Origin of the sequence: Shewanella oneidensis MR-1 (genome assembly GCF_000146165.2) — a bacterium.
GTDB lineage: Bacteria > Pseudomonadota > Gammaproteobacteria > Enterobacterales > Shewanellaceae > Shewanella > Shewanella oneidensis.
Genome location: NC_004347.2, coordinates 4,440,447 through 4,555,789, shown reverse-complemented (window position 1 = coordinate 4,555,789; position 115,343 = coordinate 4,440,447). Strand labels below are relative to the sequence as shown.

Below are 115,343 nucleotides of genomic sequence, written 5' to 3'. Positions count from 1 at the left end.
TATTAAAGACCAGAGCGCCATTGTTATGTCAGCAATGCCATAACGGTAATCCCCATGCTGCTGTGGATCAAGGCATTGCCGGCACGAATGTATTTAATAGTTCAGGTAGTTGTTTAAATTGCCACAATCAAATACACGGTTCAAATCATCCTTCTGGCAATAAGTTACTGAAGTAATGGAGTGAGTAATGAAGTTAAGTAAAACGACAATTGCTTTAGCGATGGCAGGATTTTGCTTTCAGGCATATGCGCTTGACACGACATTTGTGAATAAAGAACCGCAATTAGTTGATATTAAAAATTGGACATGTAAACAATGTTCAGAAAAAACGATGTCAGGCAATATGCAAGTTGGTGTTGCCCATACCGATAGTGACAATAAGCGTACACTTAATAGCTTGGGGACGACAGCTGGCCTTGATGCACTTGTTGATGCGAATGTCAAAATGCGTACAGGTAGTCAGCAACTGCATGCTAAAGCCTATATGACAGATCCTAATATAGCCTATGGTCAGGTCAGTATTGGTGAATATGGCTTATATCGTGCGAGTGTCTTTGGATCTACAAAATTCCAACAAGATGCGAACAATGCTTATTCGGCTCAATACATCGATCAGAATGGGTTGATCACAAATAAAGCTTATCGTGATGATTTATACAAACAAAGGGATGAGTTTGGTTTTAAAGTTGACCTAGAGTTCAATTTGTTTGATTTGAATGTGTTTAATGGGATTACCTATAAGTATGACAATGCCTATGGCAACAAGGCTCTCGGTCTTTTACAGCGGCAAGCACCTTTAAAGCAAAAAGTTCAGAATATCATCAAACCCTATGATACAGAAACGAATACTCTAGATGCCTTTGTGGGATTGTCTGGTGAACAATGGCAATTAAAGCTTGATTACAGCGGTTCTTTATTTAGTAATTCAATTGATGCTATAACTGATTTTAATGGAAATCAGTTATATGCCGATGCGCCTGATAATGAAAGTCATCAATTGGCAGTAAGCGGTTTTATGCAGCTAGATAACACTTTATTCGCGATGAATGTTGCAAGAGGTGTTCAGCAACAAGATGATGACCTGCTTTATCATAGCGACAGTGATTATTTAGCTTGGAATGGTAAAGTCGAACTGAGCAACAATCACCTTTCAATTGATCATAGGTTCAATACTCAATGGAAGGTTAAAGGTGCTTTTGAGTCGAGCTCCAGAGAGCATTCAGGCGCGCGTTACCAATTAGGTGATTATGGGCAAGTTACGCGATTGCTGGATAAGGAAATTAATAAATACAATCTGAGTACTCAGTATCAGTTTAATCGTGAACTGAAGTCTGAAGTAGGCTTCGAATTAAAAAATACTGTACGCCAAGATCAAGAGCGTGAAGAGGTTGATGAAAACCAGTTTTGGGTAAAGGCTGATTATCGATTCAACCCTAATCTTAAGTTAAATGCAAAATTGAGTTATCTGCAACGTGATGGTTCGGCCTACGAGGCCAATCAACTCACCTCAGAGAGTAGCAATGCTATTATCAGGAAGTATTACCTGGCTGATATGGAGGGGGGGGCATTTAACTTCGGTGCAAATTACACCTATCAGTTTTTGGATTTGGGTGTCAAAACCCAATACAAATATAATGACTATATACATACTCGCTTAGGATTGACTGAAAGCACCAGTATCGGGGTGGATGTATATTCAAATGTAACGGTAAATAATCAGCTCAGAATTTATGCCAATGCAGGTGTTGAGCAAATTGATAATAACCAAAGCAGCGGCTTTGAAAGTGACCTAAATTGGTTAGCAGATACTCAAGACTCTTTTGTCTATGTTGGTGCGGGTGCCATATATCAAGAGTTATTTGATTTGCCGTTAAGCATTAATATGGATTATCGCTATAGTGAATCAGATAGTCAGAGCCGAATTCAACCGCGAGCGTCTGCTGATTATTTTAATTTTACGCATCAGTTTGATATTAGTTTAAATTATGAATTATCAAAGTCAGATAGCCTCTCATTGAGTTATCGTTATGAACGTTACTTTGATACTGATGCCGCGAATGTCGATATTGATGCTATTTTGGGTTTAACCACCCTGGGATTAATGGATAATAACTTTAATGCCCATCAAGTCAGTTTCTTATATAAGAAAAGCTTTTAAATTTAGGGGATGATTCTAATGAAAAGACGTGCATTTTTGAAAATGTCGGCCTCATGTGCGGCTGCTGCTACCGTTGTGGGTTGTGGTTCTGATAAAAATCCAGTATTAAAGCCAGAGGTATCGCCTGAGCAGGTGCCTGAAATATCCAAGCTTTCAGCATGTATTGGTAATTGTTTTCAGACTTGTCCATTAAGAGTTTATAGTCGCAATGGCATTATTACACGAATTGAATCTGAAAGCGGTGGTGATATCAAATTTGTGGATAACTGGAGTGTCGATGGTGCTCATCATGAAATTCGCCCTTGTTTAAAAGGTCGTGCACAAAAACAAAAGGCTTATAGTGCCGATCGTGTAAAATATCCCATGAAGCGTGTTGGACCAAGAGGCAGTGGCCAATATGTCCGCATTAGTTGGGATGAAGCTATTAATACCGTTGCCCAAGAGTTATCCACTAAGATTACTACTTATGGTGCACAATCCATTTATTTACCCGTAGCAACCGGAGATTATGATTATCAAGTCGATGGCATGTATGCGGCAATGATGTTCTTGCATGAAATAACCAAGAAGAAAATTCCACTTTATATTCCAGAGATGGATTTTACGATGGAGTTAGATGCATCTGGCTATCTCATGTATCACGATAGTTATTCGGCCGCGCAGATGAAAGATGCGGTAAAGAGCACCTTTGGTTGGGACGATCTGTGGGGAACGGGGAATACCTTACTCGATGTCAAAAATGGCACCGATTTGATGATTTGTTTTGGTTATAACCCGATGGAAAGTCGGATGGGCGGCGCGGGTTCTGCTTACGATTACACTAATCTGAAGCGTCAATTTGGATTTAAGACTATTTATATCGAACCACGTTATACCGATACTATGGTGGTTTGTGATGATCAGTGGGTCCCTATTCGCCCAGGTACCGATGCAGCGCTTGCTGAAGCAATTGCCTATGTATGGATTGCTGAGATGGATGAAGCGCCGCTGGATATGGCATTTTTGCAGAGTAAAGTTTATGGCTATGGCGCAGAAGCGGCTTTCGATCATTATCCTGAGTTGCCATTAGCAAAAAGTTATAAGGGGCATATTTTAGGGCTAGATGATGGCCAAGCTAAGACACCCGAATGGGCAGCAGCAATTACGGGGATTCCTGTCGATACCATTCGCGCACTGGCCAGTGAAATTGCGGCGGCAAAAACACCGTTCTTTATTCAAGGTTGGGGTATTCAGCGTGCCCAAAATGGTGAAAATGCCGCCCGTTCATTATTTATGTTGCCAATTTTGCTGGGCAAGGTTGGTGATAAAGGCACCAATTTCTGCTCTGTACCTGGCGCCAAAACTTACGCCAAACCGATTGTTGCAGGGATGGAAGCCGACAGTGTCGGTAATAGTGTGGGGTCAGCTGTCATTAATGGTACAGAATTTACCATTCCTGGCTATAAATGGTTAGAAGGGGTTCAGCGTCCACTTAATTCTCGGGATGATGGTCTGCGACATATGCTCGGGGAAGAGCAAAAAAAGGATCACGATAATATTCTCGAGTTGAAAAATCCGATTAAGTTTATTTTTGGTAATGCCTGTGGCACGACATTAAATCAAACTGCAGATATTAATCATACTTTAGATATTCTTAATAATGCGCCTGAAGCTCAGGATCTGTTTATTTTGGCGATAGATCATATGTTTTCTCCGAGTGCAAAAATGGCGGATATCATTTTACCTTGTATTACTAACTTAGAAAATTCTGATATTGTGACGAATAAGTTAGATCATGATTCGGGAATGATGGTGTATTCCTATGTGTTTGAACGTGCTATTGAACCTATGTATGAAGCCAAAAGTACTTGGGAGATTTGTCGATTATTAGCGGCACGAATGGGTGTTGAGCACTCTTATGCTCGCTTAAAAACGCAAGATGAATGGGTTAAATGGAGTTTTGAGCATTACGCTAAAAAAGTGCCTAATTTATATAATCCAGAAGATACCTATGAGTCGGTATTAGGCCGCAGTCCTGTGCGCCGTATTGCCTCTGAAAATCCATTATTTAAAGGATTGCGTGAATTTAAATATGGTGGCGTAACCTTGAATACTCCTTCTAAAAAAATTGAGGCTTATTCTTTAACATTATTAAATCGCACTCGATTTGAAAAGTTTGAAGAAACAGAGACCAGCTTTATTGGGAAATATATTCCGGCAACTGAAGGCGCTGAGGATAATGAGTTTGCTGCAGAATATCCGTTCCAGTTGATAAGTTGGCATCATAAGGGGCGGGTGCATTCAACTCATGCTAATTATCCTTGGTTAAAAGAAGCCAATGATCAAGTGGCGTGGATTAATCCACTTGATGCGCAGCGCTATGGTGTCGTTAACGGCAAAAAAATGACCTTGACCAACCCTCGCGATGCAAAAATGGTGATCACCGCCAAAGTCACTACGCGAGTCATGCCCGGCGTGATTGCCATGGGGCATGGGGCATGGCATCAACCGGATGCGAATGGGGTCGATCATGGCGGTAGTGTCAACGTGCTAGTTAGTCGCAAAGCTAGCCCGACAGCGCGTGGGATCCCCGCCAATACTGCGCGTATCAGAATTGTTCAGGCTTAATTGAGAGAGATATTGATCATGCAAGAACCAACCCAATACGGTTTTTATGTCGATACCACTAAGTGCAGTGGTTGCAAAACGTGTCAAGTGGCCTGTAAGGATCGCAGTGATATCGAGGTCGGTAAACAGTGGCGCAGAACCTACGAATATTGTGGTGGAAATTGGACTGCTGATGGGCAGGGTGCTTACCATCAAGATGTATTTGCCTATTATATTTCAATAAGTTGCAACCATTGTAGCAATCCGGTGTGTGTTAAAGCTTGCCCTACGGGGGCTATGTATAAAGAGCGCAGCACTGGCTTAGTGAAAGTGAATCAGGATCTGTGTATTGGCTGCGAAAGCTGTGCTCGTGCTTGTCCTTATGATGCACCACAGATCGATCCACAACGTAAAGTGATGACTAAGTGTGATGGTTGCAGCGACCGTGTTGCCAAGGGCCTCAAACCAAGTTGTGTGATGTCCTGCCCGCAGCGCGCCTTAGATTTTGGTTTAATTGCCGAGTTAAAGCAACAGTATGGCAACGATAGCGATATATCAGGTTTGCCATCATCTTCTATTACTCACCCAAATTTAGTGTTAAAGGTGCATGCTAAATCAGGGCAGCGTGGGGAGATTATTAACATCACAGAAGTGTAATAGTTGTAATAAATATGGATAGCGCTAAAGCCCGCTATCCATATTAACTCAGTAAAATTTTATAATGTGTTCAATACAAAATTGTTACCAACGTATATAGAGTAGAGTTATTTAATTCACTCAGCATTGTTAAATAAATTTAACTACGATGTGACTTTCATTTTTTTTACACAATATGATTGTTAGTGCAAGTTACTTATCAACTTAGTGGTTACATCAATATCCGCTAAATGGCTATGTAATTAAAGAATAAGTGTTATAAAAATACCGACCAACAACCTTAAATAGGATGGATTTGATGAAAGTATCCAAAATTTCCAACTTAGTTGGATTAGTCGTAATTGGTACGACGTTAATCGCATGTTCTAATAATGATGATAATAATCCAACGTCACCGCTGGAAACTAATTATAAATATGCAAGAACCACCATCGCTCCTGTAGATGAGATTTATTATGGTCGAGCACATGTTAAGAATGAATTTGCACCCTACAAAGGCCTAACTGACGAAGATGCCGCTAATGATTTATTGCCCGCTAAGGCGCGTCGTAATGGTTCATATGCTTGGGGGGTTGCTGAATATGGTAATGAAGTCTGGTTTGGTAGCCTAAATAACGGTTGGTGCGGTTGGATGATGAAGCATCTTAAGTTGCCTATTTATAGCACGGCATTTGATTCAGATATTCTAGCCTGTAATTTAGTAGATATACGTCGTCCAGGTCAGCTATATATTTATGATGTTACTAAAGGGAAAACAGAAATAATTGACCCAAGCAAATTTAATAATGCTGCTGGCCAAAATTATGCCTATGACATCACTACTGGGCCTACAGCGATAAAAGATGGTCAATATGTTGGAGAAGAGGCCAAAACTTACGGTTTCCGCTCTGCAGGTCAGTTTGATGGCATCGTGTTTTTTGTGGGGCACGCCAATTTAAGTCAAGATGCTAGTGCTGCCGCTGAAGGTTTTTTACGGTTATTTGCTTTTAATGCGGAAACGCGTACCTATTTAGGTAAGGCGGATTTCCCTTATGATTCAGTTCGTCGTATGACCATCCTTAAACATCCCGATGGCAGTCAGGCCCTGTATACCTTTATGGGACCAGATACTTCATTAGGTCAAGCCGGAACAGCTGGTACCGTGGGATTACGCTGGGTGGGGACCAAAGAAGCGCCATTAACCGGTGGCGATCTACATGGCTTTGAAGTAGTAACTACGGCAGATTTTAATTATGAAGGCTTACCGGGTGAATTTGTACAAACACCGGATGAAAAGGGTAGTTCACGATTAGTGGTCACAACTTGGGCTCATCCTAAATTGGGTAAGGATGAAGGTTATCAAGGTGGCAGAATGTTGGCATCTAATCCTATGCCACAGAATGGTTTTAGTAAGGCAGACCCCATTAACTTTGAGATGATTTTCTCAACTGATGATTATGAAGTAGATGCAAACATTGCTAAAGGTTACGAAATGGGCGCAATGACTATGCATAATGGTTATCTCTATTTCGGTACTATGCACGTGGGCCACTCCGGTGGTTATGATAAGGTCAAACAAGCCTTCCCTGATGTCTTCCCAGCAGTTGGCGATGGCGAATACTCTAAAACAGAGCAAGAGTTATCGATTAATTCATGGAGAGCCTCCTCTTTATTTAGAATGAAGATGGATAAGTTTTTGACTCCAGAGCAGTTTAAGCCTGAGTTGCTTTATGGCTATGACAAAATGTGGACCTTTGATGGTAATGTTTGGGCTGAAAAGCCAAATAAACTGGGTTTAAGCCCTAAATTTGGCCCAGCAGGTTGGGGTGAGCCGTTAAACGTCTATGCTTGGACGGCAGTGACTCACAATAATAAAGTCTATTTTGGGGGCTTCGATTTAGGTAGTGGAATCCGCGATTATTATGATCTCGTTCGAGGTGTGTCAACTCCTCAGGCTGATGAGCGTAGGCTCGGTTTAGAAACTAAACAACCAGATTCTTTTTGCATGGGGCCTAATAACTGTGTTGGTGTTGAGTATATAGTTTCAGGAAAGTCTTGGTTTGACGTTGCGGTTAATAATCCGATGTTTTATATCTATGAATGGGCAATGAAGCAACCAGGGGCGGCGAATAAATCTGGGGCCGATCTTATCGTGTTTGAAGATTTAGACAATCCTGCTAAAGTGATCACTTATAATGGTTTTGGCAATAGCGGTAATAATGGTATCCGTAATGCCTCCATTATTGATGGTGAGCTGTATTTTGGCACCTCAACTTATTCGAATTTGGGCAGTAATGCTGGATTTGAATTTTATAACGTTGCTGAAGAACAGGAATAGTTGATAAAAGTGGCCAAGCAACAATGTTGCTTGGCCATTTTCTATACCTGTAAATAGTATTAAATTTTGAGTACGTAATTAGAAACCTTTGAGTTTTTCTGTGAAGTATGACGAGATATCAACTGACAACTCTGCTTTTAATGCTGCAATGTTTAAAAGTGTAATTTTTTTATATTCAGTTTTTATGATGCCTTTGTGTTCCAGATTATGAATAAAACTACTGTAGAACTGTCGAGTCACACCAACGTGATTGCACATAATTTGTTGTCCAACAGAATAGCTTGGGTCTTTGTTTTTTACATCGACTGAAAACATCAATATCATAGTTAGAATAATGTAGTCTCTTTTGCTAAGTAACGTTCTTAAATATCCTAGTTCATTCATGAAAATAATTTTTTTTATGAATAGTTTAAGTAGTTCTTTTTCTAATTTTCGGTTGTCTTTGAGAACCTTATCCAATATTGATGGATTCCAATGAAGAATAAGTGCTTCTTCTAAGCAGATATAGTCACAACGACTATCATCAATTAAATCAGGGAGTGAGGTAAATAAAAATGTGTTTTCAGTTGTATTTGATGGGATTATTTCAAGTCCCTCGCCAAAATTATATCGAGTGATTATTGTACCGCTTGCAAGATAACAAATGCCTTTTGAACTTCCGGTAGAACAAAATATATCACCCTCATTCAGTTTTTTTATCTGAATAGCATTCAACAAAATAGATATTTCATCTTTAGTAGCACCAAAATAGGCCAACCTATCGGTTAAGTTCTTTTTTGCCTTAATGAGCATGATTCTCTCTATTAGATGGTGATTATTAATGAGACTATTATACATAGATTTTTATGTAATGCTTTGATTTTAGTCACGTATTAAAAGTTGGTAGGGTATGGCCGTTATTTTCTTATTTATATACTAGAGTCTATATTATTTTTTATTCAAGGTATTTATAACAGGTTTGCTTTGCTTCTTTTTTTTGCCTGCTATAATTTAAGCTCATTAATGTCTAATGTTGGATTTTAGAGTGTCAAATCGTAGTAAAAATAATGTGTTGGTTTTTAATATCGATGACTTATCAACCTGGCAAAAATACCGTAGAGGCTTGTGTGATACCTGTTACGCCACCTGTTGTACACTTCCCGTTGAAGTGACCGTGAGTGACTTAGTCCGCATGGCTTTAGTGGATGAGTTTGAAGCAGAAGGTGACCTTAAAGCTATCGCCAAACGCCTGCAAAAAGCGCGGATTATCGACAACTTTAACCATAAAACGGCGATATTTACCCTTGCACGTATGGCGAATGATGATTGCCTGTATTTAGACAATAAAACCCGCCGCTGCACTATTTACCTCCAACGCCCTGAGACTTGCCGTAATCATCCACAAATTGGTCCTAAGGCGAATTACTGCCCTTATCGTCCCCGTGGGTAAGTTTTTGGATATGGAATTGGTATAGAGCATTTAGCTCATGATGAGCCTGCATTTCTGTTACCCGCTTATTAAACTCGCGAGCAATCAGATCTTTATGAGCTGAACGTTTAGAGATCAGCATATAAAAAGGTTCCTGTTGGGTATGGGGAGAGACCTGTGACGCTAGGGTTTTAGGGAGTTCAGCGATCTGCGCTAAGGCTAGGGTGCCCGCCAAAACTTCTTTGCGGGCGAGAAAGAATTTACATCTTCGTTTTAATAGCATTTCGGGTAAATGCCTTAGGGAGTTAATTGCGCTGATAGGCGTATCTTTACGCCAACCAAAATTATGGTAGTTGAATCCTTTAACACCGCAAACCGTGCCAAAGTTAGCTAACTGATTGATATCATCGATATGAAATTGCGGGTCCAGTTCAGCTTTTAAATAAAAATAACTCAGTTTGAGGTAATAATAAGCAACAGATGGGATATAATCAGTCGCCCTTTGTCGGTTGAGCGATGCGCTCATCGCGGCATCTATGCTGCCATTTTGAACGTCTTTTTAACAGTTTAGCCAAGGCAAAGCCAGTACTTCATAATCAATTCCAATGGGGTTAAAGGTGCGTTCTAGCTGGTCGATATCGTAGCCGCTAAGCGTGGAAGTCTTAATGCCATCTTGTCGAACAAAGTAATTAAATGGTGGATATTCAGTCTCTTCGACACAAAAGCGTAACCTAAATGGGGAAAGCTCATCTGCGCCATGGGCAACAGCAGAGAGCAGAATCACGCATAGTAGGGCGATTAGCGGATATAATAAACGCATCTTACTCTTTAAGCGCCGTGGCGATTTTTTAAAGTGTCGCAAAGGGTTTTTCGCCTTACTGCTCTTTATCGCCACATCTCAGCCCTGCGCTCGAGCAATATTCAACTAACCACGCGAAAATCACTGCGCGGGTTGGTGCAAGTAAGTCAAGTGTGAAACAAAAGGTGTTACATGAGTCTCTTAGATAACGTGATGATTATATTGTGTTTAATTGGTGCAAGCTGTTTCTTTTCCATGTCAGAAATTGCTTTGGCCGCATCACGGAAAATCCGTTTACGTCAGTTAGCCGATGAAGGCGATGCCAGAGCTGAAAAAGTGCTGCATTTACAGTCGTATCCCGGCAGTTTTTTTACTGTGGTACAAATTGGTCTTAATGCTGTTGCGATTATGGGTGGTATTGTGGGTGAGTCGGCATTTCGCCCCTATTTCTATCAATTCCTTTCATCTTGGTTAGCCGATCCTTGGCTGAGTCAGGTGAGCTTTTTAATGTCATTTTTACTCGTGACTAGCGCCTTTATTTTGGTCGCGGATTTAATGCCAAAACGTATTGCGATGGCGATGCCAGAGCAGGTTGCCTTGGCCGTAGTTGGTCCGATGAGTGTTTGTATAGCCGTGCTTAGACCATTAGTCTGGTTTTTTAATGGCATGGCCAGTGGGATTTTTAAGCTGCTACAAATCCCGACTGCCCGTAATGATGAAATCACCTCCGATGATATTTATGCGGTGATGAATGCGGGCGCTGAAGCGGGGGTGCTAGATAAGGGCGAGCAACAAATGATGGAGAACGTGTTTGAAATGCAAACCGTTTCAGTCACTTCTGCCATGACTGCCCGTGAGAGCTTAGTGTATTTCTTGCTGCAAGATAGTGAAGAGGATATCAAACGTAAGATTGCCGAAGATCCCCATACAAAGTTTTTAGTCTGCGATGGCCAATTGGATATGGTCAAAGGATTTGTGGATGCTAAGGAATTGCTGATCCGTGTGATTAACGGTGAGAACATCACCCTAAAAGACACCAGCCTTGTGCATACTTCGTTGATTATTCCCGACACCTTAAGCTTGTCAGAAGCGATGGAATACTTCAAAAATAGCCGCGCCGATTTCGCCGTGGTGATGAATGAATACGCCCTTGTGGTAGGGATTGTGACCACCAACGATTTACAACGCGCGGTGATGGGTGCTTGGTCGCTACACGAAAGCGAAGAGCAAATTATTGCCCGTGATAGTAATTCTTGGTTAGTGGATGGGGTGACGCCAATCACCGATGTGATGCGTGCCTTCGGTATTGAAGAGTTTCCCCACAGCCAAAACTACGAAACCATCGCTGGTTTTATGATGTATATGCTGCGTAAGATCCCTAAGCGAACTGACTTTGTAAATTACGGCGGTTATAAGTTTGAAGTGGTGGACATTGATTCCTACAAGGTTGACCAATTGCTAGTGACGCGAATCGACACTAACGAGAAGTTGATGTCGCCAGATACCTAATCGAGCGCAATAAAACGGGATAAAACGGGACTCAGTCACGTTTTATCCCGTGTAAGCTTAAATCGCCTCTAAAAACGCATTGACAATCGGATCGCCCAAGCGTTTGACCTTACAGCAGCAGCCCAGCTCAAAGGGGGCAATACTGACTGGCGAAGGTAACAACTGAATACGATCCCGTACCGGACTATTATTGATCACCACTTCTGGGCTAATGCTCACACCACAGCCAAGTGCCACCATAGACGCTATGGCTTCCTGCCCTGACACCTGAGCATAAATATTCGGACTAATCCCCATCTGTTTGAACCAATTATCGGCTCTGCGCCGCCCTGGTCCATGGTCTGGAATGATAAAAGGCACTCGTGCCCAGTCTATCTGAGTTTGGCTAATCTGTTGCTGCACCGCGCAGCGCATGGTGGGAGCGATTAATGAAAGCGGTACATCATCAATCTTGGCAAAATGCAGTGTGGCAGGAAAGGGATCAGGTAGCGCGGCAATCGCAATATCGGCGCGATTTTGTTGTATTTCGGCCAGTGCATTGGCAGCATCTCCTGTGGTGAGCGCAATTTCCACAAAGGGATGTTCCTGGCGAAAACGCTCCAATAATTGCGGCAGATGGCTGTAGGCTGCGGTAACTGAGCAATAAAGATTTAAGGTGCCGCGCAGCACATCTTGCTTGAGATCGATACTGTGCCGCAAATTGCGCCAATGGTGCAATGTCTGCTCGGCGAACAATTTAAACTCGCGTCCCGCATGGGTTAAGGTCACGCTGCGGTTATCCCGCTCAAACAGCTTTGCGTTCACTTCTTCTTCAAGGCGTTGTAATGCGCGGCTTAAGGTCGAGGGGCTGACATGCATCTGCTCCGCCGTCTTGGCGAAGTGCAAACTGTCACATAAGTGCAGGTACAATTTGAGGGAGCGTATGTCCATAACCTTGTCCTATTGGCTGCTTATCAAGGGTGCTGTAATCGAAAATGGTATTGCAAAAAACGCAATATGAGGTTTCGAATATATCATTTTAAGCAACGATAGCCATAGGTTATAGTGACTTCAATCACAACCAATCGTTAACAATAAGTTGATATTGGTTGAGTCCCCAATTCCCGACTGAAAGGTGGTATCTCGGATGGCTAACTATTTTAACTCTCTGAATTTACGTCAACAATTAGCACAACTTGGCCAGTGTCGTTTTATGGACCGTTCCGAGTTTAGTGATGGCTGCAATTACATCAAAGATTGGAATATTGTTATTTTAGGCTGTGGTGCTCAGGGCCTTAACCAAGGTCTGAACATGCGTGACTCTGGGCTGAATATCGCTTACGCCCTGCGCCCAGAAGCCATTGCCCAAAAACGTGCCTCATGGCAAAAAGCCACCGATAACGGCTTTAAAGTCGGCACCTTTGAAGAGCTGATCCCGAGCGCCGATTTAGTGCTGAACCTAACACCCGATAAGCAGCATTCCAATGTAGTGAGCGCAGTGATGCCGCTGATGAAGCAAGGCGCGACCCTGTCTTACTCCCATGGTTTCAACATCGTTGAAGAAGGCATGCAGATCCGCCCAGATATCACGGTCATCATGGTGGCGCCTAAGTGCCCAGGTACCGAAGTGCGTGAAGAATACAAGCGTGGCTTTGGTGTGCCGACCTTGATTGCTGTGCACCCCGAAAACGACCCTAATGGCGATGGTTTAGACATCGCGAAAGCCTATGCGAGCGCCACAGGCGGCGACCGTGCTGGCGTGTTGCAATCCTCTTTTATCGCTGAAGTAAAATCGGATCTGATGGGCGAGCAAACGATCCTCTGCGGTATGTTACAGACTGGTGCCATCCTAGGTTATGAAAAAATGGTGGCCGATGGTGTTGAGCCTGGCTACGCCGCTAAGTTAATCCAACAAGGTTGGGAAACCGTGACCGAGGCGCTTAAGCACGGCGGTATCACCAACATGATGGATAGATTGTCTAATCCTGCCAAGATTAAAGCGTTTGAAATTGCAGAAGATTTAAAAGATATCCTGCAACCATTATTTGAAAAGCACATGGATGACATCATCAGCGGTGAGTTCTCTCGCACTATGATGCAAGACTGGGCCAATGACGATGCAAACTTGCTACGTTGGCGCGCCGAAACCGGTGAAACTGGTTTCGAAAATGCGCCAGTTTCGAGCGAGCATATCGACGAGCAAACCTATTTCGACAAAGGTATTTTCCTGGTCGCGATGATCAAAGCGGGTGTGGAGCTGGCGTTCGATACTATGGTGTCTGCGGGGATTGTTGAAGAGTCGGCTTACTACGAGTCATTGCACGAAACGCCGCTGATTGCTAACACCATCGCCCGTAAGCGTCTGTACGAGATGAACGTGGTGATCTCCGATACCGCAGAATATGGTTGTTATCTGTTCAACCATGCCGCTGTGCCACTGCTGCGTGACTATGTAAATGCCATGTCGCCAGAGTACTTAGGCGCAGGTCTGAAGGACAGTTCTAATAGTGTTGATAATCTGCAATTAATCGCGATTAACGATGCAATCCGCCACACTGCAGTGGAATATGTTGGCGCCGAACTCCGCGGTTATATGACTGATATGAAAAGTATTGTTGGAGCTTAATTGATAAATGCCAAGCCCTATGGATGCGGGGCTTGGCGTAACAAATTGATTCCCTGCTTCGTAGGTTGTCGAGCGGGCAAAACTGACATGGGTTAGTCGGCGTTCATGCTCACTAACGCGATTTTGTTAACGTTTTACTTTGTTGTTTTGCATTGTCTCGGCAGGGAAGCTGAATTTTTTTACATAAGAAAATTATTTATTGTGTTTGGCTGTCGCTTTATGGTAAAGCTAATAGCTCGCGGCGGGGTAAGTCTCCTGCCGTAAGCCGTCTCAGTCAGGGACGCAAGAATTAACGCGATACTCATATAGAATACCGATTAGGAATCCATATTGATGTTTAACCAAGCTGCCAAGCTCATTCTCGTGATTATTACCGTCGTGATTATTAAATCACAGCGGGGGCGGCGCATGGCAAACTGGTAGACCTAAAAGGTTAAAAGTTTCGAAAGAACCCCCCGCTCCGAAAGGACCGGGGGGTTCTTCGTTTTCAGGCCCCAGGTTTTGGGACTTACATTTCGAACCAGCACAGATTACGAGTCGATTTTCGACAATTCAGAATTAAGGTAGCGAGAGAAAATATGGAACCAGGGCAGATGATAAGAGGCGCAGACGCGGTTATAAAAGTGTTGGCAGCACATGGTGTGACCACAGTATTTGGTTACCCAGGTGGTGCCATTATGCCAATCTACGATGCCCTCTATGGAAGCCCTGTCGAACATCTCTTAAGCCGTCACGAACAAGGCGCAGCCTTTGCTGCCGTGGGTTACGCCAGAGCCAGTGGTAAAACCGGTGTGTGCTTTGCAACCTCTGGCCCTGGTGCCACTAACTTAATCACTTCACTTGCCGATGCGCTATTGGATTCTGTGCCCGTTGTTGCGATCACCGGTCAGGTCTCAACTGCCGTGATTGGCACAGATGCGTTTCAAGAGATCGATGTGTTGGGGATGTCGCTAAGTTGTACCAAGCACAGTTTTATGGTGACGGATGTAAACGATCTTATCCCAACCTTATACCAAGCTTTTGAAATCGCCGCATCGGGTCGACCAGGCCCAGTGCTGGTGGATATCCCCAAAGATATCCAAATCGCTCACCTTGAATACCGCACACCTTTACTGGCCGTGACCAATGAACCCCAAGCCGAGATGAGTGATATCAATGCTGCCCGTGCGCTGTTGGCGCAAGCGAAACAACCCATGTTGTATGTGGGTGGCGGTGTGGGTATGGCGGGGGCGGTCGATCAACTGCGGGATTTTATCAACACGACAGGTATGCCATCGGTCGCCACGTTAAAAGGCTTAGGCAGCATCGCCCATGGTACGCCCGGTTATTTAGGTATGTTGGGTATGCACGGTGGTAAGGCGGCCAATCTTGCGGTGCAGGATTGTGATTTATTAGTGGTTGCGGGTGCGCGCTTTGATGACCGAGTGACTGGCCGTTTAGCGACTTTTGCCAATAAAGCCAAAGTTATCCATTTAGATATCGATGCCGCCGAGCTCGGTAAATTACGCCAGCCCGATGTTGCCATCGCCGGTGATTTACGCCAGATTTTCCCCGCCCTTGCTATGTCGCTGAATATCACTCCTTGGCAAGTTGAAGTGGAGCATCTTGCCCGCAAACACCAATGGGATTATCAACATCCCGGAAGTTTAATTTATGCCCCCGCCATGCTGCGCCGCCTTGCCAATAAACTGCCCGAAGACAGCGTAGTGTGCTGCGATGTGGGCCAGCATCAAATGTGGGTTGCCCAGCATATGTGGTTCCGCCGCCCTGAAGATCATTTATCCAGCGCGGGCTTAGGCACTATGGGATTTGGTTTACCTGCCGCCATTGGCGCTCAAGTGGCACGCCCTGATGCGACCGTAGTGACCGTATCTGGCGATGGCTCTTTTATGATGAACGTGCAGGAGCTGACCACCATCAAGCGTCGCAAATTGCCAGTGAAGATCCTGCTGATTGATAACCAAAAACTGGGGATGGTGAAGCAGTGGCAACAGCTGTTTTTTGAAGGGCGCTACAGCGAAACCGATCTGTCTGACAACCCTGATTTTGTGCAACTCGCCTCGGCCTTCGACATTCCCGGCCGCACGATTTTCTCTTCCGACGAAGTGGAGGAGGCCTTAACCGAAATGTTAGCGGCTAAGGGACCTTATTTGTTACACGTTGCAATCGACGATGCTTTTAACGTTTGGCCACTGGTGCCCCCCGGCGCATCAAACAGCGATATGATGGACGAAATGGAGAAACAAACATGATCCACTCCCTAAAATTAACGGTTCAACAACGACCTGAAGTGATAGAACGTGTACTACGTGTGACCCGTCACCGTGGTTTTACGGTCACCCAAATGCAGATGCGGATGAATGATGATACGAGTCTGTCATTGGATATGGAAGTGGACAGCGAGCGCGCCATTGAGCTGCTCAGCAATCAACTGAATAAATTGATTGATGTCACTCAATGCATGGTCCTGTTACCGCTAAACTTGCAGCAACAAAAAGTACACGCATAAGCTTCAATGGCTGCGGACGTCGCATCTGCAACAACGCCTCTGGGCACGATTTTCGATTTGAGATAAAGGATAGAGTTAATGCCAAAGTTACGATCAGCTACCAGTACGGAAGGCCGCAATATGGCGGGTGCCCGTGCGCTATGGCGCGCCACCGGGGTGAAAGACAATGATTTTGGTAAGCCGATTATTGCGATTGCCAACTCCTTTACTCAGTTTGTTCCCGGCCATGTGCACTTAAAAGATATGGGCTCACTGGTGGCGAGTGCGATTGAAGAGGCGGGCGGTATCGCCAAAGAATTCAATACTATCGCCGTCGACGATGGTATCGCCATGGGCCACGGTGGCATGCTCTACAGTTTGCCCTCGCGGGAGCTGATTGCCGATAGTGTGGAGTACATGGTCAATGCCCACTGCGCCGATGCCTTAGTGTGTATCTCCAACTGCGACAAAATCACTCCCGGCATGTTGATGGCGGCGCTGCGTCTCAATATTCCCGTGGTATTTGTGTCGGGTGGGCCGATGGAAGCGGGTAAAACCAAACTGTCGGACAAACTTATCAAGCTCGATTTAGTCGATGCCATGGTGGCGGCGGCCGACTCGAGTGTGAGCGATGAAGATAGCGCCAAAATCGAGCGCAGTGCTTGCCCGACGTGTGGTTCCTGTTCGGGCATGTTCACCGCCAACTCTATGAACTGTTTGACCGAAGCCCTGGGGTTATCGCTGCCGGGCAACGGCTCCATGCTGGCAACCCATAGCGATCGCCGCGAGCTGTTTTTAGAGGCGGGCCGGCGCGTGATGGCGCTGACCAAGCGTTATTACGAGCAAGATGACACCTCGGCGCTGCCGCGTAATATCGCCTGCTTTAAAGCTTTTGAGAACGCCACCGCATTAGATATCGCCATGGGCGGTTCGTCTAATACTGTGTTGCACTTGTTAGCGGCGGCGCAGGAGGCGGAAGTCGCATTTACTATGGACGATATCGACCGTATGTCGCGCCTTGTGCCGCACCTTTGTAAAGTCGCCCCATCGACGCCTAAATATCATATGGAAGATGTGCACCGCGCCGGTGGCGTGATGGGCATTTTAGGCGAGCTTGACCGCGCCGGATTGCTGCATACCGATGTGCCACACGTTGCCGCCGATGCAGGCGGAAATCTCAAGTCGGTGCTTGCCAAGTACGATGTCATGCAAACCCAAGATGACAACGTAAAACAATTCTTTATGGCGGGACCTGCGGGCATCCCCACCACTAAAGCCTTTAGTCAAGACTGCCGCTGGCCATCGCTGGATGATGACAGGCGAGAAGGGTGTATCCGCAGCCGCGAATTTGCCTTTAGCCAAGAAGGCGGGCTGGCCGTGCTGTCGGGCAATTTAGCTGAAAATGGCTGTATTGTTAAAACGGCGGGCGTGGATGAGTCGAATTTGATTTTTGTTGGCTCGGCTCGCGTCTACGAAAGCCAAGATGATGCGGTGGCGGGCATTTTAGGTGGCGAAGTAGTGGCGGGCGATGTGGTCGTCATCCGTTACGAAGGGCCAAAAGGTGGTCCGGGTATGCAAGAAATGTTGTACCCCACCAGTTACTTAAAATCCCGCGGCTTAGGCAAGGCCTGCGCGCTAATCACCGATGGACGTTTCTCTGGTGGAACATCCGGTTTATCCATCGGCCATGTGTCGCCCGAGGCGGCGGCTGGCGGCACGATTGCCTTGATTGAAAACGGCGATCGCATTGAAATCGATATCCCAGCGCGCAGTATTAAGCTCGCTGTGAGCGATGCCGAGTTAGCGGGGCGTCGTGAGACCATGTTAGCGCGTGGTCCAATGGCGTGGAAGCCTGTTGGTCGCGAGCGTTTTGTATCTATGGCACTAAAAGCCTACGCCATGCTTGCCACCAGTGCCGATAAGGGCGCGGTGCGCGATCGCAGCAAGTTGGAGGACTGATATGTTATCTCTCGCATCGTCGCAAACGGAACAAGCGGAGTCTCAGCCAGCTCAGGCTTCTCCCGCTTCAGTTGAGAAAAGTCAGCTAGCTCAACACTATCTGCAAAAGATCCTACTATCGTCGGTTTATGATGTTGCGAAAGTGACACCACTCTCGAGCCTCAATAAACTCTCGGCGCGTTTAGGCTGCCAAGTGTTTTTAAAGCGTGAGGATATGCAACCCGTACATTCCTTTAAACTGCGTGGCGCCTATAACCGCATCGCCCAGTTGAGCCAAGCCGAATGCCAGCGTGGCGTGGTGTGCGCCTCGGCGGGCAACCATGCCCAAGGTGTAGCCATGTCGGCGGCGAGCCGTGGTGTGGATGCGGTGATTGTGATGCCCGAAACCACGCCGGATATTAAAGTCGATGCGGTGCGCCGCTTGGGTGGCAACGTGGTATTGCACGGCCAAGCTTTCGATCAAGCCAATGGTTTTGCGATGACGATGGCCCAGCAGGAAGGTCGGGTGTATATCGCCCCCTTCGATGATGAAGCCGTGATCGCTGGCCAAGGCACTATTGCCCAAGAAATGCTGCAACAGCAGCGCGATCTTGAAGTGATTTTTGTGCCCGTGGGCGGCGGCGGTTTAATTGCGGGTATTGCTGCCTACTACAAGGCGGTGATGCCACAGGTGAAAATTGTCGGCGTTGAGCCTGAAGATGCGGCCTGCTTAAAGGCGGCGATGGAAGCGGGCGAGCCTGTGACCTTATCCCAAGTGGGCCTGTTTGCCGACGGGGTCGCGGTTAAGCGTATTGGTACTGAGCCATTTCGTGTCGCCAAACTGTGTGTAGATGCCGTGGTGACGGTCACGTCCGACGAAATCTGTGCAGCGGTGAAAGATATTTTTGAAGATACCCGCGCTATTGCCGAACCCGCAGGTGCTTTATCTTTAGCTGGGCTTAAAAAATATGTCAGCACTAATGCTACAGGTGAGAGTGGTCGCGGCGAAAAGGTCGCGGCGATTTTAAGTGGCGCGAATGTGAACTTCCACAGTTTGCGCTATGTGTCCGAGCGCTGCGAGCTGGGTGAGCAAAAAGAAGCGGTGCTGGCGGTTAAAGTGCCCGAGCGTCCGGGCAGCTTCCTGCGTTTTTGTGAGCTGCTCGAAAAGCGGGTGATGACCGAATTTAATTATCGCTTTAGCAGCCGAGATATGGCGGTGGTATTTGCGGGTATCCGTTTGACCAAAGGCCATGGTGAATTAGAGCAGATCATCAATACCTTAGAAGACAATGGCTTTGAGGTGCAGGACTTATCCGGTGATGAAACTGCGAAATTGCATGTGCGTTATATGGTCGGTGGTCATCCGCCAGAGCCGTTAGAGGAGCGCCTATTTAGCTTTGAGTTTCCCGAGCATCCGGGTGCACTGCTGAAGTTTTTAACCACCTTGCAGAGTAAGTGGAATATCAGTCTATTTCATTATCGCAACCACGGCGCAGCCTTTGGCCGAGTGCTGGCGGGGTTTGAAGTGCCCGCGAGTGATGCCTTGCCATTTCAGCAGTTTTTAACTGAGCTGGGATTTGTCTATCAAGAAGAGACCCAAAGCCCTGCTTATCAACTGTTTTTGAATGCCGGAAAAGGAAAAAACAACCTGCCTGTGTAGTCATTTAGCGTTAGGTGACAACTTAGGCTAAAGGAGGGACGCACAGGCGCCCCTTTTTGTGGTAGTTTGGTTTAACAAATCAAGAGTGAATGCTCTAATCATATAATCAGACCTCGACCCTACGTATTAAGGAGACATGATGTTACCTGCACCGCATTTTTCTGCCTTTAATCCCCCTCGCCGAATTTTAATGGGCCCTGGTCCATCGGATGTTTATCCCGAAGTGTTAGCCGCGCAGGCTAGACCGACCGTCGGCCACCTCGACCCATTGTTTGTCAGCATGATGGATGAACTTAAAAGCCTGATCCAATATGCGTTTCAAACTAAAAATGAAATGACAATGGCGGTGTCGGCACCCGGTAGTGCGGGCATGGAAACTTGTTTCGTGAACCTAGTCGAACCCGGCGAAAAGGTGATTGTCTGTCGTAACGGTGTGTTTGGTGAGCGTATGCGCCAAAACGTTGAGCGCGTTGGTGCAATTGCCGTGCTGGTGGATAACGAATGGGGCACTCCTGTCGATCCCGTCGCCGTTGAAGCGGCGCTGAAAGCCCATCCTGATGCCAAGTTTTTAGCTTTTGTGCACGCCGAAACCTCGACTGGTGCATTAAGTGACGCTAAAACCCTGTGCGCGCTGGCGAAGCAATACGGCTGTTTATCGATTGTCGATGCGGTGACTTCCCTTGGTGGCGTGGAGTTAAGAGTCGATGAATGGGGCATAGATGCCATTTATTCTGGCAGCCAGAAATGTCTCTCCTGCGTACCGGGTTTGTCGCCTGTGTCTTTCTCGCCTGCTGCCGTCGAAAAACTGAAGAATCGCAAAACCCCAGTGCAAAGTTGGTTCCTCGATCAAAGCCTAGTGATGGCCTATTGGACTAGCGCTGGCGGTAAGCGCAGTTATCACCACACTGCGCCTGTCAATGCGCTTTATGCCATGCACGAATCGCTGCGTATATTGGCGGCCGAAGGTTTAGAAAATGCGTGGAAGCGTCATCAAGACATGCATTTAGTGCTGCGCGCAGGCCTTGAAAAACTCGGCCTTAAGTTTGTAGTCGCCGAAGCCTCACGCTTGCCGCAGCTTAATGCCATTTATATCCCCGAAGGTGTTGACGATGCCGCGGTGCGTGCGCGTCTACTTAAAGATTACAACCTTGAAATAGGTGCTGGTCTTGGTGCACTTGCAGGTAAAGCGTGGCGCATCGGTTTAATGGGCTTTGGTGCTCGTCGCGAGAATGTGGCGCTCTGTTTGCGCGCCCTTGAAGAGGTGTTGAACTAATATGTCAGTTTCGCGTATAGGGATGTTACGCAGAGTGAGTTTGCGCTTAGTGAGCTCACGTTTAGTGATTGGCGGTTTGATTCTGATCCTAAGTGGTTGTGCCTCCTCCAATATGAGCAATGCCAGTTGTGATTTTGTGCGAGGTACAGCAGGCAATCAGAGTCAACGCGAGGCCAGCGGTGATGATAGCAATGCCCGGCAGATGGATGTGGGCATCGGGATTTTAACCGCAATCTTCGGCAGCATTAGCCGAGCACTTTCTTCCGATGATGAATCGGATGAGAAGTGTTTGTAACTTAGTTAGTTTTAGTTGTCTTTGATAGTTTATAAATCCCCGTCATGCGGGGATTTTTATTTTTCAGCTGGTTGCCCTTAGCTGATATTTTCTGAACTCATCCAGAATAATGTTCCGCGGGCTCTAGAGGATTCTTGGCTTTAAAGTTGTACTTTATTAAACATACTTGCGGCCTAACGGCCGAGGTGAATCAAAGTCGTGGGGCTTCACCCCACACCCGACCAAAAGGGAAAAAGCGCCTGTTCCCCTTTTGGATATCCCCCGGCGTCCCCAACGGAGTTGAAAGCCCCTTGGGCATTAAGCGTTCTTATGCTATCGCGTCAGACGCTCGTCCCTGATTCGACTGACGCTATCTCGGCATCCATGCCTCGCTCACGCAACGACCGCAAATGCCCTGCGGCAACTCCGAGGGGATGGTGAACTTCTGTGATTTCAGTGTCGGCTGTTAGTCCCAAAAGAGTTATGACTGTCCCATCTTTTGCCTAAATGAACCGCCCTGTGCGGAGCCGCATGCAGTGTGGGGGCTAGAGGCTAGATACCTCCAGCTACTCTATTTATACGTTAAAAACCGTAGAACTTGCTGATTGCTGTTGCTAATAAGCTACCTGCAACTCCAATATTTATATCCCAAGCTGTAGACGCAGCTTTAGATACCATATTTCCAATCCATCCAGAAACATTTGAGCCAAAATTACCGTTAGCTAATTCTTTTGCACCTTCATCAGCCTGAATCGCTGTATTTAATCCTGCAATATCATCTTCTGCGACTCCATTTTCTCGAAGAGTTTGTCGTAACGACTCGAAATCATTTTTTATTATTGAATTAGTGATTTTCTGTTTATTTGAATCACCAACAACTATTGTTACGTTATCACCAAAAACTGCGTTATTAAATAAGTCTGACACACCAACCTCCTTAGACCTTATTTTCATTTCAGAAGTTTGAAGTTCTTCAGGGAATTTTTCTGAGAGTTCAAGTACAAAGTCTAAAAGTCTTGATTGTACCTCTGTCAGTATTTGGGTCATTGCTCCGGCAGAATGTTGTCCCCAAGCTGACTCTATTTCATAACCATTACCTAAGCCCTTAGATAGAAATCTATAATATTCAGGAGCTATGGTAATTTGAAGATCCTCATCGTTTCGAGAATACTTTTCTATTACAGCAATGCTATGTGTTAAATATGTAGTTTCTAATTTATTTTTTATTTTCTTATCTAAATGCATTGTTGGAAGAATCTGCCTTGTATATCTATACGCCATATTGCTAGAGTTACCTATCACTGTTACTCGCAAGATACGATAATCAGGTAGGTTATCTACGTTAGGGTAACCTTTAAGTTCACCATCAACCCACTCCAACAGCTCTTTTTCTCCAAGCCTATGAAGAAGAACTTTTGTCTTCATTAGGGCTGTCGTTAAATTTGGCTCATTTGAGCTTAGTAAATCGACAATTTCTTCAATTAATTTCATTTAAACTCGTAACTATGATTAACGTATAACATCTTAGTATTTATGCGAAGCGCTGTTTGCGGGGCATAAATTACTAGTTGGACTTGGCTGCTACATCCATGTCATTTGGTATAAATGATGCTATAGGAATTTACTTTTTTGCGATAGCGGTTTTTAGGAAAGATAGGATAGGTGCAGCTCTTTCTAGATTAACAGTCCACACATTGGCTACAGAAGTTCACCCTCCCCTGCGAAGTTGCCGCAGGGCATTGGAATAAATTGCGTGAGCCCGGTCATGGATGACCGGCTAGCTTTCGGGGTACAGGATGTACCATCGGAAGCGATAGCAATTTGTCCATAAGACCAAGGCTAGTATCTAATGCATGCAACTTCGCTAGGGCGGCAAGGGAGATCCAAGAGGGAATTGCTGTTGATCCCCTCTTGGTCGGGTGTGGGTTGAAGACCCACGACTTTGACTTAGCTAAAAATAATTAATTAACGAGCTGATCATGGTTAAATTTACAGAGTGTATGTTTGTAAGAAGGGGGTGCAGATTCCTGTAGGGAATGACAGTGCTTAATCGAAACTCATTAAATATGCACAAGACAATCAGCTCCCGCTTTTTCATAGTTGACATATAATGTCATCCCGCTATGATGCCTGCACCTCTGGTCATACATACAAAGAACTTATAAATGAAAAAGTTATTTATTATGCTGGCGATGATTTTTGCGGTTAGCTTGGCTGCTAGTCCAGTCGCAGAAGCGAAAAAATTTGGCAGTAATAAGTCTATTGGCAAAAGTCATCAAACGGCGCCGGCTCAGCCTGCGGCAACCAATACTCCCACAACCCCACCTACCGCTGCGCCAGCACCTGCTGCGGGCAAGAAAGGTATGATGGGCGGCATGTTAGGCGGTTTATTAGCGGGTGGCTTATTGGCTGCGCTATTTATGGGCGAAGGTTTTGAAAATATTCAATTTATGGATATTTTGATTATCGCTCTGTTGGCATTCGTGCTGTTTAAAATCGTCCGTACAGTGATGGCATCAAAAGCCAGTGCGCAGCCAAGACCTGCCTATGCGGGTGCTGGTCAACCTAATCCGAATCTGCAACGCCAGCAAGCGGAACAAACTGGTTTTGCTAGCAGTGCAAACAGTGGCAGCAATGGTTTTGCTCAAGCGGCGAGCACCGTGCCTTTCCATTTGCCTGCGGGTTTTGATTTACCCGGCTTTTTGGAAGGGGCGCGTAGTCATTACAAAACCTTGCAAGTAGCATGGAACGAAAACGACTTAAGCAAAATCCAAGAGTATGTTTCGATTGAGCTTTATAATGAACTCAGCAACCAACGCCGTGAGCTCGTTGGTGAACAGCATACAGAAGTGATGTTCTTAGATGCTGAACTGGTCCGCGCGACACACAATGCTAATCTAGCGGAAGTAAGTGTTAAATTTAGCGGCCGCTACCGCGATACTGTTGAAGGTGTCGAAGAAGACATTAAGGAAATCTGGCATTTAGAGCGTAACCTTACGCAAGCCAACGCGCCTTGGTTAATCGTCGGTATCGAGCAGTAATCTGTCCGCCTTCAAAAGCAGCTCTAATCTGTTAATTGTTAAATAAAAAATCCCCGCACAAAGCGGGGATTTTGTTTTTTAAAGAGTTACACAAATTGCCTGATCGCGATCGCGATGATTAGTACTGGGCAAACATACTTCACGTACCTTGGCCAAATGCGCCAGAAAAGCCCCGTGGCATCGACACCCTCTTGTTTACTTATCGCCTTGAGTAACTGGCTTTGGCGCCAAATCCAACCTAAGTAAATCGCAATACCGAGGGCGACCAGCGGTTGGGTCATTTGCGTGGTTAGCATGATAGTGAAACTAAATAGCGTCTCAAAAAATACCGCTAGTAATAGGGATAACGCGGTCAGTAGTAGACCGATGATCAAGGTGGCACGTTGGCGGCTGAATCCGCATTTTTGCATCACATAGCTCGTCGGCACCTCGGCAATGGAAATGGCTGACGTCAGGCCGGCGATGATCAGCAGCATAAAGAACACCACGCTAATAATGAGGTTGGCTGTGTCGCCTAGGGTTGAGAATAAGGCGGGTAAAACAGTAAACACCAATGCATCCGAATCGATTAACTTGCCTTCAGGGCTAAAAATCTGCACGCCATTATGCTGGGCTACATACATGGCTGGGATGATTAAAAAGGCGGCGAGAAAGGCGATGCCGCTATCGGTAAAGGCAACCCAGACGGTTAATTTGGCGATATTCTCTTTTTGGCTCAAATAGCTGCCATAAACCATCATGGCACCTGTGCCTATGGTGAGTGAGAAAAAGGTTTGTCCGAGTGCGTTGATCAAGGTATCTGGCGCGATAGCCTTGGCAAAGTTAGGCGTTAATAGTGCGCTAATGCCTTCGCTTGCGCCATTAAGGCTGAAGATATACGCCACGCCCGCGATCAGCATAATCAACAATAGCGGCATTAGGCGTTTAGACCATTTTTCGATGCCTTCTTGCACGCCTTGCAGTAATACCAAAAACACTAGCGTGCTAAAGATCAGTGTGAACACCAGATTACGCGACAGCGAGAAATCCATTAACCAAGCGGCGGTATCATTCGAGCCAAAGGCTGTGGCGATAGGCGCGATGGCAAAGCTGACAAACCAGCCAGAAAGAATGCTGTAGAAGGTGTAGATCAGCCCGGCTGTTACGATGGAAATCAATCCTATTGTCTTGCCTAAACTGCGAGTGAGCGAGTTGCAACCGAGTTTACCCATGGCATCGGCGGGGTTGGTTTGTCCGTGGCGACCAATCATGAGTTCGGCCATCAGCATGGGAATGCCGAGGATAAAAATAAGCACTAGGTACACAAGTAGAAAGGCACCGCCGCCATGGGTCGCCGCTTGGGTGGGGAATCCCCAAATGTTACCCACACCTACGGCACTTCCGGCGGCAGCCATTATAAAACCTAAGCGTGAGCTGAAGTGGTTAGTCGAATTTGTATTGGCCGATTGCATTGTGCCTCCCGTAAAAAGAAGGCGTATCTTAGGTGGATAAATCAGAAGTTCAACGCAATTTTAGTGCGTTAAATTGCTGTTAAATTGCAATTTATATTCTTATTTTTCTTTTATTTTGAGGTTATTTTCCGTTTTTCGGTATTTGGCGAGATTATATTGCTGGTGGCAATTACTGACGGCCTCGCTTTAGCGATTAATTGCGATGGTAAAAACCTAATAAATTGTGATCTTACCGCCAAAAATACCTTAAGCAGAGGTGAGCAGCTTGGGGGTTAGCGACATTGCAACTCTGGCTGCATTGGTCTTACGCTATCGCTGCGGCCGTCACTTTTACTGCGCTTAGGGTTCAATGGTGATATGGCTTAAGGGGATGGCCGTGTGGTCCTTGACCTTTTTCAACACGAAGCTGGAATGTACACCTGCGATATGCACATTGGTGGTGAGTTTATCTAACAGGAAGGTGCGAAAGTGCGCCATATCTTGTACTAGCACTTTGAGTTGGTAGTCGGCTTCAGAACCGGTGATCAGCGCGCATTCTTGGACCTCTTCGTACGCCAATACATTGGTTTCAAATTGGTTGAGGATCGCTGGCGTGTGTTTTTCCATCCGTACATGGATATACGCAGTCAAATGCAGGTTGAATTTATCCGCTGACAGACGCGTCGCATAATCAGCAATATAACCCGCTTCTTCTAGCGCTTTAACGCGGCGAGAGCAAGGGGAAGGTGACAGGCCGACTTTCGTTGCTAGTTCAAGATTCGATAACCTGCCGTGGGTTTGCAGTAAACGCAAAATGGTTAAATCGAGTTGGTCGAGTTTATATGGGTGAGTTTCAGTCATGGAAAGTTTAGGGGTAGCGGGATCTACCCCTAGTTTGCCAGTGTTAGCGCTGTTTGCCAAAAATCTTGTGTAATACCAATCACATTAAATATCTAATCAGTTCAGAGCCTCACAGGTATCTCAATCCAAGGCGCATTGACGAAGAAATGGTTATTCCCTTTTAAGTCAATGTAACACAGGAGTGGGATGCCTGTGAGGCTCCCGAAGGGCGGGGTTGAACGTGCTTTATACTGCGTTTAAGGCTTTCGACAGAGCACCACTATGCCTTCAAGCCTTCGCCTTGTCTAAAGCGCGTTTAACTCCCGCTGAATGAACAGATATTTAATACGATTGGTATAAAGGTCTGATGGCGAATTGTCGGTCTAGGGCGTTATTGCGAAGAGGCTTTCACAAACGCTTGCGTGAATATGCGTATTTTACTGACTAAAAATATGCTTAAGCTGCTGATGATCGCCGCGAGTAGGGTGGAAAAGAGCACATCCTGTGGCCAGTGCATGCCGAGTAACATACGGCTGAGGCCCATTAGTAATCCCCACGCTAATAACGCACTGGTGAATATGGGTAAACCCGCTAAGAGCAAATAGTAGCTGGCGGTCAGTACTAAGGTCACTGCAAAAATCGTGTGTCCAGAGGGGAAGGAATAACCGATTTCATCCTCCCAGTGTTGCTTGATATTGGGAGTGAGTGTTAACCCTGATGGCCTTGTTTGTAGCTCGGTCAGCGCCTCTGCAATGACCCGTGAGCGATCGGAGTGAGCTAATTGATAGAAGGTGTCAGGGGTTAATTGTGCCTCCTCTGGGAGAGCTTGCTCGGCAAGATACACAAGGTTGGGCCTTGGCTCTTTAAAAAAGCTTTTAAGGGCATGGCTAGTGCTTAGGCTTAATACTTGGCTTAGGCTGATGGCTAAAAACAAGTTAATAAATAACGCTTTAGGCATATAACGATAGGCGAGTGCCAGTACGACTAAAACGGTCACAACGCCATAGGGCGCGGTGCCTGTGGTCGTGAGCCAATACAGTGCTGTGGCTAAAGGGGATTGCAGATCGATCAATGGAAATAATTGATTTTGGGTGAGTAACAGTAAGCTTGGAATAGTTGCTAGCAGCAACCATACAAGCGCTAAACGACGTAAAAGATAGGCTGGATGAGTCAAAAGATTCGCCTCCGAGTAAACGCAATAGGCTACATGGGACACTTGTACTTGCCAATAAAAAATCCCGACAGCAAAAAGTGCGCTGTCGGGGGCTTCAACGGTGGAACGGTTGGGCGCTATTGCGCCGTATTCTTGGATTGATGGCGGGTAACAAACATCAAAATCAATAAAACCACCACTAACAATCCTGTGCCCATCAGGAGGGCGTAATCTTCTAATTGCAGTATCGAGTACAACACCGCATACAAGCTCACCAGCATAGTGCCGACAATCACGCCACGCTTAAGGCTGGCGGTGGCGCTGCCTACGTAGGTGGAAACCGACAGCACAGGAATACAGGCGGCAATCAGATACGCCTGCAGGAAGGCCAGGTGCTCGGATAGCGACAGTAACAGCAGGTAGAACAGGGCCATGGCACTGCCGACCAGTATATATTGCACTATGCTTAGGCTGGTCTTTTGACCCAGCTCGAAGATGAATAACATGATAAAAGTCAGTACGATAAATAGCAGGCCGTATTTAACCGAGCGATCAATCTTGCCGTAATGGGTTACAGGTTCAAACAATATGGCATTGGCTACGACTTCGGTGAGTGTCGATTGATTACTCTTAACAAACTCCTGCGGATAGTTACGGGTTAAGTGACTAATATTCCAACTCGCAGTAAATCCTTTAGCGTTAATCTCGCGTTCTGCTGGGAGTAGTCCTTTAAAGCTTGGGTGCGGCCAATCTGCTTGGATGTTGATCAGGGTTTGTTCGCCTAATGGCAGGGCGCTAATGGACTGTGAGCCACGTAGTGTCATCGCAAAATTCACGCTAAAATCACTTGCTTCGCTGACTTGGATCCCTTGATTAAAACCTTTCTCTAAGCCGCCAGTGGTTAACCCCGTGCCCGACATTAGCGAGCCAGAGAGCAACGCAGAGTCACCTTTAATTTCAATTTTTTCTACTTTATCAATTGCTTGGTTAGATGAAACACCAAAGACTAGACGGGCGTTTTTATTATCCAAGGCAATAAGATTGGGAATATCATAACTGTTTAGGCTGAAGTCAGCCTGGCCCTTAAGCGCGGCGCTATACACGAGCGATTGGTAAATGCCGCGGGTACGGAAATCATGTTTTAGGTCTAAATCGAGCGCGAGTTTTTTCGGCAGGATCACTAGCTCATCTTGATAGGTGCGCTTCACTTCACGGCGGGTTTTACCGTCGTTGCTGACTTCCTCCTCCATCACAAAATAGCGGTAGGGGATCACCAACGCTGGGCCAGATAAGGTTTGTTGCTCGCCCCATGAGCGGCCAATTTCTTCAACCACACTGTGGTAAAGCATTTCGCGATCGGATGTCAGGTCCATGATGATCCCTAACGGGATCAATGCAAGGATAGAGAGTATGCCGATGGTTAAGGCTTTTAATAGGGTGGTATTTTTTAATGCTGTTCCCTTTGCTGTGGCTGCTGTCCACGGTTCTTGTGCTGACATGTCGATTCCTTGATCTCGATTAAATTTTTTGAGGAGTGCGCGTACCACGAAATAGGCTGCGGCACCAAATAACGCCAAACTAAGCAGGGTGAGTAACCCGAAAATAATGCTGAATAACATTGGATTTCATTCCCTATGAAATACGACCGAGTCATCCGTTGCCATTATGTAGGCTTGACTCGATACCGTGGCGGGTATTAAAACAGATTCGTCTGTAAAAGTTGCGGGCAAGTTGCTGATCAATAGTGGCAACATTATGGCAATCGCCTTTATGTGCGCTAAAACCTATTTTGAACCTGTGCGTTGTTTGCCAAATTTAGGGTGCTTAGCCTCATAGTCATCTTCCTTGCGGATATGCTTAAGTAGTGCCTCTAAACATTCCTTAAAGACATTGATTTCTTCCGAGTAGACGGCTGCATGGTGTGAAAACCATTGGTGTTTTTCACGCTCACGATTATTGCAGTCGGGCCAAATACGTAGCTCATACTCATCGTCGATCACTACAATCGCATAGTCGATTGCGCCATTGCTAAACTTGATGCATTGAGGCAGATACACAGACTCTTCACCTTTGAATAGCTCGTACCAAATGGCTTCACTGCGCCAAGAGACAATAGGCAAAGGCGCGACAATCGAACAGCCAATGGATTGATGTTTGTTAAACAGGACTGCCTTAATATCGTCGATGCTGAAAGGTTGCAACTCGCGATTCTTTTCACCGAGTGAGTACAGTATATTCATCAAAAATGGCAATTTAGTGCCATTGCCGGTTTTGCGGCCGCAGAGTTTGGCTTCGCGGTAATAGATATTCATTCATCAATCCTTAATGACTAGCTCACTCTCAGAAGAGTACGTCGTTTGTCTCGCGGTAAAGCGATAGCCCTAGGCTAGAAAATGCCATATGTTAACCGAAGTGTTCCCTAAGCTGGCAAATTTGTGTCAAGTTTGGGAAATATCCGACAAAAGTAAGTGGGCTATCCTGTTGATCATACGCCAATAATGACACCGATCTTAGGTCGCAGTTGCTTTGATGATTTTGGGAGAATTCATGTCGAGTCCTTATTCACCCCGTGAGTGGTTACAACTGAATATGCAACAGCAGGGCTTGTTACAGCCACAGACTTCGGTGGGCCAGCTGATTGCCTGTCTCGGCTATGTGCAAATCGACTCCATTAATGTGGTCGAGCGGGCGCATCACCATGTGTTGCACAGCCGGATGCCGCAGTATCAACCGCAGATGCTGGATACGGCGCTAGCACAGGGCGAGATTTTTGAATATTGGTCCCATGCGGCGGCATATTTACCCATTGCCGACTACCGTTTTAGTTTGCAACGTAAACAACAACTGCAAAATGGCGGCAAACATTGGTTTGAGCCAGACGATAACGCGATGCAGGAAGTGCGCGCCCGCATTCGCGCCGAAGGTCCGCTCAAGGCCAGCGATTTTGAGCATACCGAAGGTAAAAACGGCGCATGGTGGGATTGGAAACCCGCTAAAAAGGCGTTGGAACAACTGTTTATGCGCGGTGAATTAATGGTGGTGCGACGGGAAAAGTTTCAAAAGTGCTATGATTTGACTGAACGTGTGTTGCCTAGTCATATCAATACGCTAGCCCCGAGTGATAGCGAATTTGCCCGCCATTTGATTAGTCGTTACCTCGATGCCCATGCCTTTGGCTCAGCAGCGCAAATCGCCTATCTGCGTAAAGGGATTAAAGCCAATGTGAATCAGCAATTAGCCGCAATGCAGTCTCAAGGTGAGTTGGCAAGCTTTAAGGCTGAGGGACAATGGTATTTTTATCGCCCTGAGTTGCAAATAACCGCTGCCATGCCCAACCGAGTCTGGTTACTCAATCCCTTTGATAATCTATTAATTCAGCGGCAACGATTAAAGCAATGGTTTGATTTTGATTACCAAATTGAAGTCTATGTGCCCGCCGAAAAACGCCAATATGGTTATTATTCCCTCGCTATTTTGTGGCGGGATCGCTTCGTTGGCCGCGTGGATGTTAAAGCTGATAGGCAAAGCGGTTTACTGCTATTGCAACAACTGACCTTAGAAGAAGGATTCGATGGCATGGATGAAGGCTTTTGTAGCGCATTTGAGGCGACAGTGAGTGAATATGCCCGTTTTAATATTTGTAGTCGTTGGAAATTAGTAAAGGCTAACCATAAGGCGTTTAAGCAAAAATATTCACGGCAACAAATGAGTTAATCAGTGCTGTCGGTATTTTTGCGGTTCAAGGGCGCATCCATCCGGTGAAAGCAAAGATAAAGTATAAGGAGATAGACTAGCGGAATGGCGGCGTAGAGGAAGATAGCTGGGCTGTTTCCCCCCCTTGCTAGCCAGTAACAGGGCAAGTAAACCACCGGATAAGCGATGGTTCCCCATAGAAAACTTTTATTCATCAGCCAGTAAAACCAGTGCACTTTAACTTTGGATTGTCCGGCTAACCCCATCAAACTGGCGAGAAGAACAAAGGGATAACTGAGTAGCGGCAGGCCGCCAAGGAGCAATAATCCCCAAAGCAGATAGTCTTGATAGTGTGTGCTGATTGCGATATCCATGGTCTTCTTCCCTGACGATTCGAATTCGAGCGCTTAGGTCTAGGCGCCGACGGCTATTTTTACTCGTTAAGCCCTTGCTGCATCTTAAGCCAAAAGCGCTGCTGACAGAGATTACTAAAGGACTTTTGCTGCGGCGAAATCGCGATATTGGCGGTGACGACTCGATAACTTAGCCAATAATCTTCACAAACTGCGTCTGACTCATCAACCTGTTTATCTTGCTCGCTTAAGAGGCTGACCACAACCCCGTTATCAAAGTGATACAGGGTTAAGGATTCGCAAATCGTAGCATTATCATCCCGATAACTGTGTTGTTCTTGGCTATGGCTTATCACCGAAACCGGGCTTGGATAGCCTTGAATGGCGCGGATATAGCTGGCGAGTGACCGCATACAAAAACTCGGCGAATGGGTTTTAAGGTCATAGAGTATAAAATGAAGGCTATAGATAGCAAAAAGCACAGCCTTGAGTCGCTGTGCTTTTGTGTCTTAGGTCGCCATTAGCATCTTTAGCTAGGTCGACAATTCCACCCGTGGCGAGTGTGAATCCACGAGGAGAGATTAATCTGTGGCGTTGAGCTTTTTCTCAAGCTCATTCACTTGAGCTTGCAGGGCTTCTAATTTCTCGCGGGTTTTCAGCAATACATGCTGCTGTACTTCAAATTCCTCGCGGGACACCATATCCAACTTGAGCAATTGATTTTGCAGCACTTGCTTGCTGCGCTCTTCAAATTCGCCGGCAAATTGCTTAAGACCACTGGGCAGGCTATCGCTCAGTTGCTTCGCCATTTCTTCGATTTTCTTTGGATTGATCATCTTCTTGTCCGCCTCTTTACTGAATGGGTGGATTGTAACCTAGTACGTTGGCTTTCAAAAGAAAACCGCCGCAACAAACCTACGCCTTAGGGGCATAGGTTTGTTATTTTGAGCGGTTAACTGTTGTGGGTTAACCCATCTGCATCTTCGTCAAACACAGGCAAAGGCTCATGTTTTTCAGCAAGATAGGTATAAATTACCGGTAATACAAACAGGGTGAAAATCGTTCCAATAGACAAACCAGCAACAATCACAACACCGATATTAAAGCGTGCTACCGCACCTGCGCCGGAAGCAAATAATAGCGGTAATAGACCCGCAATCATCGCTGCCGTTGTCATTAAAATTGGGCGTAAGCGGATGGTTGCCGCCAGTTTAATCGCCTCAAGTTTAGATAGCCCGCGGTGGAGTTGTTCCTCTTTGGCCACTTCGCACATCAAGATCCCGTGTTTAGTGATAAGGCCCACTAAGGTAATTAATCCGACCTGGGTGTAGATATTAATCTTGGCTAAGCCAAACACATGGGTCCACCCGAGTACAATCAAGGCGCCACTGATGGCCAGCGGCACAGATACTAAGATGACTAATGGGTCTTTAAGGCTTTCAAACTGGCTGGCGAGTACTAAGAAAATAATCGCAATCGCCAGCAAGAAAGTGGCATAAAGCGCCGAACCTTCAGTGACAAACTGACGCGCTTCACCGAGGAAGTCGTAGCTATAGCCCTTAGGTAACTCGTTATCGCCAATATTTTGTAAAAAGCTAATAGCATCACCAATGGCTACACCTGGTGAGGCTACGCCACCCACAGTCAAGGCATTCATTTGGTTGAAGTGGGGCAGTGAGCGAGGCTCGGCCACCATTTCAATTTCGACTAAGCTGGACAGTGGAATGGATTTACCATCGGCGGCTTTGACATAGTAATTGGCCAGAGACTCGGGATTGGCGCGCAGTTTACGCTCAACCTGTGGGATCACTTCGTAGGAGCGACCATCCAAGTTAATACGATTCACATAACCATCACTCATCATAGTGGCGAGTGTGATCCCTATATCTTGCATGGTAACGCCGTAGGTACCTGCTAAGTCACGCTTGATATGCAGTTTCATTGTGCCTGAATCAAATTTCAGGTTGATCTCTGAGTACACAAACAAGGGACTCTTTTGCACCTTTTCCAGTACGCTGGTACCGATTTGGAAGAGGCTGGCGAAGGAGTTTGATGTGGTAATCACAAACTGAATTGGTAAACCACTCGACGCCCCAGGCAGCTCAGGCATTTGGAAGGTGGTAATTGCCATTCCAGGAATGCGCTTCACTTCTTTAGCAAAAAACTCCTGCATTTGTTTTTGGCTCTTATCCCGCTCACTCCAGGGCACTAATGGCGCGATCCCGAAGGCTTGGCTGGAACTTGGTACGCCCACGAAGGCGAGTGACGCGGCTGATTCAGGCTGTGCCTTAATCATATCCGTGACTAAGCCCATATTGGCTTGGATGTAGTCCAAGTTAGCGGTCGAAGGTGCCGTGCCCATCATCATCACTACGCCTTTATCTTCGTTCGGTGCAAGTTCTGACGGGATAAACTTAAACAGTACCGGCAGTGAAGCGAACACGATAATCGCAAAGGCGACGATCACAGGACGATGTAACATCACCGCATCTAGCATGTTGCTGTAACGGCGAGTTAGACCGGTGAGGAAGTTTTCTACCCCCATTTCGAAGCGATTTGGCGTGGTATGGGGTTTGAGGATTTTGGCACACATCATGGGTGACAGTGTGAGTGCCACTATGCCCGAGATAAACACAGAACCTGCGAGTGTAAGGGCGAACTCTTTAAATAATGAGCCTGTGATCCCGCCCATTAAGGCAATCGGTGCATACACCGCGGCGAGGGTAATGGTCATCGAAATAACGGGCACCGCGATTTCGCGAGTACCGATAATCGCCGCTCTAAAGGGCGACTCACCCAGCTTAATATGCCTGTCGACGTTTTCGACCACCACAATCGCATCGTCAACCACGAGACCAATGGCGAGCACCATGGCGAGCAGGGTCATCAGATTGAGAGTAAAACCAAACATCTGCATGATGATGGCAACCCCAATCAGCGAGAGCGGAATGGTCACAATCGGGATCACCACGGCGCGAAGCGAACCTAAGAAGAGAGTGATTACCACGATAACAATAATCGCGGCTTCACCAATGGTTTTAACCACTTCTTTAATCGATTCATCAATTGCGAGTGAGGAGTCGTACAGAATGCTCGATTCAATGGATGGCGGTAAGTTACGCTCGATTTCGGGTAGTAGGGCGCGGGTATCTGCCGCGACGGTAAGCGGGTTAGCCGTTGGCGTGACATCGAGGCCAATGACCACCGCCTCTTTACCATTGGCTAAGGCGCGATAGATATCATGGCTCTTTTCGAGGCTAACATCGGCAATATCACCGAGACGGACGACTAAACCGTCCTTACTGCCGATCACTAAGCGTTTTAACTCTTCGATGGTGGCAACTTGGGTGTCTGCGGTACCGTTGAAAAGGGTGTAAACACTGTTGGTTTGACCCACAGCTGACTGATAGTTGTTCGCCTGCAATACTTGCATCACATCGCTGGCTGAGAGGTTAAACGCGCCCATTCTGGCCGGATCGAGCCAAATACGCATGGCGTATTTGATACCGCCGTATAAATTCACTTTAGCAACGCCGTCAATGGTAAAGAGCTGAGGTTTGACGACGCGTTCAAGGTAATCCGTTAGCTGGCTTGAGTTAATTTGGTCACTAAAAAATGAAATATAAAGCACAGAGGTTTGCGAGCCAGTGGACATTTCAACACTGGGATCTTCAGCCTCTTTGGGCAGTTGCGATCTCACCGAGTTTACTTTGGCGAGAATATCGGCCAAGGCACCATTGGGATCGGTATTGAGCTTCATATATACCGAAATTTTCGAGGTGCCGAGGAAGCTCTCTGACGTCATAAAGTCAACGTTATCGGCCTGCGCTAACGCTTGCTCTAACGGTTGTGTAATAAAACCTTGGATTAGATTTGCATCCGCACCGTAATAACTGGTCGATACCGTGACTACGGTATTAGTCATCTTCGGATATTCACGCACTTGCATGCTATTGAGGGCGTTAAAGCCTAACAGCAGCAAGAGAAAGCTGATTGAGGCGGCGAGTACAGGTCGCCTAATAAAGATATCTGTAAAGCGCATTATCTTGCTCCTATTACAGCTTTGGCATAGTGTCGGAGTGGATCAGGGCTTGGTCTTCAACCACTGTCACTTTACTGTTGTTACTGAGGCGAATTTGCCCTGAGGTGACAATGCGATCCCCAGCTTTTAACGCTCCACTCACCAGCGCGTTATTGCCGTTACGCTCTAACACCGTCAGGTTGATTTGCTCGACTCTAGCCAGCTTTTTACCGTTTTCTTCGACATCTTTGATGAGGTAGATAGAGTTGCCATAGAGGGTAAAGTTGATGGCCGTTTGTGGTAGCACAAATTGATCGTTCAGTTCTGGCAATAGGATAGATACTCGGGCAAACATCCCGCTACGCAGTTTGGCGTTATCGTTAGGAATGCGTGCTTGAACTTGGATCAAACCGCTTTGATAAAACACCGCGGGTTCAATCGCAGCAATCTCACCTTCAAAGGGTTGTTCTGGATAGGAATCCACAAACACATGGATTTTTTGGCCTACAGCAATGCGAGGTAATTGGGTTTGTGGAATGGTAAAGCGGATTTTCATTGTGCTGATATCTTCAAGGCGCACAATATCCGTACCGGGCTGAAGATATTCACCTAAGTTAATGTTACGAATACCCACTAAACCACTGAAAGGTGCACTGATTTCACGGCGTTCGATGGTGGCTTTTAAGCTTTCAATATCCGCCTGTAAGGCCAGATATTTCGATTCACTATTATCTAAATCCTGTTTAGATACAGACTTTTGCGCATAGAGTTTTGACAGGCGTTTAAAGTCGGCCTCAGCGGCGGGCAGTTGTACCATTTTGCTTTTAAGGTTGGCTCTTTCGACTTTGGCATCGAGTTCGGCCAGCAGTTGGCCCTTTTCCACACGGCTACCGTTTTCAAAATTAATGCTGGTGACGCGTCCCGCTAATTCATTGGAGATGGTCACACCTTGGTGTGGTTCAACAAAGCCAATGGCATCAATAGTGGGTTGCCACTTTTGCATCTCTAATGCCATGGCTGTCACCGGGAACTCTGCCTCTGGCATATTGGCGATCGCATCGGCGATTTTACTTTTTACCATCAGGTTAAAGCCGATCACTGAGCCAAAGGCAAGTACAGCGATCGCTAGCATACTTAGAGTCCATTTTTTCATGGTGCTAAAGATTCCTAGTGTTAAGTTAAAGAGTCACAGAAATTGCCTGAAGGCATAATTCACATGCCTGCTGGATTTCATGTTCTGTACATTGCAAATGGCCTCGGCGTAGACGTTTAGCTATGGCGACAGCCGGTTCAAAGGCGATAGAAAATAACAAGGCATTATTCAATGGTTGGATTACGCCTTGGCCTTTCGCCTGTTCAAACAGTTGGTGTAGTGGTTGAAATATTTCTCTTTCAAAAGCTTGGTGCTCAGGTGCATCAACACCGGGGAGGTGAGAGTACTGAGCAAAACTCAAATTAGCATGTGACTGCTCGCGGCCTAGTTCAACAATGTTGAACCACAGGCGGCGAAATTTTTCGTCAAAGCTGCCTTCATCAATGTTTTCAAGCAACTTGCTGGCAATTTGTTGTAATACGTCTTTACGCAGCTTAATGATCAAATCTTCTTTGTCTTTGAAGTAGCGGTAGATCGTACCTGCGGCAACGCCTGCATCCACCGCTAATTTTTGCATTGAAAGGTTATGTAAGCCTTCTGTAGCAATAATTTTTTCGGCAGAGCGAAGTATCAAATCGCGTTTGCTATCCATTCTATTTCCAATGCTCATAGATATGAATGAACGTTCATTCATTTTGGATTTTACTGCGACTTATCAATATTAGCAACAAGTTAGCTTAAAAAATGGCTAAAGTGTGAGTTTATATTTTAATTTTGTGCCGAGTTTGCCTGCATGCTGATTTCAGTATCTTCAGATGGTTTTGGGGAATGTCATCTTCAAAGGTTTGCTCATTTGAAGAAGCTATGAATTCTCATTGCTTGCTCAGTTGATATCTGGGGATTTGTTGGCCTTAAAACCTTAGCTTCTGCTATGATCCCATCCCCCTTCTCAAGACTTGTTTGGATATTGCGCGAAGATGAAACTCAATCCTGCCCAAAATGATGCCGTTCATTATGTTTCGGGGCCTTGCTTAGTATTAGCGGGCGCGGGCAGTGGCAAAACGCGTGTGATTATCAACAAGATTGCTTACCTAGTGCAAAAGTGCGGCTACAATGCCCGTAATATCGCCGCGGTGACGTTTACCAATAAAGCTGCCCGTGAGATGAAGGAGCGGGTCGCGCAGTCAATGGGGCGAAAAGAAGCGCGAGGCTTGTGGATTTCGACCTTCCATACTTTAGGGCTTGAGATTGTAAAGCGTGAGCATAAAGTGCTGGGATTAAAGCCTGGCTTCTCACTGTTTGATGATCAGGACACGCTTGCACTCCTTAAAGAGCTGACCCAAAAAGAATTACAAGAAGATAAGGATTTACTGAAAGCCTTGGCGGGGGCCATTTCCAATTGGAAGGGCGGGTTGATTATTCCCGACCAGGCACGAAAGCTGGCTAAAGATGAACAGCAGCAATTGTTCGCTCTGTTATATCAACGCTATGCCCAGCATATGAAAGCTTATAATGCCTTGGATTTTGATGACTTAATTCTGTTACCGACGCTATTGCTGCGCCACCATGAAGAAGTGCGTACTCGCTGGCAAACCAAGATCCAATACCTGCTGGTGGACGAGTATCAGGATACCAACACCTCCCAATATGAAATGGTCAAGCTACTGGTGGGCGAGCGCGCGCGATTTACCGTAGTGGGTGACGATGACCAGTCTATCTATTCTTGGCGCGGTGCTAAGCCACAAAACTTAGTGTTGCTGGGCAAAGACTTCCCTAAGCTTAAGCTGATTAAATTGGAGCAAAATTATCGCTCCAGTCAGCGTATTTTGCGGGCGGCAAACATCCTTATCGCCAACAATCCCCATGTGTATGATAAGTCGTTATTTAGCGAACTGGCTTATGGTGAGCCGATGCGGGTGCTGTTTGCCGCCAATGAGGAGCAAGAAGCAGAGCGCGTGGTCGCCGAGATTGTTCGCCACAAGTTTGTCGGCCGTACGCAATTTGGTGACTACGCGATTTTGTATCGCGGTAACCATCAGTCTCGCCTACTTGAGCGGGCGTTGATGACAAACCGCATCCCCTACAAATTGAGCGGTGGCACCTCGTTTTTTTCCCGTGCCGAAATTAAAGACATCATGGGTTACCTCAAACTGGTGGTAAATCCCGATGATGATAATGCCTTTTTGCGGGTAGTTAACTTACCTAAACGTGGGATTGGCCCATCGACCTTGGAGCGTTTGGGTAACTTTGCCAACGAGAAGCATATTTCCATGTTCGAGGCGATTTTTGCCCCTGAATTGAATCATCATCTGCCACCTAATGCCATGTCGGCACTCTATCAATTTGGCCGTTTTATTGTTGATACAGGGGAGCATGCCGACCGAGGTGAGCCTGTTGAAGCGGTAAAACAACTGATCCGTAAGATTAATTACGAAGACTACTTATACGAGACCAGTACCAGTGCCAAAGCCGCCGAAATGCGGATGAAGAATATCTCGGAGCTGTATCGCTGGGTAACTGAAATGCTCTCAGGGGATGAGTTAGAAGAACCTATGACTTTGCCCGAAGTGGTTAACCGTCTCACGCTGCGAGATATGATGGAACGCAATAGTGAGGATGAAGGCGGCGATCAGGTGCAGCTTATGACCCTACATGCCTCTAAAGGGCTAGAGTTTCCATTTGTATTTATGGTGGGAGTTGAAGAGCGTATTTTGCCGCACCAGACCAGCATAGATGAAGATAACGTCGATGAAGAACGTCGTCTTGCCTATGTGGGGATAACGCGAGCGCAGCGTGAGTTGTGGTTTACGCTTTGCCGTGAGCGTCGTCAGTTTGGTGAAACAATGCGTTGTGAGCCCAGCCGCTTCCTCCACGAGTTACCCCAGGACGATTTAGTATGGGAAAACCGTAAGCCCCAACAAACCGAGCAAGAGCGTATGCAAACAGGCCGGAGCCATATTTCGAATTTAAGGGATATGTTTAAAAAGTCGTAATGGCTTTTCAAAGGCATGTTGAGAGTTCAGGGCTATTTGTGCAACTAAATGCTGCCTGAAGGGGGGGGGCTGGCAAGCTCAACTGTGACTTTATGTCATAAGAGCTGCTCGCCATTTACGTAGCATCACTACACGTCATTCCTCGTTTCGCGAGCACCAGTTTGCCAGAACGAACAATATTCAATCTCGAAAAGTCAACACACCCTAGTCATGTGATTGCGGTGGTTATGCGCAAACCAGTTGCTGCGTTTCCACTAAGGCAAAAGGAGAGGCTAAGGCACAACCTTGGCCAAAGCGGTAACCTAGCGCATGAAATATATTGATTTGCTCAGGGGATTGCAGCCCGTCGACAAAGGTTTGTAACTCCAAGGTTGAGGCCGCCTTTTGATAGGCCGACATTAGCTTAATATGTTGTTCATCCTGTAATTGTTTAGTGATATTCGCATCAAGCTTGAGGCCTTTTAATGGCAGAAACAACAAACTATTTAACGGACTATGACCGCTTCCGTAGTGGCTAATCCCTAAGTTCACGCCCAGTTTATTTAATAATTCAAAGCCGCTAATGTGATTCTCCGTTTCTTGAACCAAGGCTTTTTCATTAAAAAATAACCATAACTGAGAGAGAGGAAGCTGAGTTTGCTTTAGGGTGGTTTTAAGCCCACGTAGTACATGCTTATGCTTAAGGTGTTGACTGGAAAGCATAAGATGTAAATCAAGGTTATCTCCATGGCTTATCAATAGTTGGTGATAACACTTATCCAATAAGCGAATCGCATACTTATCCAGCTCAACTTGTAAGTTTGCTTGCTCGGCTAATTTGTTCAGGACTTCCTGTGGGATACTTCCCCATTGGGGGTGCTCCCAGCTTAATCGACATTCTAAGGAACGGGTTTGTCTGGTTTGTAAATCGACAATCGGCAGGAAGTTGAGCTGTAACTCATCCGCTTGCAGTGCCTGTCTAAAATCATTCTCGAAAGCAATATCCTGCATTTTTTGCTGTGAGGCACTATCGTCAAAAATCACATAACAACCTTTACCATTTGCCTTGGCTTGGTACATCGCTGTGTCGGCATTGCGTAACATTGACTCACTGGTATCCAACTTATTACCACTGATAGTAATCCCGATGCTGGCACCCGAATGGAACTCGATCGTCCCAAAATGATAGGACTGGGAGATTTTTCGGATAACCCGTTCGGCAACATCACGCGCATCGTTCATGTCGTTGATGGTATCGAGCAGGATGACAAACTCATCACCACCGAGTCTGGCTAGAGTATCGTTACTGCGGATACAGGAACGTAAGCGAGTGGCTGTTTCAATTAAAAACCTATCGCCCTCTAAATGTCCCATGGTGTCGTTAATGAGCTTAAAGCGGTCAAGATCGATAAACAACAGGGCAAACTGCTCTAGGCTATGGCGGCGAACGTGTTTAATAGCGTGATTAAGTCGCTCCATAAACATGGCGCGATTGGGCAGTCCGGTTAGCGCATCGTGTTTAGCATCATGGACGAGTTTTGCTTCCATATTGCGGCGCTGGCGGATCTCTTTCTCTAGATCTTTATTGAGTTCAGCAAGGGCTGTTGTCCGAGCAGCCACTTTTTCTTCTAGCTCTTCATAACTACGGCGTAATGACTCCGCGGCGAGTTTTTTCTCGATCGCAGCCCCAATATGCTGTGATACAAAGGTAAGTAACTCCAAATCTTTCGTTTGGTAGTTTTGAGTCATGCTAAAGCTATAAATGGTTAGCGCGCCGCGTACTTCATCATGGATAAACAACGGGATGCCAATCCATTGATGCATCGTTTGGGTGTGATTAAGCGTCGGCGCCTTAGCGTAAATTTCTTTTGCGGCAATCAGGTTATTAATATCATTTTGGTCTAGTAGCAGGGGGCGCTTGTGTTTGAGCATATACTCTGTGAGCCCATCCTGTAATGGCCGAGCCCCAGGGTGTTGATTTTCTATTTGGGAGACATAAAACGGGAAGGTTAAGTGGGTACTTTCCTCATTTAACAGGGCAATGTAGCAGTTATTGGCTGGGATCAGATGACGGATTACATTATGTAGCTGAGTGTAAAACACTGGATTATCCGAACCAGAGCTTGCTAGTTCTGCAATTTCAAATAAGGATTTTTGGAGTCGCTCAGCTCTGCGCCTCTCATACACTTCTTGCTTAAGCTTATCGTAGGCTTGGCTAAGCTCTTTAGTACGTTGTTGTATAGCTTGCTCTAATTGTTCTTGATGCTTAAGCCTTTCCATCACGCCAGTAATATGGTGGCAAATAAAGGTCATTAACTCGACTTCGATATCGCCATAACTCACATTGGTATCATAGGTTTGCACTACAAGTACCGCAGTGACTATGTCTTCATGCTTAATGGGCACTCCCAGCCAAAGGTGACAAGGAGAACCTAGGTTGACAATCTCTTCTGCGTTGACTAGCTCATCAACTTTAGATTCATCGCACAATAGGGTTTGTCCCGTGCGAAATACATAACCTGTTAACCCTTGCTGTAACAGTGTTGATAGTGACTGCTCTGGATAAAGTTGGGAAGGATGCGCGTCTTTCTCATCCGCAAAGAAGGGAACTGAAATGGCACCGCTATTCACATCGAGAGTCGCGATAAAAAAATTATCCGCGGAGATAAGCTGTTTTAGATGGTGGTGAACCCCTAAGTAAAATTCCTCCAGCGAGGAAACCTGAGTGGCAATATGGGACAATTCGAGTAACGCATTTTGAACCACTTCCGCACGCTTGTACTTATGTGCCAAATATTTAAGGCGATAAAGTCTCTTTTTTAAGCGCTCAACCTCACGAGCTCGAGGTGGGGTAGTCTCATCTTCATCCCTAAACATGATACTCACTAATCAGTTCTGCGTTAATTGTTGCTAAACGCTATAATTAACATGAAATACCGTAACATCCAAGTCATATTTAAACTGTGTTTTCGCTGAAAAAGCATGCTAATGTATCAAAACTTGAGCAGTCAGCAAAAAAGTGCAAAATAGCTATAGACTCAAGGACTATTTGTCCATACTATATGCGGCGCTAACCAAGGCGAGCGCCCATAGCTCAGCTGGATAGAGCGCACCCCTCCGGAGGGTGAGGCCGAAGGTTCGAATCCTTTTGGGCGCACCACTTCCGAATGAGTTGTGAGCTTCTTTGTTAGCAATATAAGTGAAAGTCAGTGGTGATTGTAGCTCAGTTGGTAGAGTCCCGGATTGTGATTCCGGTTGTCGTGGGTTCGAGCCCCATCAGTCACCCCATTTCATTTACATTTTCGGTGATTAGCGCAGTCCGGTAGCGCATCTGGTTTGGGACCAGAGGGTCAGAGGTTCGAATCCTCTATCACCGACCACATTCTTCGCATAACTAGCGCACTTGAGTATTCAGGTAAATAGTTAACAGTTACGGTGATTAGCGCAGTCCGGTAGCGCATCTGGTTTGGGACCAGAGGGTCAGAGGTTCGAATCCTCTATCACCGACCAATTACATTTAAGCCTCAGAATTTCGAAAGAATGACTGAGGCTTTTTTGTATCTACTTTTTTGTTCTTTGTTGCTGGTGATTAGATCTAGGCCTGATGGGTTAAGGTTTTTTGACCACATGCTACTTATAAGGTTTACCACATAAATGAGGCTCCCGAAGGAGCCTCATCACAATGACGCTTAAGTTATTCGATATTCTCTGGTGGAGCAATAAAGCCCTGATAGGCGTCTGTTTTAAGCTCATTAAAACGTTCTAGCTGTGCTTTTTCTTGAATGCCTGTAACGATGACTTGAATATCCAATCCCTTGGCGACATTGATAATAGCGCGGCAGAGCTCGCTATTATGTGAGGCCTCATCATAGTAGGCAAAGGATTGATCGAGTTTCACATAGCTTGGTCTTAAGCCTTGTAGGTAAGACATTGAGCCAAATTGGCGGCCAAAATGGTCAATACCAAATTTAGCACCATTATCCCTAATAATATTGCAAAGGCGCGTACAGGATTCTAAATCGCTATAAACGCCCGCTTCTGGGATTTCGAAACACATTCGTTCAACCTGTGGGGCATTACGCAGGAAGTGATTGAGCCATTGATGAAATTGACTATCACTGAGACTTTGATGGGTTAAGTTTATTGCCAATGGCTCGTAGTTGCGCTCAAGCAGCTTTTGCTCGTAAACCGTTTCGATTAAGCATTTATCGAGCAGTGAACCCAATGATAATAGCTCTATATAGGGCATAAACTGCCCAGCATGGGTAAGTTTATCACCCAGTTCGAGTTGGCAGTAGAGTTCCCGTTGGGTGACGCCATCGCCATTACAAAACTGGATCGGCTGCCAGCGGAATTTAAATTTCTTGTTGCTAATGGCGTGGCTTAGGTTGTCGCGCCATTGCTCACGAGTGAAGATCTGTTGTTCTGTCGTCTCAAACCAATGAAAGGTTTTGTTGTCTTTTAGCGCTTTTTGCAAGGCATTATCCGCTTGTGCAAGAATGTCGGAAACCTTCATTTGTCCAACGCGCTCTGCAACTCCTATCGCAAAATTCTCATTGGGTTTACAACCCGCTTTAGAGATTTCTTGATTGATTGTGCGGATCAGTGTTTGCAGGTATTTGCTAATTTGATCGTGCTCGACATCGGTAACAAGGAAGGCAAACTCAAAAGCGGCAATCCGTGCAATGACCGATGGTGTGATTTCATTTAATTGTTGTACTAGCTTCTCTGCGAGCAGGCGAATCGTTTCATCGCGAACTTGGTATCCATACTTACTGTGTACTTCTTCGAGCCAATCGAGTTTAGCTAAAAATAGTGCGCCACTGCTAGGTTCGCTTAGCCAGCCATTAAGACGACTGACCACATATTGACGATTAGGAAGTCCAGAGGCGGGATCGGTGAGGTTCTTTTTACGTAATGAGCCGACTTCTTCATCTAGGGATTGAAAAAGGTGTTTGAGTTGGGCTGACATACTATTAAATGCCGTGACCAAATCCTTTAATTCGGTGGTGCTAGGGAGTGGCATATCGGGGCCAAACTGTCTCGCTGCAATCTTTTTGGCATGTTCAGATAGGGCATTTAATGGTTTTAAAATCCACGTTAGTCCTAATCTTGCGGTAAAGATGGCGACCAAAAACAGCAATGAAAATACGATAAGAGTGTTGGACATGATCCGCCATAATTCATGGTAACCAAAGCCGGGATGGGCCGTAATTTCAAGTTGTGCTAGTTGTAACCACCCTGAGGTAATAGTGCTTTCTTTTTTGATGGTTTTAAAGAGATTCAAATTGATAAACCATTGAGGTACATCATCAATTTTAATAGGGTTATTCCATTCCTGCTGTTTGCCGTCAACCATCCATATCAGTTTGATATTGTTATAATAGCCGCCTTCAAAAATAACGTTGACTAGGGTTTCTGCTGCAACGGTATCTCCGGCCTCAAGTGCGGGTGTCAGCATTAAACCAAGCGAGGTACTGGCATTGTTTAGATCCGATTCCATTTGCTTGGTTAAAAAGCTTTGAGTCTCCGTAAATTGCACATAGCCAAGACTTGCTACAACTAACAAGAACAGGCTAAAAAGCAGCGAATAAATCTGTCTAAACAGTGTCATCTTGGGTGCTACTCCAGTTTTAATTTGGGTTGTCTTAAGCGATCAACCCCTAACCTATGGGTTAGGTCATTCCATTTTTCGAGTCGTGTTGACGAGCCAGCTAAAACGCCTCGTCCCTGTTCTTTGTTAAGCCATAATTGTTTACCGTTAAAACTGTAAACGGGGATCAGATCTTTACGTTGAGTAGCAGGTTTGATGACATGATCGAGATTATCGAGCACTAAAGGGATGGACGCAGGCGTATCATAGTAAGCCAATACCATATGATATTGATTCACGCTGGTTGCTTTAACCATGGTGATCCGCATCTTATCTTCGGGTACACCTAACTCAAGCAGCGTGAAATACTTGGCGATTGAAAAATCTTCACAATCTCCACCATTGACTCCAATAAACTCCATCGGAGTGGCCCAATAGTTTGATTCTCCCCATAATTTTATGTCATCGACGAAGCGGAATAAATTGAAAAAATTGTTAACTTTCAATAGCTTTTCTTTTTCGTCAACCGTGCTTGCCTCCGCCAACACTTTAAACCAAGCTCTTGCTCGCATACCTGCTCGCTCACCATAACGTTTTTCTAACGTAGAAGTGATTTTGGCTTCATCGAGTTTTTGAGTTGGAGCAGCATATAGACAGCTAATCCCTAACGCAGACACAACTAGGCATGAGCGGCAGGCTCGAAAAAACGCATTGTTACCTTTTAGCCTGCCGTTCATAGCCTACTCTATTGGTGTTTAATTGGTGTCATCGACGGAATAAATCGTCCATTTCATATCTGTTGCTGTATCGTCACCCGTCACCTCTGCAACGACTCTACGGTTACGTATTTCAGCTTCAGGAGTCTGCTCTAAAACAATTGGACGACTTGAACCATAGCCTATGGCTGTCAGTCGGCTTCTGTCGATACCGAAACGTTCGGCGAGAACGGCGGTAACAGCATTAGCACGCTCCTGCGATAATTCCTTGTTTGTTTCGTCCGTGCCTGTACGACTTGTGTGTCCTTCAATGGTCACTTTAGTTGTGGGATATTGACGTAAGAATATCGCCACTTCTTCGATTTGAGGATAATACTCAGGTGCAATATAAGCTGAGTTGTTAGGAAATAATACGTTGATTTCCTTACGTTCATTAATTGACTTTATTTGACCACAGCCGTAGTTATCCGTGCCTGCACCCTTTGCCGTTTCGTTACAACGTTCACGGGCTTCAATGACACCATCACCATCCTTATCAGAAAGATCGGATGCCTGGGTCGTGGTCATCTCGTCAATATTGACTGTATCACGTATGGAGCAACCCGCTAAAAGCGTCACGCTAAGTAATAGGATAGACGTTTTCATTGATTTGCTCCTCCTTCGTAGTTACGTTCTCCACGCCATGCTTCAGGACGGGTTACTTTGAGTGAGTCGAGTAGGCGGCCAGTCGAATTTAGTACACGATATTTCGCAATGGTTTCATCGTATTCAGCTTGTAAATAGTCCTTACGTGCTTCGAACAACTCATTTTCAGTATCAAGTAAGTCGAGTAAGCTGCGTTGGCCAAGGTTAAATTGCTGCGCATAGGCAGACTGAGTATCTTTGGCGGCTATCACATGGTCACGTATGTATTGCTTTTGAGGCGCTAACATTTCGTAGGCATTCCATGCCAGATTGACCCCTTCTACGACTTCTCTTTGTGCGCGCTGACGGATTTCTTTGGCTTCACTGAGTTTGTAAGCAGATTCTTTTTCGCGAGCAAGGTCTTTACCGCCTGCAAAGAGGTTATATTTGACTCGCACCATGGCGACGATATCGTTACTGTAACCACCTACGTTTTGGCTTGCTATTGCGCTTACACCATCTTCACCCCCAACATCATTGTTCCAGCTACCATTTAGCTCTAATGAAACTTGCGGATAATAGTTGGCTTGGGTTGATGAACGCTCATTTTCAGCCGCACGAATATCGTTTGCTGCAGATTTAAGGATGGGATGATTTTTCTCGGCATCAGCAATACTGCTGTTTAAATCCTTAGGAAGCATATCGGCATCAGGAACGGGTTGAATCAAGTCAACGGGGTCGGCCGCAACGACTCGCACAAATTGTGCTTTTGCATCGAGTAAATTGTTACGCGCGGAAATCACATTCGCATTAGCCCTTGCAAGACGTCCTGAAATTTGTGAAAGATCGGCGGTTGAGCCCAAGCCAGAGTCAGTACGTTGCTTAATTTGATCATAGATTTCTTTATGGCTGTTGAGGTTTTTCTCCGCCAGCTTTAATACCTCATCGGTGCGCAGATAGTTGAGATACGCTTTACTGACATCTAACGCCATATCTTCGGCGGCAGCGAGAAGTGCCCATTGGTCTGCACTGGCTTCAAAGCTATAACGGTCAACTTCGCTACTGGTATAAAAGCCATCAAACAGCATTTGTTTTAGGCTAATACCAAACTCACCACGGTTTAGTTCTGCTACGCCATTGCTATCGACATCGCCGACATTTTTACGTCGACGGGTTGATACGCTATCTGTTTGCTCGTAGCCATAACCACCAGTGAGATCAACTGTTGGCATGTAACCAGCAATTGCCTGATTCACTTGCTCTTCTCTCGCTTTAAAGCGGTTAAACGCCACTCGTAGATCTGGGTTTGTATCGAGTGTGTGTGCAACCGCTTGCTCAAGTGTTTGGCTTTGAGCGGATAGTGGCAGCAAAATAGCTGACAGCAGGACCGCTATTTTTGAACATTGAAATTGGCGTCTTACTAAAGTCTTCATTGCAAACCTCCCGGTTTATAACAGGCTTAACGCTCTCTGAGCGCTGTGTCCTTAGCCCTTAAAATTGGATTTAAAATGTACTCAAGAATGGATCTTTGTCCGGTGATGACGTCAACGGTTGTTAACATCCCCGGTATAATTGGCATCTGTGTGCCATCGTCTTTTATCAAACTCGATTCTTCGGTTCTGACCTTTATAAGGTAGAAGCTATTTCCTTCTTCATCCTGTGAGGTATCGGCACTTATATGCTCGACTGTACCTTTGAGCCCACCGTAGCGGGTAAAGTCATAGGCCGTTACCTTAACTACTGCAGGTAAACCTGTATGTAAAAACGCAATATCCTTAGGTAAGATCTTGGTTTCTATTAGTAATTGGTCTTCAGAGGGGACGATTTCAATGATATCAACCCCTGGTTGAACTACACCACCTAAGGTGTTGATATGCACTGTCTTAATGGTGCCGTTTACGGGGGAGGTGATAATCGCTTTACTTACCTTATCCTGAGCTCCCACCTGAGCTTCATTCATTCGGGATAAACGGGTTTGTGTTTCGTTAAGCTGTGCCCGCAGGTCCGCCGCGTAAACAAATACCGCTTCACGTCGCTTTAATATCGCTTCGTCTAATGCTGCTTTAAGCTTCGGTCTCAGCAGTCGTAATGAATTTAACTCACCTTGCGCATCGTTAACTGCGCGTTCAAGTTTTAGCAGTTCAACCTCGGGCACAATTCCTTTTTTAGCGAGTGGTCGAGTGAGTTCTAATTCCCTAGAAATCAACTGCATACTGGTTGTTAACGTCGTTGTTTTTGATGCGAGATCATCAATTTCTTGCTGTCTTTGCTGGATTTGACGAACCAGAATTTCCAGTTGGTTACTCAGATTATCTAAACGACCGCTATATTCTTCCTGCTGCCTTTTCACGAGGGCAGGCTCTGCCTGAATAATACTGTCGGGAAACACTAAGTCTTTTTTGGTGATTTTGACTTGTTCACGCCAGTCGGAAGTCATATCCGATATGAGTATGCTATCTAACTCTGCGCGCATACGGATTGCATTCGTCTTTAAACCAAAGACTTCTTGCTCCTGCTGGGCAAAATCAGAGCGAAAACGCGTATCATCAATCCGAACGAGTGGTTGGCCTTTAGTGACAAGATCACCGTCTCGAACAAACAGCTCTTGCATGATCCCGCCATCAAGGCTTTGAATAACTTGCACTTGAGAAGAAGGGATCACTTTACCCGAACCCGTGGTTACTGTATCGAGTTCGGCAAAACCAGCCCATAGTAGAAAGCAGGCAACCATGGCGGCTAAAGCCCATATGATGAGCCTATGCCCACTAGGTGCATCTGTCATCATGGCGCCATAAACGTCATCAACCATGTCTAAATCATTTGCCGTTAGGTTTTTACTCATTTTTAGCGCCTCCGTTAACAAGGCCAAAATTGAGTTTTTCCAACACTTCAGCTTTAGGACCATCAGCAACAACATGGCCCCTTTCAAGCACAATAATACGGTCAACCAATTGTAATAAATGCATTTTGTGAGTGATTAGCAGCAGAGTTCTATCCTTGCTGACATTTTGCATTGAGCGAATAAACTGTTGTTCTGCCCGAGCATCTAAACTCGCAGTAGGCTCATCCATCAACAATACGGGTGGGTCATTAAGGGTCGCTCGGGCAAGGGCGACGGTTTGCCGTTGTCCGCGGCTAAGAGACATTCCACCTTCACCAACCTGTTGATCTAGGCCTTCAGCTTCCAAGTGCGTAAATTGACTGACACCTGAAAGCTGCACCGCACGGATAAGCTGATGCTCTGTCACTTGGCGAGTACCAAAGAGAATGTTATCTCTGATCGTGCCATGAAATAGGGTGACATCCTGCGGCAAATAACCAAAATTACGGCGTAGATCGCTAGGATGAATTTGCGCCGAATCGACACCATCGTAACGTAGGCTACCAGTTGTTGGTTGGAAGAGTCCGACGAGAAGTTTGGCTAAGGTACTCTTACCAGAACCATTGCGGCCGATAATCGCAATACGCTCACCTGGATTGATGGTTAATGAGAGCGGGTGAAGCACGGGTTTTTCAGAGCCTGGATAACTAAATCCAACGTGGTCGGCGTTTATTTTGCCTATTAAACGCTGTTTACTGACTAAGTGGCCTTTATTTTCAAACTCGTCTTCTTGCAGCATTAACTCATTGAGCTGGCGCAGTGCGCTGGCAGTATGGTTGGCCCGCGTCATTAATCCAGCTAACTGTGCCATTGGTGCAATGGCGCGGCTTGATAACATTACCGCAGCAATGATCCCACCCATGGAAATTAGGTTATCTGAAACGCGGTAAACCCCTAAAATAACCACGCATACTACGGTAAATTGCACGATAAAATTGGCAGTATTCGATACGGAATTTGAGAGTTTTTTGGATTTTAATTGCCAGTTTGCACTGTGGCCGATCATCTGTTGCCAGCTTTTTTGAACAATTCCTTCAGCGCCGTTGGCTTTAATCGACTCAAGTGCAGATAGGCTCTCAATCAAATGCCCGTGTTTTAAGCTGGAAAACTTATTACCTTCCTCAATCGCCGCTTTTAATTTGGGTTGGGTATAGAGTGTAAAGCCAATGATGATCATACCGCCAACCACAGGTATCACCGCTAAATCGCCAGCAACAATATAAATCACGATCAGGAAAAAGAGCGCAAAGGGCAGATCGACTAAGGTCGTTATGGTGGCTGAGGTTAAAATTTCTCGGATGCTATCAAATTCACCCAGTTGTTTAGCCATCCCGCCGATGCTGGGCGAGCGTTTTTCAAGCGGTATGCCAATTGCTTTGGCAAAGAGGCGAGATGATACGATGATATCTACTTTTTTACCTGCCACATCAATTAAGTAGCTTCTTAATTGCCGCATAACAAGGTCAAATAAATAGGCAATAGAGGCACCAATCGCTAACACCCACAGGGAGTCAAATGCAAGGTTAGGTACAACTTTATCGTACACATTCATGATAAACAGCGGCGAGACTAACGCGAAAATATTCACGAGAACCGAGGCAATTAAAGCATCACGGTAAATTGGGGCAGAGTCCTTTAAGGTTTGGACTAACCAGTGAGTTTTATTGTCGTGTAAATAGACATCGAACCCCATGTCGCCACGATATTCTTGCTTAACGAGGAATAGATAGCCCACATACAGAGTTTCAAGCGATTCTATTGTGAGTATTTCTTCCCCGCCAGTCTCAGGAAGTTGGATGACTGCACGGTCAGATTCGAGGTCAAATTCTCGCAGAATACAGGCTTTCTTATCTTTTAATAACAAAATACAAGGTAGCAATATTGGCGATATCTCATTTAAGCCTTTACGAGATAATTTTGCCGCTAACCCTGCTCGAGATGCTGCTTGTGGAAGCAGATCGGGTGTTAACACTGCTCCAGACAAAGGCAAGCCCGCCGCAAGTGAATCACTTGAGCATGGATTACCAAAATGTTCAGTAAGAAGCACTAAACAATCTAGCAGTGGGTCAACAATAACTCGCTGTGATGCAGAAATTGTCCACTGCTCAACCTTTTCAGACGCTGTAACAGGCACCTAATTAACTATCCTTTGATTTTATTATGATTCCTACAAGTATCCACCACGATGGCCGATATTTCTATAGGCCATCATGGGAATAATTGATGTCAGATTAATGACCTATACAGGATCGACTGTTTTTAAGGGATCTAGTTTCACCTCAAGGTCGACAGGGGTAGGTTGGGTATCAATGATTAATGGGCCTTGGCCATTGCTGCCGAGTAATCCATTAATAATACCCGCATTATTAGTCGCTCCATATTGGCTATAGAGGTTAACCCCATCAAGCACAATATGTTGATCGAACGTGCCATCCTTGTTTGCATCGATATCGATCACGGTTGAACCATTGTTTAAGCTAAACTTGAGATAGCTTTCAAGTGTATTAGCTGTTTCCCCTTGAAGTAAATCACTGAGATCGAGCTTATCTTCACCCACCTTAAAGTCCATAATGTGGTCAGTACCTTTGTCTGCATCCGCATAGCGCCATACGAAGGTGTCTGCGCCACTATCGCCACGTAGTACATCATCACCAAGGCCTCCGATCAGGGTGTCGTTTCCGTCACCGCCACGTAAACCATCGATGCCTTCGCCGCCAATCAGTAAGTCATCACCGCTACCACCGTAGACAAGTTGACTACCTTGACCACCATTGACCGTATCGTCACCGCTACCAAGGTTAACTGTGTCAGTTTTGGGCTGCAGTGGCTGCAGCACATCAGACTTCAGTGTACCTGCATTGGTGGTGATCGCATCCTGAGCCATAAATTTGCTACTAAGGATTTCTGCCTGAGTGACTACAGGGTTATTAAGGTTTGGCAAAGAGCTGCCAGTGTTCACTATATTGTTAGCAGTTGAAACACCAAGGTCGACGTAATCATTACTATTGCCTGCATTAATCAGCAACTCAGTATCTTTAGCAATGTACTCAGTCTTGGATGATGAAGCGACAGTGCCGTAGCCCCCTAAGTTGACAGCAAATTGTGCCGAGTTGCCTGTCCAATTTGTCATGATGAATGAATCAACACTCTGACCACCGACAACATTATTGGGGTGCAGAACGGTAACTTGGAAGTCAGCAGTGCTTTGCGCTGTATCCTGATTACTGGTTTCTGTCGCCGTAGCCACAACTGTGATGGTGAAGTTGCCATGGTTGGCGACTTTAATCTGCAGGCTGGATTTATCCCAGTTGGTGATGTCCACAGTGCCATCTTTGCCTACCGTCGCTAGGTTGCCCAAAGCATCTTTCAGCACCGCGCCTTCTGGCAAGCCCTGCAATTTAAGGCTCAACGTTTCTGAAGTATCAGTATCTTTAAGTGACGACGAAATATTGCTGAGTTTAATAAACTCACCGCGATAACCCATATTGTCGACTACTTTAAATGCTAAATTATCCAGCAATGCGCCGTATGAGTCCCCATTGTCTCCTTCAAACTGCAAACGATATTTACCAGATTGGTTAATGGGTAAGGTGATCTTTTGATCTCTTAACCAATTCGCGTTAGTCGGATCGAAGTCATATAGCGTAATGGCTTGAGCATTTAATGGGTTGCCTTGAGCATCTAGCGGGATTAGCTTAATCGTCAGTCCAGAGGTGCTTACGCTACCTGAGCGGGCCGCAATATCAAATCCGAGTTCGTAGAATCGACCAGCATCCGCTTGGATATCGGTATACAGGGTTTTATCACCACTATTGAACTCTATTTCCATGACTTTATTGCTATTGGAGCCACCAGAGACGTAGACACTTTCATAACCAATTTCAACTTGGCCACCTCTATTACTGGTATGCCAAGTTCCGATGGTATTTAGGCCCTTAATGTCATTAGCTTTAACACCATCCCAACTGCCAGAGAACTTGGCATCTTCAAAGTTGATGGCTGCGACAGAGGTGTAACCATTAATTGTCAGATTAGGGGCATCTGCCACTGCTTGAACTGTGATGTTCAGTGTACTTGTGGCACCCGTATTAGTGGTGTAGGTGATCACAGGTAATGAACCGCTCCAGTGATCTTTGGGATCGAAACTGTATTCACCATTCGTCTTTAATTGCAATGTGCCTTCAGGCAATTGATACCAAGTATTGCCTGCGTTATAGGTCACGCCATTCACTTGGAAGCTGGTTACGGATAATGTGTTATCCACATCCGTATCATTTTCCAGTACGTTCCCCTTCGCTAAGGCGTCCTCTGCAATGGTCTTGCTTTCTGGTTTAGTTACCGTTGGATCATCAACAGGCGTTACCACTATGGTTAGTGTGCTTGTTGCTCCCGTATTCGTCGTGTAGGTAATAACTGGGACCTGGCCGTTCCAATCGGCCGCGGGTGTAAAGGTGTAGCTACCGTCAGCATTGAGAGTCAGCTCGCCCTCTGCCAAAGTAATTTTACTGCCCGCAGTATGCTGAGTTGCACTGTTAGCCACCGTAAAATGGGTGACTGACGTATTCTTATTGCCATCATTTTCCAGCACATTACCGATTACAGCAGTATCTTCAGGACCATTTTTTTGATCTTGAACTGCTTTAAGCGCATTCGCATTAACGGTATTTACATTGATAGTCAGCAATGCACTGGATTTATCACCATCAGCATCTTGCATGGTGTAGGTAAAGGTTTCCGTTGCTCCAGTCGGAATCGCTGAGGCGTTGGCTGTTACTGTGTAAGTGTAACTACCATTGGCGAATACGATTAACGTGCCGTATTGGCCATTGATTATGGTCCCAACGTTGCCAGAGGTGCCTGAACCTGTTTGGTTGCCAGCTGCTGCACCTACTACCATGAGATCGTTATCAGCACCGATGACGTCATTGAATAACACATTGCCAGTAGTTGAGGGGAGTGCATAGCCATCACCTGCGACTATACGTACAACCAGTTCATAACTGCTTGCCGCATTTTCAGCCGTTTTAATTTCAGTAACAACTTGGTTGGTACCAGGAACTCTAAAGCCTATTACTTGCAGCGTATACACTTGGCCTTGGTGTTCAAAGGTTACATTGGTATTGCCGACTTTAATAATATCTTTTGATGCCTCAGGATCGTTGTCGTTGTTCGGTGTTTCATTATGGTCAAAGTTGACTTTGAGAGTTACTGGTGTAACTACCCCATAGGCATCAGTCACCGAGAAGGTAATATCCATGGTTGCTTTGGTGATAGCGCCACCAGAAGAGATTGGGAAGTTATAGTGGGTAAACGTACCCAAAATAATATCTTGGTTTAAGGCAAACTGACCATTTAATGCACTGTCATTATCGATAAAACCATAACCAGATTTATAGGTATTTATTGGATTACCCCATCTGATTTGATCTAAACCACTGTCATTATCCGTGCCGCCGCCATTCGGATTATTGTTACCATCGAACGTGGTTACGCTTGTGCCATTTGTCCAATTAGTCCAATTTGCCTCCACGCCAGAGACTCTAAAGCTGTCTACGATCACATTGACACTGCCGGTGTCGTCGTTGGCATCAGGGACATCATCAACAATTTCAACGTTAACATTGCCTGTTACTACACTACCGTTAACGGAGGTTCCTTCAATAACAATACCATTGATCAGAGTACTTAGGTTTTCACCGTTTAAGCCATTAATTTGCAATAGATTATCTAGCAACTCCACATTGACAGTAATACTGCCAGATGTTCCTGGAGCGATCGCCGAGATATCGCTTAAGGTTAATATGATAGCTTGAACCCCATTGATAGAACCAATCAACGCACCATTAGTCGCAATCGCCCAAGTTATGTTGTGTCCAGCAAGGTTCGTTGCGGCATTTATCGATGAGGAATTAAAGTTAAATGCTGTAAGTGCTTGCGTACCTGCAGTGAAATTAATCGTTCCACTTACAATATTGGGTACACCGTCACGTAAAGTACTTTCATTAACAACAATGTTACAGTTACCAGGGGTATAAACTATTGCTGTATCAGTGCTTTGTACGGATGTGTTGCCTGCTTTATCTGTTTGCGTCGCGGTGACCGTGATGCTTTGACCGTTAGCTGGGGCAGTTTCAGTCCAGCTGATGGTGCCGTTGTTATAGGTAAAGCCAGTCGCTGGAGTGCCGTTGGCAAACTGCAGCTCGCCATTCACCAGCTTCAGCTCCACATTGCTGGTCGCGGTGCCATTGACGATAGTCAGGTTCACGTGACCGCCAGCACTGAAGTCCGCGGCATTGATGCTCACGGTCAACTGTACGCCTGCGCCATTGCTGTTGATTTCGCCTTGTGTCAGCAGGCCATCACCTGGGGTACCGTCATCGACGATTAATACGGTCGGTGCAGTGGGGGCCTGGGTGTCGACCGGCGCAGTGTCCTGGCCGCCGGTGCCCACGTTGCCGTTGAGATCGGTGTAGCTGCCGTTGTTCACGGTGACGCTGGCGGTGCCAGTGAAGCCTGGGGTCGGCGTGAAGGTCCCGGTCCAGGTCTTGCCGCCGTCGGTGGTCTTGAGGTCGGTAACAGTGCCGCCCACCACGGTCAGGTCGCCCACTTCGAAGTCTTTGACCTTCTCGCTGAAGGTGAAGGTGACCTCGCTGGTCTCGCCCACAGTCAGCTTGTCGTCAACGATGTTGACCACCACGCTCGGGGCCTGGGTGTCGACCGGCGCAGTGTCCTGGCCGCCGGTGCCCACGTTGCCGTTGAGATCGGTGTAGCTGCCGTTGTTCACGGTGACGCTGGCGGTGCCAGTGAAGCCTGGGGTCGGCGTGAAGGTCCCGGTCCAGGTCTTGCCGCCGTCGGTGGTCTTGAGGTCGGTAACAGTGCCGCCCACCACGGTCAGGTCGCCCACTTCGAAGTCTTTGACCTTCTCGCTGAAGGTGAAGGTGACCTCGCTGGTCTCGCCCACAGTCAGCTTGTCGTCAACGATGTTGACCACCACGCTCGGGGCCTGGGTGTCGACCGGCGCAGTGTCCTGGCCGCCGGTGCCCACGTTGCCGTTGAGATCGGTGTAGCTGCCGTTGTTCACGGTGACGCTGGCGGTGCCAGTGAAGCCTGGGGTCGGCGTGAAGGTCCCGGTCCAGGTCTTGCCGCCGTCGGTGGTCTTGAGGTCGGTAACAGTGCCGCCCACCACGGTCAGGTCGCCCACTTCGAAGTCTTTGACCTTCTCGCTGAAGGTGAAGGTGACCTCGCTGGTCTCGCCAACAGTCAGCTTGTCGTCAACGATGTTGACCACCACGCTCGGGGCCTGGGTGTCGACCGGCGCAGTGTCCTGGCCGCCGGTGCCCATGTTGCCGTTGAGATCGGTGTAGCTGCCGTTGTTCACGGTGACGCTGGCGGTGCCAGTGAAGCCTGGGGTCGGCGTGAAGGTCCCGGTCCAGGTCTTGCCGCCGTCGGTGGTCTTGAGGTCGGTAACAGTGCCGCCCACCATGGTCAGGTCGCCCACTTCGAAGTCTTTGACCTTCTCGCTGAAGGTGAAGGTGACCTCGCTGGTCTCGCCAACCGTTAGCACGTCATCGACAATGTTAACCACGACGCTTGGGCCTTGGGTATCGATGAGCACATCTTGGGTGACGGTTTTGCTGTTGCCGGCCAGGTCGGTGACGGTGGCGCTGACGGGGTAAGTGCCATCAGGCAGCACGGTGCCAGTCAGGTCGACACTCCAGTTGCCTTGTGCATCAATCACTAAGCCGTTGGCGGTGGTGTAGACCACGCCGTTGATGGTGACGGCTAAGGTGCTGTTGTCACCTAAATCGACGGTACCTTTGAAAATCAGGGTGTTGTCGTTGGTGATAAAGTCACTGCTGGAGCTGCCAGTGTCTTGGGTGATGGCGGTGATGGCCACGGTGTTACCGTCGCCGTCTTGGTCAATCTTGGTGTCAATCACCACATCTTGGGTGACGGTTTTGCTGTTGCCGGCCACGTCGGTGACGGTGGCGCTGACAGGGTAAATGCCGTCAGGCAGCACGGTGCCGGTCAGGTCAACGCTCCAGTTGCCTTGTGCATCAATCACTAAGCCGTTGGCGGTGGTGTAGACCACGCCGTTGATGGTGACGGCTAAGGTGCTGTTGTCACCTAAATCGACGGTACCTTTGAAAATCAGGGTGTTGTCGTTGGTGATAAAGTCACTGCTGGAGCTGCCGGTATCTTGGGTGATGGCGGTGATGGCCACGGTGTTACCGTCGCCGTCTTGGTCAATCTTGGTGTCAATCACCACATCTTGGGTGACGGTTTTGCTGTTGCCGGCCACGTCAGTGACGGTGGCGCTGACAGGGTAAATGCCGTCAGGCAGCACGGTGCCTGTCAGGTCAACACTCCAGTTGCCTTGTGCATCAATCACTAAGCCGTTGGCGGTGGTGTAGACCACGCCGTTGATGGTGACGGCTAAGGTGCTGTTGTCACCTAAATCGACGGTACCTTTGAAAATCAGGGTGTTGTCGTTGGTGATAAAGTCACTGCTGGAGCTGCCAGTGTCTTGGGTGATGGCGGTGATGGCCACGGTGTTACCGTCGCCGTCTTGGTCAATCTTGGTGTCAACATTGCCGTTATCGCTGGCTTTTCCTGTATTGCCCGCTGGGTCTGTGACTGAAGCCTCTGCAGTATAGCCACCTTCAGCGATAGGATTGGTCACATCAACTGCATAAGTTCCATCTGGGTTAACCGTAGTTGTAAGAGTTTGTTGTGCTCCCGTACTGTCGGTAACAACGATAGTGATAGTACTACCTGGAGGAGCATCGGTTGTACCAGTGATAGTGGGCGTTGTATCTTGCGTGTCATCGGGAGCACTCACAGTGATCACTGGACCTGTAGTATCCAGAACTGCGGAATCACTGCCTTCTGGCGAAGTGTTGCCTGCAGCATCGGTTATGGTCGCAACGACAGTGATTGTTTCACCTTCAGCAGGGGCTGGAAGCGTTAGATTAACAAATCCATTATCAATGTCTTCCTGCGTTAGGATGTAATCAACACCATTAACTGTGAGCGTATCTCCCGTATTCGCGCCAGTACCCTCCAAGCCAATAGTGACGTTTACTTCGGTTGCTCCACCAAGTTCTTCATTACTGATGAAACCGTCATTGTTAGTGTCTGTATTGATAGTGACACTAGGACCACCATTTGCAACTGGAGTGATATTAATCGTTAAGGTCGCCGTTGATCCGGTGTTGGTGGTGTAAGTAATCACCGGCACTTGGCCGTTCCAATTGGCATTGGGCGTAAAGGTGTAAGAGCCATCGGCATTGATGACTAAGCTGCCGCCTTCTAAGGCCACGGTGGTACCTGCCGCAACCGTTTGACCGTTAACAGTAAAGCTGATCACCGAGAGTTCGTTGTCCACATCGCTATCATTGCTGAGCACGTTACCAGTGGCAACGGAGTCTTCCGCAACAGTATTGCTGTCGTTGGTTAACACAGAAGCGTCATCCACTGGGGTGACATTAATGGTTAAGGTCGCGGTTGAGCCGGTGTTGGTGGTGTAGGTGATGACGGGCACTTGGCCGTTCCAATTGGCATTGGGCGTAAAGGTGTAAGAACCATCGGTATTGATGACTAAACTGCCGCCTTCTAAGGTAACGGTGGTGCCAGCCGCAACCGTTTGACCGCTTACCGTAAAGCTGGTCACCGAGAGTTCGTTGTCCACATCGCTATCATTGCTAAGCACGTTGCCAGTGGCAACGGAGTCTTCCGCAACGGTATTGGTGTCGTTAACCACAACAGATGGGTCATCCACAGGGGTGACATTAATGGTTAAGGTCGCCGTTGATCCGGTGTTGGTGGTGTAAGTAATGACGGGTACTTGGCCATTCCAGTTGGCGTTGGGCGTAAAGGTGTAAGAGCCATCGGTATTGATGACTAAGCTGCCGCCTTCTAAGGCAACGGTGGTGCCAGCTGCAACCGTCTGACCACTTACCGTAAAGCTGGTCACCGAGAGTTCGTTGTCCACATCGCTATCATTGTTGAGCACGTTACCGGTGGCAACGGAATCTTCAGCTACTGTATTGCTGTCGTTGGCTAGTATAGAAGGTGAATCTGTTGCAATTGATTGTTCAGGACTATTTGTTGCAAAGGCTGCAAGTGTCTGACCAGATGTTGAATATCCTGATGTGGCGAGAGATTCTGAACCGTCACGAGCAAGGCTAACATAGCCTGAGCTTCCGTCACTAGCAGGTGCATTGCCTGCTGCGGTTTCCGGTAAGTTGGTAGTTGGGTCTTCACCAGATGCAATGAGATCTTGTAATGCTTGGATTTCATCAGGTGTTGCTTCACCCGTAACAGGAAGTGCCATAGCCTCAGTGGCAGGCGCTACCTCGTTAGATAGCTTAGTGCCATCATCAAAGGTGATTTCATAAGTGGCATTTTCGCCAATGTGGAGAACTGCACCCTTTGGGAGTTGTTCGCCATCCTTAGCGGGTTGTTTTGAACCATCAACTTCGATATTGATCTGCCCGTTAACTAACTTGAGCAAACCTTTCTTTGATGTAATTACCGATCCCATAATTAGCTCCCAACAGCCAAAGTGTGTTAATCCAAAGACGCACAAATTCAACAAATATGCTGAATAGTGATACAAGTGGTGAAATTTTAACTTGCAAAACGGTGTAAGTCAATTTTTTGACGCGCCGGGATGGCTTGCTATGGCTGGATTTTAAGGGGAAGTGTGCGAAATAATGACGCTTAAGTATGGCGTAACTAGATGTAGTGTCTTTAAACACAAATGAAACTGCATTTAGTGTTTTCGATCTCTATAAAGAAACATATTTATAACAAATTATTCTGAATATAGGGATTAAAATTTTATGAATATTGTATGTTAGGTATGATCGATGGTTGGATGAGGGCTTGCCGCAATCCTAGTAATGGATTGCGGCAGATGAAAGTTATAGAGTCACAGCCTGACGATAACTTTGATTAGCATGACCTTGTTCGCCAAGTTGCTCTTGTATGCGTGCGAGCGAGAGCCAAGAATCTTTGGTAGGTGCAATACGGCAAACATTCTGCCAGCAGGTTTTGGCTTCTTTCATGTCTCTGGTTTGTTGATACAGTAGCGCTAAACATCTTTGGTAATCGGCATTGTTCTCATGGGTGATTTCGTGCTTAAGCAATTGCTTGCGAATGTCAGTATCATGTGCGGTTACTATCTGTGGTATTACTTCTAGCAATGCCGATTCTGGTGAACTGCGCAGCTTTTTCGAGAGCAATTTAATGGCTTGCTCTTTGCGATTGAAACGGCATAAGCCCATGGTGTAAATCGCTAAAAATTCAGATTGGTTTCGTTCATCACGTGATAACCATTGCCAGCATTGTTCTAAGGCATCTTCCCCTTTGAGACTCGCTGTTTGTAACAAAGCGCTATGGGTTTCAACACTGAGGGAGTTAAGCTGAATATCATCAAGGATCTGGCGTTTTTTCAGTATTGGTAGCAGTAATTTAAGTGCTTCCCAATCCTGCTGTGCGCGGTACAACTCAAGGGCGAGCTTGAGGACTGGTGCTTTACTCTTGCTGGTAGGTGCTAACTTATCGAGCTCGGCTCTGGCTAAGGTGAACTCGCCTTGTTTTAGTAAGTAGCGGGTGCGAGTAGTTGCAACGGCATTTGCCGCCAGAGGTTGGGTTTCGGCGCGGGCAAGATATTGATCTCGCTCGGCAGTTTTATTTTGATGTTGAGCCGCACGCGCTGCCGCTAACAAATTCAGAGCGGGCAGTTCACCATTGTCTGCGCCTTTAATCATGGCGCGCTCAGCGGCTGGCCAATCTTCCTCTGCAATGGCGAGAGCACCCATTAAGGTGTGTTTTTTTGCAGAGCGGCGACGCCATTGATGTGGAATAAAGCGGCTGCGTAACAGCAAATTAATCACTGTGATCACCAGCCATTCCAGTACTTGGAATAGCGCATAGAACACGATTAACATGATAATCCCAAAGGCTAAGCTGGTTTCGAGCTGATAATCTCCCGCTGCGATATATACATAACCCGTATTACCAACAATCCAAGGGCTAATACATAGGCCTAAAAGTATAATTCCAAAAAATATTAATACTTTAATCATAGCTGTGGTTCCTCTAATGAGGTGAGTTCACCATAGCTAGTTAACTGTAATAACAGGGGTTTAGCTTCGAAGGCTTTGAGCGTGATAGGGTCAAGCTCAAGTGTGGCTAACTTATCGATTGCGGCAATGGCCTCGCTGGTTTGATGGGCTTGAACATCAAAATAGCTTTGGATCCATTGGCGCGCCATCATCAGTGATTGATGGTAGGCCGCTCTATCATAACGGTAGAGTGCAAGTTGCGATTGCAGTAGTTTATGGCGGATATTCTCAACCAAATACCATTGTTGGTCTGGCGCAAGTAGGGCTGGCACATCGGCAGTGCGATGGCGAATGGTAATAAAATCTTGCGTCAACGCCTTCCAAGTTTTACTTAGATTGCTTTGCCAGTCATTGAGATCGCCTGAAATCGTCGTATCTTCCGCCGTGCTTGCTTCACCGTCGGCACGATTGAGTGGCAGTTTATCGAGTTGGCCAATTAATGCATCAAGTGCCAATACACTGCCTTCAATATCTGCGCTCTTAAGATTGGTGGTTGCGGCGATATCCTTTGCCAATGCCTTACGGATCGGTAGCAAAGCAGGGTTATTCATTGCGGCAATGGTTTCATCCGCTGATTTTAATAAATCCGTTGCCGTGCGCGGATCTTTTTCGAGCCAAAGTTTACGCCCTGCCATATTAACCAAATATTCGGCTTCCGAGGCCATCCAGTGGGTTGGGCTGCGCTGGGCGAGTTTATTTAATCTGTCCTGCAATTGGCTTTGATCTGTAGCCAGTTTAGAGAGTTCTTGAAACGTTTTCGCATCCGAGAGTTGTTGCTGTTCAAGTTGTGCAATGCGTTGATTCGGAACGATTAGAGCCTGTTGTAACTGATCCTGTAAGGCAATATTTTGCGCCGCTTGGACTTGGATTTGTTGCTGCATGTGCTGATACAGTAAATATCCTCCAGCGAGTGTACTGGCGGTTAACCCTAAAGTGAGGAGCACGCCAAAACGAATCGCCCATGAGCTGCGATTCACCTGCGTAACCTGGCGTGAAACGGTTGCCGATTTTGCGATTTGCGGCTCTGGCTTGGCTTCTAGTGGCTTAGCTTCTTGATGTTTAATTTCTTGTGCTTCGGCTTTTATTGCCTGTGGCTCTGGCGCTGCGCCTTTGGCTGCAACGTCATCAGTGTTGACCGACGATGTGAGAATTGAGGTAGCCTGTGACTCTGGGCTTTGGGCGTCGTGCTTGTTGTTATCCATTTTACAGTCCTTAAAATCATGCTACTGCCGATATTCGAGTAAAATCGGGCTAACTAGCGCTTAGAGTTTAAGGGCGTTTAGCACGGCTTTGCTGTTGGCGGCATTGGCATTGGTGACTTGGGTTATACCAAAGGCATGAGCTTGAGCTTCTACTCGGTTACTGGGGACTATGATATGACATGAGCGCAGCCATGCAAATAACTCTTTTGGCACTAGATTAATCAGATTATCCAGTACTTCTCCGCTTGTCACCACGACAGTATCTATCCCTAAGTCTATCCACTGTTGGGTGATAATAGTGCCATCCAGCGGCGGACAAGCACGTTGATAGACTTCCCAATAGCGCACCTGTGCGCCTCTAGATGTCAGTTGTTCAGCGAGCGCTTCACGGCCACCAACACCGCGAATAATGGTAATCTTTTTGCCTTGGATGTGTTGCAGCGTAGGTAGAGTTAGTAACCCTTCAGTCTGCTGGCAATCATCGGGCGCCTCAAGGGCATCGATGTCGATTTGTTGTAGTGCTTCCCAAGTGGCATGCCCTACAGCGAAATAAGGCACTTTTGGCCAGCCTTTAACGTTGGCATCATTGGCTTTAAACGTATCGTCAGCAAAGCTAACCGCATTGGCGCTGATACAGACAACCATATCGACATTAGCGAGTGGATGTGAGGTTTCAGGAGGTAGAGCCGGTGTCGCCTCAACACAAAGTAGTGGCGTAACGCAGTGTTCGATGCCTCTTTCATTCAAGGCATCGACCATGGACTGATTGCGCCCCTCGGGGCGCGTCAGTAAGACTTTCATCGACTTAGGCTTTGGCGTAAACAGCATCGAGGATGCTTTTGGCGCCTTTGCTGAGTAGTTCTTCCGCAAGGGCAACACCTAATTGCGTGGCTTCGGTCTTAGGACCGGTGATCACGCCTTCGATGATTTCACTGCCATCTGGGTTACCCACTAATCCGCGCAGTGTCATCTCATCACCATCAATTTCGGCAAAGGCGCCAATAGGGACTTGGCAACCACCTTCAAGGCGAGTATTCATCGCGCGCTCGGCGATCACGCGGTAGCGTGTCTCTAAGTGTTCTAATGGCGCTAATAATGCTTTAACGCGCTCATCATTGGTGCGACATTCGATACCGACAGCACCTTGACCGTTTGCGGGTAAGGACTCTTCGGCAGAGATAAAGCTGGCGATACGCTCAGATAACTTCAGGCGGATTAAGCCTGCCGCGGCAAGAATAATCGCATCGTATTCACCGTTATCGAGTTTCGCGAGGCGAGTACCTACGTTGCCACGCAGATCTTTGATGATAAGATCGGGACGGGAAGCACGCAGTTGGCACTGACGGCGCAGGCTAGAAGTACCAACCGTGGCACCAAGTGGCAACTCACTGATCGACTTATAAATATTGGAGACAAAAGCATCGCGAGGATCTTCACGCTCACAAATGACTTCCAGTCCTAATCCTTCGGGGAAATCTACAGGCACGTCTTTCATTGAGTGCACCGCGATGTCGGCTTGATCTTCCAGCATGGCGACTTCGAGTTCTTTAACGAACAAGCCTTTGCCACCGACTTTAGCTAATGGCGTGTCTAAGATAACATCGCCCTTAGTGCTCATTGGCAATAGCTCCACCACAATACCAGGGTGAATGCGTTCTAATTCTGCTTTAACAAATTCTGCTTGCCACATGGCCAGCGGACTCTTGCGGGTAGCGATACGTATGCGGTTTTCAGACATGCCTAGTTTCCATCCGAGATCTTAGTTGCGCCAATGCTAACATTGGCTATTGGTGAATGTAAGGAAGCCGTATCGATTCTTTGAAGTCGGCTGCGTTCTAAATAGTATAAAAGTGTGATGGACCTCTCATTTAGTTGCTCAGCTTGGCAAAAGTGTTAACATGAGCACAATCTTAATTGTGTTTGAGTGTTGTGTTCTAGGATGGATCAGCAAGGTCACTTTCCTGATATTGCAGAAAGACTTAATCAGGTTCGTATTGCACGAGCCTTAGCCTTGTTGTCGCCGTTGCAAAAGCATCTCTTCCGGTTGATCCCCTTTTTAATTCAACAGAATAGTGTTCAGTATCCCGGATTCGTTGACCCCAATACGCCTTGCGGTATTTATGGTTACAAGGCGGGATCATTAGAAGCCCAAGCCTGTGATGTGTTTAAGCTACCTTTTATCGCAACCGAGGTGGATTTTTATGCCTTTGAAGGGGTATATGCCATGGGCAGCACGGCCAGTTTTGGCCAGAATGCTAAGAGCGATGTGGATGTGTGGTTGGTCCACCATGCGGATTTGTGTGATGACGACTTAGCCTTAATTAAACTGAAAACGGAGCGACTAACCGCTTGGTTTGCAGAGTATCAATTTGAGGTGAATTTTTACTTGGTTCATCCACTGCAATTTTGTGGTGATATGTCGCAGCGAACAGTTTGCCAGTCTTCAATGGCCCATGAGCACAGTGGTAGCACGCAGCATTGGTTATTGCTTGAAGAGTTTTATCGCAGCCAAATTCGCTTGGCGGGTAAAATCATTGCATGGTGGCCCGATGCTAAGCTCAATCCTGAACTGTTATCCCTTGGCAATGTGCACGAGCTTCCTGCTAGTGAGTATTTTGGTGCTTCGCTTTGGCAGCTTTATAAGGGCTTAAACAAGCCGCATAAAGCGTTGATTAAAGTACTTTTACTCGAGGCTTATGCCAGCGAGTATCCCCACTCACAACTACTGTGCGATCGACTCTGGCAAAAAACGTTGGCAGGGGATTTTTCTACCGCTAACGATGCTTATTACGCGATTTATGAGGTGATTGAAGCCTATTTATTAAAGCAGAATGATAGTCGCCGGTTAGAGATTGTGCGCCGCTGTTTTTATCTTAAATGTGGTGTGTTTTTAAGTTTGTCAAACCAAGGCAAAGACTGGCGCTACGCCAAAATGCAGAAGTTAGTACAAGAGTGGCAGTGGCCCAACAGTTTAATTACTACCTTAGACGATTGCGAACATTGGCACAGTGGCCAGCTCAATTGGTTTAATGAGCAGCTCAACGAATTGCTCTTGGCCAGTTATCAAACCTTGCTGCGCTTCGCTTCAACCCATGAATTAAATGAAGGGCTCAAGATCGAAGAGTTGGGGATGTTAACCCGTAAACTGCACACTTACTTTAGCCAAGATGAAGACCAAATCGCCAAGTTGAATTTGCTTTGGAGCCGCTCGGTTGCTGAAGCTGAAGTGACTATGGTATCGAGCACCAAGGAAAACCAGTATTACCTCTATCGCCAAGGGCCAAAGCCGCTAAATCTGTTAGGTGATTCAGCTATTTGCAAAGGCAAAAGCCCGTCAGCACTGATGATTTGGGCTTGCTTAAATGGGGTGTCGACGCCTGAAACTAAATGGTATGAATTTGGCCAGAGTAAGGTCAAATCTCAACGGTTGACTGACGCCTCAAAGCGATTACTTAATTTTATCGATCATGATTGGCGGGTCTCAAAGCTTGACCTGTGTCAGCCTTGGCATTTTAGAAAGCTTATTTTTATCTTAAACCTCGACTGTGACCCGACTATTGGCTGGCGTGGACAGGAAATGATGGTCGATGTCATGAATGCCAACGTGTTTTCGTTAGGTCGTAAGCAGGAAAATATGCTCGGCGCCCTCGATGCCATTTGCCTTAATAGTTGGGGGGAGTGGCAATGCCATCGTTTTGAGGGCGAAACCGCAGTATTGCAGGCGCTCGCGTTTGTGACTCCTGGATTAAGGCGAGCGACTCATCCGGTGGATATGGATGTGATTAGCTGCTCTCAAAGACTCAGACCACAACTTAAGTTAGCGGTTAAAAACTTGCTTAAACAAACGGTGCGTCTATGCCAGCAGGTACAGCAATCGAGCACCTTAGTGCAGCCGCTGCAGATTAGCCATACTCGTTACGGGATCTTTTTTAATCCTCTGGGGATGGCCTATCAGGACTTGAGTGATGCCAAATCCTTCTATCAGCAACTTGCTCGTAGTCATTTAGTGCAATTGCCACGGCCAGAGTTGGGGGATGATCCCTTTTCTAGCATGCCGAATATTATTCAAAACTTTGCCGCCAAGGGAGCGATCCAGTACTTTCTGCGGCAACGCACCGATAGCTTAGATGTGTTTATTCTCGATGAGGAAAATCAGTTGAGCCATTATGTGCAGTCTGGTTCGGATATGAGCGAACTGGTCAACAAAGTCAGTCATCATTATGTATTTGATGAATTTTATGCATCCAAAGCACGTTTTAATATTCCGCAGTTTTTCCATTTAGTGCGGGTGGCCGGTGAACTGACGGTAAGGCCTTTCGGTGTGGATATGAATAACGCCAATGTGGAGTTTTAAGCGGGAGCTACCTCCCGCTTAGGAATAAAGCCGTGGCCTATTAGAGGCTGAGTTCGATACCGCTTTGACGTAGAATCGAGTCCTGCACAAAGGGCATAAACTCACCGCCATTACGACCATCAAGCCATTTGCCCTCTACATAACCAAAGTGATAGCCACCGAAACGCGTTGCTACCCAAATCTCATGCAAAGGTTCTTGTTTGTTGATGACGATTTTCGAACCATCGACAAATTCCAGCTGTAGCACGTTACCGCTGGCATCGATATCCACATCGGCATCTTGTTCATCAATCGCGGTTTCGATAGCGGTTTCTATCGCTTGGAACATGTCATCGGCGAGCTGGTGAAATTCTGTATCTGTCATGGCCATGCATTTCTGTCCTTTGCTTTCGTCAAGATGGGTGCGATTATAAGACGATTAGCCACCAGATGCACAGATGTTGAGAAAAATGAGACTGTTTTTATTGTTATTGATTGGTAGCCTATCTATTACAGCCTGTGGTCAAAAGGGCCCTCTGTATAAATCCTCGCCCGCCGAGGTGAATCAGTCTAAAAAAGACACGCCAGCTAAGCGTGACGGTATGCCAGCACAAACTGCTGAGCCTCAAGCCGAGACTGATAAAACACAATAATAATCAGCATAATTACCACAAAGCGCAGTAAGGAATCGGACATTGGATCACTTTCTCTACCAAGATAATACCCTGTACGCCGAAGGCTGTCGGGTCAATGATTTAGCCCAAACCTATGGTACGCCACTGTACATCTATTCCCGTGCGACCCTCGAGCGCCATTGGCATGCCTTTAATAATGCGGTGGCAGGCCATCCCCATTTAGTGTGTTACGCGGTAAAAGCCAATTCGAACTTAGCGGTGCTTAACGTATTGGCTCGCTTAGGCAGTGGCTTTGATATTGTCTCCGGTGGCGAGTTAGCGCGGGTGATAGAGGCCGGTGGCGATCCGGCCAAAGTGGTGTTTTCGGGCGTGGGTAAAACCGTTGCCGAAATGGAGCAGGCATTAAATCTTGGTATCTACTGCTTTAATGTGGAGTCGAGTGCCGAGCTTGAACAGTTAAACTTGGTCGCTGGTCGTTTAGGTAAAGTGGCGCCCGTGTCGCTGCGCGTTAATCCCGATGTGGATGCGGGCACTCATCCTTATATTTCTACTGGCCTTAAAGAAAACAAATTCGGCATTGCCATGGACGAAGCAGAAGCGGTATTTGCTCGCGCCCATGCCCTGCCACATTTGCAGGTGAAAGGCGTTGATTGTCATATCGGCTCACAGCTCACTGAAATCCAGCCGTTTCTCGATGCAATGGATAGAATGCTGTCGCTCATCGACCGCCTAGCCGAGCAGGGGATTGTGATTGAGCACTTTGATGTCGGTGGTGGTTTGGGGGTGACCTATGATGATGAAACCCCGCCGCACCCTGATGTGTACGCCGCTGCACTGCTCAAGCGTTTAGGTCATCGCAAGCTCAAACTGATTTTTGAACCGGGCCGTGCGATTGCCGCCAATGCGGGGATTTTTGTGACTGAGGTGCTGTACCTGAAAGAAAACAGCGACAAACGCTTTGCGATTGTCGATGGCGCCATGAACGATTTAATTCGCCCCGCACTCTATAGCGCATGGCAAAAGATTATTCCGGTTACTCCAAGGGATGATCAGGCCCATGTATTTGATATCGTTGGCCCTGTTTGCGAAACCGGTGACTTTTTAGGTAAGGACCGCGAGTTTGCCATCGCCCCAGGCGATTTACTGGTCGTGCGCTCCAGTGGTGCTTACGGTTTTGCAATGGCGTCGAACTACAATACTCGTCCGCGTGCGGCCGAGGTCATGGTGGATGGCGATAAGGCTTATCTGGTGCGAGAGCGAGAAAAATTACCGCAGCTCTGGCAAGGTGAGCAACTCCTGCCGTAAACTAGAAAATTATATTGATTCAGGCGCTTGGCTACTCAGTGGCGGCGCCTAGGCTTAAAGGATAAGTATCTTGATCCAATTCACTAAGATGCACGGACTTGGCAACGATTTTATGGTGGTCGATGGTATCACGCAGAACGTGTTCTTTTCGCCTGAGCAGATCCGCCGTTTAGCTGACCGTAACTTCGGCGTGGGTTTCGACCAACTCTTGCTGGTTGAGCCGCCCTATGATCCTGACCTCGACTTTCACTATCGGATCTTTAATGCCGACGGTGGCGAAGTTGAAAACTGTGGTAATGGCGCCCGTTGCTTTGCGCGCTTTGTCCGTAATAAAGGTCTAACGAATAAGAATAAAATTCGTGTTAGCACCTCCGCAGGTAAGATGACACTGCGCCTTGAGCGCGATGGCACTGTAACGGTCAATATGGGCGTGCCCGTGCTCGAACCTAGCCAAATCCCCTTTAAAGCCAAAAAAGCCGAAAAAACCTACCTACTGCAAACGCCGCAACAAACCTTTTTGTGTGGTGCGGCCTCCATGGGTAATCCCCATTGCGTGCTCGATGTGGAAGATGTTGCCAATGCTAATGTCGCCGAAATCGGTGCACTTCTCACCAAACATGAGCGATTTCCGCGTGGGGTGAACGTCGGTTTTATGCAGGTGGTCAATGCTGGGCATATCAAACTGAGAGTCTATGAGCGCGGGGCGGCCGAAACCTTAGCCTGCGGTACAGGTGCTTGCGCCGCCGTTGTCGTGGGGCAAATTCAAGGCAAACTTGACCAACAAGTACAAGTGGATTTACCGGGCGGCAGCTTAACCATCAATTGGGAAGGTGAGGGCAAACCACTGTGGATGACGGGCCCTGCACAGCATGTTTATGATGGACAAATTCAGTTATGACAGAGCCAATGATGCCACGAACGGATTTGCCCTTTGACGAGTTGATTATTCGCGAATATCTGCTGGATAACCCCGACTTTTTTAATCGGTATCCCGAGCTGTTATTGGCGATGCGTCTGCCCCATTTGGAGCGCGGTGCGATTTCCTTGGTTGAGCGACGCCAAGAATTACTGCGCCAACGGGTTAATCAGCTCGAAGAAGAAATTACCAGCCTGCTCACCATGGCGGCGCGCAATGAGAAGATTTTCTTATTTAATACTGAGCTGTCTTTTAAACTGCTTAATTGCGTTAATTTAGAATCGCTTAAGGAAGTATTGGCTGATAATCTCAAGGCGCAGTTTAACTTTACCCATGTGCGCCTTATCAGTGTGTTAGAGGCCGATGTGGAGATGAAGGCGATTTGGGCGGAGCGTTTACGCAAGGAATACTATTTTGGTCGACTGACGCAGCAGGAGGCGAAACGCTTATTTGGCAGTGAGGTTGGCTCGGTGGCGTTAGTTAAATTAGCCGATGATATTCCAGTGATTTTTGCTGTTGCCAGCCACGATGCTACCCATTTTCATCCCGATATGGACAATATGCTGCTCGAGCAGATACGTCGATTGCTCGCTCATATGCTCGCTAAACTTTAAGCCCAGATGAGGAGTCCGATATGAACCCGCCAGCTGATGATATGCCTGCGCGTTGTCACTCCTATTTACAACAATTTGAAGCCTATATGCAGTCGGAGCGACAGTTATCGGCGCATACTGTGCGCAACTACCTGTACGAGTTGCAGCGTGGTCGCGAATTATTGCCCGAAGGGATTGATTTACTCAATGTCGGGCGTGAGCACTGGCAACAAGTGCTCGCCAAGTTGCACCGTAAGGGGTTGAGCCCACGATCGCTGTCATTATGGTTATCGGCGGTAAAACAATGGGGAGAGTTTTTATTGCGCGCAGGTGCGATAGAACTCAATCCCGCCAAGGGGCTCAGTGCGCCCAAGCAAGCTAAGCCTTTGCCTAAAAATATCGATGTCGATTCTCTCACGCATTTGCTGGAAATTGACGGCAATGATCCGCTAACGCTGCGCGACAAAGCGATTATGGAGCTGTTTTATTCCAGCGGGTTACGTTTAGCAGAGCTCGCTGCGCTCGATTTATCCAGTGTGCAATACGATCAGCGTGAGGTGCGGGTGTTAGGCAAGGGTAACAAAGAGCGTATTGTCCCCGTGGGGCGTTACGCGATTGATGCCATTAGCGCTTGGCTTGAGTGTCGCAGGCAAATCCCCTGTGAAGATAACGCATTATTTGTCACCGAAAAGGGCAAGCGTTTGTCCCATCGCAGTATTCAAGCGCGCATGAGTAAATGGGGCCAAGAGCAGGCGTTATCGATGCGGGTTCATCCCCATAAGTTACGTCATTCTTTCGCCACGCATATGCTGGAATCCAGTGCTGATTTACGTGCAGTACAAGAATTATTAGGCCATGAAAACCTGTCTACCACGCAAATTTATACCAGTTTAGATTTCCAACACTTGGCGAAGGTGTATGATAACGCCCATCCTAGGGCGAAAAAACAACAGGATAAATAATGCGTTGTTATCTTAGACCGCAGAATATTCGCGCGATTAGTTTTGATCTCGACGACACCTTATACGATAACGAACCTCACATTATCAATGCCGAAGCCGAGTTAATGCAGTTTTTGCATCAGGCTTTTCCGTTGACACAAGCTTGGCAGCCGCAGCAGTGGCGACGACTCAAATTACAGCTGCTACAGCAAAATCCGGCCCTAGCCCATGATACTTCAGCGGCAAGAATCGCCACACTCCACCATGGTTTATCACTCCTAGGTTACAGCGAGTCGGAGGCGAAACGCGGCGCAGAGGAAGGTTTGGCCTGTTTCTATTTTCATCGCAGCCATTTTCACGTTTCAGACGAGGTCTTGGCACTACTCTCGCGCTTGTCGGCCCATTTTAGGCTGATTGGGATCACCAATGGTAATGTGGATGCCGAGCGGGTTGGCTTAGGTGAAGTATTTGAATTTGTGCTGCATCCGGGAAGCGGTGTGCGGATGAAGCCAGCAAAAGATATGTTTTCAGAGGCTTGTGAACGCCTAAATATCGGCTTAGAACAGTTGTTGCATGTTGGCGACAGTATGAATGCTGATGTTCGTGGCGCGCGCTTGGCGGGATGTCAATCGGTTTGGTTAAATCCCAGTTTTGGCCGCGTGGCATCGTTGCCTATTGCAGCACTCTTGCCCCATATGGAAATAGCCACACTTGATTCATTGCTAGAGATGTTATTGCCTTGAATAAGTGTCTTAACCGAATTAGCGCCCATTTTAGGTGATAAGGATCAAGGATTAGCGGTTAGCTTTACTCTAGAGTATTAGCAATTATTTAACCTGATGACACCAATTACTGACAAGGAATGGCTATGGTGCGTTTAAGTTTGTTGATCCTATTGAGTTTGTTGATTGCCCCCGCCTCTGCACACGAAATCCACTCCGGTGGTGGTTTTATGGCAGGCTTTAACCATCCCGTTTTAGGCTTTGATCATCTACTCGCCATGTTAAGTGTGGGGATGCTGAGCACGCAGCTTGGTGGGCGGGCGATTTGGACTGTACCCTTAGCGTTTGTGTGTTTTATGTTGGTTGGCGGCATACTTGGGCTCTATGCCATTCCGGTGCCCTTTGTCGAAATGGGTATTGCTTTATCGGTACTATTACTCGGTGTTGCGATTGCGAGTGATCGTCAATTGCCTCTGCTGTTTGCCATGGCGTTTGTTGGCGTGTTTGCGATTTTCCACGGCCATGCCCATGGTATGGAAATGCCTGAACTCGCCAGCCCAGTTCTTTATGCCTTTGGTTTCTTATTCGGTACTGCGGTTATCCATTTAGGTGGCGTTATGCTGGGGCTTGGCATGCAGCGTGTAACCGGACAGCGCAGTCTAATGCGGCTGTCGGGCGTGGCGATTGCCGCTATGGGTGGCTATTTACTCGCGGGTTTTTAGAAATACTACCGCGCCTTGAACAGCTTATTGCAGTGATGGGCGCGGCGTAGCATTTGCATCACCTGCTTGCGGCTGGCATGCATATCGGCATCCCCAACCCGAAAATAGCTGCCAGTGTAGACATCGGTGCCAATAAATACAGGTTTTAAATGCTCAGGCGCGAGCGGAACCCGAATCCTTATCAGTTTTTTATTCATAATTTCAATAAGCTGCACATCAGATATCGCCAAAATATTGCAGCTGACCCGGCTAGGATTGTCGATGATCTCCCAAAATTCCTGTAATACAGGCTGCGGATTAGGGATGCCTTCAATGGTGAAATGGCCGCGGTCTTCGCGTACCCCAAGAATAATCTCTCCGCCTAAGGTATTGGCGAAGGAACTATAGGTTGCCCAAATATCTTCCGGTAATTGACCTTGCCCATCACGGCCCCGCGCAAGCTTAAACTCCACCTGGGCGGATTCGTGTAGGGAAGTAATATCATCGAGTGCGAATGTTGGGTATGTCATGGCGGCTTATCCTGGCAAGGCACACCACTTTTTGTAACACGCCACAATTACAAAGGCCAGCAGTTGTGCCGGCCCTTGTGGTTAATCAATCCTATTGATTAGGTGAGTTGCAGCGCCTTGGGGAAGAGAATGTTGTTCTCTAAGTGAATGTGCCTGTGTAGATCCGCCTCAAATTCTGCGAGCGTGGCATAACAAACCCGCCAAGTGGTACAGGCATATTCTGGAGGCGTAAAGCCGTTGGTTAACTCATGTAGCTTTTGTAAAATCAGCCCAGCGTCTTCATGCTCGTGTTGCATCGCATTGATAGGATTGCCGATATGACCAAAGCAGCCTTGCACTTGCTCACCTTGGCTCATGGCGCGAATTGCGGGGAAGAGAATGTTTTCTTCCTTCATCAAATGCGGCATTAAGTCTTCTATCAACGCTCGAACCCAACCCGCAAAGGGAACAATTTCGGCATAATGCTCGCCATGGGCGCGTACCATTTTTTCGGAGTATTCCAGTAATAACGGTGCTTTAGCACGGACATATTGATGGTGAGTACGCTCAATATAATCAATCAGTTGTTCAAGTGGCAGTTGATTCAGTTCATCTTCCTTGGCGCCTGAATTTGTCATGTACTCTAATGCAGCGACAACTTTATAGGGGTCGGCTTGCGCTCGCTCACAGGCGTTGATCAGTGCTCTACCACCGCCACAACAGAAATCGATACCAAATTGGCTAAACACATGGGCGCGGCGAAAATCCTCCGCGACCAGCTCGCCCACTTTACGCTCAAGCCACGGGGATAAAGGGGTTGATGGTTGTTCAAGCTGAGACGCTGACGCAAGGCTGGCAGATGACATAGCAACACTCCAAAGCACAAATAATTTACATGCATATTATTTGCAGCTTTAAAGTGATGCAATAAATCTTGACTAAAATAGTCAAGATTTGCAGCAACAGTCACATAAATAGAGTCTGTTAAAAAAGTCGCATAAATGGAGTTCGTTAAAAAGTCGTATGAAAGGCTTATCAAGCTGGCGTTGGATGAGTCTGGTGTCGAGTGATTCACTACTTTATTTGTGGATATTGCAGAGTTAGACCTTTAACTCGAATTAGTGTTTCGGATTAAAATTTGTGATGAACTGATTGACATCGTTAATCACCACCTAGTCAAAAATCACACAAGTAAGCATAAGATGCTAACTAGCTTGGCCAATCATTAACGGAACGTTGGCTAGATTGTATTGACTCTTCGAGTCAAACATAATCGGAAAGCTGGTCAAAAGGTGGCGTTCAAATTTTGTACGTTCCGTCCCGGTGCTTCCACCATTCCGAAACAGATTGGCCAGCATTCCGAAAAAATTAGTCAGTCTACCAGTGAAAACTAGCCACTTGGGGCTTATATTAATTAGCCGTACTTACCTATTAAGATTGGCATAATGAATGCCAATACGGCTAATGTAGTACCTATAATCAACAGTACTCGACAAAAGGAGGCGGGTTGTTCTGGTCTAATCCCATCGGACACTTAATTTTGAGACAGTATGGTCAATAAATTAAGAGGTCTATATGAGTCTGAAAAAATCACATAAGAGTTATCCGCAGGCATTTAAAGATGAAGCCGTCTTGATGGTGCTGGAGCAAGGTTATAGCGTTGCCGATGCGGCAAAGTCTCTTGGAGTTAGCACGAGCCTGCTTTACAACTGGAAGGAAAAACACGAAGCCCTGCAACAAGGCATCACCTTAGAAGAGTCTGAGCGTGATGAGTTGAAGCGATTGCGTAGAGAAAACAAAGAATTACGCATGGAAAAAGAAATTCTAAAAAAGGCAAGCGCCTTCTTTGCGAGAGAAATGAAGTAAGATTTCGTTTCATCAAACTGCAATCTCACCTGTTTCCCATAACACTGTTATGTCGAGTAATGAGTGTCAGTAAGTCAGGCTATTACGATTGGCATAAACGCCCTGCAAACGTGATAAGCGTTGAAACACTGAAGCTTTATCGCCTTGTTCGACAGCTATTTAAGCAAAGTCGAGGCAGCTTAGGGAATCGTGAAATGGTGAAGAAATTGCGCAAGGAAGGCTACCAGGTTGGTCGCTATCTCGTTCGTAAAATTATGCACCGCCTTCGACTCAAAGCAACCCAGCGATGTGCTTACAAGGTGACGACACAGCGAAAACACTCAGATGCAGTGGCTGATAACCTGTTAAACATGAACTTTAATCCAGTATCGGCTAATCAGGTCTGGGCGGGTGACGTGACCTATTTAAAGACGGGTGAAGGCTGGATGTACTTAGCTGTGGTGATGGATTTATATTCACGCCGGATTGTGGGATGGCGCATAGACAAACGCATGACCACAGATTTGATATCCAAGGCATTAATAAAAGCCTACAACCTGCGACAACCAGCGCGAGGGCTGGTATTTCACAGTGACCGAGGCTCGCAATATACCAGTAAACAATTCGGTAGGCTGCTATCGAGCTATGGTATCCGAGCCAGCATGGGTGATGTGGGTGCGTGTTGGGATAATGCCGTTGTTGAGCGATTCTTTGGTAGCTTGAAACACGATTGGATTTTTAAAGTTGCTCAACCAACAAGGGAGTTTATGAAGCAAGATGTGACGGCTTACATCAAATATTACAACTTGGAGCGACTTCATTCTGCTAATAACGATCTGTCACCTGTAGAGTTTGAGAATTCTCAAGTAAAAGTGTCCAGTTTGGGTTGACCAGTACAGTTTTATTTAAATCTCCATCGTTAAGTTCTCGATATTCCTCTTTTAATAAGAACCTAATTACTTTATTTGAATTGCTAAGACTATTGTTGTTAATAAAGCCAACTTTACCTAACACTTCCCACTTTTCTGGATACTTGCTTTCCAATAGTGACGACATTCTTTTAAAGGAAATAAAATACCAGACCGTAATAGGGAAAAGGCTTAAAACACAAACGGTCCAAAAAAAATGCATGAACGACACTCCATTTCCTAACTAATTATTTTCTAAAAAACCTAGCTACCCATTTTAAATCAAAAACATAATGCACTTTCAATTTGCCTACAACCTACTCAGGCTAAAATGGCTTGAATGAGGGGCATCAAAAGTCGCCGGGCTGCATTTGAGTCAAAAAATGGAGCTAATTCCTTTAAGAATGGTGTATTCCTATGTGGCAAGTAAAGCCACTGCACTAGATGCAGAGGATGGGTTACTGTTCTTCATTAGCACAAGTGCAAAGGCCACCAGGTCAATAGCTAAAACCGTTTCAAGTTCAAACAGTAGTGACTCAATCCATACGCGGCGATGGTCATAATTTTTACCCGAACAGTATGCAAACCTCCTTGTTTAATGCTTAGCCAAAGCATAGTCGGAGGTTTATTATCAAGTGCTTAGAGGTGGATGCCCATGCATTTTTCCTGCCTTTCCCTAATCTTTCTCTTTTTAGATGGCAGCGGTTTTAAGCGTTTGAACTTTGCCAGATGCGGTAAAGGCCTGCTATATCAGATGAACACAAAAGAGGCATAGCTTGTTCAATTTGCTCTAATGGCCAGTCCCACCACGCCATTTCCAACAACATTGAAATTTCCTGTTCTGAAAACCGCTTCTTTATTGGTTTTGCTGGATTTCCGCCAACAATAGTGTAAGGCTCTACATCTTTTGTCACCAAGGCGCGACTCCCTATCACCGCGCCGTGGCCAACCTTGACGCCAGGCAAAATCATCGCTTCTGAACCAATCCACACATCATTTCCAATCACGGTATCGCCAGTGGTTTGAAATGTATCAACAGCTTCTGAAAATGCAGGCTCCTCATTCATGTAGAAAAAAGGGAATGATGTCACCCAATCATGCCTATGTCCTTGATTGCCAGCCATAATAAAAGAAGCACCAGAGCCTATCGAGCAAAAACTACCAATAATCAATTTATCAACGTCATCACGATCTGGCAAAAGATAGCGAGCACAATCATCAAATGAGTGGCCGTGATAATAGCCTGAATAGTAACTATAACGGCCAACCTTAATATTGGGATTCTTGACCTGTTCGCTGAGAGGCTTCCCTTTAAACGGGGTCTCAAAATAGTTTTTCATATAATTTTATTCCGCACATTGCTACAAAATCTGTATCAGTGAATAACGCTAGGTAAATTTGAGTCAACATTATCAACACCTAACCCTTTTTAGATCCATCAGTTCGGATATTAACTCTGCCTATATAGGTTTGGATTTATCGCCTTTAGCAGTAACTGTGTTGCTTGATAGCGCATTCAGTTTAACTACTCAGCAATAAAAGCAGTGAGCGCTTTGGGGTCGATAATATGCAGCTGCTGATCGCGTTTTTCGACAAGGCCGAGTTCAATCAGGGAGTTGAGTGCGCGGCGGTAGACGCGACTGCTGGTGCCGAAGCGTTCGGCTTCTTGCTCGACCTTGTTAAAGGCTCCGAGGGCGAGATTGTTTTGGCTGCGTTGTAGCAAATCGAGGGCGATATTGACGGCGATGGGGTGCAATAAGCGGTTGGTGTAGATTGCCATTGAGTCTTGATAATCCCATGCCAGCGCGGAGGCAAAAAAGAGTGCTAATTGCGGTTGCGTGATGATGCATTGTTGCAGTTTGGCGGCACAAATTACCTCGGCTTCTATTTGCTCTTCGGCCATCACAGTCCATTGGCAGGGCAGTTTAGTAAAAAACTCAATTTCGCCAAAAATATGTTGGTCACAATTTAGCTCGCCTAGTTGAAAGCGCCGACCATTATTGGCGCTGGTATACATGGCGACTTTCCCTACTGATACCACGTAGAGCTCACGCACATTTTGCCCCTGTTGCAACATGATATCTCCGGGGGCAAATTGGCGGCTGGCCGTTTGGCACTGAAATAAGGCTTGCTTAAAGAGTTCGCGCTGCTCGCTTAAGGTGTCGCCAAAGCGGCTAGAGAGTTCAGGATGTAACTGCATGTTGATGATAGTTGCGGATTACTAATGCAATTAAGGTACGCATTTCACCGCAGAATTGATACTTATTCGATCATAAAATCAGTAAGTCCGTGCATGCGGGCATTATGGTTGTAGCGGTGGATGATAGCGCGTAATGTGCGTCGCCGCTGTTGTGGCGCTGCAAACGTTTGTTGGACAGATTGGTGTAAGTGTGAATGTAAGTGTGGGTTGAATGGGATGATGGCGCATTGACTGCGCCATTAAGAGGATGATTTGGTGGTTATCTGGGTGCTGCGTTTAGCGGCAATGCGCGCCGCTTTAGCCTCAACAGGCTTTAATCACACAGCGCGTTGAGCGCGGCTAAAATGGCATGTTGCTCACCTTGGGCGCTTGCCTTGGACGATGCTACATAGTCATTAACTCCTGCTTTAACATCCTGATCAAACAGCACTACGTTGGTGAGTATTGCCGCCACTTCAAGTTGGCGCAGTCGGCCGACGGTGAATAACGCAGCGGTTTCCATATCTGCCCCGAGCACGCCTTGACGATGCCAATAGTGGCAGAGGTCCTGTTCTTGATCGGTATAAAAACTGTCGTGGGAGCGCACTACGCCGCTATGGGCACATATATGATGCTGCGCGCAGTATGCTTGCAGTTTGCCGACCAAACGATGATTGGCATAGGCCGGAAAACCGGGCTTTACATAGCTGGCAGAGCCGCCATCATCACGTACGGCGGCTTCGGCAATAATCACATCGCCTATGGCTATTTGCGGTTGTAGCGCACCAGCAGAGCCGATGCGGATAAGTTGTTTTACACCGCATTGATACAGTTCCTCAAGGGCAATGATCGCCGAGGGCGCGCCAATACCTGTGCTGCAAACGGTGACGATAGTGTCGCCATAACGGCCCCGCATCAGTCGAAACTCGCGGTTATCCGCCAAGGATTCGACATCAGTTAGATGCGCCACGATGCGGTTGACTCGATTAGGCTCGCCGCAGACGACGGCTTTTTCACTGACTTGGTGGGGCGCGACGAGAATATGGGGTTGAATACTCATTGTTGACCTTTATCAATTACTTAGCTTGGCGGTAGCCCTAAGTTTTATCGGGCTACCGCGAAGGGAATACTTAGATAAACAAACTGACAATTGCAGCATTCATTAAGTTTGCTAACGTTGCCGCGAGCAGTACTTTCATCCCCAGCTGGCCAATCAGCCCTGCACGTTGCGGGATCATTTTACTCAGGGCGCCACACACCATGGCTACTGAGCCGATATTGGCAAAGCCACACAGGGCAATGGTCATAATGGCATTACTACGTGCAGACAGTTCCACATTGCCCATATTGGCGAAGGCAACAAACTCATTCATGGCGATTTTTTGCCCTAGGAAGGCGCCGGCTGTGCTTGCTTCGACCCAAGGAATACCAATCAACCAAGCTACTGGCGCAAACAAGGTGCCGAGGATCATATCTACGGTTAAGGTTGGCATACCAAACAGTTCACCAATCGCACCCAATCCGCCGTTCAACAAGGCCATGAGGCCAATACAGGCAATAATGACTGCGCCGACGATGGCAGCGATTCCCATACCAGCAATGGCACCTTTGGCTATGGCATCAATAAAGCTGCTCGGCTTTTCATCATCGGGTAATTCTGGCACTTCGTTAACGGTTGGCTCGGTTTCTGGGATAAGCAACTTCGCGAACATCAACCCCGCTGGAGCGGACATAAAGCAAGCCATAATTAGATAGTTAAGTGCAACGCCCATCCCCGCAAGGCCCGCTAAAATGGAGCCAGCAATCGAAGACAATCCACCGACCATCACCGCAAAAATTTGCGCGCGGGTGAGGACGCGGTGGTAGGGCTTGATCAGTAACGGTGCTTCGGTTTGACCGAGAATAATATTGCCCGCTGCATTCATTGACTCCGCCCGTGATGTGCCGAGCACCTTTTGCAAACTGCCACCAATAATCAACACAAACCACTGCATAATGCCTAAGTAGTACAGCAAAGAGGTGAGTGCGGCAGTAAAGATAATTTGCGGTAATACCTGTAATGCCCAGACAAAACCAATGCCTTCAACACTGAAATTGACTAAGCTGCCAAAGGCAAATTTAATCCCTTCAGTACCATAACCAAAGACTTTGCCTACGGTATTCGATACGGCCAGTAGCACATCGGCACCGATCTCGGTTGCCAGCACAAAAAAAGCGAGCGCGATGATAATGCCAAATGCACCGATAACGGCGCGCCAGCTGATCAAACTGCGGTTGTCAGAAAACAGCAAACCAACGCCTAAGAGTACAAAAATACCAAGGATGGACTGGATCATTCTGAGTGGTCCTTATATGAATTAACGGCTGCAATCACACGCTCGGCATGGTTCTTTGCAAGGGAAAGGGTGTTGGACTTATTGCCACCTTCGGCGGCAGTGGAGTTCATCTCAAAGCTAATAATGGTATCGATAATCTCGACAGCGGCTGCGCGAAATGGGTGTTCGTAAGCTTGCTGGTATGCGTTAAAGGGTAAAAAGTTAAAGCCTGTCTCGCTGTAAGAGTCCTCAGTCGCCCCCGCGGTGATAGAAAATAGGACAGGTTTACCTTGGAGCTGGCTACCATTAGGGCCAAAGGCAAAACCATAAGTAAATACCTCATCGATCCAATGTTTGAGCACGGCGGGGTAGGTGCTCCAATAGAGCGGGAATTGCACCACAATCACATCGGCATCGAGCAACTGTCGCTGCTCCGTGGCGGTATCCCCATCAAACTGAGCCACTGAATTGATATGCCAGCCCGGTTGCTCAGCCTCAAGGGCAAGTATGCTGGCATTGGCCACAGACTGGGTTAAGTTGGGGTGCCCGTTTAGCACGAGTATGTTCATTAGCTAGCTCCTGATAGGAAACGGTGCTGCCATGCAGCCAAAACCAGAGGCTCAAGCACCGAGTTACGAAGTCATGGCGTGGATTATAGGGAGATAAGAGGGAATGCCAGAGGACATTTGTCTCCTAGCTCTTGATGCAGTTCATACTGTACTGGTCAACCCAAACTGGACACTTTTACTTGAGAATTCTCAAACTCTACAGGTGACAGATCGTTATTAGCAGAATGAAGTCGCTCCAAGTTGTAATATTTGATGTAAGCCGTCACATCTTGCTTCATAAACTCCCTTGTTGGTTGAGCAACTTTAAAAATCCAATCGTGTTTCAAGCTACCAAAGAATCGCTCAACAACGGCATTATCCCAACACGCACCCACATCACCCATGCTGGCTCGGATACCATAGCTCGATAGCAGCCTACCGAATTGTTTACTGGTATATTGCGAGCCTCGGTCACTGTGAAATACCAGCCCTCGCGCTGGTTGTCGCAGGTTGTAGGCTTTTATTAATGCCTTGGATATCAAATCTGTGGTCATGCGTTTGTCTATGCGCCATCCCACAATCCGGCGTGAATATAAATCCATCACCACAGCTAAGTACATCCAGCCTTCACCCGTCTTTAAATAGGTCACGTCACCCGCCCAGACCTGATTAGCCGATACTGGATTAAAGTTCATGTTTAACAGGTTATCAGCCACTGCATCTGAGTGTTTTCGCTGTGTCGTCACCTTGTAAGCACATCGCTGGGTTGCTTTGAGTCGAAGGCGGTGCATAATTTTACGAACGAGATAGCGACCAACCTGGTAGCCTTCCTTGCGCAATTTCTTCACCATTTCACGATTCCCTAAGCTGCCTCGACTTTGCTTAAATAGCTGTCGAACAAGGCGATAAAGCTTCAGTGTTTCAACGCTTATCACGTTTGCAGGGCGTTTATGCCAATCGTAATAGCCTGACTTACTGACACTCATTACTCGACATAACAGTGTTATGGGAAACAGGTGAGATTGCAGTTTGATGAAACGAAATCTTACTTCATTTCTCTCGCAAAGAAGGCGCTTGCCTTTTTTAGAATTTCTTTCTCCATGCGTAATTCTTTGTTTTCTCTACGCAATCGCTTCAACTCATCACGCTCAGACTCTTCTAAGGTGATGCCTTGTTGCAGGGCTTCGTGTTTTTCCTTCCAGTTGTAAAGCAGGCTCGTGCTAACTCCAAGAGACTTTGCCGCATCGGCAACGCTATAACCTTGCTCCAGCACCATCAAGACGGCTTCATCTTTAAATGCCTGCGGATAACTCTTATGTGATTTTTTCAGACTCATATAGACCTCTTAATTTATTGACCATACTGTCTCAAAATTAAGTGTCCGATGGGATTAGACCAGAACAATACTATTGTGAAAATTTGATTAAAACGTCGATGTAAAAATAAATGAAGTGATAAATGCAGCGCCTTGCCTTAACGAAATCGCAGCATCTAATCAGCCCACCGCTATCAGTCTACAACCTAGGTGCGTAAGCCGTGCTCAGTGCATATGATCAATCTCGAACGTTAGTTAGCGTTCTGCCATTGACCTGACTTGCACGTAAGAATGTCTTTGTACATTCAACCAGCTGATGAAGAGAAGGCTCTCGAGTTAAGTCTAGGCGATTCACTGATTTGAATTCAAAAACGCCATAATTAAGTAATTTTCCAATATATAACGATGGAAGATGGTAAACAAAAATTAATAAAAAATTCATCTATTTGTAAAAATAACTTATCCACATCAGGCATTACTTCAACATGAATTTAGTCTTAACCAAGCCACCCATCACCCTCTAGAACAGCGTGTTAAAGCCATTTTTGTTAGTTATAAATGAAAATACCTAAAGTTATCCACAATAACTAAAATTTACCTTCTTATAAAAAACATTCAGAGCGAAACTGGTAATAAAAACTGTAATAAAATTGTCATAATTATTTGTATTAATGTGCACGTTTTCATACAGAGAGAGCAGAAAGAGCTCTCTGTTAACTCTTTCCAATGAGACTTGAAATGAATAAATATATTAACCTGCTTACAGCGATTGGTTTACTAGTTGCTCCATTTGCTCAGGCATCTACAGTCACCGTATCAGGCTCAACTTCCGTTGCACACCTCATGGAGGTGCTTGCTGAAAACTTTCAAAAAATAACAACCCATAGTGTCGAGGTACAAAGCACTGGTTCTTCTGCAGGTATTCAAGCCGCAATAAATGGGACCAGTATGATTGGCATGTCTTCACGCAATATAAATGAAAATGAACTAAATGATACAACCAAGGCAATAGTGATTGCTCATGATGGTATCGCCGCAGCAGTGAACAATGCCAACCCAGTACAAGACCTAACTCAAGAACAAATATCTAAAATCTATCGTGGGGAAATTAAAAATTGGCGCGAAGTTGGAGGTGAATCACGTCCGATTGTCGTGGTAACACGTGAAGCTGGCTCAGGGACCCGAGGCGCCTTCGAAGAAATCATGAAACTTCAACGTACAATTAATGGCCATAAAGTTTCAGCAATTACACCTAAAGCTCATGTTGGCAGCGGTAACGGCATGATCAAGACCATCGTCGCAAATAACCCTTACGCCATAGGTTATATATCTCTTGGCTCAGTAGATAATTCTTTACGTGCGATTAAAGTAAACGGCGTTATTGCATCAGATCAGAATATTGCAACAGGTCAATATCAAATAACGAGACCATTCATTCTATTAGTGAATAATAAACCCCATCAAAATGCACAAGATTTTATAGATTTCATTATATCAAACGATGGTCAGCGCATCGTCGCAGAGCAAGGTTACAGCCCTACCAAATAAAAACATCTCTTAATAACATAACCTTATACTTATAACCAAGGTGTCATGATGAATTCAGGGATTCAACTCCAAGCGCCCAAAATGCCGCTTCTTTTAAAAAAATCAGGGGACTTAATAGAAACCAGTTTCAAAATATTATTCCTATGTTGTGCTATGGCAGGCGTGATTTCTGTTTCCACTATAGGATGGTTTGTCTTTAGCGAGGGGTTACCAGCACTTAAAGAGGCAGGTGTAATCTCATTCGTTTTAGGTAAGGAGTGGTTACCACCTGCGTTATACGGCATTTTACCCATGATTATCGCTTCACTCATCTCGACAACGGGTGCAATAATTATTGGGGTTCCAATTGCGATTTTTACCGCCATATTTCTTGCTGAACTTGCACCAAAATGGCTAGCAAATCTTGTCAGGCCTGCAGTTGAGCTGCTCGCTGGTATTCCTTCTGTAGTATATGGTTTTTTTGGGTTGGTTATTATTGTTCCGGGAATAGAAGCTATTTTTGATATTCCCGCAGGTAATACCCTCTTGGCAGGGATTATTGTTCTAGCGATCATGATTTTGCCGACCATCATCACCATTTCAGAAACTTCATTACGTGCATTGCCATCGGTTTATAAAGAAGGTGCATTGGCTCTAGGCGCATCCCATATTTACACTATTTTTAACGTGCTTGTCCCCGCGGCCAAAAGCGGGATTCTAACAGGCGTAATTTTAGGTGTTGCTCGTGCTATTGGCGAAACCATGGCCATCATCATGGTGATGGGTAATGCTCCTGCAATGCCAGGATCGTTACTTGAACCTGCTAGAACACTAACCGCTAATATCGCGATGGAAATGTCTTATGCAACAGGCATCCACTCCAGTGCTTTATACGCAACAGGTATAGTATTACTCGCGTTCATCGTATTACTTAATGGTTCGCTGTTGTATCTCAATCGTAAGAAGGCTTACTAATCATGCCTAAATTCACACAATCCATATCCATGCTAACGAGAAAGCGCAAAGACAGGCTGCTTTATTGCGCCATTTGGGGCTCAGCAGGGATAACAATTCTGTTCTTACTATGGGTCGTTTGGCACATTCTTGCTAATGGCCTAAGCCATGTAAGCTGGGAATTTATTACGGGTGCTTACACGCGAATAGGAGAGATATCGGGTATTTGGGCGATGATAGTCTCAACCGTTTACATGGTATTACTCTCACTTACATTTGCAGCACCGATTGGCATCATGACCGCAATTTATTTAACAGAATATGCCTCCCCTGTTAGTAAAGTCGTTAGAGTCATTCGTTTTTGTACCGAGTCATTAGCGGGTATACCCTCTATAGTTTACGGCCTTTTTGGCATGACTTTTTTTGTCACACAACTAGGTCTTGGATTTTCAATTTTGTCAGGCGCGCTCACCCTCGCTATGCTGATTTTACCAGTCATTATTCGCACCACAGAAGAAGCCTTGATGTCAGTACCTATGAGCTATAGAGAAGGTGGCTATGCATTAGGTTGCAGTAAAATTTATATCATTTGGCGATTGATTTTACCCAGTGCTTTACCCGGTATAGTGAACTCTATCATCTTAAGTACTGGCCGTGTCGTCGGGGAGTCGGCCCCAGTATTTTTGACTGCAGGAATGGTGACTCAAATTCCTGAATCAGTTATGGACTCAGGCAGAACATTGACCGTTCATTTATATAAATTAACGCAAGAGTTATTTACCCAAAATGAATGGGATCAAGCTTATGCAACTGCGACCATTTTGATTGTATTGGTGCTAATGCTAAACCTAGCAACCAAACTCATTGCAACTAAATTAAACAAATAATAGAAATAACACATCAAAAATATGTATAGAAAAGGCTAAATAATGAGCAAGTTTGAAGTAACACATTTGAATTTATTTTACGGCGAAAACCATGCATTAAAAGACATTTCGATTGATATACCCGCACGCCAAGTTACGGCCTTAATCGGTCCATCAGGTTGCGGGAAATCCTCTTTACTCCGTACGCTAAACCGCATGAATGATTTAGTTGAAGGAGTCAAAATCACCGGGACAGTAACTTTTGATGGTGATGATATTTATGCCAATATTGATGTAAAACACCTACGAATGAGTGTTGGCATGGTATTTCAAAAACCCAATCCATTTCCTATGAGCATCTATGAAAACATTGCTTTTGGACTAAAAGCTCAAGGCGTCAAAGATAAAGCCGTTTTAGATGCAGTCGTTGAAAACTCCCTTCGCGGTGCAGCATTATGGGAAGAGGTCAAAACTCGCTTACATACACCAGCATTTGGTTTATCGGGTGGTCAGCAACAACGATTATGTATTGCCCGAGCCATTGCGATGGAGCCGGAAGTCATTTTAATGGACGAACCGACCAGCGCTTTAGACCCGATTGCGACCCATAAAATTGAAGAATTAATGGATGAATTACGTAAAAAATTCACAATTGTGATCGTTACTCATTCAATGAACCAAGCTAAACGTATTTCAGATAAAACTGCATTTTTTTGGATGGGTGAATTAGTTGAACACGGGGACACAGAACAAATCTTCAATAATCCCAAGGATCATCGCACTCAAGGCTACGTTAGCGGCCATTTTGGCTAATCAAAGTAATAAAAATGAGCTAAAAATACCCAAGAGCCAGCAAACTAAAGGGATGTTATGAGTAAGATAGCCTATATTGAGAGGAGATGCATTGCTGAAGAACAGGCAACGGGACAAAGTGGGTACATTTTATACTATTGAAAATCAATGCTATATTGAGAAGACAAGTGATAACAATCTAACCAATTTGCTTAACATTAAAAACAGAAAGAAACCTTTAAAAATGGTCCTAATAAAACAAGGATATAATGTGTGAATGACCTCTCAAAAGATACACAATTAAAGCTTTCTGATGCGCTACAGTTTACATCTGATGCAATTGAAACTGACCATGTCAGCCTACGTAATCTACTGTGCCTTGTTGGGGAGCAAGGCATGTTATTATTTTGTATCCTATTGACAATTCCATTTTTATTGCCTATATCAATCCCAGGCACTAGTACACCATTTGGCCTACTGATTGTTTTTATTGGAATTGGTGTCGTCTTGAATAAAGGACCGTGGTTACCAGCAACGTTAATGGAGCGTCACTTTAGTTCAAAACAGATAAAACTAGTTTTGATGAAAGGAGCGGCTTTACTCACTCGAATTGATCATCTTAGTAGACCACGTCTATTTTTGTTAACAAGCAATAGTACCAATCGCTGTAATGGCATATTAATCATCCTTGTGGCTATTTTGTTGATGTTACCCCTTGGCGCAATCCCATTTACAAACACCCTACCAGCTTGGGTTATTCTATTAATTTGCATTGGTATGTTACAGCGGGATGGTATGTTCATAATTTGGGGTTATCTTTTGGCCATTGCTACCCTAGCTTGGTTCTGTTTCTTAGGTATGGGATTGTTTGTGACGGGTCAAAATGTTTCAGATATCCTGAGGTAAACTCATATTTTAAATAAAAAACTGGAACACATGAATTCACATCTTGAATTTAGTAGATTTTCCTTATAATGTGTACTTTGGAACAAAATTCGCCACAAACAAAAAACAATTAAAACATAGAGTTATACATAAGTTCAACATTCTACAGCTTACTAATTGAGAGTCTAAGATGAGTTTTATAGGTGTAATTGTTGCGCTAGTTTTTATCCTCGTCGGGAATCTAATTGAAGGTGGGCATCCAAGTGCACTATTAGACCTACCTGCATTTATGATAGTCATAGGCGGAACCATTGGTGCTACAGTGGCACAGTTCCCTTTTTCTGTCATTATCGCTTCAATGAAACGTTTTAAGTGGCTCATTTTTCCTTTACGAACTGATTTAAACGAGCGTGCCGAATTCTTGATCGAAATCGCAGGCGATGTGAGAAAAGGTGGTTTACTATCAATTGAAGATAAGATAGATCAAATTGACGATCCTTTTTTACATAAAGGACTTGAATTGCTAGTTGATGGGTATGAAAAAGACAATATCGTAGAAATCTTAGAAAAAGAGATTGAATTTGAACAGCATGGCATAGAACAAACTGTAAAAGTTTATGAGGCAATGGGTGGCTATTGTCCTACAATGGGTATTGTAGGTGCTGTATTTGGACTCATTCATGCTATGGGGTTACTTGATGCGCCTGATAAATTAGGTGGTGCAATTGCAGTCGCATTTATTGCGACTATTTATGGGGTTGCTGCGGCTAATATAATCTTCCTTCCCTTTGGAAATCGTTACAAAGCGTTTGCACATCAGTTAAGTTTATTTAAAGAGATGACGCTAACAGGCATAACTGGTATCGCTGACGGTGAGTCTCCACAACGGTTACAAGCTCAATTAAATCCATATTTAGAGCACTAATAAGATGAAAAAAAAGAAAGTTGATCCACCAGAAAATCATGAGCGTTGGTTAATTTCTTATGCTGATTTTATGACTCTCTTATTTGCATTATTTGTGGTGCTATACTCATTTGCGATGAGTGATAAAAATGAAGCTAAATTTATGGTTGAAGGTCTTATAGATTCGTTGTCTAAAATCGGATTAATATCAACACCTGCCGTAAATGCATTAGCACCTGGAGGAACAAGTATACTAGAACCTAATACAGTAACATCCGCTGTAGATGCAGAGCCCAAGCTTATTGAAACTGCAACAACCGCTCCTTCAACATCAGAGAGTAATAATGACCTAACAAATGCCAAGAGTAATGACACAATAAGGAAATATAAAGAGATAATATCTGCCAAGTTAAAAAATGAAATAGAAAATCAAGAGGTTGAGATTGATGAAGTGAGTGATAACTTGATCATTCGAATCGGTGACAACAATACTTTTTTTGCATCTGGATCTGCATTTATACAACCTAAATTCATACCTCTCATTGATAAGATTGGTGAGGTAATCGCATCTGTGCCAGGCAGAGTAGTAATCGCAGGGCATACAGATGCAACGTTGCCAATGGAGATTTATGCTGACAATTGGGATTTGTCTTCTTTAAGAGCGACTGCAGTAGTTAGAATTATGACCAAAAACAAAGGTGTAAATCCAAGTAGAATTATTGTTCAAGGTTTGGCAGATACACAACCTCGTTTTCAAAATGATACACCAGAGCATCGTCAGAAAAATCGCAGAATAGAGATAATTCTAAATCAAGGCAATACCGTTGAAAGCCATATTCCCATTCCTGAGTAAAGAATACTCCTTCTTAGATGTGTTTTAATTTGACAGTAGTAAAAAAAAATTCTGTTCAATAAATCTTTCTCAAACAAAAAAATAGTGAACTAGTTGAAACTAGCCACCATTCTTAACTAATTAAAAAATGTTAGCTAACATTAATGTTAGAGCATAACCCAAGCAATAACATAAGAATAATGCGGTGACATATTTGATATAACTGACAAAAGTAAGTTCTTTTACTTTACTCATTGCAACAATTCCCGCTGCCGAGCCAATTACTAACAATAAACCACCAACACCGATGCTATAAGTTAAACCAAGCCATTCCGATGTATTTAGAACTGGTTCCGCCTTGAACAGAGCTGCAGTAAGCGGAACGTTATCAATTAAAGCAGAGCAGAGCCTAAGCCTGAAAAAATTGAAATATTAGGGTCAAATATTGCATATGCTCTCGCTAATAAATCTAAAGTTCAAATCTCTTTAAACATTCCAACCAACAGTAATATACCCAAGAAGAATAATGTGTCATATTCAACTTGACGAACATATTCAAGAATCTTTATCTCCCCCTATGTCACTACGAAAAATATTACCGATTAAGAACATAATAGATAAGCCAGTTAAAAAAGTTAACACTGGTTGGATTTCGAATAGAATGTTAAACAACATAGTCATCATAATAGTACAAAAGAAAATGAATGCTATAAGTACATCACCTTTTGATAATTAGAGGCTGTTCATAATTCTGTGTCAGGTTAATTTCACAGGTCGATATGGTTTTCTAAGCGCCCCTCAAAATGGATTGAGAGCTGTGATAGCGTCAAATTCCAGTTTTGGATGGGGTGAGTCCAGCGCTCAGAGGCCTTCAATATACCTGCGTAAAGCAGCTTGAGTAAACTGTTCTCGTTAGCAAAACCGCCCTTCGTTTTGGTTAACTTCCTGAATTGCCTATGTACCGCTTCAACGGCATTGGTGGTGTAGATGGCAGTACGGACATAGTCTGGGTATTTGAAATACACCGATAGCAGTGCCCATTTGTTGCGCCATGACTTAATCACCACGGGGTATTTATCACCCCATTTCGTCTCCAGCTCATCCAATGCCATCTCGGCCGCATTCAAGGTGGCGGCCTTATAAACGCACTTTAAATCCGCCATAAAGGCCTTTTGATGCTTAGAGGCAACATACTTCATCGAGTTGCGAATTTGGTGGATGACACACAACTGTACTTCCGTCTGCGGGTAAATGGTTGCAATCGCTTCAGGAAAGCCTTTAAGGCCATCAACGCAGGCGATGAGGATGTCTTTAACGCCGCGATTATACAGGTCGGTTAGCACGCTTAACCAATGGTGAGCCCCTTCATTATCCGACAGATATAAGCCTAATAGCTCTTTTTTACCTTCGACGTTAAGCGCCAAAATGGTGTAAACCGCTTTGCTAATAAAGCGGCCGTTCTCTTTGATTTTATAGTGGATCGCATCGAGCCATATGACGGGGTAAAGCGGCTCTAGTTCGCGTTCGCGCCATGCTTGAAGCTCAGGGAGTAACTTGTCAGTAATGGCGTTCACCGTGCCGTTGGACACCGACATGCCGTACATGTCTTCGATATGCGCGCGAATATCTTGATAGCTGGAGCCTAATGAAAATAAGCCAATGATTTTACGCTCCATTTCATCGGTAAGTTGGGTTTGGTGCTTTTTGACTAATTGAGGTTCGAAGGTGCCCGCTCTGTCTCTGGGCGTGTTTAGCTCGAAGTTGCCAAGGGGGCTTTTAACTGTTTTAGTGGTTTTGCCATTCTTACGATTGGCGCCTTCAGTGCTTGCCAAGTGGCCATCCAGCTCAGCCGCCAAGGCCGCTTCAGTGAGTTGCTTAATCAAAGGGGTTAAGATGCCATCCTTGCCGGTGAGGTCTTTTCCTTCACGTAGTGCTTGAATGGCAGCATTGATATCAAAAGTAGGTGTGGTCATAAATCATCTCTTTTTGGTATAGCTTAAAGAAATGACACAGAAATTTGAACACTACCGATAATTATGGCTATTAGAAGCAATAGTTACTAACCCTTCAACTTTACCAGCAACTAGCAAATAAAAACATCACATGTTATCAACACATTGTCATCTAGGTTAAAATAGTGCAACGCAGATAATTTCGATTAATTAAATTAAAATTAATTTTAATGCTTTTTATTACCATCACTTTTAACTGCGGATGTAGTAAATAGATCAAAACCATTTGTTGAATACTCAATCAGCTCATTATTTTTATCAGTAATAAATAATGCATTGATAGAATTTTCATTGGCAATATCAATCCCTTTTTCATGACCTAGACAGAGAAGTGCAGTTGACCACGCATCGGCAAGCATTGGATTTTTATGCAGTACTGTAACAGAAACTGTATTGTGCGTTACAGGATACCCCGTTCTTGCATCTAAAATATGTGATAAACGAACACCATTATTATCAAAATAATGGCGATAAGTACCCGATGTCATTATCGCCTGATCCTGTTTTATCATTAACAGTTTGTGCAATATATTTTTATCGGGCAAAGGTCGCTCAATGGCAACTTTCCAGCTTTCACCATTTGGTTTATATCCTTTTACAACCATTTCGCCGCCTATCTCAACCAAATAGTTTTTTATATTATATCGTTCTAGTATTTCAGCTAATTCACCCACACTATAACCCTGAGCAATGGAAGACAAATCTACATGAACTTGTGCTCTATCTTTAGCCATAGAATTAGATTTAATTTTTATATGTTGCATACCGGTATCTTTAAGCGTTTCCGCAATAGCTATCGCACTTGGGTTCATTAATTGATATTTATCAAATCCCCACAAATCAAATAATGATTTTACAGTTAAATCATAACAACCAAGACTCTTATCGGATACTATTTTAGCTTGTGCGACCAATTCCACAATTTCTTCACCAACTACAATAGGCTCTGTACTCAGAGCCGAGTTAAATAAGCTTATAGTGGAGTCAGGTCGATAATTGGATAAGTTTTTATCAAGTTCATCAAATCGATTATTTATATTGTCTTCAACCAACTTTACATTAATGTTATTTGGACTCCAAAAGCTGATGTGCCATGTCGTTCCTTGAGCTTCTCCTTCAATCTTAACCATTTTAGGAGTCGGCTGAGGCTGACAACCAATCACCATTGTACAGATAGAAATTGCAAAATAACGAGTCAATCTCATGCTAATTCTCCCCACTCGCACTAAGTTTACCCGATGGTTAATTTAGTTTCAGGATAACGTATACGTTTTGATTTTGGGCTCGCTAAAAAATAGGCAAGGGTTAGTGGACCCAATCGTCCCATAAACATTAAAAAAATGATTATAAACTGTCCAGTTACCGTTAAATTAGATGTTAGTCCCCTTGATAGACCTACAGTGCCGAATGCTGAAACAGCTTCAAAAATGATATCTATCATAGAAGCATTTTCACTTAACAATAGGAAAAATATTGATGCCCAAATCGTTCCCACTGATATCATCGCTAATGCTAGCGCTTTACTGATGGTATCTTTAGATATGCCACGATGATAAACGTAAACAAAGTCATAGCGCCTTAAATAACCATAGGTTGCTAATATTAGCACCATGAATGTGACGACTTTTATTCCGCTTGCTGTACTTAAAGATCCCCCGCCGATAAACATTAACATCAGCATTATCGCGGTCGTAGCATCTTCAAGTTCATTCATTGCAAGTGTATTAAACCCAGCGGTTCTTGGAGTGACAGCTTGAAACCAAGATGCTAACCATTTACCTGTCTCTGATAATGGTACCAATGTTTTAGGATTATTATATTCGATACAATAAATAGCTAATACGGCAATTGCATTAATCGAAATTGTACCAATAATCATCATTTTGCTATAGGTAGTTAATTTATCCCAACGTTTTTTACGCCATAAATCAATCCAAACTGTAAATCCTAAACCACCAATTATAAATAGTGCTGTAATGGTTAAATTTATAATAGGATCTTCAACATAAGGCATGAGGCTATCAGGACTCAATCCTATCCCAGCGTTATTAAATGCGGAAATTGTATAAAAAAAACCATGGAATAAACTTGTTCGCCAACCAAGCTCATCCGACCATGAAACAGCTAAAATTATCATGCCGATTAACTCGACACAAAGGGAAAAAATTAATACAGATTTTGCCGTTGTCACTAATGTAGCTGTATTTGTACTATTATAGGCTTCCTTGGCGATAGTGTTTTGTAAAAAACCAATCTTAGCCCCTAAAGCGAGTAAAGTCACAATTGCAAAGGTCATGATACCAAGACCACCAAGTTGAATGAGTAACGCAATAACAACTTGACCAAATGTGGTATATACGGTTCCCACATCGAAAACAACTAAACCTGTTACAGTAACCGCGGAGGTCGCATTAAATAAACTTTGACTCCACGTAACAGGGACAGTTGTAGATATTGGTAATTTAAGTATTAAAGTGCCAATTAATATTAAAAAAATAAAACTAATTGATAAAATTAAAGGTGGTGCAGCCAATATGTTCTTTGCTGCTTTAGATGTCCGCTGTGCTAAGTAAACAGATGGATGCCAAGAAACCATAATTTACATTAACCTTGTCGCAATTGACTTAAGTTCAGCTCGAGTGCCGCAGAGTAAAAACACATCATTTTCATATAATCGGAAATCAGCATTTACACTAGAATAAACTTGAGTTCCTCGTTTGACTAATATTGGTTTAATACTCCCCTTTAAAATATCGGATATTGGCGAATTATGTAATTTATTGCGAATATGAACTTCAACAACGTATAAACCACTCCCTAAAGATAAGTAATTATTTACCATAGGATAGTTTAACGCCTGAGCAACGCGAATACCCATTTCTTCTTCTGGATGAATAATTCGGTCAACCCCTAGTTTTGAAACGATTGTATGATGGGCTTTTGTACTTGCTTTAACCCATATTTGTTTTACGCCAAGATTTTTTAATGCCAAGATACACAATAAACTTGATTGCATATCTTCGCCAATCGCAACTAACACTGCTTCACTATTATCAAGGTCTAACTCACGTAAAGCGTTTTCATCAGTTGAGTCACAGACTACAGTTTGTGTCAACTCATCGACATACTTTTCTGCAAGCTTAGGATCACGTTCAACCCCTGTAACCGTATGCCCTAGATGAATTAATTCTAACGATGCTGCAATCCCAAAACGACCTAGTCCAATCACTGTAAAATGTGCCATGTTTGCCCTAAAATTCAGGTTACAAAAAAACAGCAAAACAATAACCTATGGCATTTTCTATAGCAACATAAAATTAGCGGTTTTCATAGAGATGAATATTCGACATTAATGCTATTTTAGAAACTAAATTTTGATTATAAAATCTATGCCATGGCATAAGCGGTCACTACAATTTTGTTCATTATTCCAGCTGTTAAACCTAGTTATTTAACTTAGTTTTTGTGCTTTAGCAGTTGAATTCGGGATGTAGCAAAGCAAACTAGGACAATGGAATAGACCCATCTACTTTTAATCGGCCTCGCAATAGGCAACGATATCGTCACTAAAAACCATCAGTTCGAGCACTAGTTCACCAATGAAATGGGATGTGCAAGTTCGTTTTACTCGAATTTCTCTCATTTAATGCCTAATAGCTGGCATCGTTCCATTTATTGCCTTTTATGCGGTTACAGGAGGTGGCAAAGATTTCATTAATGGCTGGTATTTTCGCCTAGGTGTGACTTGGTGGAACACTGTAACAAAAGTCAAAGTAACCTCCTTGCATTGTTGCTGTCTCCAATAAAACTGGCCAACAAAATTAAAGTTTATTAATGATATTTCAAGTGATTGCAACCCAATAGTTACTTCGTCTACGATGAAATTGGTAATTAATGATTGAACTGGATCACAAAAATGCTGTTCAGGTGTGTTGTTGTTTGGCTATTTGCTTTGACAATGTTACTTGGCACACACCATGCCTGTGTCCAACAACAGTTAGCTATCGGGCCGCTCTTTCATGAGCATACAACCGATACAGTCAGTCTACAGCCCTCAGTAGACCACTCCATCAATTTACTTCGACCATATTCCGATACCTATGAACTGCAGCCAACTCAGCCTTCGACGCTTATCGCTCAGTTTTCTGTCTGTGAATGTTGCGGCAATCGCACTCTGGTTGAGTCTCTTGGAAGCCTTTGCCGTGGCATGCCAATTGGCCAAGCACCTCCCTCTGTTTGTTGATGATTTAAACCTAAATAAAATTAATAGACTGAGGATCTTTACCATGAAAACATTGCACCCTTTTAACTTAGGTTCTTCACCTTTATCCGTTGCTCATCAAACCCTAACGGAACAGTCTCCTGCTATTGCGGCCATGCAACAGATTGATGATCACCACTTATGGTCTTTACCTCGGGACATGTCCGTCGCCGATGCAAGAAAACGGCTATTATCAGCTCCCGGCATTACGTTTTTGGTGACTGCAGCATCGGGATGCTTGGAAGGTGTTGTAAGCTCTGCAGAATTAGCCTCAGATCGTATTCTAACAATGGTGAGTAAAACAGTTACGCCATTTTCGTTAACGTTGGCTGATGTGATGCTGCCTAGAGAAAAACTGCAGGCTGTCACCCTAAATGAGCTCCAGTTTGCTACCGTAGTTGATGTTTTTCGCTCCTTAAGCAGTAGCCCTACAGGGCTATTATTGGTGGTTGATGCCGATAATAAGCTTTGTGGTATTATCGGTAGTGACGACATTACAGAGCGACTCAGTCTGCCAGTCCCATCAAAACAACCCCTTGCAGCAGAGATAGTGCATCAGTTGCATGAGAGCCATAAACTGGTAATTAATACTTAATATTGATAGATATCTGAGGACAATGTAGTTGGAGATTCAACTGCATTGGCTTACGGAACAGGTAGTTAAACATTCTCGTCAACTTGTTAAAGTATTTACTAGCTATTTGCAGGCAAAACCAGCTAGCTAAAAATCAACGTAAAATGGGACTTTTATGTGTGGAATCAGACTAATATTTTCTTACCTAGCCTGGTTCTCTTTGATAAAAGTCCACTTCTCTCAGTTTTTGACTTACTGATAAAGTCTTAAACGACCGATATTTGCTTGATGCTGAACATTTGGGATGCGTTGTATGCATCCTTACTCTGTAAAAGCACTTATTGTACAAGTCGATCATTTTCACATCGTAAATTTGTCGGTTTTCCACCACAAATTCTAGAGTTCGTCTGGTCACTTTTTTGTGCATCATATTTACACTCTTGCCATATCCCTTTTAAATCGCTGCACTTGGCTTTTTCAAGGCCTGCTAGTTCATCTCAACTGATGCAGTTGTAGCGTAAGCAGAACTAAAAACTCGTACTTAGGAAGCACTAATTACGCACGAAAAAGGCCATCGAGCATCTGCTTAATGGCCTTGATTTATCTATATATTACCGTCGTTACTTCTGCTCGCGTGTCTTCCACAATGAGAATAAAACACCCGCAAGCAGTAGACCAAAGGTGACGCCTAGGGATAACGCTGTTGGGATCTTAAAGTCCACAATGCCTTCGTGATTAAAGTACACCAGCCCCACTTTAACACCGATAAACACCAACACGACCGACAGCGCGTACTTGAGGTACTCGAAACGATGCACCATAGCAGCGAGAGCAAAGTACAATGCCCGCAAACCTAAAATAGCAAAGATATTAGAGGTATAGACGATAAAAGGATCTTGGGTAATCGCAAAAATCGCTGGAATACTGTCAACCGCAAACACCAGATCCGCAGTTTCTACTAAGATCAACGCCAAAAACAAGGGCGTTGCCCACCAGCCTTTACTGAGTTGATGATCCTCACCCCTTACCCAAAACTTCTCTTGATGCAGGCTTGGAGTAAAGCGCATTTTAGAACGTAACCATTTGTAAAACTTATTATCTTGAATATCACCATGCTCATCGTTCGAAAAGAGCACCTTAATACCAGTGAAAATCAAGAACAGACCAAACAACACCAACACGCCTTGGTATTGCGCCACCAGCGCCGCGCCTAAGCCAATCATAATGGCGCGTAGCACGATAACGCCCATAATGCCCCAAAACAGCACTCGGTGTTGATACAAACGTGGAATACCTAAGCTGCTGAAAATCAAGGCGATAACAAAAACGTTATCCATTGACAGCGACTTTTCGATAAGGTAACCCGTGAGGTATTCCATCCCCGCGGTTGATCCCTTGTACCACCATAACCAAGCGCCAAATAATAGCCCCATACAAATATAAAAGGCCGATAACTTGAGGCTCTCTGCGACAGTAATTTCATGCTGCTCTTTGTGTAGCACGCCTAAATCAAAGGCCAACAACGCCAACACAAATCCAAAAAACATTAACCAAACCCACATCGGGTAGCCCACAAAGAGTGTGGTAAAAAACTCCATATTGATCCTTAACAACCTAAAATACCGAACTATTTCGGCCTATTTACTAACCAGCATTTTAATACTTAATCGACTCTAAAACAGGTAAATGAAATAAAAAACTAAATTATCAGATTAAAACTCACGCTTTTCTATCGAAGTGACCCGAAAAATGCATTTATGAGCGCACCTAACTCAAGAATGATATGTTCTGGTCTAATCCCATCGGACACTTAATTTTGAGACAGTATGGTCAATAAATTAAGAGGTCTATATGAGTCTGAAAAAATCACATAAGAGTTATCCGCAGGCATTTAAAGATGAAGCCGTCTTGATGGTGCTGGAGCAAGGTTATAGCGTTGCCGATGCGGCAAAGTCTCTTGGAGTTAGCACGAGCCTGCTTTACAACTGGAAGGAAAAACACGAAGCCCTGCAACAAGGCATCACCTTAGAAGAGTCTGAGCGTGATGAGTTGAAGCGATTGCGTAGAGAAAACAAAGAATTACGCATGGAAAAAGAAATTCTAAAAAAGGCAAGCGCCTTCTTTGCGAGAGAAATGAAGTAAGATTTCGTTTCATCAAACTGCAATCTCACCTGTTTCCCATAACACTGTTATGTCGAGTAATGAGTGTCAGTAAGTCAGGCTATTACGATTGGCATAAACGCCCTGCAAACGTGATAAGCGTTGAAACACTGAAGCTTTATCGCCTTGTTCGACAGCTATTTAAGCAAAGTCGAGGCAGCTTAGGGAATCGTGAAATGGTGAAGAAATTGCGCAAGGAAGGCTACCAGGTTGGTCGCTATCTCGTTCGTAAAATTATGCACCGCCTTCGACTCAAAGCAACCCAGCGATGTGCTTACAAGGTGACGACACAGCGAAAACACTCAGATGCAGTGGCTGATAACCTGTTAAACATGAACTTTAATCCAGTATCGGCTAATCAGGTCTGGGCGGGTGACGTGACCTATTTAAAGACGGGTGAAGGCTGGATGTACTTAGCTGTGGTGATGGATTTATATTCACGCCGGATTGTGGGATGGCGCATAGACAAACGCATGACCACAGATTTGATATCCAAGGCATTAATAAAAGCCTACAACCTGCGACAACCAGCGCGAGGGCTGGTATTTCACAGTGACCGAGGCTCGCAATATACCAGTAAACAATTCGGTAGGCTGCTATCGAGCTATGGTATCCGAGCCAGCATGGGTGATGTGGGTGCGTGTTGGGATAATGCCGTTGTTGAGCGATTCTTTGGTAGCTTGAAACACGATTGGATTTTTAAAGTTGCTCAACCAACAAGGGAGTTTATGAAGCAAGATGTGACGGCTTACATCAAATATTACAACTTGGAGCGACTTCATTCTGCTAATAACGATCTGTCACCTGTAGAGTTTGAGAATTCTCAAGTAAAAGTGTCCAGTTTGGGTTGACCAGTACAATAAGCCTAAATCTACTCGGTGTGGTCGTCTCAAATGCCAGACAGGTCTTCAATCGATGACTATTTTTTGGCTGGAATATGAAATATTGGACTTGCATGCCTCACCTTGTACGAGCCTAGCTCCCCCATTACTAACTGATTTAGCGCATTAATCTAAGTTAATTGACCTAGTTTTTTATGGGTTTCGTTGTGATTAACGATATTTGGGAGGCGTAAAATACAAACAAATAAGAAATGTGTGGTTTTCCTTTGTTCCAATATGTCTAGAGCATTAATGTGAAACAGAAGTGTCCTTGAGCAATGATGTAACATATTGATTTAGTTAATTACTAAAGCGAATCATTTAGCCATGACTCAACCATATGTTTCTGCGGAGTAGAGCCCCAGTGTACTAATCTTTCGTTAATAACTACTGCGGGCGAACTCACCACTCTATAGTTCATTATTACCTCAGGATTTGACTCCATAGTTAAGTTAATAGAGATACCATGATCCGAAGCGGTAGAAGTGATTAACACTGCTGTACTTGTGCATTTTGTGCATCCATGGCCCAAAACTTTTATGTATAGCATTTTTACACTCTCAGAAAATGGGAAATCAAATAAATACAACAAGTTATTTAATGTATGTTAAGGGTGTTCAGCAAATCCCTATCTCAATGTGATCAAGGTCAAAATTTATTTGCGCACTATGCCTTTGTGTTTTGTTCGAATCAACTAGGAGTTCATTAAGATTTTGATGATTTTCTTAAATTTTTGTTAACCTTGGAATGCTTCGATTGGTCAAAAATTTAAGTGTTCAGTATGACTGGGTAACCTTAGTAAGCTTTGCCGTCCATACACTTAAGCTATATTGTTAATATCATGACACCATTATCCACATCAATCATGTTAATCACCAATAGTTTACAATTCACCATATTAACATTCTGATAACAATCAGTTTTTATGTAAGATTATAGACCCTAGCCGACGATATGCTGAGACTTCATTTTCTTTACGCCCTGGCGTTGCCACTAACAGTTGTTTCCCTCGAAAGCCCCACTCTACATCGATCTTAGGCTTTAAATTGATATCTACTTCGTCTTCACAAAAAACGGGATTATTGGCATTGCAGTTATCCAAGGCCACTTTAATCGCTGCAAGCTTTTCTTCCTTATGCGGGTCACGAATTATCGCGTTGTAGCCGCCCGACACCACACAATCCAGAGTTCAGGCATCCGTCGACATAATGTTGCGCTATGAATATCAATTCCTATGTGTTTTCATAATATTTTGTCTAGCAACTATGTACTCCATCGACTGCGTTGATAGCCTTAATCCTGTGATGAGCATGGGGATAAGGCTTAAATACAGAGCTCTTCCTGAATGCTAGGGCGTGTTGACGTTTCGAGATTAAATTTTGTTCGTTCTGGCAAGCTCGTGCTCGCGAAACGAGGAATGATGTGTAGTTATTCTACTCAAATGACGAGTGACAAAGAGCATGGGCTTGCCAGACGAACCCTTCGGGCAGCATTTGGCTGACGTTTCTGCTGCGTTATCGTCCGTTTATGTAGAATAACTACACAGCACGGACTTTGCCTTGCATAAACGCCAGCCAAATTGCTGCAAAAATAACCCTGAAACGTCAATACGCCCTAGTATGGTGCTCAAAAAACCGTGTTTCATCGTCAATCGTTCATCTGTAATCAGAATATAATTTTGATTTAAACCCGACAAACGCTGGATTTCACTATTAGGAAACAAAGCCTTATACAGTTTAAAAAATAGGTGTCTGATAGAATTAGACCAGAGCATAGCCTCAGCAATCTGTCTAAGATAAATGAAAAATATTGAATATAGTTTGAAATCGTATAACGAACATTAAATATAATTAACGTAATCACAACAGAAGTAAAAACTGATATTTTATCCACACATTTTTAGCACAACACGATTTTTTATTCTTAGAGGTTGGGTAATGGATTTAATTTATTTTATAAAGGCTTTTTTTCTAGGAGTTATTGAAGGCATTACAGAGTTTCTACCAATATCTAGTACAGGCCATCTTATTTTAATTGGTGATTGGATAAATTTCTCATCAAACGAAGAAAAAGTATTTGAAGTCGTTATTCAACTAGGTGGAATCTTGGCTGTATGCTGGTTATTCAGAGATAAAATAATAAACTTAATAAATGGCGTGCTAAAGTCTGATCCTGTAGCACAACGCTTTGCAGTTATCGTGATGATCTCATTCTTACCTTCAGCAATTATTGGCGCATTGTTTATACATGATATTAAAAATGTATTATTTAATACCACTGTAGTTGCTACAGCTTTAATTGTTGGCGGGTTAATTATACTTTGGGTTGAAAATAGAAAAGATAGTGAAAAATTTAAAATAGAAAACATAGAAAAAATTGGATTTAAACAGGCTATTATAATTGGGATTGCACAATGCATTGCTATGATCCCGGGAACATCTAGATCTGGTGCTACAATTGTCGGTGGAATGCTATCAGGAGTATCGCGCAAAGCTGCAACTGAATATTCATTTTTCTTAGCGATCCCTACTATGTTAGGTGCAGCTATATATGATGCATCGAAAAACTATCATTTATTAAATACGGACGACATACTGGCAATACTAATTGGATTTAGTGCTGCATTTATTTCAGCACTCATTGTAGTAAATGCTTTAATACGATTTGTAGCTAAACATTCTTTAAGTGTTTTTGCGTGGTATAGAATTGCATTAGGTTTGATCATATTTTCTGTTAACTAATACAGTGCTGAGGCTTTACTTTATAAATATTTTTAATTCAATCAGTAACAGTTGGACACACTAAAATTTCGCGCCATTAACCCTGTGCAAACGAAATTATGTTGGTAACAGTTGTTCTTAATGTAGTTCTACATGATGAGAATTAACTTATAAATAAAAGAGGGGTAATTAATTGTTATATAAAAAATTTAATGCATTATTGAACACACATATGCGGACCTTTGAAATGGTTGGTGTTCTAATGCGAATATTTAGTTTTTCACTTGTCAGTTGGCTTGGCCCAGAAAGTCCTTTTATGTTTGTGTGGATTTTTAACACAATAGATGCTGTTTTGCTAACTTGGTGCGCCGCTTTACGCAAAGATTCCGCTTACACGTTACTCAATGGTTTTTGGATTTTGATCGGCATTATAGGGATCGCAAGAGCTGGCGGATTTATTAACTAATTTTCCAATTCATCAATCACTCTATATCGGACGTACTAACATTACTCTGTAGGATCCCCTCATAATTCATAGCCCCAACAACCATGAGTTAATGAGAGTTGGGCTAGTTTCTTCGCAGCACAAAGCAAATCATCTGCTGATATGGGGTAGTCATGCCGTCGCCGCAGCAGTTCTTTGCCCATCCTGATTGTTGATAGCACATTCCTTTTCTTTACCGTGTTGGCTTGGAAGTGCCGCTGTAATTGCTGTGTTTCTCCGTATAATCCTACTCACCAAAATGCCAGTTGTACCAATAATGCTATCAATAGCAGTATGTCCATCCTCGCCGCATAACGTGTTCTGCTATGACGTAAACCAAAGCCATAAGCGGGGCTTTTTAAATCTCTAAAGGTTTCTTCTATTTGCATCCGTTTTTGGTAAATATTAACCAGTTTTTGAGGCGACATGGCTTCTATGGTCAAGTTGGTCACCAGTGCCCAAGGCTCTTTGGCGGTCAGTTCATACGTCCATTGCGCCGTATGGTGACAGTCTGTTGTCGTACTTCGCTGACCTTTTCTGCCTTTACTTGGAGCCCTGAACAATACCATCTCGCATAACAAGGGTTTCTTTACCGATAACGCCACTCGCCCAACATGTTTTGCGCGACGACTGGCTTTGGGATAAAGCGCTTTTAGCGAAAATTGGCGACCGAAGGGGTGCAGCCGATAGACACTTAATCCTCTGACACGACCCAGCCAATACCAACCGAGCTGCTCGACTTTTCGAAACCATGGATTACGGAAGCCCGCGTCAGTGACTATCAGCGGGGTAATATTGTCAGGTAACACTTTATGGAGTTCATTCAGAAACTGATTATGGGCAGTTTGTGTGCCTTGTAGTACTAACGGAAATGTTCGCTCGTAGAGCGTGATAGAGCGGCCCTTAATCGCAATAGAGGCGCGTAGTGCAATCAGTTCACGACCTTCACGCATATCAGACCAATCCACCAGTATGGTCGGCATCGTATGTGCTGTTAGCAGCCACTTTGCATGCCACTGATAAACAGCCAGTCTTTCATGGTGAAGGTGCGGGTTGCCCAATAATCTATCCATGCGTTTTATTGAGTGTTTAGTATGAGTGCTGGTGCCATCAATGTGCCGCCCTAAATGCGTGAGGGTGAGACAATCCGCGTTGATGAGGGCTTTGCAGGCGACCATGAGTGTATTCAGTCGCTTTTGATGGATTTCTGGACAATGTTGATAGAGAGATTGATGTAAGATAGTTAACACTTGCACCTTGATGCCCTGTGATTGATGTTTGTTCGCACTTCCATCTGATCACACTTCAAGGTGCAAGTTCACTCTAATTTAATGATTTATCTGAAAATCATCAGGGGATTCTTCAGAACATTACTGGAGCGTCTGCTTGGAAAAACCTATTCGAAACCACATGCTCTGATTTTTAACTCATATAGCCATTCCATCACTATGGGAGGCAATGGAATCGCAATACCCACTCCTGATTTGCTTCTGTCTTTGGACTGATTCCACTCCTTATCATCAAGATTAAGGCGCTTCAGCCAGCTCAGACTTACGTACTCCCAATGTAATCAGTAGTGCACAGGCTAGGTAGTTGTCACGGCTAAAGCTGTTACTATTTTCTCTGGCGATTTTAAAAAACGTGGTGACTTCCTCTAGCGTTAAAGCGCGGTCTTTACTTTTTTCTAAGCCACCAGCATCTGATATAGAAAATGCACTGGCGGGATTTGTGCCAAGCAGATCCAGCTTTATGCCGTGTTTAAAAAGCTGCTTGCAGTACATTAGAGCATCGTTAGCGATGGCTGGGCGGCCTGTCGCTGCGATAGCTTTAAGGATGTTTCTGATATCTCTAGCTGTAACAGTATCGATATTAAAGCTGCCTATATGCGGCGCTATATCCTTGCTGTAGATACGTTTTGGAATATTGCGTATTTAAGTCGATTGATGTTACCTAGATGCCAATCAGCAAAAAGCTCATCAACAGTTTTGATTTGGGATTGCTCTGCACGTTTTTTGGCTACGAGCGGGTCGAGACCATCGCGAAACTGTTTCATTTTGGTAGCAGCTTCCGCACGCGCATCAGCAAGAGACATATCACTGTATTTTGCTAAGGTCATTTCTTGGCGTTTGGATTTCGCCGTGTAACGGAGCATCCAATATGGAACGCCAAGTTTTGGGACAACAAAATACTGACCGGCTCCATCTGCATACCGGCCTGGCTCTCCTTTAGCCTTGGACTCAATCTCTTTTACTGTCAAGTTTCCCATAAATCCATTCCCCATCATGACCTTAAGGTTGCTTTTATGAAAGCCAATAATACCCACCACTGACGATCGGGATTATTGTAGTATACCCACCAATATACCCACCATATGGCGGTGGGTAGTGGTGGGTATATATGGATGGTATTGACGATTGATAGGTTAAAATTTTTTAAAAACAATGGATAATGATGCTAAATCGATGGTTGCGGATATTATTCCACGTTCTGGATCAGAATGTTGATTGATGATTTTATTTTATTTAAAATCAATAATTTGATTCTATTTTTACGTTTGCTTTTTGGTTTTAGTAACCGATTTAGTAACCACTTGGTTGTCGTTAACATACTTGATTCTAAATAATGCGGCTTAATATATAGGTTCTAATAAACAACCCCATATACGCCCGTAGCACAACTTTGGCAGGTATCATCATCGAACATATGCCCTGCATTCATAGACTCATTACAGTGCTTACACTTTCCACGGGCAATCTTACTATCGTGGATAGCTTTTGCTGCAGACTTAACCTGTCGCGGTGTAGAACTAAGAGCCATTTCCCGTTGAATAACCCATTCAAAGCTCGGTTCATGCGGATGCGGCCAAGTGATTAAACCAATGGAGATGGCTATGTAATCGTCAAATATATCGACACTTATATCTTTATTATATAAGGAGCTTGTGACTTTATCGGATAGAACATCAAAGTGTTGTTCCACAAACCTGCCGCAAGCGCTGTAGGCACATGTGGCCGTTCCATCTTGAGACTTAAAATTGGCATCAATTAATTTATTGCACTTAGTGCAGATAAAGAATGCTGGTGACTGGTCTATTGCCCGCGTTACCGCTTTTAGGCTGTGCGTTAACCTTTTAGGGTTCACGCCAATTTTTTTGTGGATTAGCTTATCAAAATAACCATTATTACACCGGACATGTGCAGTGACGGTGAAATCCTCATCAAGATGAACGGTATAAAGTGGTCTATTAGGTAACGTAATCGACTCCTTTAGAGAAAGGTCATCGCAATCGAGTGTAGGGGACTCTTTCACTTTGCTGTTCTTCGTTTCAGAGCCGTAAATGGGATACGAATTCCACTCAAAAGATTTGAAAGGGCTGCCTATCTCATCAAGCAGTGCCATTGTTTCTATTGGTATTATTAAATCCATTAAAACCAGATAACGGTCAATTAAATCTGGACGCCCAGTAAAGCAGATGGCGTTTTGCTCCAGCAGTGATTCAATAGTTGGAATGCAATCGAGATCCATGTCGTCTTCCATGTGACAAAATAAAGCTGTTGATTAAACGCATTCTAACCAAAGCACCGAAACAGTGTTAGCGAGAGTTTTCAACTCGTACTAATAATGAGTGGGTTAACAACTTCTAAACTTAACTGGTGATTAAACTGGTAATCCTCCCATTTTTAACCGAAGTTAAAAGTAGAGTTCATGCAACCATCAATGGCGGCTTTCCGCCATTGGCTTTGTGCGGCCGTTCATGATTGTAAAACCATAACCATTTTGTGGCATAGTCCTGAACTTCTTCAAGCGTATCAAATAAATGTTTGCTTACCCAGCTGTACCTGATGGTCTTATTGTGTCGTTCTATGTACGCATTTTGCTGTGGCTTGCCAGGTTGAATGTAATCAATCCTGATCTCATGCTTTTTCGCCCATTCCGTAAATTCGTGGCTAATAAATTCAGGTCCATTGTCACAACGGATCGCGATTGGTTTTGTTCGCCCTTCAAGTAGCTGATTTAGGGTCCGGATCACCCGCATTGTTGGCAATGAAAAACCTGCTTCAATCGCGAGCCCTTCACGTTTAAAGTCATCAATCACGTTGAACAGTCGATAGCTTCGTCCATCTGATAACTGGTCATGCATAAAATCTATCGACCAAACCTGATTGGCTTTAGTTGGCTCTTTCAGCGGCTCTGGTGCATTTCGTTTTAACCTTCTGCGCGGTTTTATCCGCAGATTTAACGCTAATTCGCAGTAAATTCGGTATACACGCTTGTGGTTCCAAGCAAAGCCTTTTACGTTGCGTAAGTAATTAAAACACTGACCAAAGCCCCAATCCGATTCTTTTTCAGTTAATTCAACAAGAAATTCTGCAATCTCTGCATTTTCGTCATCATTAACGCGCCGGTAGCGATAACAGGTTTCGCTGATACAAAATGCTGCACAGGCCAAACGGATACTGATTTTTCGATTTGCAACTGCATGCTGAGCCATCGCTTTACGTTGCGACAGCTTTACCACTTTTTTGCCATGGCTTCCTGAATGACATCGGCCTTTAGCCGCTCTTCGGCATACATCTTTTTCAGTCGAGCATTTTCAGCTTCAAGCTCTTTTAGACGAGCCATCAATGACGCATCCATGCCGCCAAATTTGGCTCGCCATTTGTAAAAAGTCGCTGAGCTCATGCCATGTTCGCGGCACAATTCTGGGACTGGAGTTCCGGCTTCAGCTTGTTTAAGGATTGCCATGATTTGGCTATCGGTGAATTTTGATGTTTTCATAGTGAATCTCCTGCGTTTATGTTACGAGAAAATTCTACTTTTGACGTCAGTTAATTTGAGGGGGGATTACCAACTGTTTGTAAAAGATATGATTATATTGAAAATAATCGCGCTACGAGGGAATGATGGCATTAGACACACAAGGCCAGAGTACTGAAAAGGACTCTGCTAACTTTAGTTTTCTCAAACCATACGACCCTATTTTTATCGATTTGGCCTGCAGTGCTGAACGTGCGTTTACCAGCGATCCCAACACTACCTTAATTAAGCTGCGCCAGTTAGGTGAAGCGATGGCGCAAGATATTGCGGCTCGGTGCGGCATAGAGTTTGATGACAAAACGACTCAAGCAGATTTACTCTTCAAAATTAATCGTGAGTTAACCTTAGAGCCTGTGGTCCGCCAGTTATTTCATGCCTTAAGGATTGAAGGCAATAAAGCCACTCACCAATTTCGAACCCAACATAAAGAAGCATTAGAAGGCTTAAAGCTTGCTCGTAGCCTAGCGATTTGGTTCCATCATACCTTTGGCGATCAAAAGACCGCATTTAAAGCCGGCCCGTTTGTCCCACCTGAAGATCCCAGTAAGCAACTGCAAGAGTTACAAACTCAAATTGAATTATTGCGTAGTGAACTTAACGATAACCACCAGCAATTAGCCGATAATCAGCAATTAACAACATTACTGGCCCGTGAAAAAGAAGAGTACGCGGTATTAGCTGAGCAAATGGATGCAGAGGCGCGAGCGTTGTCAAAGTTGGCCGCGCAGCATGAGCAAGCTCTCGTAGCGCAAAAGCATCAATTCGAATTACGCATTAAAGCGCTACAAGCAGAATTAGTACAGCTTGCTCAAGTCGATAACCAAGCGGCGACCAAAAATAAGAAACAACTCAGTCAGCAAGCGAGCAAAGCGGGTAATCACATTGAGTTAAACGAAGAGTTAACGCGGGTGTTGATTGATCAACAACTGATAGAAGCTGGCTGGATTGCCGATTCCCAAAGATTAGATTTTCGTAAAGGCACTCGGCCAGAAAAAGGTAAAAACCTTGCAATAGCCGAGTGGATAACATGGCATAAAGGTAAAAAAGGTCGAGCCGACTATGTGTTGTTTTGCGGCTTAATCCCCGTTGCTGTGGTAGAAGCAAAAAAAGAAAACACCCACGTTGCCGGTAAAATATCCCAAGCCGAGCGTTACTCCAAAGGCTATAAACTGATAGCGCCTCAACAAGGTGCATGGGAAATTGAAGGCCGCACAGTAGCATGGGCCGATGACGCAGACGGCCATTACCATATCCCTTTTGTTTATTCCTGTAATGGCCGCGAGTTTAATAAGCAACTGGCAGAGTTATCAGGCACTTGGTTTCGCGATACCCGTAAACCCAGTAACACCAAGCGGGCGCTGCAACAGTTTCACTCGCCTGATGGCCTGCTTGATAAATTAAAGCGCAGCCGCGAAGCCGCCGAGCAAACACTTCAACAAGAAGGCTTTGATTACCTCGGTCTGCGCGATTACCAGCAAAAAGCTATCGCAGCTGTAGAGTCGGCTTTAGCGCAAGATAACACTCAGTGTCTGCTGGCAATGGCCACAGGTACAGGCAAAACCCGCACTATTATTGGTTTGATGTATCGATTTTTAAAGGCCGAGCGTTTTAGGCGTATCTTGTTCCTCGTTGATAGAACCGCATTGGGTGAGCAAGCGTGCGACTCCTTTGACGAAGCCAAGCTTGAGCAAAACAAAGTGCTGTCGTCTATCTACAATATTGCCGAGCTTGGCGATATGAAAAGTGAAGCTGAAACTCGCATTCAAGTCGCGACAGTACAGGCCATGGTCAAACGGATTTTTATGTCGGATAACCCGCCCCCGCTGGACGAGTTTGACTGCATTATTGTCGATGAAGCGCACAGAGGTTATGCCCTAGATCAGCAAATGACCGAAGGTGAACTTGCCACTCGCGATGCCAGCCAATATCTGTCCAGTTATCGGCGGGTACTCGATTACTTTGATGCGGTGCGTATCGGCTTAACCGCAACGCCTGCCAAGCATACAAGTGAGATTTTCGGTAAACCGGTTTACACCTACAGCTATCGCGAAGCGGTTGCCGGCGATTGGCTTATCGACCATGAGCCACCGATCCGCTATGAAACCCTGTTAAACAAACACGGCATTAAGTTTGAAAAAGGCGAAACCGTCACCTCCATCAACACCCAAACCGGTGAAATTGAAACGGCCGATTTAGAAGACGAATTAAAGTTCGATGTTGAATCCTTTAATAAAAGAGTGATTACTGAGTCGTTTAATGAAGTCATCTGCCAAGAATTAATCAAAGAGTTAGACCCTTTTGGCGATGAGAAAACCATGATTTTTTGTGCAACCGATGTGCATGCAGACATGGTAAAACGCTTATTAGATAAAGCCTTTCTTGATATGTATGGCGATGACTACAATCAAGCGGCAGTGGCTAAAATTACCGGTCAAAGTGATAAAGTCAGCCAGTTGATACGCCAATATAAAAACGAGCGTTATCCTAATATCGCCATTACTGTTGACCTATTATCAACCGGTATCGATGTGCCTAAGATTTGTCATTTAGTGTTTTTACGTCGAGTCAAATCACGCATTCTGTACGAACAAATGATGGGCCGTGCCACTCGCCGCTGTGACGACATAGGTAAAACGGCTTTTAAGATTTATGATCCGGTTGATATTTACAGCGCGCTTGAAGCTGTTAACACTATGAAGCCGATAGTGAAAGATCCCAACATTACCCTTGAGCAGCTGGTGGACGAGTTAACTGACGATACCTTTTTAGAACGCGCACTTAATACCCCTGGTGAACAAGTCGGTGCAGGTGCAGATAGTCACACCAATAGCCATGCCCACGACGTGCTTAATCAACTTGGGCAGAAAGTGATGCGGGTGATGCGAAAAGCGACTAAAAAAGCCGAGAATAAGCCAGAGCTTAAAGCCAAGCTCGAGCAACTTGAAGAGTTATGGGGCGTAGCACCAGCGAAACTCCACCAGCATCTACATCAAATTGGCCCCAGAGAGGCGGCACAATTTTTTAAGCAGCACCAAAGTTTGATTAATCAGTTAGCCGAAGTCCGTTATCTGGTGGGTAGCGACAGTATGCCGCTCATCTATGAAGGGCGTGATGAGTTCATAGAGCGTCAGCAAAATTATGGTATACACGAAAAGCCCGCTGATTATCTTGAAAGCTTCAGTCACTTCATTAAGCAAAACATTAACCAATCAGCAGCCTTGTCCGTTGTGGTAAATCGACCTAAAGATCTCACCCGAGCTCAGCTAAAAGAGGTCAAATTACTGCTTGATGAGGCAGGCTATAGCGAAGCCCACCTGCAAAGTGCGTGGCGTAAAAACACCAACCAAGATATCGCCGCGAGTATTATCGGTTATATTCGCCAAGCCGCATTGGATGAAGCCTTAATCCCCTTTGCCCAGCGGGTGAATAACGCCATGCAACGCATTTACAGCGAACATGATTGGAACCCAAATCAGCGTAAGTGGCTAGACCGTCTAGCAAAACAATTGGTGCATGAGGCTGTGATTGATAAAGCCTTTGTGAATAATCGTTTTGCTAGTGACGGTGGTGCCAAACGCTTTAACAGTGTACTCAATGACCAACTCGATACCATTTTAGACGAGCTCAATGCCTACCTGTGGCAAGTGGGTTAGTGGGCAAGTAGGCTATCGAGCAGTGTTAAGACTGTTGTCGTCTGCACGTGTATAGATAGTCGTATTATCTATACACGTGCACTGAATTTGTATAGATATTGGTACTTTCTATACATGTCACTGAACACAAAATGGCAGCCCTAACGCTCCCTTGATGTTGATGCTATCGACATGAGTCTCAAAAACAACCCAAACATGTCGATTAAACTAAGTTTTGTAAACATGTTTTCTTTACATGTCGATTGAATCGACATAAGCTCACCTCAATCTCTATTTATGTCGATAAAAGAAGGTTTTTTTAAACATGGAATGGCAAGCTGAACAAGCATACAACCATTTACCGCCACTACCGCTAGACAGCAAACTAGCTGAGTTGGCCGAAACCTTACCTATACTCAAAGCCTGTATTCCAGCCCGCGCCGCCCTTGCAGAGCTAAAACAAGCGGGTGAGCTGCTACCTAATCAGGGTCTGCTCATCAACTTACTGCCACTGCTCGAAGCCCAAGGCAGTAGCGAGATTGAAAATATCGTTACCACCACCGACAAGCTGTTTCAGTATGCTCAAGAAGACAGTCAAGCCGACCCCATGACCAAAGAAGCGCTGCGTTATCGCACTGCGCTTTATCAAGGCTTTACTCAGTTAAGCAATCGCCCCCTGTGTGTCACTACCGCATTAGAAATTTGCAGCACTATTAAGTCCGTGCAGATGGACGTGCGTAAAGTGCCTGGTACTAGCTTAACGAATCAGGCCACAGGTGAGGTTATTTATACGCCACCAGCAGGCGAGAGTGTCATTCGTGACTTACTCAGTAACTGGGAAGCCTTTTTGCATAATCAAGATGATGTTGATCCACTGATCAAAATGGCTATGGCCCACTACCAGTTTGAAGCCATCCATCCTTTTATCGATGGTAATGGTCGTACGGGTCGTGTGCTCAATATTCTCTACCTTATCGACCAACAACTGCTTAGCGCACCTATCTTGTATCTGAGCCGCTATATCGTCGCGCATAAGCAAGACTATTACCGTTTATTGCTTAACGTGACGACTCAGCAAGAGTGGCAACCGTGGATCATCTTTATCCTTAACGCTGTCGAGCAAACGGCTAAATGGACCACCCATAAAATTGCCGCTGCGCGCGAACTCATCGCCCATACCACAGAATATGTACGTCAGCAGCTACCCAAAATTTACAGCCATGAGTTGGTACAAGTGATTTTTGAGCAACCTTATTGCCGTATTCAAAACCTTGTCGAAAGTGGCTTAGCCAAACGTCAAACCGCTTCCGTTTACTTAAAGCAGTTATGCGACATAGGCGTGCTTGAAGAGGTGCAATCGGGTAAAGAGAAGCTGTTTGTCCACCCTAAATTTGTCACTTTGATGACCAAAGACAGTAACCAGTTCAGCCGTTATGCGCTTTGAACAGGGCAATTAAAACAGAGTCATTAAACGATAGGCCATGACAGCCAATAAGCTTGAACCTATCTATAAACCAAATACCTAAGCCTAATGCATCAATCATTAGCCAAATTACAAAATTGAGAATCCAATGAGCATAACAAGCAGCAACAGCGATATCGTCCAAAAACTGTGGAACCTGTGTGATGTCCTGCGCGACGACGGCATTAACTATTCCGATTACGTTACCGAACTGGTGCTATTACTGTTTATCAAAATGGTGCACGAAAATACCGAGGCAGGTTTACTCAATAAACACACCTTGCCAACCGGCTGCCGCTGGACCGACTTAAACGATAAAGATGGCCTCAACCTACTCGATGATTACAAACGCATTTTACTCACCCTATCGACGGGCAAAGACAGCGAAGGCAATACCCTACACGCCGATCCGCTGATTTTAGCCATTTATGCCGATGCCCAAACCCGCCTGCGTGAGCCACGCCATTTAAAGCAGCTGATAAAATCACTGGATTCGATTGACTGGTTCAGCGCCCAAAAAGACGGTTTAGGTGACTTATACGAAGGCTTGTTAGAAAAAAACGCCAACGAGACCAAATCCGGCGCGGGCCAATACTTTACCCCGCGTGCCTTGATTGACTCTATGGTGCGGGTCATTAACCCACAAGCGGGCGAAGTGATTCAAGATCCCGCCGCGGGTACTGCTGGCTTTTTAATTGCCGCCCATGAATTTATCAAAAATGCCGACAATTACGATGATCTCACCTTAAAAGAAATTGAACACCTGCGGAACAAGGCGTTCATTGGCGTTGAGCTAGTGCCATCAACCCGCCGTTTAGCATTGATGAACTGTTTACTCCATGGCATGGAAGGTGACGATGAAGGCGTAGTGCATTTAGGCAATTCTTTGGGTCAAGTCGGCATGAGTTTACCCAAGGCTGATATTATCTTGGCTAACCCGCCTTTTGGCACCAGTAAGGGCGGCGATGCGTCCATCACCCGTGACGACTTAACCTATCCCACCAGTAACAAACAGCTGGCGTTTTTACAGCACATCTACCGCAACCTAAAGCCTGGTGGCCGCGCCGCCGTGGTATTGCCCGATAACGTCTTGTTTGAGGCGGGCGTCGGTACTGACGTGCGCCGCGACTTAATGTACAAGTGCAACCTTCATACGATTTTACGTCTGCCGACAGGTATCTTCTACGCCGCTGGCGTGAAGACTAATGTGCTCTTCTTCACTAAGGGATCAGAGGCCGACAAACTACAAGAAGAAAACTGCACCACCAATACCTGGGTGTATGACTTGCGTACCAACATGCCAAACTTTGGTAAACGCACCCCCTTTGGTGAGCAACACTTAACCCCGTTTGAAGCTGTTTATGACCCGTCTAGTCATTCCCGCGAAGGCGGGAATCCAGATCTTTCAGCAAGGAAAGAAGGTGAATGGTCGTTTAATGCGGAAGCCGTCGAAATCGAAACGACCGAAGTCAATCAAGGCATAGATGAACGCCTAGCCAAAAGCCGCTGGCGCGTATTCAGTCGTGAATTTATCCGTGATACTAAGGGTGACTCGCTAGATATCTCATGGCTAAAAGATAGCAACAGCGTCGATGCTGCGGATTTAGGTACACCAGAAGAGTTGGCGGGTGAAGCAATGACAGAGCTTAAAGGTGCATTGGCCGATCTTGAAGCTTTAATGAAATCACTAGGTGCTGAGTTAAAAACTGAGGTGAAGGGATGAACCAAGTGATTCCAGAGGGCTGGTTTTCAGCTGTATTAGGCAATGCTGTAGATGTAAAAAGTGGTGTTGGTTTTCCGAAGAAATATCAAGGTAAAAATAGTGGTGATTATCCCGTATATAAAGTGGGCGATGTTTCTATTGCTGTGACATCTAAGTATGGGGGACTATCTGAAGCTGGTCATTACGTTAGCCAATCAGAAGCCGAAGAATTGAAAGGTGTTATTTTTAGAGAAGGCACTACTCTTTTTGCAAAAATCGGTGAAGCAGTAAAACTAAATAGACGGGCGTTTGTGGAACGTAACGGTTTGGCTGATAACAACGTTATGGCAGTTGTACCTAATTATACTGAGATGGATCGTTTTATTTATTATTTTATGCGAACAGTTAATTTATCAGACGTGTCTCGCTCAACAACTGTTCCGTCAGTACGAAAAGGTGATATTGAAGAGCTAGTTATATCGTACCCCCCTCTAGCCGAACAAAAGGTCATTGCCGACAAGCTGGATGAACTGCTGGGACAGGTTGAAAGTACCAAAGCCCGCCTCGATGCCATTCCCGCCATCTTAAAATCATTCCGCCAATCCGTCCTAGCCGCCGCAGTCAGTGGCAAATTGACGGAAAAATGGAGAGATCGAAACAATAGCGAAATGGTTCATGGAGGAGAGCTTTACTC

General features: G+C 45.1%; 88 protein-coding genes, 4 tRNA genes and 4 pseudogenes (2 of these 96 cut by a window edge). 45 read left to right on the top strand and 51 right to left on the bottom strand.

The window, feature by feature from the left end:
* The 5 genes from SO_RS20250 to SO_RS20230 all read left to right on the top strand — a co-directional run.
* Positions 1-176, top strand: the 3' end of a protein-coding gene (locus SO_RS20250) for a DmsE family decaheme c-type cytochrome (RefSeq protein ID WP_238560522.1). Its footprint begins 775 nt before the window's first position; the window shows 176 of its 951 coding nt (coding positions 776-951); its start codon lies off the left edge, out of view; it ends in the stop codon at positions 174-176.
* A gap of 11 nt (positions 177-187) precedes the next feature.
* A complete protein-coding gene (locus SO_RS20245) occupies positions 188-2,158 on the top strand; it encodes an MtrB/PioB family decaheme-associated outer membrane protein (protein WP_011074014.1) in 1,971 nt (656 codons plus the stop codon).
* An 18-nt stretch (positions 2,159-2,176) separates the two neighbouring features.
* Positions 2,177-4,765 carry a dimethyl sulfoxide reductase subunit A gene (locus SO_RS20240; protein WP_011074013.1) on the top strand — a complete coding sequence of 863 codons (2,589 nt, stop codon included), beginning with the start codon at positions 2,177-2,179 and terminating at the stop codon, positions 4,763-4,765.
* An 18-nt stretch (positions 4,766-4,783) separates the two neighbouring features.
* Entirely contained in the window at positions 4,784-5,401 is a 618-nt protein-coding gene (locus tag SO_RS20235; RefSeq protein ID WP_011074012.1) for a DMSO/selenate family reductase complex B subunit, read from the top strand.
* A gap of 298 nt (positions 5,402-5,699) precedes the next feature.
* The gene (locus SO_RS20230) at positions 5,700-7,718 is read left to right on the top strand and encodes a lipoprotein (RefSeq protein WP_011074011.1); all 2,019 of its coding nucleotides are present in this window, start codon (positions 5,700-5,702) and stop codon (positions 7,716-7,718) included.
* 78 nt (positions 7,719-7,796) lie between these two features.
* On the opposite strand, the gene SO_RS20225 is transcribed toward SO_RS20230, so the two are convergent.
* Positions 7,797-8,510: a Crp/Fnr family transcriptional regulator gene (locus SO_RS20225; protein ID WP_011074010.1), complete on the bottom strand. Its 714-nt coding sequence runs from the start codon at positions 8,508-8,510 to the stop codon at positions 7,797-7,799.
* A 232-nt stretch (positions 8,511-8,742) separates the two neighbouring features.
* On the opposite strand from SO_RS20225, the gene SO_RS20220 reads away from it, so the two are divergent.
* The gene (locus SO_RS20220) at positions 8,743-9,147 is read left to right on the top strand and encodes a YkgJ family cysteine cluster protein (RefSeq protein ID WP_011074009.1); all 405 of its coding nucleotides are present in this window, start codon (positions 8,743-8,745) and stop codon (positions 9,145-9,147) included.
* On the opposite strand, the gene SO_RS23315 is transcribed toward SO_RS20220, so the two are convergent.
* On the bottom strand, positions 9,110-9,652 hold the full coding sequence (locus tag SO_RS23315; protein ID WP_238560521.1) for a hypothetical protein: 543 nt from the start codon (positions 9,650-9,652) through the stop codon (positions 9,110-9,112). The two genes, SO_RS20220 and SO_RS23315, sit on opposite strands and share 38 nt — an antisense overlap.
* A gap of 33 nt (positions 9,653-9,685) precedes the next feature.
* Positions 9,686-9,946, bottom strand: a complete 261-nt coding sequence (locus SO_RS23310) for a hypothetical protein (protein WP_238560520.1) — start codon at positions 9,944-9,946, stop codon at positions 9,686-9,688.
* Between the two features lie 171 nt (positions 9,947-10,117).
* On the opposite strand from SO_RS23310, the gene paeA reads away from it, so the two are divergent.
* On the top strand, positions 10,118-11,434 hold the full coding sequence (gene paeA, locus SO_RS20210) for a polyamine export protein PaeA (protein ID WP_011074008.1): 1,317 nt from the start codon (positions 10,118-10,120) through the stop codon (positions 11,432-11,434).
* A 57-nt stretch (positions 11,435-11,491) separates the two neighbouring features.
* Here the strand turns inward: paeA and ilvY are convergent, their stop codons facing one another.
* Complete coding sequence (gene ilvY / locus SO_RS20205) at positions 11,492-12,364, bottom strand: HTH-type transcriptional activator IlvY (protein WP_011074007.1); 873 nt, start codon at positions 12,362-12,364, stop codon at positions 11,492-11,494.
* Positions 12,365-12,560: 196 nt separating this feature from the next.
* Between ilvY and ilvC the strand changes: the two genes are divergently transcribed.
* The 7 genes from ilvC to SO_RS20170 all read left to right on the top strand — a co-directional run bounded on the left by ilvC (position 12,561) and on the right by SO_RS20170 (position 21,693).
* A complete protein-coding gene (ilvC, locus tag SO_RS20200; protein WP_011074006.1) occupies positions 12,561-14,039 on the top strand; it encodes a ketol-acid reductoisomerase in 1,479 nt (492 codons plus the stop codon).
* 578 nt (positions 14,040-14,617) lie between these two features.
* Positions 14,618-16,291, top strand: coding sequence for an acetolactate synthase 2 catalytic subunit (gene ilvG / locus SO_RS20195; protein ID WP_164925791.1), 1,674 nt, complete (start codon positions 14,618-14,620; stop codon positions 16,289-16,291).
* The gene (ilvM, locus tag SO_RS20190) at positions 16,288-16,548 is read left to right on the top strand and encodes an acetolactate synthase 2 small subunit (RefSeq protein ID WP_011074003.1); all 261 of its coding nucleotides are present in this window, start codon (positions 16,288-16,290) and stop codon (positions 16,546-16,548) included. Before ilvG ends, ilvM begins: the two co-directional genes overlap by 4 nt.
* A gap of 78 nt (positions 16,549-16,626) precedes the next feature.
* Positions 16,627-18,486, top strand: a complete 1,860-nt coding sequence (gene ilvD, locus SO_RS20185; RefSeq protein WP_011074002.1) for a dihydroxy-acid dehydratase — start codon at positions 16,627-16,629, stop codon at positions 18,484-18,486.
* A 1-nt stretch (position 18,487) separates the two neighbouring features.
* The gene (gene ilvA / locus SO_RS20180; protein ID WP_011074001.1) at positions 18,488-20,125 is read left to right on the top strand and encodes a threonine ammonia-lyase, biosynthetic; all 1,638 of its coding nucleotides are present in this window, start codon (positions 18,488-18,490) and stop codon (positions 20,123-20,125) included.
* A gap of 139 nt (positions 20,126-20,264) precedes the next feature.
* Positions 20,265-21,398, top strand: a complete 1,134-nt coding sequence (locus SO_RS20175) for a pyridoxal-phosphate-dependent aminotransferase family protein (RefSeq protein ID WP_011074000.1) — start codon at positions 20,265-20,267, stop codon at positions 21,396-21,398.
* A 1-nt stretch (position 21,399) separates the two neighbouring features.
* A complete protein-coding gene (locus tag SO_RS20170) occupies positions 21,400-21,693 on the top strand; it encodes a hypothetical protein (RefSeq protein ID WP_164925790.1) in 294 nt (97 codons plus the stop codon).
* Positions 21,694-22,254: 561 nt separating this feature from the next.
* Here SO_RS20170 and SO_RS20165 read toward each other — a convergent pair.
* On the bottom strand, positions 22,255-23,163 hold the full coding sequence (locus SO_RS20165; RefSeq protein ID WP_011073998.1) for an AbiTii domain-containing protein: 909 nt from the start codon (positions 23,161-23,163) through the stop codon (positions 22,255-22,257).
* A 674-nt stretch (positions 23,164-23,837) separates the two neighbouring features.
* Between SO_RS20165 and SO_RS20160 the strand changes: the two genes are divergently transcribed.
* Positions 23,838-24,713: a Tim44 domain-containing protein gene (locus SO_RS20160; protein WP_011073997.1), complete on the top strand. Its 876-nt coding sequence runs from the start codon at positions 23,838-23,840 to the stop codon at positions 24,711-24,713.
* Between the two features lie 86 nt (positions 24,714-24,799).
* Here the strand turns inward: SO_RS20160 and SO_RS20155 are convergent, their stop codons facing one another.
* The 5 genes from SO_RS20155 to SO_RS20135 form a co-directional block, all read right to left on the bottom strand.
* Entirely contained in the window at positions 24,800-26,164 is a 1,365-nt protein-coding gene (locus SO_RS20155; RefSeq protein ID WP_011073996.1) for a sodium-dependent transporter, read from the bottom strand.
* 339 nt (positions 26,165-26,503) lie between these two features.
* Positions 26,504-27,004 (bottom strand): Lrp/AsnC family transcriptional regulator, encoded by a 501-nt coding sequence (locus tag SO_RS20150; RefSeq protein WP_011073995.1) that lies wholly within the window; start codon positions 27,002-27,004, stop codon positions 26,504-26,506.
* Between the two features lie 370 nt (positions 27,005-27,374).
* Positions 27,375-28,157 carry a phosphatase PAP2 family protein gene (locus SO_RS20145; protein ID WP_011073994.1) on the bottom strand — a complete coding sequence of 261 codons (783 nt, stop codon included), beginning with the start codon at positions 28,155-28,157 and terminating at the stop codon, positions 27,375-27,377.
* A gap of 116 nt (positions 28,158-28,273) precedes the next feature.
* Complete coding sequence (creD, locus tag SO_RS20140; protein ID WP_011073993.1) at positions 28,274-29,755, bottom strand: cell envelope integrity protein CreD; 1,482 nt, start codon at positions 29,753-29,755, stop codon at positions 28,274-28,276.
* A gap of 165 nt (positions 29,756-29,920) precedes the next feature.
* Complete coding sequence (locus SO_RS20135) at positions 29,921-30,448, bottom strand: hypothetical protein (protein ID WP_011073992.1); 528 nt, start codon at positions 30,446-30,448, stop codon at positions 29,921-29,923.
* Between the two features lie 235 nt (positions 30,449-30,683).
* On the opposite strand from SO_RS20135, the gene SO_RS20130 reads away from it, so the two are divergent.
* Entirely contained in the window at positions 30,684-31,850 is a 1,167-nt protein-coding gene (locus SO_RS20130) for a winged helix-turn-helix domain-containing protein (RefSeq protein WP_011073991.1), read from the top strand.
* On the opposite strand, the gene SO_RS20125 is transcribed toward SO_RS20130, so the two are convergent.
* The 6 genes from SO_RS20125 to SO_RS20100 all read right to left on the bottom strand — a co-directional run bounded on the left by SO_RS20125 (position 31,847) and on the right by SO_RS20100 (position 37,948).
* Complete coding sequence (locus tag SO_RS20125) at positions 31,847-32,203, bottom strand: hypothetical protein (RefSeq protein ID WP_011073990.1); 357 nt, start codon at positions 32,201-32,203, stop codon at positions 31,847-31,849. The genes SO_RS20130 and SO_RS20125 overlap by 4 nt on opposite strands.
* A 59-nt stretch (positions 32,204-32,262) precedes the next feature.
* Complete coding sequence (locus SO_RS20120) at positions 32,263-32,595, bottom strand: hypothetical protein (RefSeq protein WP_011073989.1); 333 nt, start codon at positions 32,593-32,595, stop codon at positions 32,263-32,265.
* Between the two features lie 168 nt (positions 32,596-32,763).
* Positions 32,764-33,018, bottom strand: coding sequence for a ubiquinone biosynthesis accessory factor UbiK (gene ubiK, locus SO_RS20115; RefSeq protein ID WP_011073988.1), 255 nt, complete (start codon positions 33,016-33,018; stop codon positions 32,764-32,766).
* 116 nt (positions 33,019-33,134) lie between these two features.
* Positions 33,135-36,224, bottom strand: coding sequence for a multidrug efflux RND transporter permease subunit (locus SO_RS20110; protein WP_011073987.1), 3,090 nt, complete (start codon positions 36,222-36,224; stop codon positions 33,135-33,137).
* 13 nt (positions 36,225-36,237) lie between these two features.
* Entirely contained in the window at positions 36,238-37,356 is a 1,119-nt protein-coding gene (locus SO_RS20105; protein WP_011073986.1) for an efflux RND transporter periplasmic adaptor subunit, read from the bottom strand.
* A 25-nt stretch (positions 37,357-37,381) separates the two neighbouring features.
* Positions 37,382-37,948, bottom strand: coding sequence for a TetR/AcrR family transcriptional regulator (locus tag SO_RS20100; RefSeq protein ID WP_011073985.1), 567 nt, complete (start codon positions 37,946-37,948; stop codon positions 37,382-37,384).
* A gap of 325 nt (positions 37,949-38,273) precedes the next feature.
* Between SO_RS20100 and rep the strand changes: the two genes are divergently transcribed.
* A complete protein-coding gene (gene rep, locus SO_RS20095) occupies positions 38,274-40,289 on the top strand; it encodes a DNA helicase Rep (RefSeq protein ID WP_011073984.1) in 2,016 nt (671 codons plus the stop codon).
* 225 nt (positions 40,290-40,514) lie between these two features.
* Here the strand turns inward: rep and SO_RS20090 are convergent, their stop codons facing one another.
* Positions 40,515-43,145: a sensor domain-containing diguanylate cyclase gene (locus tag SO_RS20090; protein ID WP_011073983.1), complete on the bottom strand. Its 2,631-nt coding sequence runs from the start codon at positions 43,143-43,145 to the stop codon at positions 40,515-40,517.
* A gap of 206 nt (positions 43,146-43,351) precedes the next feature.
* Between SO_RS20090 and SO_RS20085 the strand changes: the two genes are divergently transcribed.
* The 4 genes from SO_RS20085 to SO_RS20070 all read left to right on the top strand — a co-directional run bounded on the left by SO_RS20085 (position 43,352) and on the right by SO_RS20070 (position 43,778).
* Positions 43,352-43,428, top strand: a tRNA-Arg gene (locus tag SO_RS20085).
* 52 nt (positions 43,429-43,480) lie between these two features.
* Positions 43,481-43,556 (top strand) — tRNA-His (locus tag SO_RS20080).
* 15 nt (positions 43,557-43,571) lie between these two features.
* Positions 43,572-43,648 (top strand) — tRNA-Pro (locus SO_RS20075).
* A gap of 53 nt (positions 43,649-43,701) precedes the next feature.
* Positions 43,702-43,778 (top strand) — tRNA-Pro (locus SO_RS20070).
* 184 nt (positions 43,779-43,962) lie between these two features.
* Here SO_RS20070 and SO_RS20065 read toward each other — a convergent pair.
* From SO_RS20065 to hemC, 11 genes are all read right to left on the bottom strand, one after another.
* Positions 43,963-45,882 carry a bifunctional diguanylate cyclase/phosphodiesterase gene (locus SO_RS20065; RefSeq protein WP_011073982.1) on the bottom strand — a complete coding sequence of 640 codons (1,920 nt, stop codon included), beginning with the start codon at positions 45,880-45,882 and terminating at the stop codon, positions 43,963-43,965.
* A gap of 8 nt (positions 45,883-45,890) precedes the next feature.
* The gene (locus tag SO_RS20060) at positions 45,891-46,598 is read right to left on the bottom strand and encodes a transglutaminase-like cysteine peptidase (RefSeq protein WP_011073981.1); all 708 of its coding nucleotides are present in this window, start codon (positions 46,596-46,598) and stop codon (positions 45,891-45,893) included.
* Positions 46,599-46,616: 18 nt separating this feature from the next.
* Entirely contained in the window at positions 46,617-47,222 is a 606-nt protein-coding gene (locus SO_RS20055; protein ID WP_011073980.1) for an OmpA family protein, read from the bottom strand.
* Positions 47,219-48,634 (bottom strand): type I protein secretion system protein AggA, encoded by a 1,416-nt coding sequence (aggA, locus tag SO_RS20050; RefSeq protein WP_011073979.1) that lies wholly within the window; start codon positions 48,632-48,634, stop codon positions 47,219-47,221. Before aggA ends, SO_RS20055 begins: the two co-directional genes overlap by 4 nt.
* Positions 48,635-48,660: 26 nt before the next feature.
* Positions 48,661-50,043: an HlyD family type I secretion periplasmic adaptor subunit gene (locus tag SO_RS20045; protein ID WP_011073978.1), complete on the bottom strand. Its 1,383-nt coding sequence runs from the start codon at positions 50,041-50,043 to the stop codon at positions 48,661-48,663.
* Positions 50,036-52,216 carry a type I secretion system permease/ATPase gene (locus tag SO_RS20040; protein ID WP_011073977.1) on the bottom strand — a complete coding sequence of 727 codons (2,181 nt, stop codon included), beginning with the start codon at positions 52,214-52,216 and terminating at the stop codon, positions 50,036-50,038. The genes SO_RS20045 and SO_RS20040 overlap by 8 nt, the downstream gene beginning before the upstream one ends.
* Positions 52,217-52,321: 105 nt before the next feature.
* A complete protein-coding gene (locus SO_RS23070; protein WP_011073976.1) occupies positions 52,322-60,628 on the bottom strand; it encodes a retention module-containing protein in 8,307 nt (2,768 codons plus the stop codon).
* Between the two features lie 382 nt (positions 60,629-61,010).
* Entirely contained in the window at positions 61,011-62,177 is a 1,167-nt protein-coding gene (locus tag SO_RS20010; protein ID WP_011073975.1) for a heme biosynthesis HemY N-terminal domain-containing protein, read from the bottom strand.
* Complete coding sequence (locus tag SO_RS20005; protein WP_011073974.1) at positions 62,174-63,418, bottom strand: uroporphyrinogen-III C-methyltransferase; 1,245 nt, start codon at positions 63,416-63,418, stop codon at positions 62,174-62,176. Before SO_RS20005 ends, SO_RS20010 begins: the two co-directional genes overlap by 4 nt.
* Positions 63,419-63,478: 60 nt before the next feature.
* A complete protein-coding gene (locus SO_RS20000; RefSeq protein WP_011073973.1) occupies positions 63,479-64,219 on the bottom strand; it encodes a uroporphyrinogen-III synthase in 741 nt (246 codons plus the stop codon).
* 4 nt (positions 64,220-64,223) lie between these two features.
* Positions 64,224-65,156, bottom strand: a complete 933-nt coding sequence (hemC, locus tag SO_RS19995; RefSeq protein WP_011073972.1) for a hydroxymethylbilane synthase — start codon at positions 65,154-65,156, stop codon at positions 64,224-64,226.
* Between the two features lie 201 nt (positions 65,157-65,357).
* Here hemC and SO_RS19990 point away from each other — a divergent pair, with 201 nt between their 5' ends.
* Positions 65,358-67,772 carry a class I adenylate cyclase gene (locus tag SO_RS19990; protein WP_011073971.1) on the top strand — a complete coding sequence of 805 codons (2,415 nt, stop codon included), beginning with the start codon at positions 65,358-65,360 and terminating at the stop codon, positions 67,770-67,772.
* Between the two features lie 40 nt (positions 67,773-67,812).
* On the opposite strand, the gene cyaY is transcribed toward SO_RS19990, so the two are convergent.
* Positions 67,813-68,142: an iron donor protein CyaY gene (gene cyaY, locus SO_RS19985; RefSeq protein WP_011073970.1), complete on the bottom strand. Its 330-nt coding sequence runs from the start codon at positions 68,140-68,142 to the stop codon at positions 67,813-67,815.
* 79 nt (positions 68,143-68,221) lie between these two features.
* Here cyaY and lptM point away from each other — a divergent pair, with 79 nt between their 5' ends.
* From lptM to SO_RS19950, 7 genes are all read left to right on the top strand, one after another.
* Complete coding sequence (lptM, locus tag SO_RS19980) at positions 68,222-68,404, top strand: LPS translocon maturation chaperone LptM (protein WP_164925789.1); 183 nt, start codon at positions 68,222-68,224, stop codon at positions 68,402-68,404.
* 42 nt (positions 68,405-68,446) lie between these two features.
* On the top strand, positions 68,447-69,691 hold the full coding sequence (lysA, locus tag SO_RS19975; protein ID WP_011073968.1) for a diaminopimelate decarboxylase: 1,245 nt from the start codon (positions 68,447-68,449) through the stop codon (positions 69,689-69,691).
* A 70-nt stretch (positions 69,692-69,761) separates the two neighbouring features.
* The gene (gene dapF / locus SO_RS19970) at positions 69,762-70,589 is read left to right on the top strand and encodes a diaminopimelate epimerase (protein WP_011073967.1); all 828 of its coding nucleotides are present in this window, start codon (positions 69,762-69,764) and stop codon (positions 70,587-70,589) included.
* Entirely contained in the window at positions 70,586-71,221 is a 636-nt protein-coding gene (locus SO_RS19965; RefSeq protein WP_011073966.1) for a DUF484 family protein, read from the top strand. Before dapF ends, SO_RS19965 begins: the two co-directional genes overlap by 4 nt.
* Positions 71,222-71,262: 41 nt before the next feature.
* Positions 71,263-72,162, top strand: a complete 900-nt coding sequence (xerC, locus tag SO_RS19960) for a tyrosine recombinase XerC (RefSeq protein WP_164925924.1) — start codon at positions 71,263-71,265, stop codon at positions 72,160-72,162.
* Entirely contained in the window at positions 72,162-72,884 is a 723-nt protein-coding gene (locus SO_RS19955) for an HAD-IA family hydrolase (protein WP_011073964.1), read from the top strand. Before xerC ends, SO_RS19955 begins: the two co-directional genes overlap by 1 nt.
* Before the next feature lie 125 nt (positions 72,885-73,009).
* A complete protein-coding gene (locus SO_RS19950; protein WP_011073963.1) occupies positions 73,010-73,585 on the top strand; it encodes a HupE/UreJ family protein in 576 nt (191 codons plus the stop codon).
* A gap of 5 nt (positions 73,586-73,590) precedes the next feature.
* Here the strand turns inward: SO_RS19950 and SO_RS19945 are convergent, their stop codons facing one another.
* Together SO_RS19945 and ric are read right to left on the bottom strand one after the other, a co-directional pair.
* A complete protein-coding gene (locus SO_RS19945; RefSeq protein WP_011073962.1) occupies positions 73,591-74,094 on the bottom strand; it encodes an AlbA family DNA-binding domain-containing protein in 504 nt (167 codons plus the stop codon).
* Between the two features lie 98 nt (positions 74,095-74,192).
* Entirely contained in the window at positions 74,193-74,939 is a 747-nt protein-coding gene (ric, locus tag SO_RS19940; RefSeq protein ID WP_011073961.1) for an iron-sulfur cluster repair di-iron protein, read from the bottom strand.
* 709 nt (positions 74,940-75,648) lie between these two features.
* Here ric and SO_RS19935 point away from each other — a divergent pair.
* Positions 75,649-76,808, top strand: a protein-coding gene (locus SO_RS19935) for an IS3-like element ISSod1 family transposase (protein ID WP_141135407.1) whose coding sequence is annotated in 2 segments (ribosomal slippage) — positions 75,649-75,898 and positions 75,898-76,808 — 1,161 coding nt in all. Because the reading frame shifts where the segments join, the coding sequence is not laid out codon by codon here.
* A 493-nt stretch (positions 76,809-77,301) separates the two neighbouring features.
* On the opposite strand, the pseudogene SO_RS23305 reads toward SO_RS19935, so the two are convergent.
* From SO_RS23305 to SO_RS19905, 7 genes and pseudogenes are all read right to left on the bottom strand, one after another.
* Positions 77,302-77,400: pseudogene (locus tag SO_RS23305) on the bottom strand (transposase); the annotation flags it as partial.
* A 133-nt stretch (positions 77,401-77,533) separates the two neighbouring features.
* Complete coding sequence (catB, locus tag SO_RS19930) at positions 77,534-78,166, bottom strand: type B chloramphenicol O-acetyltransferase (RefSeq protein ID WP_011073960.1); 633 nt, start codon at positions 78,164-78,166, stop codon at positions 77,534-77,536.
* Between the two features lie 185 nt (positions 78,167-78,351).
* Complete coding sequence (locus SO_RS19925) at positions 78,352-79,026, bottom strand: Crp/Fnr family transcriptional regulator (RefSeq protein WP_011073959.1); 675 nt, start codon at positions 79,024-79,026, stop codon at positions 78,352-78,354.
* Positions 79,027-79,339: 313 nt separating this feature from the next.
* Entirely contained in the window at positions 79,340-80,065 is a 726-nt protein-coding gene (locus SO_RS19920; RefSeq protein ID WP_011073958.1) for a nucleoside phosphorylase, read from the bottom strand.
* A gap of 70 nt (positions 80,066-80,135) precedes the next feature.
* Positions 80,136-81,341: a NupC/NupG family nucleoside CNT transporter gene (locus SO_RS19915; protein WP_011073957.1), complete on the bottom strand. Its 1,206-nt coding sequence runs from the start codon at positions 81,339-81,341 to the stop codon at positions 80,136-80,138.
* Positions 81,338-81,889 (bottom strand): NAD(P)H-dependent oxidoreductase, encoded by a 552-nt coding sequence (locus SO_RS19910; protein WP_011073956.1) that lies wholly within the window; start codon positions 81,887-81,889, stop codon positions 81,338-81,340. Before SO_RS19910 ends, SO_RS19915 begins: the two co-directional genes overlap by 4 nt.
* A 155-nt stretch (positions 81,890-82,044) precedes the next feature.
* Positions 82,045-83,204 (bottom strand): IS3-like element ISSod1 family transposase gene (locus SO_RS19905; protein ID WP_141135407.1). Its coding sequence is split into 2 segments (ribosomal slippage): positions 82,045-82,955 and positions 82,955-83,204, totalling 1,161 coding nucleotides; the frame shifts between segments, so codons are not numbered across the junction.
* A gap of 717 nt (positions 83,205-83,921) precedes the next feature.
* Between SO_RS19905 and SO_RS19900 the strand changes: the two genes are divergently transcribed.
* From SO_RS19900 to SO_RS19870, 7 genes are all read left to right on the top strand, one after another.
* Positions 83,922-84,731, top strand: coding sequence for a phosphate ABC transporter substrate-binding protein PstS (locus tag SO_RS19900; RefSeq protein WP_011073955.1), 810 nt, complete (start codon positions 83,922-83,924; stop codon positions 84,729-84,731).
* A gap of 48 nt (positions 84,732-84,779) precedes the next feature.
* Entirely contained in the window at positions 84,780-85,685 is a 906-nt protein-coding gene (pstC, locus tag SO_RS19895; RefSeq protein ID WP_011073954.1) for a phosphate ABC transporter permease subunit PstC, read from the top strand.
* Between the two features lie 2 nt (positions 85,686-85,687).
* Positions 85,688-86,551: a phosphate ABC transporter permease PstA gene (pstA, locus tag SO_RS19890; RefSeq protein ID WP_011073953.1), complete on the top strand. Its 864-nt coding sequence runs from the start codon at positions 85,688-85,690 to the stop codon at positions 86,549-86,551.
* A gap of 42 nt (positions 86,552-86,593) precedes the next feature.
* The gene (gene pstB / locus SO_RS19885) at positions 86,594-87,343 is read left to right on the top strand and encodes a phosphate ABC transporter ATP-binding protein PstB (RefSeq protein WP_011073952.1); all 750 of its coding nucleotides are present in this window, start codon (positions 86,594-86,596) and stop codon (positions 87,341-87,343) included.
* Positions 87,344-87,595: 252 nt separating this feature from the next.
* Entirely contained in the window at positions 87,596-88,228 is a 633-nt protein-coding gene (locus SO_RS19880) for an exopolysaccharide biosynthesis protein (RefSeq protein ID WP_011073951.1), read from the top strand.
* Positions 88,229-88,397: 169 nt separating this feature from the next.
* Entirely contained in the window at positions 88,398-89,132 is a 735-nt protein-coding gene (locus SO_RS19875; RefSeq protein WP_011073950.1) for a flagellar motor protein, read from the top strand.
* A gap of 4 nt (positions 89,133-89,136) precedes the next feature.
* Positions 89,137-89,964, top strand: a complete 828-nt coding sequence (locus SO_RS19870; RefSeq protein ID WP_011073949.1) for an OmpA family protein — start codon at positions 89,137-89,139, stop codon at positions 89,962-89,964.
* Positions 89,965-90,084: 120 nt separating this feature from the next.
* Here the strand turns inward: SO_RS19870 and SO_RS23300 are convergent.
* The 5 genes and pseudogenes from SO_RS23300 to SO_RS19845 form a co-directional block, all read right to left on the bottom strand.
* Positions 90,085-90,663: pseudogene (locus tag SO_RS23300) on the bottom strand (sodium:proton antiporter); the annotation flags it as partial.
* Positions 90,664-90,710: 47 nt separating this feature from the next.
* A complete protein-coding gene (locus SO_RS19860; protein ID WP_011073948.1) occupies positions 90,711-91,916 on the bottom strand; it encodes an IS256-like element ISSod5 family transposase in 1,206 nt (401 codons plus the stop codon).
* Between the two features lie 206 nt (positions 91,917-92,122).
* Positions 92,123-93,160: an FAD:protein FMN transferase gene (locus tag SO_RS19855; RefSeq protein WP_011073947.1), complete on the bottom strand. Its 1,038-nt coding sequence runs from the start codon at positions 93,158-93,160 to the stop codon at positions 92,123-92,125.
* 26 nt (positions 93,161-93,186) lie between these two features.
* Positions 93,187-94,551 carry a TrkH family potassium uptake protein gene (locus SO_RS19850; RefSeq protein ID WP_011073946.1) on the bottom strand — a complete coding sequence of 455 codons (1,365 nt, stop codon included), beginning with the start codon at positions 94,549-94,551 and terminating at the stop codon, positions 93,187-93,189.
* A gap of 3 nt (positions 94,552-94,554) precedes the next feature.
* Positions 94,555-95,199 (bottom strand): potassium channel family protein, encoded by a 645-nt coding sequence (locus SO_RS19845; RefSeq protein WP_011073945.1) that lies wholly within the window; start codon positions 95,197-95,199, stop codon positions 94,555-94,557.
* A 1,042-nt stretch (positions 95,200-96,241) separates the two neighbouring features.
* Between SO_RS19845 and SO_RS19840 the strand changes: the two genes are divergently transcribed.
* Positions 96,242-96,811: a CBS domain-containing protein gene (locus SO_RS19840; RefSeq protein ID WP_011073943.1), complete on the top strand. Its 570-nt coding sequence runs from the start codon at positions 96,242-96,244 to the stop codon at positions 96,809-96,811.
* 599 nt (positions 96,812-97,410) lie between these two features.
* Here the strand turns inward: SO_RS19840 and SO_RS19835 are convergent.
* Complete coding sequence (locus SO_RS19835) at positions 97,411-98,388, bottom strand: TerC family protein (protein WP_011073942.1); 978 nt, start codon at positions 98,386-98,388, stop codon at positions 97,411-97,413.
* A 253-nt stretch (positions 98,389-98,641) separates the two neighbouring features.
* Here SO_RS19835 and SO_RS19830 point away from each other — a divergent pair.
* A protein-coding gene (locus SO_RS19830) for an IS3-like element ISSod1 family transposase (RefSeq protein ID WP_141135407.1) occupies positions 98,642-99,801 on the top strand; the annotation gives its coding sequence in 2 pieces (ribosomal slippage) (positions 98,642-98,891 and positions 98,891-99,801; 1,161 coding nt in all).
* Positions 99,802-100,138: 337 nt separating this feature from the next.
* Here the strand turns inward: SO_RS19830 and SO_RS19825 are convergent.
* Positions 100,139-100,381 (bottom strand): thioredoxin family protein, encoded by a 243-nt coding sequence (locus SO_RS19825; protein ID WP_011073941.1) that lies wholly within the window; start codon positions 100,379-100,381, stop codon positions 100,139-100,141.
* Between the two features lie 420 nt (positions 100,382-100,801).
* Positions 100,802-101,019: pseudogene (locus SO_RS23575) on the bottom strand (IS630 family transposase); the annotation flags it as partial.
* Between the two features lie 749 nt (positions 101,020-101,768).
* On the opposite strand from SO_RS23575, the gene SO_RS19820 reads away from it, so the two are divergent.
* On the top strand, positions 101,769-102,572 hold the full coding sequence (locus SO_RS19820; protein ID WP_011073940.1) for an undecaprenyl-diphosphate phosphatase: 804 nt from the start codon (positions 101,769-101,771) through the stop codon (positions 102,570-102,572).
* 172 nt (positions 102,573-102,744) lie between these two features.
* Entirely contained in the window at positions 102,745-103,017 is a 273-nt protein-coding gene (locus SO_RS19815) for a CBU_0592 family membrane protein (RefSeq protein WP_238560517.1), read from the top strand.
* A gap of 59 nt (positions 103,018-103,076) precedes the next feature.
* Here SO_RS19815 and SO_RS19810 read toward each other — a convergent pair.
* The 5 genes and pseudogenes from SO_RS19810 to SO_RS19795 form a co-directional block, all read right to left on the bottom strand.
* Positions 103,077-104,291 (bottom strand): annotated as a pseudogene (locus SO_RS19810) (IS4-like element ISSod3 family transposase).
* A 270-nt stretch (positions 104,292-104,561) separates the two neighbouring features.
* Positions 104,562-104,903, bottom strand: coding sequence for a hypothetical protein (locus tag SO_RS23295; RefSeq protein WP_420806947.1), 342 nt, complete (start codon positions 104,901-104,903; stop codon positions 104,562-104,564).
* A 23-nt stretch (positions 104,904-104,926) separates the two neighbouring features.
* Positions 104,927-105,301, bottom strand: coding sequence for an Arm DNA-binding domain-containing protein (locus tag SO_RS23290; protein WP_238560515.1), 375 nt, complete (start codon positions 105,299-105,301; stop codon positions 104,927-104,929).
* A gap of 377 nt (positions 105,302-105,678) precedes the next feature.
* Entirely contained in the window at positions 105,679-106,560 is an 882-nt protein-coding gene (locus SO_RS19800; RefSeq protein ID WP_011073939.1) for a hypothetical protein, read from the bottom strand.
* A gap of 178 nt (positions 106,561-106,738) precedes the next feature.
* Positions 106,739-107,814, bottom strand: a protein-coding gene (locus tag SO_RS19795; protein ID WP_164925630.1) for an IS3-like element ISSod2 family transposase whose coding sequence is annotated in 2 segments (ribosomal slippage) — positions 106,739-107,562 and positions 107,562-107,814 — 1,077 coding nt in all. Because the reading frame shifts where the segments join, the coding sequence is not laid out codon by codon here.
* 125 nt (positions 107,815-107,939) lie between these two features.
* On the opposite strand from SO_RS19795, the gene hsdR reads away from it, so the two are divergent.
* From hsdR to SO_RS19775, 4 genes are all read left to right on the top strand, one after another.
* Positions 107,940-111,506 (top strand): type I restriction-modification system endonuclease, encoded by a 3,567-nt coding sequence (gene hsdR, locus SO_RS19790; protein ID WP_011073938.1) that lies wholly within the window; start codon positions 107,940-107,942, stop codon positions 111,504-111,506.
* 304 nt (positions 111,507-111,810) lie between these two features.
* Complete coding sequence (gene fic / locus SO_RS19785) at positions 111,811-112,929, top strand: protein adenylyltransferase Fic (RefSeq protein WP_011073937.1); 1,119 nt, start codon at positions 111,811-111,813, stop codon at positions 112,927-112,929.
* A gap of 127 nt (positions 112,930-113,056) precedes the next feature.
* A complete protein-coding gene (locus tag SO_RS19780) occupies positions 113,057-114,670 on the top strand; it encodes a class I SAM-dependent DNA methyltransferase (RefSeq protein WP_011073936.1) in 1,614 nt (537 codons plus the stop codon).
* Positions 114,667-115,343: the beginning of a restriction endonuclease subunit S gene (locus SO_RS19775; protein ID WP_011073935.1), read on the top strand. The gene runs 811 nt beyond the window's last position; the window shows 677 of its 1,488 coding nt (coding positions 1-677); its start codon is at positions 114,667-114,669; its stop codon lies beyond the right edge, outside the window. The genes SO_RS19780 and SO_RS19775 overlap by 4 nt, the downstream gene beginning before the upstream one ends.

Bases quoted from the DNA above. Each gene is read 5' to 3' on its own strand.
- SO_RS20245 (WP_011074014.1), top strand. From the start codon at position 188: ATGAAGTTAAGTAAAACGACAATTGCTTTAGCGATGGCAGGATTTTGC.
- SO_RS20240 (WP_011074013.1), top strand. From the start codon at position 2,177: ATGAAAAGACGTGCATTTTTGAAAATGTCGGCCTCATGTGCGGCTGCT.
- SO_RS20235 (WP_011074012.1), top strand. From the start codon at position 4,784: ATGCAAGAACCAACCCAATACGGTTTTTATGTCGATACCACTAAGTGC.
- SO_RS20230 (WP_011074011.1), top strand. From the start codon at position 5,700: ATGAAAGTATCCAAAATTTCCAACTTAGTTGGATTAGTCGTAATTGGT.
- SO_RS20225 (WP_011074010.1), bottom strand. From the start codon at position 8,510: ATGCTCATTAAGGCAAAAAAGAACTTAACCGATAGGTTGGCCTATTTT.
- SO_RS23315 (WP_238560521.1), bottom strand. From the start codon at position 9,652: ATGAGCGCATCGCTCAACCGACAAAGGGCGACTGATTATATCCCATCT.
- SO_RS23310 (WP_238560520.1), bottom strand. From the start codon at position 9,946: ATGCGTTTATTATATCCGCTAATCGCCCTACTATGCGTGATTCTGCTC.
- paeA (WP_011074008.1), top strand. From the start codon at position 10,118: ATGAGTCTCTTAGATAACGTGATGATTATATTGTGTTTAATTGGTGCA.
- ilvY (WP_011074007.1), bottom strand. From the start codon at position 12,364: ATGGACATACGCTCCCTCAAATTGTACCTGCACTTATGTGACAGTTTG.
- ilvC (WP_011074006.1), top strand. From the start codon at position 12,561: ATGGCTAACTATTTTAACTCTCTGAATTTACGTCAACAATTAGCACAA.
- ilvG (WP_164925791.1), top strand. From the start codon at position 14,618: ATGGAACCAGGGCAGATGATAAGAGGCGCAGACGCGGTTATAAAAGTG.
- ilvM (WP_011074003.1), top strand. From the start codon at position 16,288: ATGATCCACTCCCTAAAATTAACGGTTCAACAACGACCTGAAGTGATA.
- ilvD (WP_011074002.1), top strand. From the start codon at position 16,627: ATGCCAAAGTTACGATCAGCTACCAGTACGGAAGGCCGCAATATGGCG.
- ilvA (WP_011074001.1), top strand. From the start codon at position 18,488: ATGTTATCTCTCGCATCGTCGCAAACGGAACAAGCGGAGTCTCAGCCA.
- SO_RS20175 (WP_011074000.1), top strand. From the start codon at position 20,265: ATGTTACCTGCACCGCATTTTTCTGCCTTTAATCCCCCTCGCCGAATT.
- SO_RS20170 (WP_164925790.1), top strand. From the start codon at position 21,400: ATGTCAGTTTCGCGTATAGGGATGTTACGCAGAGTGAGTTTGCGCTTA.
- SO_RS20165 (WP_011073998.1), bottom strand. From the start codon at position 23,163: ATGAAATTAATTGAAGAAATTGTCGATTTACTAAGCTCAAATGAGCCA.
- SO_RS20160 (WP_011073997.1), top strand. From the start codon at position 23,838: ATGAAAAAGTTATTTATTATGCTGGCGATGATTTTTGCGGTTAGCTTG.
- SO_RS20155 (WP_011073996.1), bottom strand. From the start codon at position 26,164: ATGCAATCGGCCAATACAAATTCGACTAACCACTTCAGCTCACGCTTA.
- SO_RS20150 (WP_011073995.1), bottom strand. From the start codon at position 27,004: ATGACTGAAACTCACCCATATAAACTCGACCAACTCGATTTAACCATT.
- creD (WP_011073993.1), bottom strand. From the start codon at position 29,755: ATGTTATTCAGCATTATTTTCGGGTTACTCACCCTGCTTAGTTTGGCG.
- SO_RS20135 (WP_011073992.1), bottom strand. From the start codon at position 30,448: ATGAATATCTATTACCGCGAAGCCAAACTCTGCGGCCGCAAAACCGGC.
- SO_RS20130 (WP_011073991.1), top strand. From the start codon at position 30,684: ATGTCGAGTCCTTATTCACCCCGTGAGTGGTTACAACTGAATATGCAA.
- SO_RS20125 (WP_011073990.1), bottom strand. From the start codon at position 32,203: ATGGATATCGCAATCAGCACACACTATCAAGACTATCTGCTTTGGGGA.
- SO_RS20120 (WP_011073989.1), bottom strand. From the start codon at position 32,595: ATGCGGTCACTCGCCAGCTATATCCGCGCCATTCAAGGCTATCCAAGC.
- ubiK (WP_011073988.1), bottom strand. From the start codon at position 33,018: ATGATCAATCCAAAGAAAATCGAAGAAATGGCGAAGCAACTGAGCGAT.
- SO_RS20110 (WP_011073987.1), bottom strand. From the start codon at position 36,224: ATGCGCTTTACAGATATCTTTATTAGGCGACCTGTACTCGCCGCCTCA.
- SO_RS20105 (WP_011073986.1), bottom strand. From the start codon at position 37,356: ATGAAAAAATGGACTCTAAGTATGCTAGCGATCGCTGTACTTGCCTTT.
- SO_RS20100 (WP_011073985.1), bottom strand. From the start codon at position 37,948: ATGGATAGCAAACGCGATTTGATACTTCGCTCTGCCGAAAAAATTATT.
- rep (WP_011073984.1), top strand. From the start codon at position 38,274: ATGAAACTCAATCCTGCCCAAAATGATGCCGTTCATTATGTTTCGGGG.
- SO_RS20090 (WP_011073983.1), bottom strand. From the start codon at position 43,145: ATGTTTAGGGATGAAGATGAGACTACCCCACCTCGAGCTCGTGAGGTT.
- SO_RS20065 (WP_011073982.1), bottom strand. From the start codon at position 45,882: ATGACACTGTTTAGACAGATTTATTCGCTGCTTTTTAGCCTGTTCTTG.
- SO_RS20060 (WP_011073981.1), bottom strand. From the start codon at position 46,598: ATGAACGGCAGGCTAAAAGGTAACAATGCGTTTTTTCGAGCCTGCCGC.
- SO_RS20055 (WP_011073980.1), bottom strand. From the start codon at position 47,222: ATGAAAACGTCTATCCTATTACTTAGCGTGACGCTTTTAGCGGGTTGC.
- aggA (WP_011073979.1), bottom strand. From the start codon at position 48,634: ATGAAGACTTTAGTAAGACGCCAATTTCAATGTTCAAAAATAGCGGTC.
- SO_RS20045 (WP_011073978.1), bottom strand. From the start codon at position 50,043: ATGAGTAAAAACCTAACGGCAAATGATTTAGACATGGTTGATGACGTT.
- SO_RS23070 (WP_011073976.1), bottom strand. From the start codon at position 60,628: ATGGGATCGGTAATTACATCAAAGAAAGGTTTGCTCAAGTTAGTTAAC.
- SO_RS20010 (WP_011073975.1), bottom strand. From the start codon at position 62,177: ATGATTAAAGTATTAATATTTTTTGGAATTATACTTTTAGGCCTATGT.
- SO_RS20005 (WP_011073974.1), bottom strand. From the start codon at position 63,418: ATGGATAACAACAAGCACGACGCCCAAAGCCCAGAGTCACAGGCTACC.
- SO_RS20000 (WP_011073973.1), bottom strand. From the start codon at position 64,219: ATGAAAGTCTTACTGACGCGCCCCGAGGGGCGCAATCAGTCCATGGTC.
- hemC (WP_011073972.1), bottom strand. From the start codon at position 65,156: ATGTCTGAAAACCGCATACGTATCGCTACCCGCAAGAGTCCGCTGGCC.
- SO_RS19990 (WP_011073971.1), top strand. From the start codon at position 65,358: ATGGATCAGCAAGGTCACTTTCCTGATATTGCAGAAAGACTTAATCAG.
- cyaY (WP_011073970.1), bottom strand. From the start codon at position 68,142: ATGGCCATGACAGATACAGAATTTCACCAGCTCGCCGATGACATGTTC.
- lptM (WP_164925789.1), top strand. From the start codon at position 68,222: ATGAGACTGTTTTTATTGTTATTGATTGGTAGCCTATCTATTACAGCC.
- SO_RS19965 (WP_011073966.1), top strand. From the start codon at position 70,586: ATGACAGAGCCAATGATGCCACGAACGGATTTGCCCTTTGACGAGTTG.
- xerC (WP_164925924.1), top strand. From the start codon at position 71,263: ATGCCTGCGCGTTGTCACTCCTATTTACAACAATTTGAAGCCTATATG.
- SO_RS19955 (WP_011073964.1), top strand. From the start codon at position 72,162: ATGCGTTGTTATCTTAGACCGCAGAATATTCGCGCGATTAGTTTTGAT.
- SO_RS19950 (WP_011073963.1), top strand. From the start codon at position 73,010: ATGGTGCGTTTAAGTTTGTTGATCCTATTGAGTTTGTTGATTGCCCCC.
- SO_RS19945 (WP_011073962.1), bottom strand. From the start codon at position 74,094: ATGACATACCCAACATTCGCACTCGATGATATTACTTCCCTACACGAA.
- ric (WP_011073961.1), bottom strand. From the start codon at position 74,939: ATGTCATCTGCCAGCCTTGCGTCAGCGTCTCAGCTTGAACAACCATCA.
- catB (WP_011073960.1), bottom strand. From the start codon at position 78,166: ATGAAAAACTATTTTGAGACCCCGTTTAAAGGGAAGCCTCTCAGCGAA.
- SO_RS19925 (WP_011073959.1), bottom strand. From the start codon at position 79,026: ATGCAGTTACATCCTGAACTCTCTAGCCGCTTTGGCGACACCTTAAGC.
- SO_RS19920 (WP_011073958.1), bottom strand. From the start codon at position 80,065: ATGAGTATTCAACCCCATATTCTCGTCGCGCCCCACCAAGTCAGTGAA.
- SO_RS19915 (WP_011073957.1), bottom strand. From the start codon at position 81,341: ATGATCCAGTCCATCCTTGGTATTTTTGTACTCTTAGGCGTTGGTTTG.
- SO_RS19910 (WP_011073956.1), bottom strand. From the start codon at position 81,889: ATGAACATACTCGTGCTAAACGGGCACCCCAACTTAACCCAGTCTGTG.
- SO_RS19900 (WP_011073955.1), top strand. From the start codon at position 83,922: ATGAATAAATATATTAACCTGCTTACAGCGATTGGTTTACTAGTTGCT.
- pstC (WP_011073954.1), top strand. From the start codon at position 84,780: ATGAATTCAGGGATTCAACTCCAAGCGCCCAAAATGCCGCTTCTTTTA.
- pstA (WP_011073953.1), top strand. From the start codon at position 85,688: ATGCCTAAATTCACACAATCCATATCCATGCTAACGAGAAAGCGCAAA.
- pstB (WP_011073952.1), top strand. From the start codon at position 86,594: ATGAGCAAGTTTGAAGTAACACATTTGAATTTATTTTACGGCGAAAAC.
- SO_RS19875 (WP_011073950.1), top strand. From the start codon at position 88,398: ATGAGTTTTATAGGTGTAATTGTTGCGCTAGTTTTTATCCTCGTCGGG.
- SO_RS19870 (WP_011073949.1), top strand. From the start codon at position 89,137: ATGAAAAAAAAGAAAGTTGATCCACCAGAAAATCATGAGCGTTGGTTA.
- SO_RS19860 (WP_011073948.1), bottom strand. From the start codon at position 91,916: ATGACCACACCTACTTTTGATATCAATGCTGCCATTCAAGCACTACGT.
- SO_RS19855 (WP_011073947.1), bottom strand. From the start codon at position 93,160: ATGAGATTGACTCGTTATTTTGCAATTTCTATCTGTACAATGGTGATT.
- SO_RS19850 (WP_011073946.1), bottom strand. From the start codon at position 94,551: ATGGTTTCTTGGCATCCATCTGTTTACTTAGCACAGCGGACATCTAAA.
- SO_RS19845 (WP_011073945.1), bottom strand. From the start codon at position 95,199: ATGGCACATTTTACAGTGATTGGACTAGGTCGTTTTGGGATTGCAGCA.
- SO_RS19840 (WP_011073943.1), top strand. From the start codon at position 96,242: ATGAAAACATTGCACCCTTTTAACTTAGGTTCTTCACCTTTATCCGTT.
- SO_RS19835 (WP_011073942.1), bottom strand. From the start codon at position 98,388: ATGGAGTTTTTTACCACACTCTTTGTGGGCTACCCGATGTGGGTTTGG.
- SO_RS19825 (WP_011073941.1), bottom strand. From the start codon at position 100,381: ATGCTATACATAAAAGTTTTGGGCCATGGATGCACAAAATGCACAAGT.
- SO_RS19820 (WP_011073940.1), top strand. From the start codon at position 101,769: ATGGATTTAATTTATTTTATAAAGGCTTTTTTTCTAGGAGTTATTGAA.
- SO_RS23290 (WP_238560515.1), bottom strand. From the start codon at position 105,301: ATGGGAAACTTGACAGTAAAAGAGATTGAGTCCAAGGCTAAAGGAGAG.
- SO_RS19800 (WP_011073939.1), bottom strand. From the start codon at position 106,560: ATGGATCTCGATTGCATTCCAACTATTGAATCACTGCTGGAGCAAAAC.
- hsdR (WP_011073938.1), top strand. From the start codon at position 107,940: ATGGCATTAGACACACAAGGCCAGAGTACTGAAAAGGACTCTGCTAAC.
- fic (WP_011073937.1), top strand. From the start codon at position 111,811: ATGGAATGGCAAGCTGAACAAGCATACAACCATTTACCGCCACTACCG.
- SO_RS19780 (WP_011073936.1), top strand. From the start codon at position 113,057: ATGAGCATAACAAGCAGCAACAGCGATATCGTCCAAAAACTGTGGAAC.